The organism is Phaeobacter sp. CECT 5382 (assembly GCF_001457775.1).
GTDB lineage: Bacteria > Pseudomonadota > Alphaproteobacteria > Rhodobacterales > Rhodobacteraceae > Pseudophaeobacter.
This window is the reverse complement of the sequence record NZ_CYSG01000011.1, coordinates 1-115,343: the sequence shown is the minus strand read 5'-3', so window position 1 is coordinate 115,343 and position 115,343 is coordinate 1. Positions and strand designations below refer to the sequence as shown.

At 55.2% G+C, this 115,343-nt stretch carries 103 protein-coding genes and 3 tRNA genes (1 of these 106 running past the window's edge); 47 read left to right on the top strand and 59 right to left on the bottom strand.

All coding sequences use genetic code 11. The annotated features are described in order from the left end of the window. Window positions 1–457 carry the final stretch of a divergent polysaccharide deacetylase family protein gene (locus PH5382_RS13100; RefSeq protein ID WP_231751873.1) on the top strand. The gene continues 1,187 nt to the left of window position 1, outside the view, so the window shows 457 of its 1,644 coding nt (coding positions 1,188–1,644); its start codon lies beyond the left edge, outside the window; the stop codon is at window positions 455–457. A 154-nt stretch (window positions 458–611) separates the two neighbouring features. Here PH5382_RS13100 and trpE read toward each other — a convergent pair whose 3' ends face one another. The 5 genes from trpE to fabI form a co-directional block, all read right to left on the bottom strand. Next, window positions 612–2,123: an anthranilate synthase component I gene (gene trpE, locus PH5382_RS13095; protein WP_058334842.1), complete on the bottom strand. Its 1,512-nt coding sequence runs from the start codon at window positions 2,121–2,123 to the stop codon at window positions 612–614. A gap of 15 nt (window positions 2,124–2,138) precedes the next feature. Then, window positions 2,139–3,980 (bottom strand): peptidylprolyl isomerase, encoded by a 1,842-nt coding sequence (locus PH5382_RS13090; RefSeq protein ID WP_058334841.1) that lies wholly within the window; start codon window positions 3,978–3,980, stop codon window positions 2,139–2,141. 246 nt (window positions 3,981–4,226) lie between these two features. Further along, the gene (locus tag PH5382_RS13085) at window positions 4,227–5,402 is read right to left on the bottom strand and encodes an aminotransferase (RefSeq protein ID WP_058334840.1); all 1,176 of its coding nucleotides are present in this window, start codon (window positions 5,400–5,402) and stop codon (window positions 4,227–4,229) included. Between the two features lie 167 nt (window positions 5,403–5,569). Beyond that, window positions 5,570–6,073, bottom strand: a complete 504-nt coding sequence (gene gpt, locus PH5382_RS13080) for a xanthine phosphoribosyltransferase (protein ID WP_058334839.1) — start codon at window positions 6,071–6,073, stop codon at window positions 5,570–5,572. 218 nt (window positions 6,074–6,291) lie between these two features. Next, window positions 6,292–7,095 (bottom strand): enoyl-ACP reductase FabI, encoded by an 804-nt coding sequence (gene fabI / locus PH5382_RS13075; RefSeq protein ID WP_058334838.1) that lies wholly within the window; start codon window positions 7,093–7,095, stop codon window positions 6,292–6,294. A 152-nt stretch (window positions 7,096–7,247) separates the two neighbouring features. Here fabI and pdxH point away from each other — a divergent pair, with 152 nt between their 5' ends. From pdxH to PH5382_RS13035, 8 genes are all read left to right on the top strand, one after another. Then, entirely contained in the window at window positions 7,248–7,853 is a 606-nt protein-coding gene (pdxH, locus tag PH5382_RS13070; protein WP_058334837.1) for a pyridoxamine 5'-phosphate oxidase, read from the top strand. Between the two features lie 119 nt (window positions 7,854–7,972). Further along, window positions 7,973–8,512 carry a cold-shock protein gene (locus tag PH5382_RS13065; RefSeq protein WP_058334836.1) on the top strand — a complete coding sequence of 180 codons (540 nt, stop codon included), beginning with the start codon at window positions 7,973–7,975 and terminating at the stop codon, window positions 8,510–8,512. A 7-nt stretch (window positions 8,513–8,519) separates the two neighbouring features. After that, window positions 8,520–9,008: a DUF192 domain-containing protein gene (locus tag PH5382_RS13060; RefSeq protein ID WP_082645661.1), complete on the top strand. Its 489-nt coding sequence runs from the start codon at window positions 8,520–8,522 to the stop codon at window positions 9,006–9,008. Between the two features lie 44 nt (window positions 9,009–9,052). Next, window positions 9,053–9,129: transfer RNA gene (locus PH5382_RS13055), tRNA-Pro, on the top strand. A 1,150-nt stretch (window positions 9,130–10,279) separates the two neighbouring features. Then, window positions 10,280–13,936 carry a vitamin B12-dependent ribonucleotide reductase gene (locus PH5382_RS13050; RefSeq protein ID WP_058334834.1) on the top strand — a complete coding sequence of 1,219 codons (3,657 nt, stop codon included), beginning with the start codon at window positions 10,280–10,282 and terminating at the stop codon, window positions 13,934–13,936. 230 nt (window positions 13,937–14,166) lie between these two features. Further along, on the top strand, window positions 14,167–14,658 hold the full coding sequence (locus tag PH5382_RS13045) for a MarR family winged helix-turn-helix transcriptional regulator (protein WP_058334868.1): 492 nt from the start codon (window positions 14,167–14,169) through the stop codon (window positions 14,656–14,658). Continuing rightward, the gene (locus PH5382_RS13040) at window positions 14,651–15,508 is read left to right on the top strand and encodes an alpha/beta hydrolase family protein (protein ID WP_058334833.1); all 858 of its coding nucleotides are present in this window, start codon (window positions 14,651–14,653) and stop codon (window positions 15,506–15,508) included. Before PH5382_RS13045 ends, PH5382_RS13040 begins: the two co-directional genes overlap by 8 nt. Window positions 15,509–15,567: 59 nt before the next feature. Further along, complete coding sequence (locus tag PH5382_RS13035) at window positions 15,568–16,326, top strand: enoyl-CoA hydratase-related protein (protein ID WP_058334832.1); 759 nt, start codon at window positions 15,568–15,570, stop codon at window positions 16,324–16,326. A gap of 119 nt (window positions 16,327–16,445) precedes the next feature. Here the strand turns inward: PH5382_RS13035 and PH5382_RS13030 are convergent, their stop codons facing one another. After that, entirely contained in the window at window positions 16,446–17,291 is an 846-nt protein-coding gene (locus PH5382_RS13030; RefSeq protein ID WP_058334831.1) for a methyl-accepting chemotaxis protein, read from the bottom strand. 221 nt (window positions 17,292–17,512) lie between these two features. Here PH5382_RS13030 and PH5382_RS13020 point away from each other — a divergent pair. Both PH5382_RS13020 and PH5382_RS13015 read left to right on the top strand, forming a co-directional pair. Beyond that, window positions 17,513–18,642 (top strand): IS3 family transposase gene (locus PH5382_RS13020; protein WP_156414908.1). Its coding sequence is split into 2 segments (ribosomal slippage): window positions 17,513–17,747 and window positions 17,747–18,642, totalling 1,131 coding nucleotides; the frame shifts between segments, so codons are not numbered across the junction. Between the two features lie 44 nt (window positions 18,643–18,686). Next, window positions 18,687–18,977 carry a hypothetical protein gene (locus PH5382_RS13015; RefSeq protein WP_058334828.1) on the top strand — a complete coding sequence of 97 codons (291 nt, stop codon included), beginning with the start codon at window positions 18,687–18,689 and terminating at the stop codon, window positions 18,975–18,977. A 2-nt stretch (window positions 18,978–18,979) separates the two neighbouring features. Here the strand turns inward: PH5382_RS13015 and PH5382_RS13010 are convergent. Both PH5382_RS13010 and PH5382_RS13005 read right to left on the bottom strand, forming a co-directional pair. After that, a tRNA-Arg gene (locus tag PH5382_RS13010) sits at window positions 18,980–19,056 on the bottom strand. 500 nt (window positions 19,057–19,556) lie between these two features. Continuing rightward, window positions 19,557–20,126: a peptidoglycan L,D-endopeptidase MepK gene (locus PH5382_RS13005; RefSeq protein WP_058334827.1), complete on the bottom strand. Its 570-nt coding sequence runs from the start codon at window positions 20,124–20,126 to the stop codon at window positions 19,557–19,559. Between the two features lie 359 nt (window positions 20,127–20,485). On the opposite strand from PH5382_RS13005, the gene PH5382_RS13000 reads away from it, so the two are divergent. The 4 genes from PH5382_RS13000 to PH5382_RS12985 are packed head-to-tail and all read left to right on the top strand — an operon-like array spanning window position 20,486 to window position 24,774. Further along, entirely contained in the window at window positions 20,486–22,111 is a 1,626-nt protein-coding gene (locus tag PH5382_RS13000; protein WP_058334826.1) for a L,D-transpeptidase family protein, read from the top strand. Window positions 22,112–22,153: 42 nt separating this feature from the next. After that, window positions 22,154–23,227 carry a UDP-3-O-(3-hydroxymyristoyl)glucosamine N-acyltransferase gene (gene lpxD, locus PH5382_RS12995; RefSeq protein WP_058334825.1) on the top strand — a complete coding sequence of 358 codons (1,074 nt, stop codon included), beginning with the start codon at window positions 22,154–22,156 and terminating at the stop codon, window positions 23,225–23,227. 49 nt (window positions 23,228–23,276) lie between these two features. Further along, on the top strand, window positions 23,277–23,534 hold the full coding sequence (locus PH5382_RS12990) for an acyl carrier protein (RefSeq protein WP_058334824.1): 258 nt from the start codon (window positions 23,277–23,279) through the stop codon (window positions 23,532–23,534). A gap of 31 nt (window positions 23,535–23,565) precedes the next feature. Beyond that, window positions 23,566–24,774 carry a beta-ketoacyl-[acyl-carrier-protein] synthase family protein gene (locus PH5382_RS12985; protein WP_058334823.1) on the top strand — a complete coding sequence of 403 codons (1,209 nt, stop codon included), beginning with the start codon at window positions 23,566–23,568 and terminating at the stop codon, window positions 24,772–24,774. A gap of 166 nt (window positions 24,775–24,940) precedes the next feature. Here PH5382_RS12985 and PH5382_RS12980 read toward each other — a convergent pair whose 3' ends face one another. Next, complete coding sequence (locus PH5382_RS12980) at window positions 24,941–25,579, bottom strand: invasion associated locus B family protein (protein WP_058334822.1); 639 nt, start codon at window positions 25,577–25,579, stop codon at window positions 24,941–24,943. A 655-nt stretch (window positions 25,580–26,234) separates the two neighbouring features. Here PH5382_RS12980 and PH5382_RS12975 point away from each other — a divergent pair. Continuing rightward, window positions 26,235–27,779 carry a helicase HerA-like domain-containing protein gene (locus PH5382_RS12975; protein WP_058334821.1) on the top strand — a complete coding sequence of 515 codons (1,545 nt, stop codon included), beginning with the start codon at window positions 26,235–26,237 and terminating at the stop codon, window positions 27,777–27,779. Window positions 27,780–27,853: 74 nt separating this feature from the next. Here PH5382_RS12975 and PH5382_RS12970 read toward each other — a convergent pair whose 3' ends face one another. The 6 genes from PH5382_RS12970 to PH5382_RS12945 all read right to left on the bottom strand — a co-directional run bounded on the left by PH5382_RS12970 (window position 27,854) and on the right by PH5382_RS12945 (window position 34,687). Continuing rightward, entirely contained in the window at window positions 27,854–29,176 is a 1,323-nt protein-coding gene (locus PH5382_RS12970; RefSeq protein WP_058334820.1) for a branched-chain amino acid ABC transporter permease, read from the bottom strand. Beyond that, window positions 29,173–30,183, bottom strand: a complete 1,011-nt coding sequence (locus tag PH5382_RS12965; protein WP_058334819.1) for a branched-chain amino acid ABC transporter permease — start codon at window positions 30,181–30,183, stop codon at window positions 29,173–29,175. Before PH5382_RS12965 ends, PH5382_RS12970 begins: the two co-directional genes overlap by 4 nt. A gap of 3 nt (window positions 30,184–30,186) precedes the next feature. Then, a complete protein-coding gene (locus PH5382_RS12960) occupies window positions 30,187–30,900 on the bottom strand; it encodes an ABC transporter ATP-binding protein (protein WP_058334818.1) in 714 nt (237 codons plus the stop codon). A 90-nt stretch (window positions 30,901–30,990) separates the two neighbouring features. Next, the gene (locus tag PH5382_RS12955) at window positions 30,991–31,776 is read right to left on the bottom strand and encodes an ABC transporter ATP-binding protein (protein ID WP_058334817.1); all 786 of its coding nucleotides are present in this window, start codon (window positions 31,774–31,776) and stop codon (window positions 30,991–30,993) included. Window positions 31,777–31,875: 99 nt separating this feature from the next. Further along, on the bottom strand, window positions 31,876–33,069 hold the full coding sequence (locus PH5382_RS12950; protein WP_058334816.1) for an ABC transporter substrate-binding protein: 1,194 nt from the start codon (window positions 33,067–33,069) through the stop codon (window positions 31,876–31,878). A 619-nt stretch (window positions 33,070–33,688) separates the two neighbouring features. Then, window positions 33,689–34,687, bottom strand: a complete 999-nt coding sequence (locus PH5382_RS12945; protein WP_058334815.1) for a GlxA family transcriptional regulator — start codon at window positions 34,685–34,687, stop codon at window positions 33,689–33,691. Window positions 34,688–34,903: 216 nt separating this feature from the next. On the opposite strand from PH5382_RS12945, the gene PH5382_RS12940 reads away from it, so the two are divergent. Then, a complete protein-coding gene (locus PH5382_RS12940) occupies window positions 34,904–36,280 on the top strand; it encodes a class II 3-deoxy-7-phosphoheptulonate synthase (RefSeq protein ID WP_058334814.1) in 1,377 nt (458 codons plus the stop codon). A 272-nt stretch (window positions 36,281–36,552) separates the two neighbouring features. Here the strand turns inward: PH5382_RS12940 and PH5382_RS12935 are convergent, their stop codons facing one another. Beyond that, the gene (locus tag PH5382_RS12935; RefSeq protein ID WP_058334813.1) at window positions 36,553–37,395 is read right to left on the bottom strand and encodes a PAS domain-containing protein; all 843 of its coding nucleotides are present in this window, start codon (window positions 37,393–37,395) and stop codon (window positions 36,553–36,555) included. A gap of 264 nt (window positions 37,396–37,659) precedes the next feature. Here PH5382_RS12935 and PH5382_RS12930 point away from each other — a divergent pair, with 264 nt between their 5' ends. The 10 genes from PH5382_RS12930 (at window position 37,660) to phoB (ending at window position 47,606) form a co-directional block, all read left to right on the top strand. Further along, entirely contained in the window at window positions 37,660–38,556 is an 897-nt protein-coding gene (locus tag PH5382_RS12930) for a YicC/YloC family endoribonuclease (protein ID WP_058334812.1), read from the top strand. Window positions 38,557–38,575: 19 nt separating this feature from the next. Continuing rightward, window positions 38,576–39,217, top strand: coding sequence for a guanylate kinase (gmk, locus tag PH5382_RS12925; RefSeq protein WP_058334811.1), 642 nt, complete (start codon window positions 38,576–38,578; stop codon window positions 39,215–39,217). Beyond that, window positions 39,214–39,735, top strand: a complete 522-nt coding sequence (locus PH5382_RS12920) for a gamma carbonic anhydrase family protein (protein WP_058334810.1) — start codon at window positions 39,214–39,216, stop codon at window positions 39,733–39,735. Before gmk ends, PH5382_RS12920 begins: the two co-directional genes overlap by 4 nt. 203 nt (window positions 39,736–39,938) lie before the next feature. Next, the gene (locus PH5382_RS12915; protein ID WP_058334809.1) at window positions 39,939–40,985 is read left to right on the top strand and encodes a sensor histidine kinase; all 1,047 of its coding nucleotides are present in this window, start codon (window positions 39,939–39,941) and stop codon (window positions 40,983–40,985) included. Window positions 40,986–41,363: 378 nt separating this feature from the next. Next, window positions 41,364–42,419, top strand: a complete 1,056-nt coding sequence (locus tag PH5382_RS12910) for a substrate-binding domain-containing protein (RefSeq protein WP_058334808.1) — start codon at window positions 41,364–41,366, stop codon at window positions 42,417–42,419. Between the two features lie 120 nt (window positions 42,420–42,539). Further along, window positions 42,540–44,018 carry a phosphate ABC transporter permease subunit PstC gene (gene pstC, locus PH5382_RS12905; protein WP_058334807.1) on the top strand — a complete coding sequence of 493 codons (1,479 nt, stop codon included), beginning with the start codon at window positions 42,540–42,542 and terminating at the stop codon, window positions 44,016–44,018. Then, a complete protein-coding gene (gene pstA / locus PH5382_RS12900; RefSeq protein ID WP_058334806.1) occupies window positions 44,018–45,370 on the top strand; it encodes a phosphate ABC transporter permease PstA in 1,353 nt (450 codons plus the stop codon). The genes pstC and pstA overlap by 1 nt, the downstream gene beginning before the upstream one ends. A 14-nt stretch (window positions 45,371–45,384) precedes the next feature. Beyond that, a complete protein-coding gene (pstB, locus tag PH5382_RS12895) occupies window positions 45,385–46,182 on the top strand; it encodes a phosphate ABC transporter ATP-binding protein PstB (RefSeq protein WP_058334805.1) in 798 nt (265 codons plus the stop codon). A gap of 20 nt (window positions 46,183–46,202) precedes the next feature. Then, window positions 46,203–46,913 carry a phosphate signaling complex protein PhoU gene (gene phoU, locus PH5382_RS12890; RefSeq protein WP_058334804.1) on the top strand — a complete coding sequence of 237 codons (711 nt, stop codon included), beginning with the start codon at window positions 46,203–46,205 and terminating at the stop codon, window positions 46,911–46,913. Window positions 46,914–46,916: 3 nt separating this feature from the next. Next, window positions 46,917–47,606 carry a phosphate regulon transcriptional regulator PhoB gene (gene phoB, locus PH5382_RS12885; protein WP_058334803.1) on the top strand — a complete coding sequence of 230 codons (690 nt, stop codon included), beginning with the start codon at window positions 46,917–46,919 and terminating at the stop codon, window positions 47,604–47,606. Between the two features lie 76 nt (window positions 47,607–47,682). Here phoB and PH5382_RS12880 read toward each other — a convergent pair whose 3' ends face one another. Beyond that, a complete protein-coding gene (locus PH5382_RS12880) occupies window positions 47,683–48,597 on the bottom strand; it encodes a LysR family transcriptional regulator (protein WP_058334802.1) in 915 nt (304 codons plus the stop codon). Between the two features lie 111 nt (window positions 48,598–48,708). Here PH5382_RS12880 and PH5382_RS12875 point away from each other — a divergent pair, with 111 nt between their 5' ends. The 3 genes from PH5382_RS12875 (at window position 48,709) to PH5382_RS12865 (ending at window position 53,418) form a co-directional block, all read left to right on the top strand. Next, entirely contained in the window at window positions 48,709–49,929 is a 1,221-nt protein-coding gene (locus PH5382_RS12875; RefSeq protein WP_058334801.1) for an acyl-CoA dehydrogenase, read from the top strand. Window positions 49,930–50,759: 830 nt separating this feature from the next. Continuing rightward, a complete protein-coding gene (locus PH5382_RS12870) occupies window positions 50,760–52,511 on the top strand; it encodes a SulP family inorganic anion transporter (RefSeq protein WP_058334800.1) in 1,752 nt (583 codons plus the stop codon). A 139-nt stretch (window positions 52,512–52,650) separates the two neighbouring features. Next, on the top strand, window positions 52,651–53,418 hold the full coding sequence (locus PH5382_RS12865; RefSeq protein ID WP_058334799.1) for an SDR family oxidoreductase: 768 nt from the start codon (window positions 52,651–52,653) through the stop codon (window positions 53,416–53,418). 4 nt (window positions 53,419–53,422) lie between these two features. Here PH5382_RS12865 and PH5382_RS12860 read toward each other — a convergent pair whose 3' ends face one another. From PH5382_RS12860 to PH5382_RS12815, 10 genes are all read right to left on the bottom strand, one after another. Continuing rightward, on the bottom strand, window positions 53,423–54,286 hold the full coding sequence (locus tag PH5382_RS12860) for an acyl-CoA thioesterase (RefSeq protein ID WP_058334798.1): 864 nt from the start codon (window positions 54,284–54,286) through the stop codon (window positions 53,423–53,425). A gap of 13 nt (window positions 54,287–54,299) precedes the next feature. Further along, window positions 54,300–56,282 carry an acetoacetate--CoA ligase gene (locus tag PH5382_RS12855; protein ID WP_058334797.1) on the bottom strand — a complete coding sequence of 661 codons (1,983 nt, stop codon included), beginning with the start codon at window positions 56,280–56,282 and terminating at the stop codon, window positions 54,300–54,302. Next, complete coding sequence (locus PH5382_RS12850; protein ID WP_058334796.1) at window positions 56,279–57,490, bottom strand: serine hydrolase domain-containing protein; 1,212 nt, start codon at window positions 57,488–57,490, stop codon at window positions 56,279–56,281. The genes PH5382_RS12855 and PH5382_RS12850 overlap by 4 nt, the downstream gene beginning before the upstream one ends. A gap of 34 nt (window positions 57,491–57,524) precedes the next feature. Then, window positions 57,525–58,292: an enoyl-CoA hydratase/isomerase family protein gene (locus PH5382_RS12845; RefSeq protein ID WP_058334795.1), complete on the bottom strand. Its 768-nt coding sequence runs from the start codon at window positions 58,290–58,292 to the stop codon at window positions 57,525–57,527. 200 nt (window positions 58,293–58,492) lie between these two features. Next, complete coding sequence (locus PH5382_RS12840; protein WP_058334794.1) at window positions 58,493–59,521, bottom strand: phosphotransferase family protein; 1,029 nt, start codon at window positions 59,519–59,521, stop codon at window positions 58,493–58,495. 12 nt (window positions 59,522–59,533) lie between these two features. Further along, entirely contained in the window at window positions 59,534–60,184 is a 651-nt protein-coding gene (locus PH5382_RS12835) for a histidine phosphatase family protein (protein ID WP_058334793.1), read from the bottom strand. Between the two features lie 3 nt (window positions 60,185–60,187). After that, window positions 60,188–61,183 carry an NAD(P)H-dependent flavin oxidoreductase gene (locus tag PH5382_RS12830; protein WP_058334792.1) on the bottom strand — a complete coding sequence of 332 codons (996 nt, stop codon included), beginning with the start codon at window positions 61,181–61,183 and terminating at the stop codon, window positions 60,188–60,190. Between the two features lie 48 nt (window positions 61,184–61,231). After that, window positions 61,232–62,047 carry an SDR family NAD(P)-dependent oxidoreductase gene (locus tag PH5382_RS12825; protein WP_058334791.1) on the bottom strand — a complete coding sequence of 272 codons (816 nt, stop codon included), beginning with the start codon at window positions 62,045–62,047 and terminating at the stop codon, window positions 61,232–61,234. Window positions 62,048–62,058: 11 nt separating this feature from the next. Next, the gene (locus PH5382_RS12820) at window positions 62,059–63,174 is read right to left on the bottom strand and encodes an acyl-CoA dehydrogenase family protein (RefSeq protein ID WP_197410045.1); all 1,116 of its coding nucleotides are present in this window, start codon (window positions 63,172–63,174) and stop codon (window positions 62,059–62,061) included. Window positions 63,175–63,179: 5 nt separating this feature from the next. After that, window positions 63,180–64,355, bottom strand: coding sequence for an acyl-CoA dehydrogenase family protein (locus PH5382_RS12815; protein ID WP_058334790.1), 1,176 nt, complete (start codon window positions 64,353–64,355; stop codon window positions 63,180–63,182). A 164-nt stretch (window positions 64,356–64,519) separates the two neighbouring features. Between PH5382_RS12815 and PH5382_RS12810 the strand changes: the two genes are divergently transcribed. From PH5382_RS12810 to PH5382_RS12800, 3 genes are all read left to right on the top strand, one after another. Next, window positions 64,520–65,515 carry an NADPH:quinone oxidoreductase family protein gene (locus PH5382_RS12810; RefSeq protein ID WP_058334789.1) on the top strand — a complete coding sequence of 332 codons (996 nt, stop codon included), beginning with the start codon at window positions 64,520–64,522 and terminating at the stop codon, window positions 65,513–65,515. Window positions 65,516–65,670: 155 nt separating this feature from the next. Further along, the gene (aroQ, locus tag PH5382_RS12805; protein WP_058334788.1) at window positions 65,671–66,126 is read left to right on the top strand and encodes a type II 3-dehydroquinate dehydratase; all 456 of its coding nucleotides are present in this window, start codon (window positions 65,671–65,673) and stop codon (window positions 66,124–66,126) included. Next, on the top strand, window positions 66,123–66,878 hold the full coding sequence (locus PH5382_RS12800) for a LuxR family transcriptional regulator (protein WP_058334787.1): 756 nt from the start codon (window positions 66,123–66,125) through the stop codon (window positions 66,876–66,878). Before aroQ ends, PH5382_RS12800 begins: the two co-directional genes overlap by 4 nt. Before the next feature lie 558 nt (window positions 66,879–67,436). Here the strand turns inward: PH5382_RS12800 and tsf are convergent. The 5 genes from tsf to PH5382_RS12775 all read right to left on the bottom strand — a co-directional run bounded on the left by tsf (window position 67,437) and on the right by PH5382_RS12775 (window position 71,196). Continuing rightward, entirely contained in the window at window positions 67,437–68,312 is an 876-nt protein-coding gene (gene tsf, locus PH5382_RS12795) for a translation elongation factor Ts (protein WP_058334786.1), read from the bottom strand. Window positions 68,313–68,389: 77 nt separating this feature from the next. Next, window positions 68,390–69,157, bottom strand: a complete 768-nt coding sequence (gene rpsB, locus PH5382_RS12790; RefSeq protein ID WP_058334785.1) for a 30S ribosomal protein S2 — start codon at window positions 69,155–69,157, stop codon at window positions 68,390–68,392. 156 nt (window positions 69,158–69,313) lie between these two features. After that, entirely contained in the window at window positions 69,314–70,141 is an 828-nt protein-coding gene (locus tag PH5382_RS12785; RefSeq protein ID WP_058334784.1) for a lyso-ornithine lipid O-acyltransferase, read from the bottom strand. 3 nt (window positions 70,142–70,144) lie between these two features. Beyond that, window positions 70,145–70,891, bottom strand: coding sequence for an L-ornithine N(alpha)-acyltransferase (locus PH5382_RS12780; RefSeq protein ID WP_231751872.1), 747 nt, complete (start codon window positions 70,889–70,891; stop codon window positions 70,145–70,147). A 122-nt stretch (window positions 70,892–71,013) separates the two neighbouring features. After that, window positions 71,014–71,196 carry a DUF3553 domain-containing protein gene (locus tag PH5382_RS12775; RefSeq protein WP_058334782.1) on the bottom strand — a complete coding sequence of 61 codons (183 nt, stop codon included), beginning with the start codon at window positions 71,194–71,196 and terminating at the stop codon, window positions 71,014–71,016. A 27-nt stretch (window positions 71,197–71,223) separates the two neighbouring features. On the opposite strand from PH5382_RS12775, the gene PH5382_RS12770 reads away from it, so the two are divergent. Further along, entirely contained in the window at window positions 71,224–71,820 is a 597-nt protein-coding gene (locus PH5382_RS12770) for a histidine phosphotransferase family protein (protein WP_058334781.1), read from the top strand. An 82-nt stretch (window positions 71,821–71,902) separates the two neighbouring features. On the opposite strand, the gene PH5382_RS12765 is transcribed toward PH5382_RS12770, so the two are convergent. The 7 genes from PH5382_RS12765 to PH5382_RS12735 all read right to left on the bottom strand — a co-directional run bounded on the left by PH5382_RS12765 (window position 71,903) and on the right by PH5382_RS12735 (window position 78,181). Next, window positions 71,903–73,168: a glutamate-5-semialdehyde dehydrogenase gene (locus PH5382_RS12765; RefSeq protein ID WP_058334780.1), complete on the bottom strand. Its 1,266-nt coding sequence runs from the start codon at window positions 73,166–73,168 to the stop codon at window positions 71,903–71,905. 108 nt (window positions 73,169–73,276) lie between these two features. Further along, entirely contained in the window at window positions 73,277–74,383 is a 1,107-nt protein-coding gene (proB, locus tag PH5382_RS12760; protein WP_058334779.1) for a glutamate 5-kinase, read from the bottom strand. Then, window positions 74,371–75,405 carry a GTPase ObgE gene (gene obgE, locus PH5382_RS12755; protein ID WP_058334778.1) on the bottom strand — a complete coding sequence of 345 codons (1,035 nt, stop codon included), beginning with the start codon at window positions 75,403–75,405 and terminating at the stop codon, window positions 74,371–74,373. The genes proB and obgE overlap by 13 nt, the downstream gene beginning before the upstream one ends. 133 nt (window positions 75,406–75,538) lie before the next feature. After that, window positions 75,539–76,075, bottom strand: coding sequence for a GNAT family N-acetyltransferase (locus tag PH5382_RS12750; protein ID WP_058334777.1), 537 nt, complete (start codon window positions 76,073–76,075; stop codon window positions 75,539–75,541). Between the two features lie 261 nt (window positions 76,076–76,336). Then, window positions 76,337–76,606: a 50S ribosomal protein L27 gene (gene rpmA / locus PH5382_RS12745; protein WP_058334776.1), complete on the bottom strand. Its 270-nt coding sequence runs from the start codon at window positions 76,604–76,606 to the stop codon at window positions 76,337–76,339. Window positions 76,607–76,617: 11 nt separating this feature from the next. Beyond that, entirely contained in the window at window positions 76,618–77,154 is a 537-nt protein-coding gene (gene rplU, locus PH5382_RS12740; protein ID WP_058334775.1) for a 50S ribosomal protein L21, read from the bottom strand. 361 nt (window positions 77,155–77,515) lie between these two features. Then, window positions 77,516–78,181, bottom strand: coding sequence for a DUF2059 domain-containing protein (locus PH5382_RS12735; protein WP_306341247.1), 666 nt, complete (start codon window positions 78,179–78,181; stop codon window positions 77,516–77,518). 308 nt (window positions 78,182–78,489) lie between these two features. Here PH5382_RS12735 and PH5382_RS12730 point away from each other — a divergent pair. Beyond that, window positions 78,490–78,579: transfer RNA gene (locus tag PH5382_RS12730), tRNA-Ser, on the top strand. 362 nt (window positions 78,580–78,941) lie between these two features. Here PH5382_RS12730 and PH5382_RS12725 read toward each other — a convergent pair. The 3 genes from PH5382_RS12725 to PH5382_RS12715 are packed head-to-tail and all read right to left on the bottom strand — an operon-like array spanning window position 78,942 to window position 81,262. Further along, entirely contained in the window at window positions 78,942–80,003 is a 1,062-nt protein-coding gene (locus tag PH5382_RS12725; RefSeq protein ID WP_058334773.1) for a methyltetrahydrofolate cobalamin methyltransferase, read from the bottom strand. A 3-nt stretch (window positions 80,004–80,006) separates the two neighbouring features. Then, complete coding sequence (locus tag PH5382_RS12720) at window positions 80,007–80,939, bottom strand: methylenetetrahydrofolate reductase (RefSeq protein WP_058334772.1); 933 nt, start codon at window positions 80,937–80,939, stop codon at window positions 80,007–80,009. Between the two features lie 26 nt (window positions 80,940–80,965). After that, on the bottom strand, window positions 80,966–81,262 hold the full coding sequence (locus PH5382_RS12715; protein WP_058334771.1) for a virulence factor: 297 nt from the start codon (window positions 81,260–81,262) through the stop codon (window positions 80,966–80,968). Window positions 81,263–81,591: 329 nt separating this feature from the next. Here PH5382_RS12715 and PH5382_RS12710 point away from each other — a divergent pair, with 329 nt between their 5' ends. Next, window positions 81,592–82,704: a Ppx/GppA phosphatase family protein gene (locus PH5382_RS12710; protein WP_058334770.1), complete on the top strand. Its 1,113-nt coding sequence runs from the start codon at window positions 81,592–81,594 to the stop codon at window positions 82,702–82,704. A gap of 68 nt (window positions 82,705–82,772) precedes the next feature. Further along, on the top strand, window positions 82,773–83,489 hold the full coding sequence (locus tag PH5382_RS12705; protein WP_058334769.1) for an RlmE family RNA methyltransferase: 717 nt from the start codon (window positions 82,773–82,775) through the stop codon (window positions 83,487–83,489). 115 nt (window positions 83,490–83,604) lie between these two features. Here PH5382_RS12705 and PH5382_RS12700 read toward each other — a convergent pair whose 3' ends face one another. Further along, on the bottom strand, window positions 83,605–83,844 hold the full coding sequence (locus tag PH5382_RS12700; protein WP_058334768.1) for a hypothetical protein: 240 nt from the start codon (window positions 83,842–83,844) through the stop codon (window positions 83,605–83,607). Between the two features lie 175 nt (window positions 83,845–84,019). Beyond that, window positions 84,020–84,910 (bottom strand): YihY/virulence factor BrkB family protein, encoded by an 891-nt coding sequence (locus PH5382_RS12695; RefSeq protein WP_058334767.1) that lies wholly within the window; start codon window positions 84,908–84,910, stop codon window positions 84,020–84,022. Window positions 84,911–85,114: 204 nt separating this feature from the next. Here PH5382_RS12695 and cls point away from each other — a divergent pair, with 204 nt between their 5' ends. After that, window positions 85,115–86,530, top strand: a complete 1,416-nt coding sequence (gene cls, locus PH5382_RS12690; RefSeq protein WP_058334766.1) for a cardiolipin synthase — start codon at window positions 85,115–85,117, stop codon at window positions 86,528–86,530. Here the strand turns inward: cls and PH5382_RS12685 are convergent. After that, complete coding sequence (locus tag PH5382_RS12685) at window positions 86,527–86,973, bottom strand: ion channel (protein ID WP_058334765.1); 447 nt, start codon at window positions 86,971–86,973, stop codon at window positions 86,527–86,529. The two genes, cls and PH5382_RS12685, sit on opposite strands and share 4 nt — an antisense overlap. 209 nt (window positions 86,974–87,182) lie before the next feature. Here PH5382_RS12685 and PH5382_RS12680 point away from each other — a divergent pair, with 209 nt between their 5' ends. From PH5382_RS12680 to PH5382_RS12670, 3 genes are read left to right on the top strand one after another with little or no spacing between them, the layout of a single operon-like run. After that, window positions 87,183–87,839 carry an ABC transporter ATP-binding protein gene (locus PH5382_RS12680; RefSeq protein WP_058334764.1) on the top strand — a complete coding sequence of 219 codons (657 nt, stop codon included), beginning with the start codon at window positions 87,183–87,185 and terminating at the stop codon, window positions 87,837–87,839. After that, on the top strand, window positions 87,836–90,292 hold the full coding sequence (locus tag PH5382_RS12675; RefSeq protein WP_058334763.1) for an FtsX-like permease family protein: 2,457 nt from the start codon (window positions 87,836–87,838) through the stop codon (window positions 90,290–90,292). Before PH5382_RS12680 ends, PH5382_RS12675 begins: the two co-directional genes overlap by 4 nt. Then, window positions 90,282–91,346: a lipocalin-like domain-containing protein gene (locus tag PH5382_RS12670; RefSeq protein ID WP_058334762.1), complete on the top strand. Its 1,065-nt coding sequence runs from the start codon at window positions 90,282–90,284 to the stop codon at window positions 91,344–91,346. The genes PH5382_RS12675 and PH5382_RS12670 overlap by 11 nt, the downstream gene beginning before the upstream one ends. A gap of 56 nt (window positions 91,347–91,402) precedes the next feature. Here PH5382_RS12670 and PH5382_RS12665 read toward each other — a convergent pair whose 3' ends face one another. From PH5382_RS12665 to PH5382_RS12655, 3 genes are all read right to left on the bottom strand, one after another. Next, the gene (locus PH5382_RS12665) at window positions 91,403–91,834 is read right to left on the bottom strand and encodes a universal stress protein (RefSeq protein ID WP_058334761.1); all 432 of its coding nucleotides are present in this window, start codon (window positions 91,832–91,834) and stop codon (window positions 91,403–91,405) included. Beyond that, entirely contained in the window at window positions 91,831–94,932 is a 3,102-nt protein-coding gene (locus PH5382_RS12660) for a TRAP transporter permease (RefSeq protein WP_058334760.1), read from the bottom strand. Before PH5382_RS12660 ends, PH5382_RS12665 begins: the two co-directional genes overlap by 4 nt. A 151-nt stretch (window positions 94,933–95,083) precedes the next feature. Continuing rightward, window positions 95,084–96,049: a TAXI family TRAP transporter solute-binding subunit gene (locus tag PH5382_RS12655; RefSeq protein ID WP_058334759.1), complete on the bottom strand. Its 966-nt coding sequence runs from the start codon at window positions 96,047–96,049 to the stop codon at window positions 95,084–95,086. 547 nt (window positions 96,050–96,596) lie between these two features. Here PH5382_RS12655 and PH5382_RS12650 point away from each other — a divergent pair. After that, window positions 96,597–96,821 carry a hypothetical protein gene (locus tag PH5382_RS12650; protein ID WP_058334758.1) on the top strand — a complete coding sequence of 75 codons (225 nt, stop codon included), beginning with the start codon at window positions 96,597–96,599 and terminating at the stop codon, window positions 96,819–96,821. A 311-nt stretch (window positions 96,822–97,132) separates the two neighbouring features. Here PH5382_RS12650 and PH5382_RS12645 read toward each other — a convergent pair whose 3' ends face one another. Beyond that, entirely contained in the window at window positions 97,133–100,264 is a 3,132-nt protein-coding gene (locus PH5382_RS12645) for an efflux RND transporter permease subunit (RefSeq protein WP_058334757.1), read from the bottom strand. Window positions 100,265–100,267: 3 nt separating this feature from the next. Then, the gene (locus PH5382_RS12640) at window positions 100,268–101,464 is read right to left on the bottom strand and encodes an efflux RND transporter periplasmic adaptor subunit (protein ID WP_082645658.1); all 1,197 of its coding nucleotides are present in this window, start codon (window positions 101,462–101,464) and stop codon (window positions 100,268–100,270) included. 333 nt (window positions 101,465–101,797) lie between these two features. Between PH5382_RS12640 and mtnA the strand changes: the two genes are divergently transcribed. Together mtnA and PH5382_RS12630 are read left to right on the top strand one after the other, a co-directional pair. Next, window positions 101,798–102,913, top strand: a complete 1,116-nt coding sequence (gene mtnA / locus PH5382_RS12635; RefSeq protein ID WP_058334756.1) for an S-methyl-5-thioribose-1-phosphate isomerase — start codon at window positions 101,798–101,800, stop codon at window positions 102,911–102,913. 6 nt (window positions 102,914–102,919) lie between these two features. Further along, complete coding sequence (locus tag PH5382_RS12630; protein WP_058334755.1) at window positions 102,920–103,585, top strand: class II aldolase/adducin family protein; 666 nt, start codon at window positions 102,920–102,922, stop codon at window positions 103,583–103,585. A gap of 49 nt (window positions 103,586–103,634) precedes the next feature. Here the strand turns inward: PH5382_RS12630 and PH5382_RS12625 are convergent, their stop codons facing one another. The 5 genes from PH5382_RS12625 to ectA all read right to left on the bottom strand — a co-directional run bounded on the left by PH5382_RS12625 (window position 103,635) and on the right by ectA (window position 108,053). Then, window positions 103,635–104,300 (bottom strand): GntR family transcriptional regulator, encoded by a 666-nt coding sequence (locus PH5382_RS12625; protein WP_058334754.1) that lies wholly within the window; start codon window positions 104,298–104,300, stop codon window positions 103,635–103,637. Further along, the gene (locus PH5382_RS12620) at window positions 104,297–105,736 is read right to left on the bottom strand and encodes an aspartate kinase (RefSeq protein WP_082645657.1); all 1,440 of its coding nucleotides are present in this window, start codon (window positions 105,734–105,736) and stop codon (window positions 104,297–104,299) included. Before PH5382_RS12620 ends, PH5382_RS12625 begins: the two co-directional genes overlap by 4 nt. A gap of 30 nt (window positions 105,737–105,766) precedes the next feature. Further along, window positions 105,767–106,165, bottom strand: coding sequence for an ectoine synthase (locus PH5382_RS12615; RefSeq protein ID WP_058334753.1), 399 nt, complete (start codon window positions 106,163–106,165; stop codon window positions 105,767–105,769). A 4-nt stretch (window positions 106,166–106,169) separates the two neighbouring features. Then, entirely contained in the window at window positions 106,170–107,456 is a 1,287-nt protein-coding gene (gene ectB / locus PH5382_RS12610) for a diaminobutyrate--2-oxoglutarate transaminase (RefSeq protein ID WP_058334752.1), read from the bottom strand. A 66-nt stretch (window positions 107,457–107,522) separates the two neighbouring features. Then, window positions 107,523–108,053 (bottom strand): diaminobutyrate acetyltransferase, encoded by a 531-nt coding sequence (ectA, locus tag PH5382_RS12605; RefSeq protein ID WP_197410044.1) that lies wholly within the window; start codon window positions 108,051–108,053, stop codon window positions 107,523–107,525. A gap of 229 nt (window positions 108,054–108,282) precedes the next feature. On the opposite strand from ectA, the gene PH5382_RS12600 reads away from it, so the two are divergent. Further along, window positions 108,283–108,765: a MarR family winged helix-turn-helix transcriptional regulator gene (locus PH5382_RS12600; RefSeq protein ID WP_058334751.1), complete on the top strand. Its 483-nt coding sequence runs from the start codon at window positions 108,283–108,285 to the stop codon at window positions 108,763–108,765. Window positions 108,766–108,850: 85 nt separating this feature from the next. Here PH5382_RS12600 and PH5382_RS12595 read toward each other — a convergent pair whose 3' ends face one another. Together PH5382_RS12595 and PH5382_RS12590 are read right to left on the bottom strand one after the other, a co-directional pair. Then, the gene (locus PH5382_RS12595) at window positions 108,851–109,297 is read right to left on the bottom strand and encodes a hypothetical protein (RefSeq protein WP_058334750.1); all 447 of its coding nucleotides are present in this window, start codon (window positions 109,295–109,297) and stop codon (window positions 108,851–108,853) included. A 227-nt stretch (window positions 109,298–109,524) separates the two neighbouring features. After that, complete coding sequence (locus PH5382_RS12590) at window positions 109,525–109,932, bottom strand: universal stress protein (RefSeq protein WP_058334749.1); 408 nt, start codon at window positions 109,930–109,932, stop codon at window positions 109,525–109,527. 220 nt (window positions 109,933–110,152) lie between these two features. On the opposite strand from PH5382_RS12590, the gene PH5382_RS12585 reads away from it, so the two are divergent. After that, complete coding sequence (locus PH5382_RS12585) at window positions 110,153–111,532, top strand: ferredoxin reductase family protein (protein ID WP_156414906.1); 1,380 nt, start codon at window positions 110,153–110,155, stop codon at window positions 111,530–111,532. A 449-nt stretch (window positions 111,533–111,981) separates the two neighbouring features. Here the strand turns inward: PH5382_RS12585 and PH5382_RS12580 are convergent, their stop codons facing one another. Further along, a complete protein-coding gene (locus tag PH5382_RS12580; protein WP_082645656.1) occupies window positions 111,982–114,246 on the bottom strand; it encodes a choice-of-anchor F family protein in 2,265 nt (754 codons plus the stop codon). A gap of 137 nt (window positions 114,247–114,383) precedes the next feature. On the opposite strand from PH5382_RS12580, the gene PH5382_RS19755 reads away from it, so the two are divergent. After that, window positions 114,384–114,845 carry a hypothetical protein gene (locus PH5382_RS19755; RefSeq protein ID WP_156414905.1) on the top strand — a complete coding sequence of 154 codons (462 nt, stop codon included), beginning with the start codon at window positions 114,384–114,386 and terminating at the stop codon, window positions 114,843–114,845. 310 nt (window positions 114,846–115,155) lie between these two features. Here the strand turns inward: PH5382_RS19755 and PH5382_RS20135 are convergent. Next, on the bottom strand, window positions 115,156–115,343 hold a 188-nt coding region (locus tag PH5382_RS20135), incomplete at its 5' end, for an EAL domain-containing protein (RefSeq protein ID WP_058334746.1).

Sequence of the window (115,343 nt, the reverse complement as noted above, 5' to 3'; positions counted from 1 at the left end):
GCCGCGAGAGGCTGCTCCGCAGGATGCGGAAACCGCCATGGCAGTCTGGCTCAAAAACCTGCCGCTAGCTGTTGGTGTGCTCGAAGGGGTCGAGACAGGCTTTCAGGGGAACCGTCCACTTGCAGATCAGATGGTCGTCGCCATCGAGGGGGCAGGCCTTGGCATGGTGATGCAGAATAGTGGATTGAACACCGTGCAAAAGCTGGCTTTGCGCGATGGTCTGGCCTCTGGCGTGGTGTTTCGAGACTTTGACGGGGCGGGGCAAAACCCGCGTGCGATCCGCCGGTTCCTGGATCAGGCCGCGTTTCGCGCCCGCCAAGAAGGCGCTGTGATCATGCTCGGGCGGCTGCGCCCCGAAACCATTTCAGCACTTTTGCTCTGGGGGCTTCAGGATCGGGCCAGCCAGGTTGGACTGGCACCAGTTTCGGCTGGATTGCTTGCCAATCTGGAGCCGTGATTTCTATGCGCTCCAGTTGAAGCGGGACGCACAATCTACTGCAACGGCGGCTGCAAGGGTGGCGGTGTGATCCATCCAAAAAAAGAAGGGGCCCCCAATACTGGAGGTCCCTTTTTCTGTGTCCGATTCTGTGTCCGAAAGTCAGTTCAAAAGGTCAACTATTACCCTTGCCGACAAACCGCGCAGCATCCGCCGCAGCGCGGCGGATGGCATTGGATTTGTGAACCGTCTCCATATATTCCGCCTCGGGGTCACTGTCATAGACAACGCCGCCCCCGGCCTGCACATAAAGCGTCTGATCCTTGACGATAGCAGTGCGCAGGGCGATGCACATATCCATGTCGCCCCCGGCTGAGAAATAGCCGACACCGCCGCCGTAGACGCCACGCTTTTCCGGCTCAAGCTCGTCAATGATTTCCATCGCCCGCACTTTGGGGGCACCAGAAACGGTGCCCGCAGGCATGCCGGCAAAGAAGGCATCCAGTGCGTCTTTGTCCTCGCGCAGCTCACCGACCACGTTCGACACGATATGCATCACATGACTGTAGCGTTCGATGATGAACTGTTCCGTTGGTCGCACCGTGCCGATCTTGGCGACGCGACCTGTGTCATTGCGCCCGAGATCCAGCAGCATCAGATGTTCTGCCAGTTCCTTCTTGTCGGCGAGAAGATCCAGCTCGTTTGCCTTGTCTTCTTCGGGCGTCTCCCCCCGTGGACGGGTGCCTGCGATGGGGCGGATGGTGACCTCATTGCCAAAGACCCGAACCAGAATTTCCGGGCTGGCACCGATGACCTGAAAGCCACCGAAGTTGAAATAGAACATAAAGGGCGAAGGGTTGGTACGCCGAAGCGAGCGATAAAGCGCAAAAGGCGGCAGCGGAAACTCCTGGCTCCAGCGCTGTGCTGGGACCACCTGAAAGATATCGCCGGCGCGGATGTAGTCCTTGGCCTTTTCCACCGCGGCCATATAGCCCGCTTTGGTGAAATTCGATACAGGGGGGGCTACTTCGCGGGCGTCGCCCAGATCGCGCGCCTCGCCGGGCATGGCGCGCTCCAGATCGCGCACCGCATCCATCACCCGCTCGGCGGCCTGCGCATAGGCGGCGCGGGCGGTCTGACCATCGCTGACCCAGGCCGGTGACACCACGGCGACTTCGCCCTTGACGCCATCCAGAACCGCAATCACCGAAGGACGCATCATGATGGCATCGGGCAGGCCGAGCGGATCGGGATTTACGTCAGGCAGGTGTTCCACATGGCGCACCATATCATAGCCCAGATAGCCAAACAGACCGGCAGCGGCCTGCGGCAGATCATCCGGCAGATCAATCTTGCTTTCGGCCAGCAGGCTACGCAGATTGTCCAGCGGATTGCCATCCTGGGGTGTGAAATCCTCGCTGTCGAACCGGGCAGACCGGTTCAGCGCCGAAGCCTCCCCGTGACTGCGCCAGACCAGGTCGGGCTTCATGCCGATGATGGAATAGCGCCCGCGCACCTCACCGCCGGTTACCGATTCCAGCATAAAGGCGTCCTTTTGGGCGCCAGTAAGTTTCAGCATAAGGGACACTGGTGTGTCGAGATCGGCGGCAAGCCGAGTATAGACAACCTGGTTTTCACCGGCCTCATAGGCCTGGGCGAAACTGTCGAAATCTGGGGTCAAAGCCATGGTTTTGCGCAGCCCTTACTGATAGTTGGCCTGAACGGCATTGAGCGCTTGCTGATCAACGCGTGGAGCGGCCCGCAGCTGCGCGTCACTGACAAATGCCTCGAAAAGCGCCTCGGAGAGCGCCTGATCCAACTGCGCGTCCAGAGCTTCTGCCAAAAGCGTCATCTCTTCGTTTTCTTCGGCTGGCAGGATGTCTTCCAGGCGCACAATCACAGTGGATCCTTCGCCTGTGATCAGCTGCGTTGCACCAGGCTCCATGGTGAAAATCTGGTTCATCATATCCGCCGGGGTGGTATCGAGATAGGCGGTACGGGTGAGACCGGTCTCTTGTTTAACCTCAGATCCTTCGGGGAAGGCACCGTTTGTCGTGACCTCAGCCAAAATGGCTTCGGCCTGGGTTTTCACAGCAGTGGCCAGACGGTCGGCATTCCAGGCATCCAGAACGCTTTGCTTTGCGGCTTCAAAGGGTTCGGGGCGCTCGGGCAGGATCTCGTCCAGGCGCAGGGCAAAGAGGCTGCCATCACCAAGGAACTCTGCCGTTGGGAAATCTTCCAGTGTGACGGTGCTGGCGGCGGTGCGAAAGCCTTCGTAGGCGGAGATACCGTCACCGGCCTCACCCGTCCAGTCGAGTGTCCCGACCTGCATGTCACCTTCGTCAGCCAATTCTTCCAGGGTGGCGCCACCGGCCAGCAGGTCGTTGATCTCTTCGGATTCTTGTTCGATCACGCGGCGTGCGCGGTCGGCGGCGATCTCATCGCGCAGCTCTGTTTTGGCATCGTCATAGCTGGTTTCACGGGCCTCAAGTTGGCCGTTCACCCGGTAAAGGGCTGCCCCCAGATCCGAAGGCAGAGGGCCGACGACGGTACCAATTTCGGCTGCGAACACGGCATCGGCTGCCGTTCCCAGATCACCCATTGTGACATCGCCCATATCGATATCCTGCAGGGCCAGGCCGCGATCCTGTACCAGAACTTCAAAAGTGGTGCCGCCGACATCCAGCTGTGCCTTGGCGCTAGCCGCCGCCTCATCATCGGCAAAGACCAGGCGTTCCACCAGGCGCCGTTCCGGCACCTGATACTGATCACTGCGCTCATCGAACAAAGCACGCAGCGCGTCTTCATCGACCTCGACGCTGTCCAGCAGCATGTCGGGGCTGAGGCGGGCATAGGTAATGCGCTTGGTTTCGGGCAGGGTGAATTGATCGGCGTTTGCGTCGTAAAACCCTTTCAATACCGCATCATCGGGTACCTCTTGTGTTAACGCGAACTGGTCGCCACTGATCTGCACATAGGAGAAACTGCGACGCGCACCGATATAACTGGTCAGGGTTTTGGTCAGAACATCCGGCATTTCAGCACCGACAACGATGGCGCCCTGAACCAGGGTGCGGGCCGATTCACGGCGCAGGTCTGCCTCGAATTCGGTTTCGTTGAAGCCTGCGTTCTGCAGGGCAAATGTGTAGGCCTGGCGGTCAAAATTGCCGCTGGTATCCTGAAACGCTGGGATCTCTCTCAGCTCGTTCAGCAGATTTTCGTCGCCAATGGACAACCCCAGAGTTTTGACCTCGTTGTCGATGGCCGCAAGCGAGATCAGACGCCCCAGAACCGCGCGATCCATGCCAAAGGCTGACATTTGCGCGATTGTCATGGTTTGGCCGCTTTGGGCCTGAAGGGCGCGCTGTTCGCGCTGCAATTCACGCATATAGGCCTCGACGCTGACCTCCTGGTCTCCGACCTGTGCGACCGAGGTGACTGAGCCACTGAAGTTCACCGCGCCAAATCCGGCGAGGCCGACAATCAGCAGGCCCATTAGGATCCAAACAAAGGTTTTGGAAAGTTGTTTTACGCCTGTGGCCATAGTGCCCTCTTTCTGCCGGATCCGGGGGCGCTGCGGGGGTCAGATCCCTGCTGCTGCCCTGCCCAAATGAGTTTCGTTACTTGCATACGCTGCCACCCCAAGAGGAGCAAGATCTCCTGCACCCAAGGGCGATTGTTCCTTAAGGTTCCTGTTGGTTCCCTTGCAGCAGCGGAGAAATAGCAGGCAAAAACCGTTCAACCCTTGCTGCTCCGCTGCCCGCTGGTGAGAGAAAGGTTTGATTGCGGATCAGGGGGTGAAGTTTTCCAACCTGGAAAAGAGTTCCGCAATCCCACCCGCGTCCACATTGGCAAAAGCGATGCGGAATTGCCGTTCTGCGGATTTGTCCCCGTCAGGCATGAACATGGTTCCGGGCAGCATCAGAACGGAGGCCTCGGTGACCAGTCTTTTGGCAATTTCCTCGGCGCTGAGGTCAAAGGGGTGTTCCACATAGGCGAAATAGGCACCACATCCCAAGAGCCGCCAACCGCGTTTTTCGAGCGTTGGAAACCCTGCGAGAATGGCCTGTTTTCGAGCCAGAATTTCGTCCCTTTCACCCGCCAGCCAGGGTTGCAAGTTTTCTATACCCCAAAGAGCGCCGATCTGTCCCAGCTGTGAGGGGCAGATAGTGACTGTATCCAAAAACTTTTCCATTTCGAACAATTTAGTAGGTGCGGCTGCAATGGCGCCGACCCGATGTCCGGTCAGCCGATAGGCCTTCGAAAAGGAGTAAAGATGGACCAGATGGTCGCTCCAGTCCGGGTCCTGAAACAGGGAATGTGGTGCGCCAGTGCGGCTGTCAAAGTCACGGTAGGTCTCATCAACGATCAGAGTGATGCCCTGTTGTTTTGCCAGATCATAAAAGGCCCGGAGCAGGCCTGCGGGGTATTCCACGCCCGTTGGGTTGTTTGGAGTCACCAGGACGATGGCCTTGGTCCGGGGGGTGATAAGAGCCCTGGCAGTGTCCAGATCGGGCAACATATCGCCGTTCACCTGTAGAGGAACTGCACGGACGTCTGCCAGATCAAGCCACATTTTGTGATTGAAATACCAGGGCACCGGGATGATCACTTCGTCGCCTGCGCCGCATAGGGCTGCGATGGTGGCTGCAAAGGCCTGATTGCAGCCCGAGGTGATTCCTATCTGGACTGCTGTCAGTTCCGCTTCATAGTGATCTGACATCTGACGAGCCAGGGACTGGCGCAGATCGTCACGACCCAGAACCGCTCCGTAAAGATGCGCGCTGTCGTCTGAAAGCGCGGCATCGGCCAGGGCCTGACGCAGCCCCAGTGGGGGCGGGTCGGCGGGAGCGGCCTGGCTTACGTTGAGCAGCGGGCGATCCTCGGGAAAGGTCACGCCCTCGACCCAACGGCGGGATTCGACGATGGGGGAAAGAAATGTTGCCTCTGTGTGCGACTTGGTCATGCCCGCTCCTGTTTGCCAGATCGATGTCTCTGGCAGAAGTGGTAGGGCCTTGTTATCAGGATGGCAATCTCTCGCTGTTTTGTGGACCATAGGTTCAAGACGAGGCAAAGAAAAACGCGCCTGTAACAGGCGCGTTGATGGTAGTTCAAGTTGGGCTTGGAGACGGATCAGTCGGTGCCGCGATAGGGTTCAACATATTGCAGAGCCATATCCCATGGGAAGAAGATCCAGGTGTCCTGGCTCACTTCGGTGATGAAGCTGTCTACCATTGGGCGGCCCTTGGGCTTGGCGTAGACGGTGGCAAAATGCGCCTTGGGATACATCTCTCGGACCAACTCCAGGGTTTTGCCGCTATCAACGAGATCGTCGATGATCAGGACGCCTTCGCCATCGCCCATCAGACCCGCATTCGGGGCCTTGATGACTTCGGCATTGCCTTGGTCCTGATGATGGTAGGATTTCACGGAAATGGTATCGACCGTGCGGATGTCCAGTTCGCGGCTGATGATCATCGCGGGGGCCATGCCACCACGGGTGATTGCGACCAATGCCCGCCAGGCGCCATTGTCCGGCCCTTGGCCGTCCAGGCGCCAGGCCAGAGCCCGGCTGTCGCGATGGATCTGGTCCCAGCTGATATGAAACCCTTTTTCATGCGGCAGGCGGTCGGTCATCTTTATGGCTCCGGCGATTTGGGCGTCGGCAGACGCGGAACGAAGGCGGGCAGGGGGCGAAGGTCTGGATATACGCCCGCGGCATTTAGAGAGTTATGTAATGCGTGATGTGCTTGGTTGATATCGTCCTGTTGATATCGTCCTCACACTGCTTGGTAAAAGAAAAACTTGCCCCCGCCGCGCCTGACGCGCGGACAGAGGCCAGCCCCTTAGCGGGGTTACTTGGTGATGTCTGGCGCATCCACGGCCTTCATGCCGACCACGTGATAGCCCGCATCCACGTGCAGGTTTTCGCCCGTGACGCCCGAACTGAGGTCCGACAACAGATAAAGCGCGGATTTGCCGACATCATCTGTGGTCACATTGCGACGCAGGGGCGAGTTGTACTCGTTCCACTTCATGATGTAGCGGAAATCACCAATGCCCGAAGCGGCGAGCGTTTTGATCGGCCCGGCAGAAATCGCATTGACGCGAATGCCATCCTTGCCAAGATCCTCGGCGAGATATTTTACCGAAGCCTCAAGCGCGGCTTTGGCGACACCCATCACATTATAGTGTGGCATCACCTGTTCGGCTCCGTAATAGGTGAGCGTCAGCATCGAGCCACCTTCGTCCATCATTTTTTCCGCGCGTTTGGCAATGGCGGTAAAGGAATAGACGGAAATATCCATTGTCATCTGGAAGTTCGACCGGCTGGTGTCGACATAGCGACCGCGCAGTTCGTTCTTGTCGGAAAAGCCAATGGCATGAACGACAAAATCCAGTTTGCCCCATTTTTCCTCAAGGGCTGCAAACAGCGCATCCATCGAGGCTTCATCCGAAACATCGCAGGGCAAGACAATGTCGCTGCCCAGCTGTGCAGCCAAGGGAGCTACACGTTTTTTCAGAGCATCACCCTGAAAGGAAAAGGCCAGTTCGGCACCTGCATCGGCACAGGCCTTGGCGATCCCCCAAGCGATAGACTTGTCATTGGCCAGGCCCATGATCAGACCGCGCTTGCCGGCCATCAATTGATTAGACATTCAGGTTCTCCGCCTGTGATCCGTGAAGTTAAAGACGTTTAATATGACGGAGCGTTGCCTTCAAGGGGAGAGAATGGCTTCCGTCTCAAGGGGGCCTTGCCGTTCCGAAAAGCCCTGCCTACTGTGCCGGCAAGACAAATGACGAGGTTCCCATGAGTGAGCGGTCTGGAATTTTTGCCGGCAATGATCCCTTCGACATTGCACGGTCATGGCTGGCAGAGGCTGAAACCTCTGAAATCAATGACCCCAATGCGATTGCCCTAGCAACGGTAGACGCGAACGGATTGCCTAACTCCCGCATGGTTTTGCTCAAGGAAATAGAGGCCGAGGCCTTTGTTTTTTATACAAACTATGAAAGCGCCAAGGCACAGGAGCTGGATCAGGCCGGAAAGGCCTCCTTTGTGATGCACTGGAAATCCTTGCGTCGGCAGATTCGGGTGCGCGGCGACATCAGTCGTGAAGAAGGGCCAAAGGCCGACGCTTATTATGCCTCGCGCTCTCTCAAAAGCCGGTTGGGCGCCTGGGCGTCGCAGCAATCTCGTCCACTAGAAAGCCGTGGGGCGCTGATGGCCGAGGTTGCAAAGGTCACAGCCTCCAAGGGGCCGAATCCCCCGCGTCCGCCATTTTGGGGCGGATACCGGATCACCCCGGTTGAAATCGAGTTTTGGGCTGACGGAACCTTCCGACTGCACGACAGGTTCGTCTGGCGTCGTCAGAGCAAACAGGACGATTGGTCGGTATCGAGGTTAAATCCTTAAGCTGTTTTGGTGGAAAATAGCACTTTCCTAACAAATGGGACGATTTTTGCTTGAACTTTAGGGGTAGAATCGCGCATCACGTTATCACGAAAATGAAAAAGACGCAGTGGATGAGATAAGTGGCAGAAGATCTGAGCAGCCTGCAGCAAATCCAAGGCCTGGTTAAATGGTTCGATCCCGCAAAGGGGTATGGTTTTGTTGTGTCCGATCTGGGCGGCCCTGATATTTTGTTGCATATAAATGTATTGCGTAACTTTGGCCAAAGTTCTGTGGCCGATGGCACGCGTATCGAAATTGTAACCCATCAAACAGACCGTGGCGTTCAAGCCGTCGAGATTCTGGACATCGTGCCGCCCGAGCGGGACGAGACTCCGGTCCTGAGCGATTTCACTGATCTCGATCTGACCGAATTGCAATCGCGCCCTCTGGTGCCGGCCCGGGTGAAATGGTTCAACAAGGGTAAGGGCTTTGGCTTTGCCAATGTCTTTGGCCGTGACGAAGACGTCTTTTTGCACGTCGAAGTTCTGCGCCTTTCGGGACTGTCTGATTTGCAACCGGGCGAAGCGCTGGCGATGCGGATCATAGATGGCAAACGCGGCCAGATGGCTGCCGAGGTTCAGGCCTGGGAGGCCGCCCTCGACGAATGTGAACAGGACTGATCCTGCTATGCGGCTGAGAGGGATACTTCTCGCCGCAGCTGTTTTCGGCCTAGTGTTTGGCCTAAGCAATTCCACCCCAGTTTCTGCTGCAGACTGTCGCCCGGATCGGGTAGATCTGCGCGGCGGCTGGGGACAGATTTCCTTCTCCGTAGAAATTGCTGATACTGATGCGCTGCGCGCTCAGGGGTTGATGTTTCGTGAGACCCTGCCGCGCGGTTCCGGTATGCTATTTGTCTACCCCAAGCCTCAGCGCGCTGCGTTCTGGATGAAGAATACGCTGATCCCCCTGGATATTATTTTTCTCAATGAGACCGGTCAGGTAACCCGTGTTCACGAAGGGGCCGTTCCCGGTGATCTGACACCTTTGCCAGGCGGGGATGATGTCTTTGCGGTGCTCGAAATCAACGGCGGTCTGGCGGCTAAATATGGAATTTCGACAGGCAGTCAGATGCGCCACAAAGTTTTTTCAAATAGTGCACCAATTTGGCCTTGTTAGGGGTTTTCAAATCAGTTCACTGGCGTTAGGAACAGCGCACGGTCCGGGGCGTGGCGCAGTCTGGTAGCGCACCTGTTTTGGGTACAGGGGGTCGTGAGTTCGAATCTCGCCGCCCCGACCATTTCAAAGGAACCCAAGTTTCCTTTGATGCTTTCTCGAGAGTGGTAGCCTAGCTACCCTCTCGGGACAGAGCACTCTCTAAACCATCCCCACGACATTCATTGCAGCCAAATTGACAGACTACACTTGCATTCTGGTAGCCGGTTTCTTTCGCCTATCTGCTTTGGGGAAACCAACAGCTATCTGGGTAAACTGCGCAGTAGTCATCACAGAGCGTCCGGTGGGGGAATTTTCCCTTCCAATGCCAAGCACCCGATTCCTTGCCCGGGGTTGCAGATCTCGCGTCAATCAGTGCGGTTTCTTTGGGTTTTCTCCCTGAAAACCGCACAGGCCTACCGGAATTGCACGATTCAGATCTGCTTTGGTCCAGAGACTCGAAGGAAAAGTACTCTGGCAGGCCAAAATGCCGGGAAAATTCGGCTGACTCCTTCAGAATCACCTGGCAGGTCGACTGCTTCGTTTCCATGGGTGCGCTGCTCTGCGGTTAATGCTTTGTTAATCATGTGACGCGAAAGCGCTTCATATGGACTGGTTCAACCTGGTTCTTTTGGACAGACCACTTCGTGTTGCCCCTTTCAAAGCTGTGCACATATGCAACAGTTGGCACGTTTGAAAGTGAGTTGGGGTGGTGCCTGAAATTTTCAAAACCTGCCTATTTTTTTGGCAAAGGCAGCCCCTTTGGATGGGGTGTTTATGAGCTTTCAGTGACAAGCTCCTAAAGATACCATAAAATTTCAGGGTCAAGTGTTTTGTAACTATTCCACCTTGTTCCGGGCCTGGTTGTGGATGAATCATTACCATTCCCCGCAAGCGAGCACCCGCCGAGGCCGTCAACAGAAAAGATCCTCGAAAAGTGGTAAAATTTCCGTTGACCATATAGTGCAGAATACGCCAAATTGTGGGTGCAAGTTGGCGCGCCACTAAATCTTGTATGTGGTTCCGGTGTGGCAACTAGATGAAAACATAAGTTACATCCCCAGAGATGGCCGGCGATGGCCTGAAAATTACTGCCCTTTCGGGCGGCATCCCGGCTGGTTTGTGTTTTTCGGACAGGAGATGGCCGCAGCTGATGCGGCGACAGAATTCATGGCAAAGATGGTGAAATTCGCCTTTTTGCATCCAGAAAACGTGCCAATCAAAAAGGGCAGCGCATGAAAATCGAGCGGAAGTTTACCAAGTCAGGCCAGGACGCCTATTCAAACCTGGATTTCATTTCGGCAACCTCCGAAATCCGCAATCCTGATGGTTCCATCGTCTTCCGTCTCGAAAACATCGAAGTCCCGTCAAGCTGGAGCCAGGTCGCCAGCGACGTCATCGCCCAAAAGTATTTCCGCAAGGCTGGTGTGCCGGAGCGACTGAAGAAAGTCCCCGAGGCAGATGTGCCCGAGTTTTTGTGGCGTTCGGTAGCCGATGGCAAGGATGTCGCGACCGGCGGCGAAACCTCCTCTAAGCAGGTCTTTGACCGTCTTGCTGGTGCCTGGGCCTATTGGGGCTGGAAGGGCGGCTACTTCACTAGTGAAGACGACGCACGCGCCTATTTTGATGAAATGCGCCACATGCTCGCAACGCAGCGCGCGGCGCCAAACAGCCCGCAGTGGTTCAACACTGGCTTGCATTGGGCCTATGGCATCGACGGGCCAGCGCAGGGCCACCACTATGTTGACTACAAGACCGGTAAGCTGACAAAATCCAAAAGCTCATATGAGCACCCACAGCCACATGCTTGCTTCATCCAGTCGGTTTCCGATGATCTGGTCAATGACGGCGGCATCATGGATCTCTGGGTGCGCGAGGCGCGTCTGTTCAAATATGGCTCCGGCACCGGTACCAATTTCTCGCATCTGCGAGGCGAAGGAGAAGCCCTGTCCGGGGGCGGCAAATCTTCTGGCCTGATGGGGTTTTTGAAGATTGGTGATAGGGCCGCAGGCGCGATCAAATCTGGTGGCACCACCCGGCGCGCGGCCAAGATGGTGATCGTTGATGCAGACCACCCCGATATCGAAGACTTCATCCAGTGGAAGGTCATTGAAGAGCAGAAAGTAGCCTCGATCGTGGCTGGCTCCAAAATGCACGAAAAGATGCTGAACGGTATCTTTCAGGCGATCCGGTCCTGGGATGGCGCGGCAGATGATGCCTTTGAGCCCGGCGCCAATCCGGCGCTGAAGCAGGCACTACGCGAAGCCAAAAAGGTCGCAGTGCCGGAAACCTATGTCAAACGCGTGCTGGACTATGCCAAGCAGGGCTACGACAGCATCGAGTTTCCCACCTATGATACGGATTGGGATTCCGAGGCCTACAGCTCTGTCTCGGGCCAGAACTCGAACAATTCGATCCGCGTAACCAATGCCTTTTTGCATGCGGTTGAAAAAGACGCCGACTGGCAGCTGATCAATCGCACCGACGGCAAGGTCTCCAAGACCGTGAAGGCCCGCGATCTGTGGGAAAAGGTCGGCCATGCGGCCTGGGCCTGTGCTGATCCCGGCATTCAGTTCCACGATACCGTGAACGAATGGCATACCTGCCCGAATGACGGTGAGATTCGCGGATCAAACCCCTGTTCTGAATATATGTTCCTGGATGATACGGCCTGTAATCTGGCGTCGTTGAACCTGCTGACCTTCTACAAGAATGGGCAGTTTCAGGCCGAAGACTACATGCATGCTTGCCGTCTGTGGACTGTGACGCTGGAAATTTCCGTCACCATGGCGCAGTTCCCGTCAAAAGAGATCGCGCAGCGGTCGTATGACTTCCGGACCCTTGGACTTGGCTACGCCAATATTGGCGGGTTGCTGATGAATATGGGCCATGGCTATGACAGCGACGAAGGGCGCGCGCTTTGCGGATCGCTCACGGCTTTGATGACTGGCGTTGCCTATGCCACCTCGGCTGAAATGGCATCAGAGCTCGGCGCTTTTGCGGGCTACGCTAAAAATTCCGATGAGATGCTGAAAGTCATCCGCAACCACCGCACAGCCGCCATGGGCAAGGCGACGGGCTATGAGGGGCTTTCGGTGCCGCCAGTGCCGCTGGATATTGCGGGCTGCCCCGATGCGCGACTGGCTGATCTGGCGATGAGCGCCTGGGACGAGGCCTTGGAGCTGGGCGAAAAGCACGGCTATCGCAATGCGCAGACCACTGTTATTGCCCCGACGGGGACTATTGGCCTGGTGATGGACTGCGACACCACCGGGATCGAGCCTGACTTTGCCCTAGTGAAGTTCAAGAAACTGGCCGGGGGCGGCTATTTCAAGATCATCAACCGATCGGTTCCCTCTGCGCTCGAAGGGCTTGGATATAGCTCTTCACAGATCGAGGAAATCGTGTCGCATGCGGTTGGTCACGGGTCCATCGGCAATGCGCCGGCGATCAATCACACCTCGCTGACCGGCCATGGTTTTGGCCCCAATGAGCTGTCCAAGATTGATCAGGCCCTGGAAGCCGCCTTTGATGTCCGCTTTGTTTTCAACCAGTGGACCCTGGGCGAGGATTTCTGCACCGGCGTTCTGGGAATCCCGGCTCCGAAACTGAATGATCCGACCTTTGACTTGCTGCGTCACCTTGGCTTCACCAAGCAAGATATCGATACCGCAAACGACCACGTCTGCGGCACCATGACCCTGGAACAGGCGCCACACCTGAAGGAAGAGCACTATCACATCTTTGATTGTGCCAACCCCTGTGGAAAAAAAGGCCTGCGTTATCTAGGTGTTGAAAGCCATATCCGGATGATGGCAGCGGCGCAGAGCTTCATCTCTGGTGCCATCTCCAAGACCATCAACATGCCCAACGACGCCACCATTGAGGATTGTCAGAAAGCTTACGAGCTGAGCTGGTCGCTGGGTGTCAAAGCCAATGCGCTGTACCGCGATGGTTCCAAGTTGAGCCAGCCGCTGGCGGCCGCACTGGTCGAAGATGACGACGACGCGGCCGAGGTTCTGGAAACAGGTAACCCACAGGAAAAAGCTGTGGTTCTGGCAGAAAAGATCGTCGAGAAAATCGTGATCAAGGAAATTGTGAAATCACATCGTACCAAGATGCCGCACCGCCGCAAGGGGTATACGCAAAAGGCGGTTGTTGGCGGTCACAAGGTCTATCTGCGCACCGGGGAATACGAAGGCGGCTCTTTGGGTGAGATCTTCATCGACATGCACAAAGAGGGCGCCGGTTTCCGCGCCATGATGAACAACTTTGCCATCGCGGTCTCCGTGGGCCTGCAATATGGCGTGCCGCTGGAAGAGTTTGTCGATGCCTTCACCTTTACCAAATTTGAGCCGGCCGGCATGGTGCAGGGCAACGACTCGATCAAAAACGCCACCTCTATTCTGGACTATGTATTCCGCGAATTGGCCGTGAGCTATTTGGATCGCACCGATCTGGCCCATGTCAAACCTGAAGGTCCGGCCTTTGACGACATCGGTCGGGGCGAAGAAGAGGGGGTTTCCAACCTCACAGAGTTGAGCGAAAGTGCGGCAACCCGGTCACTTGAAGTTCTCAAACAGATTTCTTCGACTGGCTATCTGCGCAAGCGCCTGCCACAGGATTTGGTAGTGCTACAAGGCGGGCAATCTGGACTTGGAAGTGATATCAGTGGGTTGGCGGCTGGCGTTGATCCGGTTGCGGATCTGCAGTCTCTGGTTCCGGAAGCCACAGCAAGCCTTGCACCAGCGATGGGCATGGATGCGCGCGTCAAGGCGAAAATGCAGGGCTATGAGGGCGAAGCCTGTGGTGAATGCGGCAATTACACATTGGTTCGCAATGGCACCTGTATGAAATGCAACACCTGTGGGTCAACGTCAGGATGCTCTTGAATTAGCGACAAAGGGGTAGGCAAGGGTCCGTCGAGCGAGAAAAATAATGTGACCCAATTAACTTTGAATACCGTAGTGGTGCTGGGCTTTAGCACCGCTGCGGTATTTTTTTATTTTGCAAACCTGTTCCGTTTCGCCGTCAAGGTTCCCCAAAGGCATGACGCTGGGTTCCGGGTTGCTATGAGGAATTAGTCCACATACGAACTAATAACCAAATGTATGTGGACACCATGGCAGAAAAACTACGCGTCTTTCATCAGATCCAAATCGCCCATAGCGCCCTGTTTCGCGCTGCGGACCGCCGCACGCGTGCAATGATCGGTCTGACCACCAGCCAGTTCGCGGTGCTTTTTGTTCTGTCGCAATCCGACGGTCAGCCAATATCTGACATCGCCAACCAGCTTTCGATGGGGAAATCGAGCCTGACTGGCCTCGTGGATCGTATGGCCGATCGCGGGCTGGTTTGCCGCCGTATCAGTCCACAGGATCGACGCGTCACAAATATCTACCTCGAACCCGAAGGGCGCGCAGTTCTGGCACAGGGAAAGGCCGAAACAAAGCACTTCAACCAGGCTTTGCTGGAACCATTCAATGACTGTGAGCAACAGGTAATTCAACGTTTTCTCAGCCACTTGGCAGGGAATGCTGATGCAATCATCAATCCAGAAAACGCGTCAGACGAAGCGAGAATGCCACCAAAGCCGGATAAGCAGCATGACTGATGTTAAAACAGAAAACCTAACCTTTGAGACCAGCGATGGCTGGCAATTGAAAGGGGACCTGATCAGAGGGGCGGATCCAGATCTTGCGGTTTTGATCTCTTCTGGAACTGGGTTTCCCCGAAGGTTCTATCGCGCAATCGCTGAGTATTTTGCAGCGCAAGGCGCGGCCGTTTTGATCTATGACTATCGCGGGATCGGCGACAGCGAAGGGCGGGACCTGGCGCGCTCTGGGATCGACTACCCTGATTGGGGAAGGTTTGACATGCCTGCGGCTGTCGATGCGCTGGCAGTCGCCGCACCTGGGCTGCGGCTTACCCATCTCGCCCATAGCGTTGGTGGTCATTTCCTGGGGGTGATGCCAAATCAAGCCAAGATCGATCGCCATGCCTTTTTATCGGTTGGAACAGGATACTTTGGCGGTCATCATCGCAGCAACTGGCCGATGGAGTTCTATTTCTGGTGGGTCTTGGGCAGCTATTCGCTGAAGCGTTGGGGCTATGTCAAACCGGTTGGCGGCTGGCAGGGCGAAGCATTGCCGCCAGAGTTGTTTCGAACCTGGCGCAGGTGGAGCCAACATCGCAGCTATTTCCAGCGCGATTTTGATGGCCTGATGCATCCTCAGCACTATGATGCGGTAACCGCACCCATTCGCTCCTGGATCTTTCAGGATGACCCAATTGCCACCCGTAGCACGGCGCAGGACCTTTTGTCCGTGTACCCAAATGCGCCAAGCGAGATCATCGAGCGCAGCCCCGCAGATATTGGGGTGCGCCGGATCGGACATGAAGGTGCATTGCGACCCGGCCGCGAGGCACTTTGGGCAGAATGCTGGGACTGGTTGTCCAATTAGTCTGCAATATGAACCTCGTCGAAACAACGACTACTTATATAAAACAACAGGATAGCGCCATGAGCGAAAGCATCACCCTGAATACCGTTGGTCGTGTGACCACCTTGACGATCTCACGCCCTGCCAAACGCAATGCCATCACACAGGCCATGTATGGTGCTATGGCGGCCGCGCTGAATGACTATGCGCAGTCTGATGATATCCGGGCTTTTGTGATCACCGGATCCGAAGACTATTTTACCGCCGGCAATGATCTTCAGGATTTCTCAATGGCCAATCCAAATGAAGAAAATCCGCCTGTTGAGCAGTTCCTCACCGCGATCTCAACTTGCCCAAAGCCCGTGATCGCGGCGGTCAATGGACCTGCGATTGGGGTTGGCCTGACAATGTTGCTGCATTGTGATCTGGTTTTTGCCAGCGAGTCAGCGACGTTTAATGCGCCTTTTGTTAAACTTGCACTGGTGCCCGAGGCCGCCTCTTCCTTGCTGTTGTCAGCTTCGGTTGGCATGGCGGTCGCCAATGATATCTTGCTGGCAGGGCGGGTTCTTACGGCACAGGAAGCGCATGGCTATGGGCTTATCTCGCGGGTCTTCGAAGACTGTGATCTGGCTGAGGAAGCAGGTAAAATCGCCGCTCATGTTGCCGATGCTGCGCCTCAGTCGATGCGGCTGTCGAAATCGCTCATTCGCCATCGCCAGGACCAGGTAGCGACACAGATGCAAAGGGAATCAGAAATCTTTGTCGCGCAATTGAAATCGCCGGAATTTGCCGAAGTCGTTTCAGCGATGATGCAAAAGCGGGCGCCAAAATTCTCCTGATAAGAGGCGCAAAAAGGACCTTCATCTGACAACGCATGAAGCTTGACCGGGGGTTTCAAGGAGGGAATTAACTTGAATTCCCTCGGTCAAGTAGCCGTAATATTTGAGAGAACCTCCTCCTATCCTACAATGCGCAGAGAGATTTCGACGTCCTGCCAATCATTACAGGCGAATGCACCGGTTGCAGGTGTTTCCTTATGCAGGACAAATTCCCGGACCAAACGCGCCATGACGGTGGTGTCTTGCTGCATGGCGGCGATTGCGGCGGCTGTTTCTTCGACCATGGCAGCATTTTGCTGGGTTACGCTGTCCAGATGCGAGACGCCGGTGGTGATCTCGGCTAGGCCGGTGGATTGTTCCTGAGCCGAGTTGGTGATCTGCGCGCTGAGGCTCGATGCCTTTTCTACGTCGCCCACGATGGCGCCCAGCGCTTTGCCAGCCTGGTCAACTAGGTCTACCCCGCTTTCCACAACCTGTGTGCTGTTCTGGATCAGTGCATTGATTTCCTTTGCTGAATCTGACGCTCTTTGGGCAAGGCCCCGAACTTCAGACGCGACAACGGCAAAACCTCTTCCGGCTTCCCCGGCTCTCGCAGCTTCGACCCCGGCATTCAGCGCCAAAAGGTTGGTCTGGAAGGCGATGTCATCGATCACACTGATGATCTTTGAAATCCGGTTCGAGGATTCGGCGATCTCCTGCATTTTGTCGATGCTTTCCCGGACGACCTCATTGCCTTCTTTGGCATTATTTCGGGTTTGACTAACCACTTGGTTGGTTTGCATGGTCGCCTCGGCAGAAGCTTTGACGCTGGCATTGATTTCTTCAACTGCGGCGGCAGTTTGTTCCAGAGTTGCGGCTTGGGTTTCGGTGCGACGAGATAGATCTTCTGCGGCGGAATTCACCTCTTCAGCGCGGCGGTCCAGCCCCTCTGTTGTGTCCTGGATCGTTTCAATTGCAACTCTCATGGAGCTAAGTAAGGTATTGAACGAGAAAGGAATTTCTTCATATCGTTTGGGATAGTCACTGTCATTGGGGGCGGGATCTCCAGTGAGAGATTTTTTCGGCCATACGCGACATGCCATCATTCAGATACCTGAAGGCTGTTTCCTGTTACTTCACAAAGTGGACCTGTCGCGGTTTGATGCCGCTCCTTTGATAGCCTTTACTGTAACAAAGGAGATTGACCATGGGACTGAAACGGACGGACGAATTCCGCAAGGATGCGGTGCGTATCGCACTGACCAGCGGGCTTACACGCAAGGAAGTGGCGGATGATCTTGGCGTCGGGATGTCGACGCTGAAAAAATGGATCACAACGCACCAAGACACTGACGTGGTGTCGAAAGAGGATTTAGGCCTCGCCCAAGAGAATGACCGGCTTCGGGGTGAGAACCGCATTCTCAAGGAGGAAAGGGAAATATTAAAAAAGGCCACGGTGTTCTTCGCGAGCCAAAAGCCGTGAGGTTTAAGTTTATCGAAGAACACCGATTAGCGTTTTCCATTGGTCGGATGTGCCATGTCATGGATGTCAGTCCACGCGGTTTACGGGCATTCCGCAGCCGCCCCGCCAGCCGCAGGCAGCGGTCTGATCTGGTCACGCTGGCACACATTAAAAAACAGTCGCGTCTCAGCTTGGGCAGCTATGGCCGCCCACGGATGACTGAAGAGCTGAAAGACATTGGCCTGAGCGTCGGCCATCGCCGCGTGGGCCGGTTGATGCGTCAGAATGGTATCTCTGTTGTCAGAACGCGCAAACATAAGGCCACAACTGACAGCAATCATAAGTTCAACATCTCCCCGAACTTGCTGGATCGTAACGTCTCAGCGGATCAACCAAACCAGAAGTGGGCTGGTGACGTTACCTACATCTGGACACGTGAAGGTTGGCTTTATCTGGCTGTGATCTTGGATCTGCATTCCCGTCGAGTGGTTGGTTGGGCAGTGAGCAATAGGATGAAGCGGGACCTGGCGATAAGGGCGCTGAAGATGGCGATAGCATTCCGATCACCGCCCAAGGGCTGGATCCATCATACCGACAGTGGCAGCCAATATTGTTCGCACGATTATCAAAAGATCTTGCGCCAGCATGGCATCAAGGCATCGATGAGTGGCAAAGGGATTTGCTATGATAATGCGGCAGTGGAAACCTTCTTCAAAACCATCAAAGCCGAATTGATCTGGCGGGGCACCTGGGACACCCGCAGACAGACTGAGATCGCCATCTTCGAATACATCAACGGCTTCTACAATCCACGACGGCGCCACTCAGCACTCGGTTGGAAAAGCCCTGTCGCCTTCGAACGGAAGGTGGCTTAAACGAGCACTGGGGGCGGCATCAAACCGCGACAGGTCCAAAGGTCATGCCAGCGCTTGATAACAAGATTGCGAAGCTGGAAGAGGGGAAGCTTTTCCTGACTGACAAGATGTCACAAAACACCAAACCGAAGGGCACTCTGGGTGAAATTATCGAGCTAATAAGAGAACTCTTCTCAAGTACTTGGAGTATATATGAAAACGGATCACCTACAGTGAAGAAAACTATCCTTAAAACGGCTTTCAAAGCACCATTGGCATACGACCGTGAAAACGGGTATCGAGCTGCACAAGTATCTTTAATTTTTGATTTTTATCGGATTTTACATCAAATGTAAAATGGTGCACCTGAGAGGATTCGAACCTCTGGCCTCTGCCTTCGGAGGGCAGCGCTCTATCCAGCTGAGCTACAGGTGCCTAAGATAGGGCGGTGTATAGCTGTCAGGCCAAAGTACTGCAATGGCAAAAGAGGGCTAAACATTTTGTGGGGCAAAGTATTTTCCGGCAGTCATTTCTGGCTCTGAGATTTTCGGGATCACAACAAACATCGGCACAGCGCATTCTTATTGAGACAGACCCGCAGCAAGGCAGCGCAAGGCTGAAAATTTTTGCAAAGATTCGCGAAAAAGATGGGGCGACAAAATTGGAGAACACTTTCTGCGAACTGCGTCTTATGCCTGTCAGACCCTAAGTGTTTCTCAACGTCTGATGTGCTGTGTCCCAAGCGCGGTTGTACATTGATAAGGTTTCCACTTGAGGAGAATCCTTTCGGATCCAGGCCGGGGCCCGTATGAAGGGCACCTTTTGCCTGATCAGTACCTGCCGCACCTTCACCACTCCCGTAAAAAAGGGGCAGACTGTGAACTGAAACAGATTGTTGCGACCTGCCTTTGAAGTGACGAAAGGGAGAGCCGAAGTCAGCCGTTCCAGCTGCGTACAATGCCGCAGTCCATATGGACGAAATTGGACCCGCGATATTTACCAACGCCGCCGGCTCGACAGGCTTTGGCGGCGTTTGCCATTTGGCTGACCGAACGCGAAGCGAGACGGAGATCGGCTGCTTGGCCACGCATGTGCAACGAGTTTTTGGCCACACCGCGAGAACGGCTCCGCAGCATCGCATTGGTTTTGGGGCTGCGATACCCGGAAAGCATCATATAGGGCTCGTTTACATCCATGAGGTTGTGTGAGGCGGCCATGATATCGATTGTCCGCAGGTCGATTGCCTTAACATCGTCGGTGCGCCAGTCCCGCATGAAGTGGTTCACTTCGCGTACCGCGTCTTTGATGTAGTCGCCATCGATCCAGTAGACCATGTCGATCCGTTCCCCAGTGCGACCGGAGAACATGCGAATGCGGCGAATATCGCCACCACCGCGCAAGAAGCCCGCTGCGTTGGAGAAAGTTGGTGCGGCTACAACAGTTGTTGCTGCGAACGCGCCAAGAAGTGCCCGCCGGGTCATGCCCGTCTTTGTCGTTTCTGCCATGTCTTAACTACGCCATCCCGAACGTGTTTAATCCTGCCTATACCCGATGTTACGGGCCTACTGCGCTTTTCAGCCTGCAGGCTGTATGCCACAGAGAGAATCAATAACCAAGTTTCGAATCCCTTGTTGCGAAATTGCTGACGATTTTCGGCAATATTTTGCGCAAAAGGGGACGAGAGGTTAACTTTTCCCCTAAGAGTGGCGGAGATAAACCTGTTTATGCGACTGCAACGCACCATAAGAAGACTGTCACACCTTGGTTGCAGAAACGTGAATGGACATTGGCTCCTGTCTTTCACCAAAATTTCATGTACCTAGCGCCAATATTATCGCGCACTGCTGCTTGAGGACTTTAAAATATGACTATGCTCCAGATTCCACGGCTGACTAATCGTCTGAAAATTGGGGTATTTGCGCTGGCTTTGAGTGGGGTTTGCAGCCTTGGCATCGGGCAGGCGGCGTCTGCACAGTCGACGGCGTTCCGGCAGGCCGTCGCGGAACAGGCCTCGGTTAACGATGCTGTTGCGAAATTTTATCGCAACAGCACCTATGCACCGCTCTGGACCGGTGGCGACGATGCGTCATCGCAACGTCGGGCCGCTTTGCTACAGGCATTGGATGAGGCTTCAGCACATGGATTGCCGGATCAATCTACCGAGGCCGCAGGGCTGATCGAACAGATGCGCAACGCCCGGACCGCCCGTGATTTCGGCAAGGTTGAGGCCGCACTGAGCACCGCCTTTGTTAACTATGCGCAAAAGCTGCAGACGGGGATGCTGAACCCCTTGTCAATCGACGATGGTATGGTGCGCAAGAAGCGGGACAATGATGGTGCGGCTCTTCTGGCGGGCCTGCGTGAAACGCAGCCTTTTGCCTATCTGCGCGCTCTGGTGCCCGCGTCACCGCAGTATCGTGCCTTGATGCGCGAAAAACTGCGGCTGGAACAGTTGACTGCAGCTGGTGGCTGGGGGGCGACTGTTCCCGGCAAGAAACTGGAGCCCGGGGATCAGGGCCAGGCGGTTGTCGCACTCAGAAACCGGTTGATCCGTATGGGCTACATGGAGCGGAGCGCGACAAGCTCTTATGATCGTGCGATGGAACGCGCGGTCGAGGAGTTCCAATCGGATCACGGGCTCGAATCTGACGGTGTCGCCGGTCCCGGAACCCTGAAAGAAGTCAATCGCCCGGTTCGGGATCGGTTGAAATCAGTCATCATCGCGATGGAGCGTGAGCGCTGGCTAACACCAGAGCGGGGAAGCCGCCATGTACTGGTCAACCAGACGGATTTCACTGCAAAGATCATCGACAATGGCGATGTCACCTTTGAAACCCGCTCTGTTATCGGGAAAAACGTGCATGACCGCCGTTCGCCCGAGTTTTCGGACGTGATGGAGCATATGGTGATCAATCCAAGTTGGTATGTGCCCCGTTCGATCATCACCAAGGAATACCTGCCAAAACTGCGCAACAATCCGAACGCGGTCAGCCATATCCAGATCACCGACAATCGCGGACGGGTGGTCAATCGCGGTTCGGTTGATTTTTCTCAGTTCACTGCGCGCAGCTTTCCCTATGCGATGAAACAGCCCCCGAGCAGTCGAAACGCACTGGGGCTGGTCAAATTCATGTTCCCCAATAAATACAATATCTACCTGCATGACACGCCGCAAAAGAGCCTGTTTGCCCGCGAAGTCCGTGCTTTCTCTCATGGCTGTATCCGCTTGGCGCAGCCCTTTGAGTTCGCCTATGCGCTGCTGGCCAAACAAACCGAAGACCCGCAAGCGTTTTTCAACCGGATCCTGAAGTCCGGAAAAGAGACCAAGGTGGAGCTGGATCAGCAGGTGCCTGTTCACATTATCTATCGGACGGCCTATGTGTCCAACAAAGGTCGGGCCGAGTTCCGCCGGGATGTCTATGGGCGCGATGCCAAGGTCTGGGCCGCATTGGAACGGGCAGGGGTGACACTGCCAGACATTCAGGGGTAAACAGGGGCCCGGTTTTCAACGACGTCTGAAAAGGGCCCCAAAATGTACACTGTTCGCCAGATTGCCGACGCACTAGGCGTCGAAGCCCAAGGGGAGCTGGATCTCTGCATCCTGCGTGCAGCAGAGCCACAGGATGCAGGCCCTGATGATCTGGCCATGGCGACCTCGCCAAAATATGCTGACGGGCTGGCCGCCGGTGGTGCCCGTGTTGCTTTGCTTTGGGAGGGGGCCGATTGGCAGGCCCTTGGGTTGAAGGCGGCAATTTTTGCCACGCGCCCGCGGATGGCGATGTCCGGTGTCACGGTCCTGTTGGACCAGGGACAAGGCTTTAGCACAGGTATCCATCCCTCAGCTGTTATCGATCCCGCAGCGAAGCTGGCGGATGACGTCAGTGTAGGCCCTATGACCGTGATTGCGGCGGGTGCCAAGATTGGCAAAGGCTCGGTGATCGGGCCACATTGCTTTATCGGCATGGATGTTGAGCTGGGGCCCGAGGCGCAGCTGCGCGAAATGGTCTCTATTGGGGCACGCGCAAAGATTGGCGCACGCTTTCGCGCCCAGCCAGGTGCGCGCATCGGCGGTGATGGCTTTTTCTTTGTCACCCCCCCGGGGTCCGGGGCCGGGAACGTGCGCAAGACCCTGGGGGATCAAGGAGATGCAAAACCGCAAAGCTGGCTGCGCATTCATTCTTTGGGGGCCATAACAATCGGCGATGATGTTGAAATCGGCTGCAATTGCACCATCGACAACGGAACCATTCGAGACACAGAGATCGGCAGCGGGACTAAGCTCGATAATCTGGTCCATGTGGGGCATAATACCCGCATCGGCAGAGATTGCCTGCTTTGTGGTCAAAGCGGAATCTCCGGGTCGGTGGATATTGGCAACAATGTTGTGCTTGGTGGGCAGTGCGGCGTTGGCGACAATCTCTTTGTCGGTGATGGCGCGATCGCGGCTGGCGGCAGCAAAATCCTGTCCAATGTTCCCGCAGGGCGCGTTGTGATGGGATATCCGGCAGTCAAAATGGAAACCCATACCGATATGTACAAGGTGCAAAGGCGTCTGCCACGGCTGATGCGGGACCTGGATGCGCTGAAAAAGGCTGTTTTCAAGTAGGGATTTAGCCGCTACATCTGCCGAAACATCAAGGATCAGGGGGCCAGACATGAGCACTCAGGACAAGGTTATCGCCATTGTCGCCGAACAGGCGCTACTGGAACCATCGGATGTAACGCTGACCAGCACGCTGGAGGATCTGGGGATCGACAGCATGGGACTGGTGGAGTGTATTTTTGCCATTGAGGAGGAATTCGACATCTCAATTCCCTTCAATGCCAATGCGCCCGAAGAAAGCGATTTTGATATTTCAAATGTCGCGGCCATAATCACCGGGATTGACAAGCTGATGTCACAGAAAACGTGATAGCAGGGCGAATGTCCTGGGAGTATTTCAGATGAAGCGCGTTGTGATCACCGGAGCAGGCACCATAAATGCCCTTGGGCATTCGGTGAACGCGACCTATGAAGCCATGCGCGAGGGGCGCTGTGGCATAGGCGCGCTCGAGTTTCGTGATGTGGACCGCCTGGCGATCAAAATCGGCGGTCAGGTCCGCGGTTTTGAGGCCGAAGGCCGGTTCAACCGGCAACAGATGAGCCTGTATGATCGCTTCACGCAATTCACCCTGACAGCAGCCAAGGAAGCCATCAGCCAGTCGGGGATCGAATTCCACGGTGAACTGGCGGCCAAATCGGGCGTGGTTCTGGGCACCGCCGGAGGTGGCGTGTCGACCTGGGACGACAATTACCGGTCCGTCTATGAGGACGGCAAGAACCGGGTGCACCCCTTTGTGGTTCCAAAACTGATGAACAACGCCGCCGCCAGCCATGTGTCGATGGAATTCAATCTCAAGGGGCCAAGTTTCACGGTTTCTACCGCCTGCGCCTCATCGAACCACGCCATGGCGCAGGCCTTTCAGATGGTGCGCTCCGGCATGAGTCCAGCCATGGTCACTGGTGGGTCGGAATCTATGCTGTGTTTTGGCGGTGTCAAAGCCTGGGAAGGGTTGCGGGTGATGTCAAAAGACGCCTGCCGCCCCTTCAGTGCCAACCGCAACGGCATGGTTCAGGGTGAGGGTGCCGGTATCTTTGTTTTTGAAGACTATGATCATGCGCGCGCGCGTGGGGCCGAAATTCTATGCGAAGTACTCGGTTTTGCCATGACCTCGGATGCGTCGGATATTGTGATGCCAAGTAAGCAGGGAGCGGCACGGGCGATATCGGGTGCGCTGCAGGATGCCGGGATCAATCCGGAACAGGTCGGGTATATCAACGCCCATGGCACCGGCACCGCAGCCAACGACAAAACCGAATGTGCCGCTGTTGCAGATGTCTTTGGACCGCACGCGGATCAGTTGATGATGTCTTCGACAAAATCCATGCATGGCCATCTGATTGGCGGCACCGGCGCGGTTGAGCTGTTGGCCTGTATCATGGCGCTGAAGGATGGCGTTATTGCGCCAACCATCGGTTATGAAGAGCCTGATCCGGAATGTGCGTTAGATGTGGTGCCAAATGAAGCGCGCGAGGCAAAGGTATCCGTCGCGCTGTCCAATGCGTTTGCCTTTGGCGGATTGAACGCCGTGCTGGCGCTGGGACGCGTCTAGTCACAAAACGCCCCTGCCGCCGTTTCGTAGAGTTTTTTCGACCAATCTGCCACCTTTGGCCCTGCCACACATTTTCATACAGGCCGGGCTCATGACACAAAAAAGGCCCTCAGAATGTGAGAGCCTTTTTGTGCTTGCAATGAGAGAGAACGATGTGCTCCGCCAATTACTGTTGAACAACGTCCACGGCGCCAAACCCGGCAGTGAACCCCTTCAGCGACATTGGCATTTCGACCAGCTGATCCGGTGCTGCCTCTGGGCGCAGGGAGACTTTGGCTTCGCTGCCCTTTTTGAATGCATCGATATCCGCCTGGGTCAGGCCGATCTGCGCGACGCAGCCAATGGGTGCGCAAAATCGGAAGTTGTACCGCTTAGCGGGGGCACCATCGATCGAGATCGAAATACCGGCCGGAAGCAATGTTTCAAGTGGCACAATGATCGTGGCGCCGGCCACTGCTTGGCCACCGTTTGGGGCGATCCGAAAAAGCGAAAATTCTGCCATCGGATTGTCGTTTGGGTCTTTAAGGATCTGTAAAAGGGAACAGGGGTCCTGGCCGTTTTCGGTCCGGACACAGGCCAGATCCCAGTCACCGTGGGTTTCTTTGGCGTAGCGGTCGCCAATCTGTGGTTCGGTTTCTCCGACCGTTTGGCCAAGATCCAGCACTTGGTCTGCGGTAGATCCTCCGGCTTGGCCTGTTGCTTCAGCAGTGGAGCCTGTCTGAGCCGTTTCGCTTTCCTGGGCCGCCAGGGGCGTCGTCAAGGCCAGCAGGGTCGCCAGCGTGATCGGGGTCAGGGACTTGATCATGATTGCCTCATTTGTCGCAGGTCATTGGCTATGGCTTTAACATGGCCTGAAACGGGTGTCAGGTCATTATACCGCGATCGGCGGGGAATTGTTGATCCGATCCGCCAGAATAGAAATCCTTGGTATAAAAGCAAAAAAGGAAACCCGGAGGTTTCCTTTTCTGTGTCGTTTCTCCCCGTCGGACTGGCCGACTTAGTTATTGAGAAGGAAGGTACGAAAGGGTCGTGCGTTGGTCAACAAGCAATAACAAAAAAATGTGACACTTGGCCGCTTTCCTGGTTATTCGGAGCATTTTGCGCGTCACACGCACGGCATTCATTTCTATTTGTAGAAATTTTGGGCTGTAGACCGGCTTTTACAGAAGTATCAGCGCACAAAAAAAGGCCGTGCCCAAGGCACGGCCAGTCTGACAGGGAGGAAATGCCCGCCGACACCTCCGTAATGAGAGGGCGGGCACTTATGTATATCGCACAAAGAGGTTAACGATGTATGTTCAAGAAAAGTGCTGTCTTTAGCCCCTCCAGCGCGGTGGTTGCCCCCTTGCGGTGGCAGAGTAATATGCCGGGAGTAGCACCGGTCGGCTGGGACCAAGATCAGAGAAAAGGGCCGAACTTAGAATTCGGACACAGAATCCGACACAGAACAAGGGATCAAAATGACGGATAAGATTTTCATTGGCGGCGGCGGCGAAGACTACGGGCAGGCGCAAGAACTCAGCTTTAAATATGCCAACCGCCACGGCCTGATTGCCGGTGCGACAGGAACTGGCAAAACGGTGACATTGCAGATCCTCGCGGAAAGCTTCTCGCAGGCTGGTGTTCCCGTGATCATGGCGGATGTCAAAGGCGATCTTTCAGGGCTGGCCAAGGCAGGCAGCTCGGCGCACAAGCTGCACGAGGCATTTGCCAGCCGTGCCGAAAAGATCGGTTTTGGTAGCTATAGTTATCATGACTGCCCAGTCACCTTTTGGGATTTGTTTGGTGAACAGGGCCACCCAGTACGAACCACGGTCGCGGAAATGGGACCGCTGTTGTTGTCACAATTGCTGGAGCTGAGCGAGGCACAAGAAGGCATTCTGAATATCGCCTTTCGCCTTGCCGACGAACAGGCCCTGCCACTGCTGGATCTGAAAGATCTGCAGTCGCTTTTGGTGTGGATTGGTGAAAACCGGGGCGAGCTGTCGCTGCGCTATGGCAATGTCTCGCCGGCCTCTGTTGGAGCTATCCAGCGCCGCCTTCTGGTATTGGAAAATCAGGGGGCTGCCGATCTGTTTGGCGAACCCGCGCTGGAGCTGTCTGACCTGATGCGTCGGGATGCCCAGGGGCGTGGCATGGTTAATATTCTGGCCTCGGATAAGTTGATGGCCTCGCCAAAGCTCTATGCAACCTTTCTGCTTTGGCTGCTTAGCGAGCTGTTTGAAGAATTGCCCGAAGTTGGGGATCCGGACAAACCCAAACTGGTGTTCTTTTTTGACGAAGCACACCTGCTGTTTGATGATGCCCCAAAGGTTCTGGTCGACAAGGTAGAACAGGTGGCGCGTCTGATCCGCTCCAAAGGGGTTGGGATCTATTTCATCACGCAAAACCCGGCTGATGTGCCCGAGGATATTCTGGGCCAGCTCGGCAACCGTATCCAGCATGCGCTGCGCGCTTTTACTGCCAAGGATCGCAAGAACCTTAAGCTCGCCGCAGAGACCTACCGAGAAAATCCGCGATTTTCGACATCCGATGCCATTCGTGAGGTTGGAGTGGGCGAAGCCGTCACCTCAATGTTGCAGAAAAAAGGAGTGCCCGGCATTGTGGAACGCACTTTGATCCGTCCGCCCAGCAGTCAGCTGGGGCCGATCACCAAGGCCGAGCGGGCAGAGTTTCTAAAACGCTCTGATATGGCTGGAAAATACGACAAACCCCTGGATCGCCATTCGGCATATGAAATTCTGTCCAAGCGTGCCGAAGCAGCAGCCCAGGAAGCCGAAACCGCCGAGCAGGCAGCAGAGGAGGCGCCCGAACCCATGGCCCGCGAATTTAACGCGGCACGGCGCTATTCCGGCTCTCGCATCCCACGGTCTTCATCGCGCCGCCATCGCCCTAAGGAAAGCTTCGCCTCGGCCATGTCCGAAGCGGTGATCAAAGAGCTGAAAGGCACCACCGGACGGCGTATCGTGCGCGGCATTCTGGGGGGATTGTTCAAGGGGCGCTAACCTCAGGCCTGCGACAAAACAAAAACGCCGCCTCATCACTGGGGCGGCGTTTTTCTTTGCGATACTGCAGAGTTTTACTTTTCGGGTATTAGCCCGCGCGGGCTAAACCGCAAAACCAGCAACAGGATAAGACCCATGGTGAACAGGCGCATGTGGGCGGCATTTTCCATCAGGTGTCCACGCAAAAAGCTGTCTTCGCCCATGCCGGATGTCAGCAGGCCAATCAGCTCCAGGCTCATCGGCTCAACCTTGATCCAGAGAAACCAGATCAGGAAACCACCCAGCACTGAGCCAAAGTTGTTTCCAGACCCGCCTACGATCACCATCACCCAGATCAGGAAGGTGAACCGCAAGGGGTTATAGGTCCCTGGCGTGAGCTGTCCGTCCAATGTGGTCATCATCGCACCGGCAATGCCACAGATGGCAGAGCCAAGAACAAAAATCTGCAAATGGCGCTTGGTGACGTTTTTGCCCATGGCCTGTGCGGCAACCTCATTGTCACGAATGGCACGCATCATTCGGCCCCAAGGGCTTTTCAATGCCATCTGTGCCATCCACAACAGCGCAAGCAGAACAACAGAAAACAAAACCGCATAGCCCAGTTTCACATAGAGCGTGGAGGCCAGAACCGGATCCAGGCCAATCCCTGCTGCGCGCTCCACAAAGGCTGGATCATTCTGCAGATCAACCTCAAAAGGCAAAGGCCGTGGCAGGCCGACGACGTTTTTCACACCGCGCGACAGCCAGTCTTCGTTCTTGAGGATGGCGATGATGATCTCGGCAATCCCCAGCGTTGCAATGGCCAGATAGTCCGACCGCAGGCCAAGTGCTGTTTTGCCAATCAACCAAGCAGCCCCGGCGGCCAACAGCCCGCCAACAGGCCAGGACAAGATAACCGGCCAGCCAAGACCACCAATATTGCCGCTGATCGCAGGATTAATCGCCTCGATCGCGCCGATCGCGGGGTCAAACAGGGCTCGGTAAATTACGAAACCGATGATAAGAATGGCCAGCATCAGCAGACCACGCATGCGCCCTTTGGGCAGCATTCGGGTTACGGCTACGGCCGATACAACCGTCAGCGCGCCCATGACCATAGCCATGATGACACCCGGACCACCAGCGCTCCAGGCGCCAGGTGTAGGGGGCGTGGCGGTCAAAACCACGGCCAGTCCACCCAGGGCGGTAAAGCCCATGATGCCGACGTTGAACAAGCCGGCAAAACCCCATTGCAGGTTCACGCCGAGGGCCATGATGGCGGAAATCAATCCCATGTTGAGGATGACCAGTGAAGAGTTCCAGGACCCTGAGAAAAAGCTCCAGTTGGTGAGGCCTTCGAGCAGGATCAGCGTGCCGACAGCGACAAACATCAGGCTGTGTTTCATGGTGTCAGTCATACCGATTTCCCTTTGAAGAGCCCTGTAGGCTTGAACAGAAGGACAATGATAAGGATCGCAAAGGAAACCGCGAATTTATAGTCCGTACTAAGCAGTTGCACCAACCCGTCCGGATCCAGATTGTCCGGCATCAGATAGCGCAGCACCTTTTTCCAGGCATAGGTTATGGTCACTTCGGAAAAGGCGATGATAAACCCACCTGCGATGGCGCCCTGGGGACTACCCAGACCACCAACAATGGCAGAGGCAAAGATCGGCAACAGCAGCTGGAAATAGGTGAAAGGCTTGAAGCTTTTGTCGAGCCCATAGAGCACCCCGGCTATGGTCGCCAAAGTGGCGACGATCAGCCAAGTGTACATCACCACGCGTTCCGGGTTGATACCGGATAGCAGCGCCAGATCTTCATTGTCGGAATAGGCGCGCATGGATTTACCGGTGCGGGTCTTGTTGAGGAACCAGAACAACAGCGCCACGACCACAATGGCAGTCACCACGGTGATGCCTTGGGTGGTTTTGATCGCGAGGCCCTCGCGCAGGCCCGTCATTTCCTTAAAGGCACGCGCCTTGATGATAAACCGTTCGCCATCGGCAAAGCGCTGATCACCGGGCCCGATGATAAAGCGCACAAGCCCGTTCATCATGAACATCACGCCAAGCGAGACCATGACAAAGACAACCGGTTTGGCCTTTTGGTCGCGGTAAAAGCGATAGACGGTGCGATCCGTGACCAGAACTAGCGCCATTGTGGCCAGAATGCCAAAGGGCAGGGCGAGCAGCGCTGTTGGCAATGGTCCGAGGTTAATACCCCAGGACTGAAACAGCCAGGTCACCAGAATGGTCATCATGGTGCCAAATGCCATGGTGTCACCATGAGCAAAGTTCGAAAATCGCAGGATACTGTAGATCAGCGTCACCCCAAGTGCACCCAACGCCAGTTGGCTGCCGTAGGCCACGGCGGGGATCATCACAAAGTTGGTAAGCGCCACAATGGCGTTAAGAAAATCCATCGATCAGCCCCCCAGAAAAGATTTGCGGACTTCGGGATCAGCCAGCAGCTCTTGTCCGGTGCCGGTATAGGCATTGCGCCCCTGCACAAGGACATAGCCTTTGTCTGCGATCTCAAGCGCTTGCTTGGCATTTTGCTCAACCATCAGGATCGGCAAGCCGGTGCGGGCCACCTCGATAATGCGGTCAAACAGCTCATCCATCACGATGGGGGAAACCCCTGCGGTGGGTTCATCCAGCATCAGCACCTTGGGTTTGGTCATCAGCGCGCGGCCCACGGCCACCTGCTGACGTTGACCACCTGACAATTCCCCTGCCGGCTGCGCGCGCTTGTCGCGCAAGATAGGAAACAGCTCATAGACCTGCTCCATGGTCTCCGAAATATCATCGGTGCGAATAAACGCCCCCATCTCCAGGTTCTCTTCCACCGTCATCGAGGTGAAGATATTGCTGGTTTGCGGCACAAAGCCCATGCCCTTGATCACCCGGTCCTGCGGGGACAGGCTGGTGATGTCTTCACCGCCCAGCCGCACTGTTCCGGATCGCACGTTCAACATACCAAAGACGGCCTTCATGGCGGTGGATTTGCCAGCCCCGTTTGGGCCAACGATTACGGCAATCTCGCCGGGGTTCACGGCTATGGTACAGTCATGCAGAATGTCCGGCCCCTTGCCGTATCCACCTGTCATGCTGTCACCAATCAAAAAGGGTTCAGACATGCGCGCCTCCCTCCTTCATCTTTCTGGAAATATTCCGGGGGAGCCGCGTAGCGGCGGGGGCAGAGCCCCAATCCTCAGCATGCACACCCATCAGGATTTCTCCAACTTGTCTTTGTTTTTCAAACCGGTACCAAGATAGGCTTCAATAACCTGTTCATTGGCTTTGATCTCATCAAGGGTGCCTTCAGCCAGCTTCTTACCCTCTGCCATACAGATCACCGGGTCACAGAGGCGTCCAATGAACTCCATGTCGTGTTCGATCACCACAAAGGTATAGCCACGCTCTTCGTTCAGGCGCTTGATCGCATCGGCAATGGTATAGAGCAGGGTCCGGTTCACCCCGGCACCGACCTCGTCCAGAAAGACGATCTTGGCATCCACCATCATGGTGCGGCCCAGTTCCAGCAGTTTTTTCTGTCCGCCAGAAACTTCGCCAGCCCGCAAATCGGCGATGTGGCTAATGGTCAGGAACTCCAACACCTCATCGGCCTTGGCGCGCAGAGCGCGCTCCTCGTCGGCGATGCGCTTGCGGCCAAACCACGTGTTCCACAGGCTTTCCCCCGACTGCGCGCCGGGCACCATCATCAGGTTCTCGCGGCAGGTCATAGATGAAAACTCATGTGCAATCTGGAAGGTGCGCAACAGCCCTTTGTGAAACAGCTCATGTGGGGGCAGGCCGGTGATGTCTTCACCATCCATGGTAACCCGCCCGGAGGTGGGTGGAAGAACACCTGCGATCACATTGAAAAGAGTAGTTTTTCCCGCGCCATTTGGCCCGATTAAACCGGTTATGGAGCCCTTGGCGATTTCGAGCGAGGCGCCGTCAACCGCGTGGAACCCGCCGAAGTGCTTGTGCAAGTCCTCGACGACGATCATATCATTTATCCCCTGCCACTATTTTGCGGCTTTTAAATTTGGAACAGCCCGGGGGTTACCCGGGCTGGTCGTTACTAGATAGATCTCAAATGAGTGAGATCAGCGGAAACGTACAGTGACGTTGGCGCCATCCTTGACTTCGATTTCACGGTAGGAACCAGCGCTTTCACCGGGGCCAATCAGCTCAACGCCAGTGGCACCCTGATAGTTGATGTCGCCACCAGCCGCGAGGATCTCCAGCGCTTTGCCGAGTTCACCCGGGTTGATTTCTTCGCCTGGTGTGTTGGCAACATCCATGATCTTGGCGCCATAGTCGGCTGGATCTTTGGAGTTTGCAGCCTGCATCGCCAGCATGATCAGCGCAGCAGCGTCATAAGATTCAGACGCATAGGCAGACGTGCCGTCAAAGCCGAGCTCTTTGGCCTGAGCCGCGAAGATTTCAGCACCTTTGCTGTCGGAACCGGCGATCTGGCCGTAAGAGCCATTCAGGTCAGGACCAACATTTTTTGGCAGGCTGTCACCGATCATGCCACCGGGCAGACCGAAGGTGTCGAAGGCACCGGAGTCGAGCGAGGACTGGATGATGCCCAGACCGCCCTGATCGAGATAGCCGGCAACAACCAGGATATCACCACCGGCGGATGCCAGGGATGCAACCTCAGCAGAATAGTCGCCTTTGCCATCTTCGTGCGCAGCAACGATGGTGATTTCACCACCCAGGGCCTCAAACGAGGTCTTGATCGCATCCGCCAAACCCTTGCCGAAATCGTTGTTGGTATAGGTCAGGGCGATCGACTGAACGTCATGCTCTTTCAGGATCTCTGCCATGACCTGACCTTCACGCGCGTCAGAAGGCGAGGTGCGGAAGAACAGGCCATTGTCTTCCATAGTGGACAGACCAGGCGAGGTGGCCGAAGGGGACACCATGACCATGCCGTTTGGAATGGCGACGTTTTGCAGGATAGCACCGGTCACACCGGAGCAGTCACCACCAACGATACCGTTGACGCCTTCTGCGATCAGCTTTTCACCATTGGCAACGGCCAGACCGTTATCGATACAGCCGGTGTCGGCACGCACCGGTGTCACGGTTGCACTGTCCAGCAGCTTGCCGGATTTGGTGACTTCTTCCATTGCCAGCTCGGCACCGGATGCCATGGCGGGCGCCAGCGATTCAATCGGGCCGGTAAAGCCGAACAGAACGCCGAGTTTCACTTCCTTGGCGTGGCCACCCGCATAGGCGGTGCCAGCAGTCAGGGCGAGGGCCGCTGTGGCCATCATCAATTTTTTCATCTGGTATCTCCCATTTATTGGAACAAGCATGTTCATATTGGACCCTAGGCAAGGAGCTTAAAAAAGAAAAGTCCTCTTAGCCCGAAGCTGCGCCCTTTGTGCGGCCTGTCCCTGTTGTTGGACCAGCCAAGCTGGCCGATCTAATGCGGCAGAGCATTTACAGGTTCGAGAGGCACAGGGGAAGCAGGCAATGGCATTTTCCATGCGTCTTCCATGTATCTTATGAGTGTTTGCCGCATTCGAGAGGCTGATTGGCAGAAATTTGCGGCATGAAAGCCCTGCTGGGACAAGATTGTCCTCTCGAAAGCAGTCGAAAACCAACCCACTTTTGAGCTCAGGGCGATTTTGAACTGGATTGAGCCGCTTTTTGTCAGCGAACCACTCAGCGAACCACAAAGGGGGCACGCGCAGTTGATTATCAGGTGGGCGTGATTCTATAATTTTGATGGGGGGAATTCAGCCGTGGTTTCCTGGCTTGGTATCTGGGCCATATAGGCCTCCTGTTGCCAGGTGTGCACTAGAAAATGAGCGCTGCATTTCCAGAGAATAGCCTTCCTAAGGCCGCCCACAGCCCCCTCCAGATACGCACTGAAAGGGGGCTGCGGTTTGCATGATTCAATCACGATGTTCCAGATTTGCTGCCGCGTTCCCGGTAAGGGGTGGTGTCATAGTGGGCCCGGTAGCATTTGGAGAAATGCGAAGGCGACGCAAAACCGCAGGCCAGCGCCACGTTGATCACGCTCATATCGGTCTGCATCAACAGGTTTCGTGCTTTTTGCAGACGGAGTTCCATATAGTAGCGCTTTGGGCTGCGGTTCAGGTAGCGGCGGAACAGACGCTCCAGCTGGCGCGTTGACATGCCCACATCCTGCGCCAGTATCGACGGGCTGATCGGCTCTTCGATGTTGGCCTCCATCATCTGGATAACCATCGAAAGCTTCGGATGGCGCACCCCGATCCGTGTCGGAATCGAAAGCCTCTGGGTATCCTGATCAGTTCGAATAGACGAATAGATCAGCTGATCTGCAACCGAATTTGCCAGATCTTCGCCATGATCATTGGCAATCAACTTGAGCATCAGATCGATGGATGACGTGCCGCCGGCAGTGGACAGGCGATTGTTATCAACTACAAAAACGGATTTTGTCAGGGTGACGTCTTCAAACTCCTCGGCAAAACTGTCGATGTTCTCCCAATGAATGGTCGCGCGTTTGCCGTCCAGCAATCCGGCCTTGGCCAGGGTGTAGGAGGCCGTGCAGAGCCCACCGACGGTCAGACCTTTGCGTGCTTCGCGGCGCAGCCAGGCAAGAAGTTTCTTGGTCGTGGCGCTTTGCACCTCGACGCCGGCGCAGACCAGAATAGTGTCATCCCGCTGCAAATCCCCCAATTCGCTATCAACAGCGAAGGTGGTGCCGGCAGAACAGGTCACGTTTTCGCCAGCTTCACCCAATAGGGTCCAGCAATAGACTTCACGGCCTGCCATCCGGTTGGCAATACGCAGGCATTCCACTGCGGATGCAAACGAGAGCATCGAGAATTTGTTCAACAGAACAAAGACATATCTTTTGGGTTGACCGACAGCTTTGGACGGTTCGGTCGGCTTTCGTTGCGTTTGCATGGGGCACATCCTTGGCAAAATTTGAATGCACCGGGAGAGGCCCTGAAAAGGCCAGCCCCGCGTGAGTTACAAAAAACCGTGCTCACAGGTTTGCCGCCGGGTCAAGTGGCCGCAATTCGAAACCAACAATGGAAAATCTGAACTGGTCAGAAAGAGCGCGGTTTTGTATAGGTGGCTTCCGTTCTATTATTAAGACCTCTTAAGCGGAGAAAAGCTATGAGTGAGTGGCAAAAATCGGCCTGGCGCAACAAACCGCGTGTACAGATGCCCGACTATACCGATGCCGCGGCCCTCGAGGCCGTAGAAGCGCAGCTTTCAAATTATCCGCCACTGGTCTTTGCCGGTGAAGCGCGGCGCCTGAAGCAGCATCTGGCAGCGGCCGGTCGCGGCGAAGCATTCCTGCTGCAAGGCGGCGACTGCGCTGAAAGCTTTGAACAATTCAGCGCCGACGCCATTCGTGACACCTTCAAGGTGATGCTGCAGATGGCGATGGTTCTGACCTATGGCGCCAAGGTTCCTGTGGTCAAGGTTGGGCGCATGGCCGGCCAGTTTGCCAAGCCACGCAGCGCGCCCACAGAAACCTTTGATGGGGTGGAGCTGCCCAGCTACCGCGGCGATATCATCAATGATCTGGGTTTCACCGAATCCTCGCGGCTGCCGGATCCCAAGCGGATGCTGCAGGCCTACACGCAGGCGGCCGCGACCCTGAACCTGTTGCGAGCTTTTTCCACAGGCGGCTACGCAGATGTGAACCAGGTGCATGCCTGGACGCTTGGCTTCACCGAGGGTGAAAAGGCTGAAAAATATCGCGAGATGGCCAATCGCATCACCGACACGCTGGATTTCATGAAGGCGGCGGGCGTCAACAATGACGCCTCTCATGCTTTGCAGACGGTCGAATTCTACACCAGCCACGAAGGTTTGCTGCTGGAATATGAAGAGGCCCTGACACGCCTGGATTCGACCTCCGGGAAATGGCTCGCGGGGTCTGGTCACATGCTTTGGATTGGTGATCGCACCCGTCAGCCTGATGGAGCGCATGTCGAATTCTGCCGCGGTGTCTTGAACCCCATCGGCATGAAATGTGGCCCAACCACCAGTGCGGATGATTTGAAAGTGCTGATGGAACGTCTAAACCCGGAAAACGAAGAGGGACGTCTGACGCTGATCGCCCGCTTTGGCGCCGGAAATGTAGGCGAACACCTGCCACGTCTGGTCAAGGCAGTAGCTGAAGAAGGCGCCAATGTGACCTGGGTTTGTGATCCGATGCACGGCAACACCATCAAATCGTCGACAGGGTACAAAACCCGGCCTTTCGAAAGTGTTCTGCGTGAGGTTCAGGATTTCTTTGCCGTACATACCGCCGAAGGCACGACGCCAGGTGGTGTACATTTTGAGATGACCGGCCAAGACGTGACCGAATGTACCGGTGGCGTGCGTGCAGTCACTGACGAAAACCTGAGTGATCGCTATCACACTGCCTGTGATCCGCGCCTCAACGCCAGCCAATCGCTGGAACTGGCCTTTCTCGTTGCTGAGGAGCTGTCAGTCTTGCGGAATAAACGCATGGCGCGTCAGGCCGAAGCTGGCTGATACCGGGTTTGAACTGCAAAGATGAAGAACCGCTCCGGTGTGCCGGGGCGGTTTTTCTATGTCCAAGCTGTCGCGGCTCGATCTGTCAGTGGTTGTGCCATTCGTCGCGATTTCAGGCCTGTTTTGAGTGCCTGGGAGGAGCCGGCGTCGTTGCACAGGAATCAATGTGCTGCAAAAAGGGAAACGCCCCGGGATTTCTTCCGCGGGGCGCTGGTTTCTAGCTATGACCAAATAGACTAGAAATAATCTAAAATTTTCAACATCGGGCAGGGCTAGTCGCGGCTAACCACAAGGCGCAGATGAGACGATTTTGCTTTGCTTTTTGCATCGGCGCGAGATGTGTCGCGTGCGGGCTTTGCTGGTTTATGCTCAGCTTTATGTTCGGCTAGGGTCCGTGCTTCTTGCAAGATGGATTTCTCTGGTGCCAGACGAGATTGCAATTCTGCAAAGTCTGCGTTCACCTCGTTTGGCGCTTTGGTGTTTGGCACATCTGTATTCGGTGTGTCGGCGCCTCGTGGCTTGGCTTTGAATTCTGTATCATCAGCACTCTTTGCGACCGAACGCATCTCGATGGAGGAGATCCCAAAGCGCTGCGACGTGCTGGTTGGGTTGCCTTCGGAGATAAACACTCCCAGTGCGCGGCTGACATCGCCCAGATCACTGCGCAAAGGTAGAAGAAGCATGCGTGCCTCGCGTCGACCGCGAAGCCGGGAAGGTTCGGTCTGCAGCTCGACTTCGACAATGGCGGGGGATTCAAACATCTGTTCGAGTGCGGCACTCATCTGTTTGCGGGCATCTGGAGTGAAAAAAGCTGTGATTGGCATGCCGCGCACTTCCATGCCGGCCATTTCATTGACCTTTTGACCGGCCAGACGGAAGCGGGCGATGCCGGGTGCGACACGTTCCAGGATAAAGGTCTGCGACAGGATATTCTCCAGCCCGCGCGGATCAATTTGCGACCGGTTTGGAATATCATCACCGCGACGCAGCGCTGTCCAGTAAGCCTCGGCCTGACGCATTGCGGAGACCGGTACATTGGTACGGAATTTATTCATGGGAACCACCTTGCCGAGTCCCTTGTCCTGCTCTGTATTTTTGCTGCCGCCAAAAAACATGTGCTTATCCTTCCGTTGATCGGGCCGTTGATTTGTCTCATGGCCCTCGGTACTCGAAGCAATCTGGCGACTGCCTTATTTGTACCGTTTAGATGGTTACCTTGCAGTTAACATGCCATAATATTATTCAAATTTGGACTAAATTATAAAGCAATGGTTAATGCCTTGGGTTAGAGACCTATCCTTTTGCGTCAGTCTGCACTGCTGTCGAACCTCTAGGAGCCCTGTCGCGTGATGCCAAGTAACCGGAAAAGGGCCGATTTAATGAAAATTCGAAGCATGACGGGCTTTGCCTCGGGTCAGGGGACTTTGGGCGCCCATAGCTGGAGCTGGGAGATGCGCTCGGTCAATGCCAAGGGGTTGGATCTGCGCCTGCGGGTACCGGACTGGCTGGAGGGGTTGGAGGCACAGCTGCGCACCAAGCTCAGCAAATCCCTGGCGCGTGGCAACGTCTCACTTGGGCTGCGTCTCAACCGTACCGAAGCAGGTGCCGCTACGCTGACACTGAACACGCCTTTGCTCCATTCAGTCTTGGCTGCTTTGGCGGAAACGGAAGCCACCGCACAGGCGGCGGGTATTGACCTGTCTGTCACCTCAGCGGCTGACCTTTTGTCCATCCGTGGCGTTTTGGAACAATCTGTCAGCGAGGATGATCCAAAACCGCTGGTCGCGGTCCTGGTAGAGGAATTCGAAACCATTTTGGCGCAATTCGTTCAGATGCGTGAAGCCGAAGGGGCAGCGCTCGAAAGAATTCTTGCGGATCAATTGGACCAGTTGCGCGCCCTGCGAATACAGGCAGCGGATCAGGCCGAGGCGCGCAAACCCTTGGTCGCGGCCGCACTGAAGGCCAATCTTGCAAAGGTCATGGACAACACAGAAGGTGCCGATCAGGATCGCGTCGCACAGGAGCTGGCGATGCTGGCGGTGAAATCTGACATCACCGAAGAGATCGACCGGCTCGGCGCTCATATCGAGGCAGCAGAAGCGCTGCTCGCAAATGGTGGCGCAGTCGGGCGCAAAATGGATTTCCTCATGCAGGAGTTCAACCGCGAGGCCAATACTCTGTGTTCAAAAGCGCTCAACAGTGACTTGACCTCGACTGGGCTAGAGTTGAAAGCAGTGATCGATCAGATGCGCGAACAGGTGCAGAATATTGAATAACACCAAAGGAGAAAACGAGATGGCAGATCGGCGTGGTCTTTTGATCATCCTGTCCTCGCCCTCGGGGGCAGGCAAATCCACCCTGGCAAAACGGCTGCGGGCCTGGGATGACAGCATATCCTTTTCTGTCTCGGCTACGACGCGCACGCCGCGCTCCGGCGAAGTGAACGGGCAGGATTACCATTTTGTCTCGGTGGATGACTTCAAAACCGCCGTGACCGAAAACGAGATGCTGGAACATGCCCATGTCTTTGGCAATTTCTATGGCTCTCCCAAAGGGCCGGTGCGCATTGCCATAGAGACCGGACAGGACGTGCTGTTTGATATTGACTGGCAGGGGGCCCAGCAGATCCGCAACTCCGAACTTGGCCAGCACACGCTTTCGATCTTTCTGTTGCCACCTTCGATCACTGAATTGCGGCGCCGGCTGGAAAGCCGCGGTCAGGATGACGCGGAAACCATCAAACGGCGGATGGAGAAAAGCTGGGACGAGATCAGCCACTGGGGCAGCTATGACCATGTGTTGATCAATGACGATCTCGATGCCACAGAAGCGGCGCTGAAAACTATCATCACAGCTACGCGTCTGCGTCGGATCCAGCAACCCGGTCTGTTGGATCACGTCCGCTTGCTGCAAAGTGAATTTGAGGAAATGTCATGACCCTGTATGCCCTTGGAAAACATGAACCCCAACTGCACGAAGACACCTGGGTGGCCCCTGATGCCAATCTGATCGGTCAGGTGGTTCTTGAGGCCGGAGCTTCGGTCTGGTTTGGCTGCACCCTGCGCGCAGATCATGAAGAGATCCGCATTTGTGAAGGCGCCAATGTGCAGGAAAACGTGGTCATGCATATCGATGCAGGCTTTCCGCTGACCGTTGGCAAGAATTGCACCATTGGCCACAAGGTCATGCTGCATGGCTGCACCATCGGGGAAAACAGCCTGATCGGTATGGGGGCGACGGTTCTGAATGGGGCCAAGATCGGCAAGAACTGCCTGATCGGGGCAGGGGCGCTGATCACCGAAAACAAAGTCATCCCTGACAATTCCCTGGTCATGGGTGCGCCGGGAAAAGTTGTGCGCGAGGTGTCAAAGGCACAGGCGCAAAACCTCACGCTGAGCGCCTTGCACTATCAAGAGAACATGCGCCGCTTTCGGAAGGAGATGCGCGAAATCTGAGCTTGGTATAAGTCCTGAGCCCGCCCGGTTCCCGCCCAGTTTCAACCCGTTGTGCGCCTGGGCGGGGCAGTGCGGTTCCGCTTCAATGTGTTCATGGTTGCCACATCGTGTTTACATTCCCTTGATAGGAGAGGCGGATTGCCGGATGCGTTTTCAAATGAGTTGCCGGTGTATCGCAGAGCTGATTTTCAGGGGAAGTTACGATGAAACAAGACGTTATCACCGGGTTTCTTGAGGCGATTCCATTGCCCTCGGTGCTGATAGATCAGACCGAACGTTTTATCGGTGCCAATTCGGCCGGGCGGGCCTTGTTGGGGCAACATATCATTGGACGCCATTTTGCTACTATTCTGAGGCAGCCCAGTGTGACCGGGGCGATCGAAAAATGCCTGGAGGACCGCAGCTCCAGAACGGCGCGACATCTTTCAAATGACGGGGCGCAGGACACGACCTATGAGGTCACGCTGCGCTATGTTCCCGGCATTGGTGCCGTCGAAGGTGGTGCGGCCCTGATCAGTTTCGCCGATGTAACAGAACGCGAGCAGGCCAGTCAGATGCGACGGGATTTTGTGGCCAATGTCAGCCATGAGCTGCGAACGCCCCTGACCGCGCTGATGGGGTTCATTGAAACCCTGCGTGGTGCGGCCCGGGATGATCCCGCGGCACGCGACAGGTTCTTGTCAATCATGGAAGGTGAAGCCAGCCGGATGAACCGTCTAGTAGGGGATCTTCTTTCTCTCAACCGTGTTGAGAGCAAGGAGCGTATTCGACCCAAGGAACAGTTGGATCTGACTGCGCATCTCTCCTCGACGCTCAAAACGATGCAGCCTCTTGCAGAAGCTGGTGGTGTCACCTTGCATTTTGATGCCCCAGATGAGCCCGTAACAGTGATGGGCGACGCGGACCAGTTGCTGCAGGTCTTTATCAACCTGGTTGAAAACGCGATCAAATATGGCGGCACCCGGGTAGAGATGACATTGACTCTTTTGGACCGGGATCCATCGATCCGAGCCCCCGCAGCCCGTGTTCAGGTCCGCGACAATGGGCCAGGGATAGATCCGATCCATCTGCCACGGCTGACAGAACGTTTTTACCGTGCGGACAGTCACCGTTCGCGAGAACTTGGGGGAACCGGGCTGGGGCTTGCGATCGTCAAACATATCATCAATCGCCACCGTGGCCGTCTCCGGGTCGAAAGCACGATAGGCGAGGGATCCTGTTTTACCGTCCTCTTGCCGTTGTGCCAGTGAATAGACCAACACCCGCCTATACAGCTGTGACGCGACGCATAGCGGCCGAGTGGTGGTGCATGTGATAGGCTATTTTAGGGCGTTCTGTTGACTGCTACCCACCTCACTTTGGACTGGATCCCAGGTCCTGACGCTTGAATCTTGCAAATCCACCGTGAAAATAGTGGCGAAGATCATCGGAACAAACCCGCAGACCCGTGGCCCCGACTGGAATGTCGTTAACGCTGATCATGATTTTTGTGACAAATTTTGTCCCACCCCAGCTTTTGTCATACGCCTGTTACACAAGCGTCACAAAAGCCTCATGACAGCCTTTTACGAGGGGCGCATGATCATCACGCAGATGGTCACACATCTTAATCTCTCATGGAGACACCAATGTCCTTTATGAAACTGACCGCTTCTGCCCTGACCATCGCCGCTGTATCAGCGACTGCTGCCTCTGCACGTGACCAGGTTCAGGTTGCGGGTTCTTCGACTGTTCTGCCCTATGCTTCGATCGTTGCCGAAGCCTTTGGTGAAAACTTCGACTTCCCGACACCCGTTGTTGAATCCGGCGGCTCTTCCGCTGGCCTCAAGCGGTTCTGCGAAGGTCTTGGTGAAAACACTATCGACGTTGCCAATGCGTCGCGCAAAATCAAAGACAAAGAAATCAAAGCCTGTGCCGAAGCGGGTGTCACTGACATCATCGAAGTTCGCATCGGTTATGATGGCATCGTTTTTGCCTCCGACATCAAAGGCAACGATTTTGCCTTCACGCCTACCGATTGGTTCCTGGCCCTGTCCAACGAAGTTCTGGTTGACGGCAAAATGGTTGCGAACACCTACAAGACCTGGGCCGACGTGAACCCAGCCTTCCCCGCGCAGGACATCCAGGCCTTCATTCCTGGCACCAAGCACGGCACCCGTGAAGTGTTTGAAGACAAAGTGATCCTGGCCGGTTGCGAAGCCACCGGTGCATTCGAGCACCTGCTGGCCCACGCCGAGGGCGACACTCCTAAAGCACAGAAAAAAGCTGCTGAAAAAGCCTGTATCTCGCTGCGCACCGATGGCCGTTCGGTCGACATTGATGGCGACTACACCGAGACCTTGGCCCGTATCGAAAGCAACAAAGACGGCATCGGCGTCTTTGGTCTGGCCTTCTACGAGAACAACACCGACAAGCTGCAGGTCGCAACTATGTCCGGTATCGTGCCTTCGACCGAAAGCATCGCAACCGGCGAATACCCTGTATCGCGCCCGCTGTTCTTCTACGTGAAGAAAGCCCACATCGGCGTCATCCCAGGCCTGAAGGAATATGCTGAATTCTTCATCTCCGATGAAGTTGCCGGCGCCGACGGCCCGCTGTCCGAATATGGTCTGGTTGCCGACCCTGAGCTGGTTAAAACTCAGGAAGCGGTTGCAGCCGAAGCCACCATGGGCGGCAATTCTTGAATATAGCCCCCAATGGCTAAATAGAGTTGGGGCGGGACTTCCGCCCCAACTTTTCTAACTTCACCCCGAACTTCTTTCAAACGCCGCTGACACACCGCCGCTGACACACCGGAGCTTTTGATGCCGACTTTCTGGCTTGTTGTTCTCCTGCTTGCGCTTTCCGCGCTCGGCTTTGCGATGGGGCGGCGCCGCGCCCTCGCATCTGCCGGGGGAAACCCGCGCAACCTGCATTCATTGCCAAACTACTATGGTGCCAATGTCGCCATGAGCACGGCCGTGCCTGCGCTGGCCATTCTGGCGATTTGGTTGCTGGTGCAACCTATTGTGATCGAAAACCGGGTATCTGCGCTGATCCCGGAAACGTCGATCCCCGAAAACACCAGCCTCAGCCTGGTCATGAGCGATGTGCGTCGCTTGGCCGAGGGGCTGGATGAAGCGGTGAACCAAAGCTTTCTTACGCAAAAACAATCCTTTGCACTGGACAGTGCGACCAGTGACATTCGTTCAGACCTTGGGGCTGTCGGTGTCGCTCTGGGCTCTGAAGTCCGCCCGGAGGTCCTGGAAGCAGCGCAAAGCTACCGGCAGCTTTCCAGTAGCGGCGCCACTCTCATGACGGTGGTCGCCGTCCTGTCTGCGCTGGTCGGATTTTTCTTGGCCTATCGGAACTCGGACAAAGAGTTTCGGGCGCGCAACGTTGTTGAACGGGGCGTGATGGCACTGTTGGTCTTGGCGGCCTCGCTGGCGATCCTCACCACTGTGGGTATCGTGCTGTCGATGTTTTTTGAGACTATGAACTTCTTTGGCCTGCATAATTGGCGGGACTTCTTCTTTGGAACCACTTGGGCGCCCAACTTCCGTGGTGATAGTGAACTCTCCATTCTACCTTTGTTGTGGGGCACCCTCTATATCTCGGCCATTGCGCTTATGGTGGCCGTGCCGGTCGGGCTATTTGCTGCGATCTACCTGTCTGAATATGCGGGGTCGACCGTACGGGCCTTTGCCAAGCCACTGTTGGAAATTCTCGCCGGCATCCCAACCATTGTTTATGGTTTGTTTGCCCTGCTGACAGTTGGTCCCTTGCTGCTCAAGCTGTTTGGCCAAGGAGAAAACGGTGTTTTTGGCCTTACCTGGATGAGCGGAGCGACCTCGGTTCTGACAGCGGGTGTTGTTATGGGTATCATGTTGATCCCATTCGTTTCCTCCCTGTCGGACGATATTATTAATGCGGTACCACAAGCGCTGCGCGATGGGTCTTTGGGACTGGGGGCCACCAAATCCGAGACCGTGCGTCAGGTGGTTCTGCCGGCCGCGCTGCCGGGTATCGTGGGGGCAATCCTCCTTGCGGCCTCACGCGCCATTGGCGAGACAATGATCGTCGTGATGGGGGCAGGCGCCATTGCCAAGTTCTCGGGCAATCCCTTTGAATCCATGACCACAATCACCACCCGGATCGTCAGTCAGCTGACCGGGGATACTGATTTTGCCAGCCCGGAAACACTGGTGGCTTTTGCCCTGGGTCTTTCCCTCTTTGTCCTCACACTGGGGCTTAATGTCCTGGCGCTATATATCGTGCGCAAATATCGGGAGCAGTACGACTAATGACCGATCTCAGCCAATCCCCGACGCCCGTTCCGGCAGGTCAAAACTCTCTTCTAACCCTTAGTGACAGAACGAAAAAGAGAAACGCTGCCGAGAAGCGTTTCAAGATTTACGGTATTTCTGCCATCGCCGTTGGTCTGCTGATGTTGGTTGTGTTGGTGACAACCATTGTCAGCCGTGGCACTGGCGCATTTCAGCAAAGTTTCATCACCCTGAAAGTGGAGCTTCTGGAAGCCAAGCTGGATAAAAAGGGCAACCGAAATCTTGAAGATATCAAGAAGGTTACAACCTTTGGTTATGCACCAATTGTGAAGGCTGCGATGCAGCAGGCTGTTCAGGATTTGGGTATCGAAACCGATCTTAAATCGAAACAGATGGCTGCTCTTCTATCCAAAAATGCGGTGGCACAACTGCGTGCCTATGTACTGGAGAACCCAGAACATATTGGCACAACTGTCGAGTTTCGCTTTCTGGCGCAAAGCCGTGTTGACGGCTACCTGAAGGGGCGCGTCAGCCGCGACAGCATTGAAAACGACAAGAACATCTCGCCACAACAACTTGATCTTGCAGATGAGTTGCTTGCGGCCGGAGTGTTGGAAAAAACCTTCAATCTCGATTTCATCCTTGGCTCTGACGCCTCAGACCAGCGCCCAGAAGCCGCAGGCATGGGAGTTTCCATGCTCGGCTCCCTCTTCATGATGCTGGTGGTTCTTGCCCTGGCGCTGCCGATCGGCGTTGCTGCTTCGATCTATCTCGAGGAATTTGCTGCAAAGAATTGGATGACGGACATTATCGAGGTGAATATCGCAAACCTCGCGGCGGTGCCCTCGATCGTCTACGGTATCCTTGGCCTGGCCGTGTTCATCAACTATATGCACCTGCCGATGTCTGCGCCCCTGGTGGGCGGTCTGGTACTTACCCTCATGACGCTGCCGACCATCATCATCTCGACCCGGGCGTCGCTCAAGGCTGTGCCTCCGTCGATCCGGGATGCGGCTCTCGGCGTGGGTGCCTCTAAAATGCAGGCGGTGTTCCACCATGTTCTGCCTTTGGCAGCCCCCGGCATTCTGACTGGCACCATCATCGGCTTGGCACAGGCCCTGGGTGAGACCGCACCGCTGTTGCTTATCGGTATGGTCGGCTTCATTGCCTCTAACGCGCCGGAAAGCATTGCCGATGGCCTGCTCGCACCAAATTCCGCAATGCCGGCGCAGATCTATGAATGGGCAAAACGCGCCGACCCTGCGTTCTACGAACGTGCTTGGGGCGGTATCATCATCCTTTTGGTCTTTCTTGTGACCATGAATACAGTGGCCGTAATCCTGCGCCGCCGCTTTGAACGCCGCTGGTAACTGGAGGCGAGGCTATGAACACAATGAATGTGATGGATAGAACCTTGGAAACAAAGACAACCAAGATCGCCGCGCGTGACGTGAATGTCTACTACGGCGACACCCACGCGATCAAAGACGTTAACGTCAAGATCGAAGCCAACACTGTTACGGCCTTTATTGGCCCTTCGGGGTGTGGCAAGTCGACTTTTCTGCGCTGTCTCAACCGGATGAATGACACAATTGATATCTGTCGGGTGACCGGTGATATTCTGCTGGACGGTGAAGACATCTACGACAAACGAGTTGATCCGGTGCAGCTTCGCGCCAAGGTTGGCATGGTTTTTCAAAAACCCAACCCCTTCCCGAAATCGATTTTCGACAATGTTTCCTACGGTCCACGCATCCATGGCTTGGCCAGGAATAAGGCCGAACTCGAAGAGATCGTTGAAAAATCCCTGCGTCGTGCGGCAATCTGGGAAGAGGTGAAAGACCGTCTTGATGCGCCCGGGACCGGTCTTTCGGGTGGTCAGCAACAGCGCCTGTGCATTGCACGCGCCATTGCCACCGAACCCGAAGTTCTGTTGATGGATGAGCCCTGTTCAGCACTGGACCCAATTGCTACAGCGCAGGTCGAAGAGCTGATCGATGAACTGCGTGCCAGCTATTCGGTGGTGATTGTAACCCACTCGATGCAGCAGGCCGCACGTGTCAGCCAAAAGACTGCCTTTTTCCACCTTGGAAACCTGGTCGAATTTGGTCCCACAGGTCAGATCTTCACCAACCCCGAAGATCCGCGCACCGAAAGCTATATTACTGGCCGGATCGGCTAAGCCCCGAATTGGATAAAACAATGGTAGAACAACATATTACCTCAGCCTTTGATCGGGACCTCGAAGCGGTTCAGGCCCAGATCATGAAAATGGGTGGGTTGGTCGAGGCGGCCATCATAGATTCAGCCCGTGCACTTGAAACCCGTGACGAAGAACTAGCGCAAAAAGTACGCGCCGGGGATGCTGCGATTGATGGTCTAGCAGAGATGATCAACGAAGATGCCGCCCGGGTCATTGCCATTCGTGCCCCAGCTGCCGTCGACCTGCGCCTTGTTCTGTCGGTGATGAAAATTGCCGGTAACCTGGAACGTATTGGCGACTATGCAAAAAACATCGCCAAACGCACAGGTGTGCTGATCCAGGGACATGATACATCAGAAAGTGCAGCCGCCCTGCGTCGCATGGCCCGCGAGGTCGAGCTAATGCTGAAAGACGCATTGGACTCTTACATTCAGCGCGATGTTGAACTGGCAGCTGATGTGATCGCCCGCGACACCGAAGTGGATCAGATGTACAATGCGCTGTTTCGTGAATTCCTGACGCATATGATGGAAGATCCGCGCAACATTACCCCCTGTATGCATCTGCACTTCATCGCAAAAAACATCGAACGTATGGGCGACCATGTGACCTCGATCTCGGAAGAGCTGATTTACCTGGTGACAGGAAACCGTCCCGAAGATGAGCGGCCAAAGGCCGACACCACCTCCTCCATTCAGCAGGAGGTCTGACCTATGGCTGCCGATCAGCCCACAGTCCTGATTGTCGAGGACGAATTGGCGCAGCGCGAAGTCCTGGCCTATAATCTTGAGGCGGACGGATTTCGCGTGATCAAGGCGGAAAACGGCGAGGAAGGCCTGCTTCTGGTGGATGAGGACATGCCGGATATAATCGTGCTGGATTGGATGATGCCCAATCTTAGCGGAATCGAGGTGTGTCGCCGCCTGAAATCGCGTTCTGAAACCCGCAATATCCCTATCATCATGCTCTCGGCACGCTCGGAAGAAGTCGATAAGGTACGCGGCCTGGAAACCGGAGCCGACGACTATGTGGTCAAACCCTACTCAGTGATCGAATTGATGGCTCGTGTGCGCACGCAGTTGCGCCGGGTACGCCCGTCGACTGTCGGGGTGCGTCTGGAATTTGATGATATCATTCTGGATGCGGAAACTCACAAAGTCAGCCGATCGGATCAAGCTTTGAAGCTGGGGCCTACGGAATTTCGCCTGCTGTCGACATTCATGGAAAAACCTGGCCGTGTTTGGAGCCGCGAGCAGTTGTTGGACCGTGTCTGGGGCCGCGATATCTATGTCGATACCCGCACCGTCGACGTCCATATCGGCCGTCTGCGCAAAGCTCTGACGCAGTTTGGCGGTCCAGATCCGGTTAGGACTGTGCGCGGTGCTGGCTACGCACTGGGTTGAAACACACAATAAGGGGCTCTCACAGGAGCCCTTTGTTTATTCGCTTATCTCCCCAAATCAAAGATCTTTCAAATTGTCAGCGTGGCAGTGGGTCTTCGGGCTGGGCTTGACCGCGAAGCCAGTCACAAAATTTCTGCAAGGCAGGGTCACGGGATTTGGCATCGGGCCAAACCAGATAGTAGGCTCCACCGGTTTCCGTGGCTTGCGACTGCAGCGCCACCAGTCTGCCTGTGGCAAGGTCTTGTTCCACCAGATAATCTGGCATCAGAGCCACCCCCAACCCATGCAGGGCAGCCTGTGTTATCGTTGAGAATTGATCATACATCGTGCCACCCAACTCCTGCACCTGTGGTTTGATACCCTTTGATTTAAACCAATCCTGCCAAGCCTCAGGACGGGTCTGGATGTGCAGAAGCGGCATTCTGAGGATATCTACTGGATCAACGGGCACCGTCTGGGGCAAAAGCTCTGGTGCACAGACGGGCAGAAGTTGTTCATGTTTCAAAAGCAAACTTTGGGTGCCCGGCCATTCGGCTTTCCCAAAATGCAAAGCTGCATCAAAGGGTTCGCTGGCAAAGTTGAACGGTTGCAAGCGGGTTGTCATGTTTATCGTCACATCCGGATGGTGACGCGAAAATTCCGGCAGGCGCGGCATCAACCAACGCATCCCAAAAGCCGGCAGGATGGCCAGGTTCAACGTCCCGGCCAACGGAGCTGATTGGACACGAAGCGTCGATTGCGCGATCATGTTGAGCGCTTGACGGACCTCACCAGCATATATTTCAGCTTCTGGCGACAAGTGCAGTTTTTTGCGGTCGCGTTGGACAAGGGTCGTCCCCAATTGCCTTTCAAGTGATTGAATTTGCCGGCTTACAGCCCCCTGTGTTAGGGCCAGCTCCTCTGCGGCGGCAGAGGCGCTGCCCAGTCGGCTGAGTGCCTCGAGAGCGCGCAGGGCGGAGATCGATGGAAGGAAACGGCGTGGAACTTGCATGTATGAGTTTTTGTCATGTTTTACTACCAAAGTCTCGCTGTTTTTTATCCGGGGATCTTGTTAAGTTTTCGGCAACATCTGACAACACACATCACATTGAGGGGCATTTCGATGACCGACAAGCCAACACTGCGCGCCAAGGATGCGCCCGATCTGGGCCGCTTTAACTGGGAAGACGCGTTGCGGATGGACGATCAGTTGACCGAAGACGAGCGCATGATTGCGGCTTCGGCCCGGGCATACGCGCAGGAAAAACTGCAACCGCGCGTCACTACAGCCTATGAGAACGAAGAAACAGATCCCGCAATTTTCCGCGAGATGGGTGAGATGGGCCTGTTGGGAACGACCATTCCCGAAGAATACGGAGGCCTCGGCGGTGGCTATGTTTCCTACGGCTTGGTTGCACGTGAGGTAGAACGCGTAGACAGCGGTTATCGCTCAATGATGTCGGTACAAAGCTCTTTGGTCATGTATCCGATCTACGCCTATGGCAGCGAAGAACAGCGCAAGAAATACCTGCCGAAACTGGCATCGGGCGAATGGATCGGCTGTTTCGGTCTGACGGAACCCGATGCGGGATCCGATCCTGCCGGTATGAAGACCCGCGCCGAAAAAACCGCTTCCGGCTATAAACTGACCGGTTCCAAAATGTGGATTTCCAACGCGCCGATTGCGGATGTATTCGTGGTCTGGGCCAAATCTGATGAGCACGGCGGCAAGATCCGTGGTTTTGTTTTGGAAAAAGGCATGAAGGGTCTGTCAGCACCGAAGATCCAGAATAAGGCCTCGTTGCGCGCTTCCATCACCGGTGAAATCGTCATGGATAGCGTCGAAGTAGGCGATGACGCTTTGTTGCCGCATGTTCAGGGCTTGAAAGGGCCGTTTGGTTGCTTGAACCGTGCGCGTTACGGCATCAGCTGGGGCGCCATGGGGGCTGCCGAAGCGTGTTGGCATGCAGCCCGGCAATATGGGTTGGATCGGACGCAGTTCGGGCGTCCTTTGGCCAATACTCAGCTGTTCCAGCTAAAACTCGCTAACATGCAGACGGAAATCACACTGGGCCTGCAGGCGTCCTTGCGTGTTGGCCGCCTGATGGACGAGGCGAACGCCGCGCCAGAAATGATTTCGATCGTCAAACGCAACAATTGTGGCAAGGCTCTCGAGATCGCGCGCCATGCCCGCGATATGCATGGCGGCAACGGTATCAGCCTGGAATTCAATGTCATTCGCCACATGGTCAACCTCGAAACCGTTAACACCTATGAGGGGACCCATGACGTTCACGCCTTGATCCTGGGACGTGCCCAGACTGGCTTGCAGGCGTTTTTCTAGAGAGAATAGGTGAAAACCTGACAGTTGGCGCGCGTCTTCTGTCAAGCTGCACAAGACGTGGGTGAGCGGTGGGATTTTTTGCCCCTTCCGCTCACCCTTTATACATGCATGCCTGCAATTTTAATTTGCACTTTTGCAAGGCGCACAAACAGCCCGGGCGTCCCGGTGTTTTTGCAACGTACATTTCTTCACTTGCCTCCAGATGCCGAGGGTTTTGGATCCGAATTCATTACTATGGAAACCGCTTCAGCGGTGAAGTGGGCGGGCAGGATGTTGTATCTTTCTGCAACATTATTCTAGGCTTACCCGACAACCACTCGGTGTGTTAGCGTCACTCTCTCAAAGTACAGAGGTTAATCCGGCAGCAACTCCGATGCGCAAATCTGGCAATGGCCTCCCGGTCTGACTTGAAACCTTTGAAAATTTGCAGCCAAGTCAAACGTGATGCCTTTCGCAAGCTATATGGGGTTTTATGCAAAGCTAGGGACCCAGCAATACTCTCACACTACCCAGCAATACTCTCACACTACCCAGCAATACTCTCACACTACGCGGTGAAGAACTTGTCTTTGCAAAATCAACAATACCGCAAAGTCGGTTTTGTAAAAATTCCCGTATAAATCTGCAAAGCCGCCTCACTTGTGAGTGGCTACATTCATGTAGAAATGCATATTTACAATATGTTAACATGCAAAGTGAGCTGACAAAAGAAAATAATCACAACTTTTCGCAAGGGGGTTACTTTCCTGAAACCACACATATATCAATGAGTGAATATGTTAACGGCACGCCGCGCGATAGCCAGGGTGTCTCGGGATGAAAGTCGCAAGATGAAGCTGAAAAAGACGCCCATCGCTTGGAGCAATCTGTTTCCCATTCTTCAGTGGGGGCCACGCTATGGTCGCGAGGATCTTCTTGGAGATGGAACCGCTGCCCTGATCGTAACGATCATGCTGATCCCTCAATCGCTGGCCTATGCGCTTTTGGCGGGCCTTCCGGCAGAGGTCGGCCTCTATGCGTCGATATTGCCTCTGGTTGTTTATGCAGTATTGGGAACCTCTCGGGTTCTTGCAGTTGGGCCCGTTGCAGTTGTGTCCCTCATGTCAGCATCGGCACTGGCGCCGCTTGGACTGGAGAGCGTTGCAGACTATGTTGCAGCCTCGGCAATGCTTGCACTGCTGTCAGGCGCCATGCTCCTAGCTATGGGGGCTCTCAAGCTGGGACTGGTGGCCAATTTATTGTCGCACCCGGTGATCGCCGGTTTCATCACCGCGTCTGGTATTCTTATCGCGATCAGCCAGTTCAAACACCTGTTGGGGGTTACAGCTTCAGGACATAACCTTCCGGAAATATTACAATCTTTGGGGCAGGGGATCTGGAACAGCAACCTCGTCACCCTGTTTCTTGGCTTATCCGTTCTAGGGTTTCTCTATTGGCTTCGCCGGGGATTGTCCGGGCTACTACAGCGGCGTTTCAACCTAACAGCTGCCAGTGCCGGTACCGTTGTCCGTATCGGTCCGGTCTTTGCTGTGGCCGGTACTATCCTGATTTCCTGGGCTTTCAACCTACCACAGCTTGGCGTCTCGGTCGTTGGACAGGTACCGACCGGACTTCCACCTTTGGGTTTCCCCAGCATTGATTTTGGCATCACCACAGCTTTGTTGGGACCGGCGGCGCTGATTACGATCATTGGCTATGTCGAAAGCGTCTCTGTGGCTCAGACACTGGCCGCCAAACGGAGGCAACGCATTGACACAAACCAGGAACTAACCGCATTGGGAGCTGCAAACATCGCATCCGGTCTGTCCGGTGGCTATGCGGTAACAGGCGGTTTTGCCCGGTCCGTTGTCAATTTTGATGCGGGAGCACGCACGCCAGCAGCAGGAGCCCTTACTGCCATTGGATTGACTTTTGCTGCCATCTACCTGACACCCTTGCTTTACTTCCTCCCAAAGGCAACTCTGGCGGCGACCATTATCGTGGCTGTCCTGTCTTTGGTTGACCTATCCATTCTGAAACGGGCCTGGGGGTATTCCCGCGCTGATTTTGCAGCAGTTTCCATCACCATTGCTCTAACTTTGCTGGTGGGTGTGGAAACCGGAGTTGCGACAGGCGTTTTGACCTCCTTGCTTTTGTACCTTTGGAAAACGTCTCGTCCGCATGTCGCCGAGGTGGGCCAGGTGCCCGGAACCGAACATTTCCGCAATATTCACCGGCATGATGTAACAACAGATCCCCGTATCGTGACGCTGAGAATTGATGAAAGCCTGTATTTCGCCAATGCCCGGCGGATGGAAGATCTCATTCTGGAAAGGGTACATCAGGGCAAAGACGAGATCGCCCATGTCATCCTGATGTGTTCGGCAGTGAACGAAGTCGATCTAAGTGCTTTGGAATCTCTTGAGGCTATCAATCATCAGCTTTCGGATATGGGTATCCAGCTGCATCTGTCCGAGGTGAAAGGCCCAGTTATGGATCGCTTGCAACGCAGCCATTTCCTAGACGAGTTGAGTGGTGAGGTCTTTTTGTCCCAGAATTGCGCATTCCAGAACCTGAGGTCCAAAATGTCCGACCACGCCTAGGGAGCCACTGTCGCGCCCTTATTCTTATAATCAGTATTATGGTGAATAACTACCAATTCCGTTCCGTCACACAGGATTGGCAGCTTTGCTATGACCGGATAGCCTTTGTCCAATGAAACCAAGGATCAAGGCGGCAAAGATGCAAATTCAGGACAGTTGTGTGGTCGTAACTGGCGCGGCAAACGGTATTGGCAAAGGTCTTGCCCAAAAGTTCGCGGAAATGGGTGCGGCCCATGTGATTTGTGCTGACATTGATATTGACGGCGCTAAACAGACGGCAGCACTCATTGGTGGAACCGCTTTGGAGCTGGATGTTCGCGACGAGATGAGCATCAAGGATTTGATTGAAACGGTCGAAGACAGGATTGCGCCCATCGATCTGTTTTGTTCAAATGCAGGCATCTTGACCCTTGGCGGTTTTGAGGTCGACAACGATGAATGGCAAAAAATATGGGATATCAATGTGATGTCGCATGTTTGGGCCGCACGTCATATGGTTCCGCGGATGTTGAAACGCGGTGGCGGCTACATGCTCAATACGGCCTCTGCGGCTGGTCTTCTAAACCAGATCGGCGCGGCACCATATGGTGTCACCAAACACGCAGCCGTCGGGTTCGCGGAGTGGCTGGCGATCACCTATGGCGATCAGGGCATTGGTGTCTCGGTATTGTGTCCGCAGGCCGTGCGCTCAGAGATGACGCGTGGGTTTGAAGAAAGCGTTGCCAGTTTGGACGGAATGCTCGAGCCGGATCATGTCGCTGACTGCTGCGTGAAGGCAATTGAAAACAATGACTTTCTGGTACTTCCACATCCACAGGTGAAAGAATATATGCAGGCAAAAGCAAGCAATTATGGCCGCTGGATTACGGGCATGCAAAAGCTTCGCGACAAATTTGGTGGACGATAAGGTTTCAGCGTTTGATCGGGCGCATCAGCCCTTCCTGTGCGACGCTGGCCACCAATTTCCCATCCTGAGTATAGATCGAGCCGCGGTTGAAACCGCGGCCGCCACCGCCAAAGGGTGAATCCATCGTATAAAGATGCCATTGGTCGAATTGAACCGGACCGTGGAACCACATGGCATGGTCGAGACTGGCGGTCATCGCTTCGGGTTTGTTCCAGGTCAGCCCATGTGGGCGAAGGGCGGATCCCAGCAGACCAAAGTCAGAGGCATAAGCCATCAGCACATGCTGCAGCTGCGGCCCTGCCCCTTTGGCAGCTTCCATTTTGATCCACATGTGGTTTATATCGCTGGTTTTTTCCGGATCGAGGGGGTCCCTTGGTTCGATATCACGAATTTCAAAGGGGCGTTCGCGGGTGAATTCGGCGCGATAGTCTTTTGCAATTAGGTGCGCTTGCTGACGGTTCAGCGTGTCACGAGAAACCAAGCCTTCCGGTGGCGGGACATCTGGCATGTCGTGCTGATGCTCCCAGCCGGGTTCCCGGATGTGAAACGAGGCCGCCAGATTGAGGATCTGACGCCCATTCTGAATCGCGGTAACACGTCTGGTCGTGAAACTACCACCATCACGTGCTGGATCGACTTCGTAGATCACAGGCTTGCTGGGATCTCCTGGACGAATGAAATAGGCATGCAGCGAGTGGCACAGCCGCTCAGGCACGCTGGCATAAGCTGCCGAAAGTGCCTGGGCTATAACCTGCCCCCCGTAGATCCGCATTGGCGTTTCGCCACCAGACCCAATGCCGCGATACAGATTGGTGTCGAGCTCTTCCAGATCCAGAAGGTTGAGCAAAATCTTTCCTGCATCAGTCATTTGGCCAGTGTTCCTAGTTCAAGTTCCGTGTTTCGGCATAGACCATGAATGGGTCAAAACTGGATGGATTCACCATCGAGTCCCGGTTCACGATCTTGCTCGGGTCGCCTCCAAGTAGCAGTTTCTTGACCGGGACTTCCAGCTTTTTACCAGACAGTGTGCGCGGCACGTCTTTGATTTCAACTATGTCATCCGGCACAAACCGCGCCGAGACCGCATTGCGGATCGCCATTTTGATCTTTTCGCGCAGGGCGTCATCTAGTTTTCCGGGCTCTGTCAGGACGACAAACAACGGCATAAAGCTGGCTTTGCCGAGAAACTCCAGATCAACTACCAGACTGTCTTGGATCTCCTCCAAAGCTTCGACAGCCTGGTAGATTTCCGAAGACCCAAGCCGCAGCCCGCGGCGATTTATGGTGGCGTCGGACCGGCCATAGATCACAGAACCGCCTTCGGCGTTGATCGAGATCCAGTCCCCATGGCGCCAAATCCCCGGATAGGTGTCAAAATAGCTTTCATGCAGTCGCGAGCCGTCTTCGTCCCCCCATAAAAACAATGGCATAGATGGCAAAGGTTCTGTGCAGACCAGCTCACCGACCTCGTCGATCAGCTCGTTTCCTTCTGGATCAAAGGCTCGCACGGCATTGCCCAGGGCGCGTGCCTGCATTTCACCTGCGCGCACCGGCATCATCACGTTGCCCCCAACAAAGGCGCCGCAGAAATCCGTGCCGCCAGAAATCGGTGCAAGCCAGAGATCCTGTTTAACGGCGCCATAAATCCAGGCATACCCGTCCGAGGTCATTGGAGACCCGGTGGATCCAAGCGAAGTCAGGTCTGCGAAATCAAACTGGGCCCCTGGCTGGATGGCGGCTTTTGCGCAGGCACTGAAAAACGCGGCGCCGGCACCAAAATAGGTAATCTTTTCGTCTGCAACGCGGCGCCAGATATCCAATAAATCGGGGTAATTCGGTGCCCGGTCATACAACATGACGGTCGCGCCCTGCCCCAAAGCCACCAGTTGAACATTCCACATGACCCAACCCGAAGACGTCAGCCAGCAAAACCGGCTGTCCGGGTTCAGATCCAGGTGCAGCGATTGCTTGGATCCTTCCAGCAGGATGCCTCCATGTCCATGGACAATCGGCTTGGGGTTTCCTGTAGTCCCAGAGGAATAGACGATCCACAAAGGATGATCGAAATCCACCTGCGTGAACGTGAGCTCGGCCGGGGTTTTTAACAGGCTCTGCCAGTCAGTTGACGTGGATTTCCCCCTGCTATCTAGCTCACTAGAAGGGTTTCCTTCGGTAGATACTTCAACCTGATGGGCCAGCGTGGAAAGTCCTGCAACGACCTCCGAGATCTCCTGACTTTTGTCGATCCATTTGCCACCATGTTTGTAGCGATCCTGATAGATCATAACCTTGGGCTCAATCTGACGAAAGCGATCCAGAATAGCGACCTTGCCCATATCTGGCGAACAGAGAGACCAGATCGCGCCAAGGCTCGTGGTCGCAAGGCAGGCGATGATTGCACATTCTGTATTGGGCAAAACTGCCGCAACGCGATCGCCCTGCCCGACTCCCATGGCGCGCAGATGATTGGCCAGACTGGAAACCTGATCCGTCAATTCCTTCCAAGACAGCTCAGATCGCCCGGTTGTTTCAGACTCTATTATAAGCGCCTGCTTTTCTGGCGTTTCCAAACCTTTGGAGAGGATATTTTCGGCCCAGTTCAGTTTTGCTCCGGGAAACCATTCAGCCCCAGGCATTTGACGTCTGCCTAGAACCTTGGTGGCCTTTTGCGAGAACTTCAGCTCAAAAAAGTCACAGATGGAGGTCCAGAACCCATCAAGATCAGTCGTGCTCCAGTTCCACAGAGCGTTGTAGTCGGCAAACTCTGCGCCGGTCGTTTGCTTTAACCAGCGCTGGTATTGAGCCAATTGGCTTTGTTCTGCGCGCGCGTTGGTTGGTGTCCACAGGACGTCAGGTGTAGTCATTCCAGGATGGCTCCATGAACCAGTGCTTTGAGCTCTGCCCGCGATGGGTAAGAGCTTGAGGGAGAGAGTTGAGTAAAGAAGACAACGCTGAGATCGAGAACCGGATCGACCCAGAAGAAGGTTGAGGCCATGCCGCCCCAGCTGAAATCACCAATTGACCCTGCGCAACGTGCGAGGGCCGGATCGAGAACAACAGCCCCCCCGAGGCCAAATCCCATTCCTTCCATGGGCTGTTCCGCGAAACTCTGCGGCCCCATCGAGGCGATGTCACCAGGAAGGTGATTTCTCATCATGAATTCAACAGTTTTTGGCGAGATGATAAAGTCGTCACCAGCCCGTCCGCCGAGCCGTAGCATTTCGGCAAATTTCATGTAGTCATCAATTGTGCCAACCAGGCCACCGCCGCCAGACATCATGTCAGCCGTTTCAAAGGGAGAGCCCCCATGCAGATCGGTCAGACGCAGTGTTTCATTGCTTGTCTGCGCGCTGTTCAGCGCCATGGCGTCACCCACCAGCGGCGTATAGAGAGAGGCAAACCGGTCTCCTGCGTCACGCGGGACACGGAACCCGGTTTCGGTCATACCCAGCGGTGCAAAGATCCGGCTGTCAAAGAATTCCGCCAAGCTCTTCCCAGAGACAATTTCGACCACTCTTCCGAGAACATCGATGCCAACAGAATACTCCCATCGTTTACCGGGTTGGAAAGCCAAAGGGAAGCTGGCCAAATGAGCCGCCATGCGGCCCAGATCGCCCTGGTTTGGTTTGAACATCAACTGTTCTTCTGCCATCGCCGCAGGCAAGACACCAGGATTAAAGGGGTAACTTAAGCCACTGGTGTGGGTCAAAAGTTCATGCAGAGTTGGAGAACGGCTCGGCTCCTGTTGATCCATGGAGGTCGCGTTCGGGATCAGGGCCCGCATTTGCGAGAATTCAGGGATGAAATCCGACACAGGGGCATCAAGGTGAAACAACCCCTGCTCTGCGAGCATCATCACGGCAAGCGAGGTCACCGGCTTGGTCATCGAATAAATGCGGACCAAAGTATCGCGCGTGAAGGGCAGATTTTCCTCGAGGTTCCGGCGCCCGGCCGCGTGGAATAGCTTTTCTTCACCGGCCCTATTGATCAGAACCGAGCTTCCTGCATATTTCTTTTGATCCACATAGCGTTGCTGCCATGACCTGATGTGTTCAAGCCGCGCCTGATCCATTCCTTTTGCCCCTTTTCCCTGCTGTGATTCAGCCTTAACCCTGGTCAATCATGCCCTGCATCGCATCGCGGGTTTGACTGTTGAACCAGCCACCTTCTGGTTCATTTCCTCCGGCAGCAATCGCTGCACGGATGCGCGCGATCGTCTCTCCTCGGAGCTGAAGTTTGACCGATGCATAGGCTTCTGACGGCAATTCGGCGAGCTTGCGGGCCTCGGAGAGGGAATAGGCTACCAGATCTTCGTGGTCTTCAGCGATAATATCGATGAACCCCGCATTGCGCGCAGCGATTGGGCCAATGGGTTGCCCGGTCAGCATCAGACGGCGCTGGGTATCGCTATCCAGCGTTGCCTTGGCGATTTCCAGCGGGCCTACAGGGAAATCAGCTCCAACGCGCACTTCAGCCAGACCAAAGGACGATCTTTTCGACATCGCGACCCGGCGATCACTGGCCAGTACAAAGAACAATCCGCCTGCAATGGCGGCACCACCGACACTGGCCACAACAGGTTTGGGGCAGGCATAAAGGGCCAGAAAGGCCTCGTTCAGCCCCCGCACCACAGCGTGCTGCTGCGCAATATCAAAGTCCTTAGCCTGTTTTAGATCAAGTCCCGCAGAGAACACCTTGAACGGGCTGGTCAAAATGATCGCCCTTACGGTTTCATCTTTGGAAATGCTCTCGATCTCGGCAGCGAATTGCATCAGAAAATCGGCGCTCAGCGCATTGACTGGTGCGCGCCCCAGTTGAACTTCAAAAATACCATCGCCAAGATCATGTCGGCCGAGAACATCGGTCTCTTCCATCACGGCTCTCCTTTGCTTTGAAAACCCGAGCCTGACAGCTGCGGTCTTTTGTTTCACATAATGCGCGGCTCTGGCCGAGCGGTCGAGCAATAATCGCTACGTAGAACCACGCACATCGCTTGCGCGATGGCGTGGAACCTACCAGAGAATGGTGAATAAATACATTTTCAACCCAATGTAATGAATTGAAAAATTTGAATTTATTTATTCAACGCCCGTAAACCACTCTGTGCGAATAGCGAAACAAATCCGCCCAATTTGATCGCACGCTCCGGATTGGAGGCATTGCCATCAAGGGCGCGTTTCAGCACTCCCTGAAGAATTCCCCCCATCCGAAAGAAACTGAACGAAAGATAGAACCCAAAATCATCGATCCCACCCAGACCGCGGCGCCTGCAATAGGCGTCGATGAAGTCCTGATCGGACGGTAAACCAAGTGGTGCGCGGTCAATACCGGCTAGGCCCCGTCCTTCGGCTCCAGGTGGCATTTGCCATTGCATGATGACCCCGGCCAAGTCCGCATAGGGGTGACCGATGGTTGACAACTCCCAATCCAAAACCGCCTTGCAGCTGGTTCCATCCTTGGCAAAGATCATATTGTCGATGCGATAGTCGCCATGCACCAGTCCCCGTTGCCCGTCATCTTCGGGCATCGCACTTTCCAGCGCCTGGATCAGTTCATCCATTTCAGCGATGGTTTCCGTTTCCGAAGCCCGGTACTGCTTGGTCCAGCGCGCCAGCTGACGTTCAAAATAATTGCCCGGAGGACCATAGTCCGAGAGCCCCACCGCATTGATATCAACCGCATGCAGGCAGGCAAGAACCCGGTTCATTTCATCCATGACACCCGCGCGGCTTTCCTCATCCAGGCCGGGCATCGACGGATCAGTAATGTTGCGCCCTTCCACGTGATCCATCACGTAAAAGGCAGAGCCGAGCACATCGTCGTCTTCACACAGCAGATGCATCTTAGCGACTGGCACGTCAGTTTCCGCCAAAGCGCTTTGCACCCGGAATTCGCGGTCAACCGCATGGGCAGATTTCAGCAAGACGCCCGGAGGTTTACGACGCAGTACATAATTGCCTGCGCTTGTTTTTAGCAGAAAGGTCGGGTTTGATTGCCCCGTGGCAAATTTTTCGACCTCGAAACCGCTGTCAAAGCCCGGCAGGCGTCCATTCAGATAGGCTGCAACTGCCTCCTGATCCAAGGTTTGGGTTTTCCCACTCATCCTCTGTGCCCCTTAGCTATAGGTCAAAAGCGCCGCACGATCTTGATTATAAAGATGCGGCACTGAATTGAACTCATGGAGAAAAAACCTCTCCTTCGAAAAAATAAACCGGCTGACAGAACTGTTCTTGATCTGCAGGTTCAAGGCAATCATCTGCTCATCCGGAACTTGCAGGCTGTTGGACACCAAGCGCGCAATGGCACCGCCTGAACTTACCACCAAAACGCGCTCGCAATCTGTAGTGACGGCGTGCTGCCGGGCGGCCTCGATCCGGTTGCAAAAACTCTGCCAGGTTTCACGGGCCTGCGGGATTCCAGTTGTTTGCCAGATTGCCAACGTTTCGCGCAAAGCCCGGAAATGCGTCTTTCTGTCGGTTATGACGTCATCCGGTGCCTGACCACCAAACCGACTGTGCAGCAGATCGTGAAAATCATACTCGTTCCAACCGGGATGCAGTTCCGGAGTCAAATCAAACTGCATATCGGCCAGAGTCTGCTTCTGCCTTTCCAGACTTCCGGTGATCACCCGGTCAGGAATCCAATCAAGCGCCCGCAGCGTATCCCCCAGGGCACGCGCCTGCTGACGACCCAGCTCGCTCAGCAGGTCGTAGTTATCCGCTCCGAAAGACGCCTGCCCGTGCCGGACCACTAGAAGCTCAGCCATGTCTTAGTCCTGAAACTCTTGTGCAAGGGTGTGTCCGGCTGTCTGGTATTCGGTCGCGATGCGATCAACCAACTCCTGAGCGGAACAAATCCCGGTGACATCGCCGATCCCCTGACCGGAGCCCCAGATTTCTTTCCAGGCTTTGGGTTTTGACGAGCCGGAGCCAAAGTTCATAGCCGACGTTTCCGCCGTGGGCAGATTGTCGGGATCCAACCCGGCCTGTGTCACGGATTTCTTTAGATAGTTGCCCCAAACGCCCGTAAACAGAGAAGAATAAACGATGTCTTCAGCAGTGCTGTCGACGATCATCTGCTTGTATCCTGCCTGTGCATTGGCCTCATGCGTGGCGATAAAGGGGGATCCCGCATAGCCAAAATCCGCCCCCAATGCGCGCGCCGCCAAAAGGGCCTCGCCACCAGCAATCGCGCCGGACAGGGCTAGGGGTCCGTCAAACCAACTACGAATTTCGCGGATCAAGGCAAAAGGCGATTGCTCGCCTGCGTGCCCTCCAGCCCCTGCGGCCACGGCGATCAAGCCGTCAGCTCCCTTTTCGATGGCCTTTTTGGCAAAGGTATTGTTGATCACGTCGTGCAGCACGACGCCACCACAGGAATGCGCCGCCTCGTTTACTTCAGGGCGCGCGCCCAGCGATGTGATCCAGATTGGCACGTTCCAGCGATTGCAGATCTCCAGATCGCGTTCCAGTCGGGTGTTGGAGCGATGAACGATCTGATTGACCGCAAAAGGTGCTGCGGGCCGGTCAGGATTTGCTTGATTGTAGCGATCCAGCTCTTCGGTGATCTGCTTCAGCCAAGCCTCCAGCAGGACCGGGTCTCCTTCAGCTTCGCGGGCATTCAGGGCCGGGAAGGACCCCACAATCCCTGCCTTGCACTGCGCAATGACCAGTTCCGGCACCGAAATGATGAACAACGGCGAGCCGATCAGTGGAATACGCAGATTCTGCAGCGCTGTTGGTAGTTCACGTCGTGATTTGGACAAAAGAGTATCCTTTATTTTCAGAGCCCTGCTAGGCGCCCTTAAGTTCAATCAGTCCAGAGCGCTGGCAAAGATATTGTGCCCGGACATCACATTTATCCCACCCGAAATCGGCACCACGGATCCCGTGACATAGGCACCGCCTTTGCCGCTGAGAAACAAGACGGAGCCAGCAATGTCCTCGTAGCGTCCGACCCGCCCCAAAGGAACGTCCTTGCCAACCTTGGCGCGTTTTTCTTCATCATGGGTCACAAAGGCCGTCATCCGCGACACAAAAGGTCCAGGTGCCAGGGCATTTACCGTAACGTTTTTATGCGCAAGTTCTTTCGCCAGAATTTTGGACAGGTGGATCACCGCCGCTTTTGAGGCCGAATAGCTGTAGGCGCCGTCGCCCATTGGGATCTCACCCATCACCGAGCCCACGTTGATAATCCGGCCGGGATCACCTGAGGCGCCGCTTTTGATCAGCATTGGCAGCAAGCGGCGAGTCAGATCAAAGACCCCAGTGACATTGACGGACATGACTTTTTCCCAGGCTTCATAGGGAAAGTCCTGCATTTCGGCACCCCAGGTAATGCCAGAGTTATTCATAAGAATATCAAGGGTTTTCGTGCGATTGTGGATCTCGTCGACAAGCGCTTCGATCCCCTCCTGGGTGCCGACATCACCGCCAAACCCTTCTGCACTGCCAGGGGCATCAAGGGCATTCAACTCAGCGGCTACCGCTTCACAGGCTGATCCTTTGCGCGAGGCGATCAGCACATGTGCCCCGGCCCGAACCATGGCTTCAGCAGCCATCCGGCCAATGCCTGTGGCGCCGCCAGTGATTAGCGCGGTTTTACCTTCAAGCGTAAATAGATCCTGCATCTGTCTCTCCCTCAAAACCCACGTAGTTTGGCAACGATTGCAGCGTGATAGCCGTAGTCACCGAGCCATTCCGCAGCAACGCGGGCCCGTTTCATATAAAATCCCATATCAAAGGCATCGGTCATACCAATACCGCCGTGCATCTGGACACCCTCCTGAACCACCTTTTGCGCCGTCTCAGTGGCGCGGGCTTTTGCAACAGAAACCGCAAGCGTTGCGTTCTGCGGGTTTGCGTCCAACTGGCGGCCGGCATTAAGGATGGCTGAATGGGTCAATTCCATCTCGCACCAAAGATGTGCTGCGCGATGCTGCAAAGCCTGAAAACTGCCAATGGTTACGCCGAACTGCTTGCGTTCCTTCAGGTAATCCGTGGTCAGTGTGAATGCCGCCTCTGACAAGCCGGCGGTTTCTGCCGCCAGAACGGCTTGACCTGCCTCCAGTGCGGGTTTCAACAACTCCAATCCTGCTCCCGGATCACCGAGTAGCGTGTCGCCTGAAACCTCGACATTTTCAAAAGCCAGTGAAGCTGCGTCGCGGCTGTCGATCATCTGGATCGCGGTAGTGGCCAATCCTGCTGTGTCGCGTGCCAGATCAAACAGGCAAAGCCCATCTTCACTGCGGGCCAAAACCAACACCCGATCGGCCATACCGCCATCAACAACGAAAGGTTTTAGGCCATTCAAAACGTAGCCATTGCCGCGCTTTTCTGCTTTGAGATTGATGCTATTCGGATTGAACTTGGCACTCTCATCCAATGCGATTGAATAGGTTAGAGATCCTTCTGCAATCTCTTGTAGACGGGTGCGGCTTTGTGGGCCAGATTGATTGCGCAACACCGTCGTCGCCATCACGGCAGTGCTGATAAACGGGCTAACCGCTAAAGTACGGCCCATTTCACGGGCCAACACCTGCGCAGCAGCGTGCCCCATATCAGAGCCGCCCTCTGCTTCAGGTACCAACACACCGGCCCAGCCAGCGGCTGCCATGTCCTGCCAGAGTTCTGGATCACTGTGTTCTCCGGCATCACGCATCTGGCGCAGTCGGGACACAGGTGCCGCCTTGTTCAGAAAACCATTGGCGGATTCTGATAACAGGATTTCTTCTTCTGTTTGAATGAGTTTAGCCATTTTTCTTATCCCGGAAGGTTCAAAATGCGGCGACTGATGATCGACAGCATCACCTCAGAGGTGCCGCCCTCGATGGAATTTGCCTTGGTTCTGAGCCAATCCGAGGCCGGGCTGTCCTGCCAGTCCAATGCGGCGGTGCCTTCAGCTGACATCACCAATTCAAGACGGCGTTTGTTCAGCTCTGTGCCCATGTATTTCAACATGGCGGAGGCGTCACCGACACCCTGCCCGCCCTCGGCCTGATCCTTGTAGCGTTCCAAGGTCATCTCCAACGCCAGACTGTCCACTTCGGCGCGCATAGCATCAGCCCGCAAAACCGGATCACTCTGGCCGGTTTCGGCATCCGCAATGACGGCCCCTAGGGCGCGCCCACTTCCCAGCACATTGCCGCCGTTGCTGATCATCTCGCGTTCATGGGTCAGCAGATATTTTGCGACGTCCCAGCCGCGGTTGATGTCGCCAACCACCTGGGTTTTAGAGACCTCAACATTGTCAAAAAACGTCTCACAAAATGGCGAGGCTCCTGAAATCAACTGGATTGGCCGAGTTGAGATACCTTCGCAGCGCATGTCCATAAGAACAAAAGAAATTCCAAGGTGTTTGCGCGCGTCCCGATCGGTGCGAACCAGAGCAAAAATCCAATCGGCCCGATCCGCATATGAGGTCCAGATCTTTTGCCCATTGACCACCCAGTGATTACCATGATCGGCGCCATAGGTCTGAACACCGGCGAGATCCGACCCCGCACCCGGTTCGGAATAACCTTGGCACCAGCGTATCTCTCCGCGGGCAATAGGTGGCAGGAACTGCTGTTTTTGTTCTTCAGTGCCGAATTTCAGCAAAGCGGGGCCAAGCATCCAGATGCCGAAACTATCAAGCGGTGAACGGGCACCGATACGCTGCATCTCCTCCTTCAGGATCTTGTCCTGATCGCGGTTAAGACCGGCACCACCATAGGCCTTTGGCCATGTTGGCACGGTAAACCCCCGCGCCGCACAGCGGTCGAGCCAAGTTTTTTGGGCCGGACTGGTGAAGACCCAAGTGCTGCCTCCCCAGCAGATGCTGTCTTCACCGCTGGTACCGTCTCGCATTTCTTCCGGACAATTGGCTGCCAGCCAATCGCGGATTTCAGTCCGAAATCCGACGCTGTCTGATGTCGCCTGTTCTGTGACAGTGGTCATATTCTCTCCCCGTAACCCTCCGCCTGATGCCTCCCTAAGGTTCCAGCGGTTTCACAATGTAGAATTACATTTCGCTATTGCATTGACAACGAGGCAGCTGAGCAGAAGACTTTACGTAATTTCAGGAAACAGGCGCCCATACCGGGTGACCAGAGGGAAGAACAATGAAATCAATGCTAAGCACAGCGCCGGGTGGACCGGAGACGCTGACATGGACGGAACAGCCGGATCTTGTGGCCGGTAAAGGCGAGCTCCTGGTTGCGATCAAGGCCGCTGGGGTCAATTTCCCCGACACATTGATCATTCGAGACCTCTACCAGATGAAACCCCCACGCCCCTTTGCACCTGGTGGTGAAATCTCCGGGGAAGTTGTGGCGATCGGTGAAGGTGTCACTGGGTTTGACCTTGGCGACCGTGTTCTAGCGCTCACCGGACACGGTGGTTTTGCAACCCAGATCTGCGTTGCCGCTGCTCAGGCGGTGAAGTTTCCGGATGCCATGCCCTATGAAGAAGCTGCGGCCTTTGTTTTCACCTATGGCACCTCTTATCACGCGTTGAAAGACCGTGCCGATTTGAAACCTGGCGAGACGCTTTTAATTCTGGGCGCTGCAGGGGGCGTTGGGGCTGCCGCCATAGAGCTTGGAAAATCAATGGGCGCACAGGTCATCGCAGCAGTTTCTTCGAAGGAAAAAGCCGCATTTTGCAAGGCTATTGGAGCGGATGAGACACTGATCTATCCGCGCGAGATGACTAAGGATGCGCAAAAGCAATTTTCGAAAGATATCAAATCGCTATCCGGTAAAGATGGTGTCGATGTCACCTATGACGCGGTCGGGGGAGACTATGCAGAACCGGCCCTGCGTGCGATGGCCTGGAAGGGGCGTTATCTGGTGGTAGGCTTCCCCGCCGGCATTCCAGAAATTCCGCTCAACCTCCCCCTTCTGAAGGGCTGTGATATTCGTGGCGTCTTTTGGGGGGCTTCGGTGTTTCGCGACCCCAAAGGCCACGCACAAAACATGGCCGAATTGCAGGCACTTTATGCAGCAGGCAAAATCAAGCCGCAAATCTGCGCCACCTTTCCGATGACCGAGGCTGCCACGGCTTTGGAAATGATGCAGGACCGGCGGGTTTTGGGGGAAGTTGTTCTGACCAACGCCTGATACTGTGCGGCGGGTGTTCGAAATCATTGGAGCATCCGCCCACTTTTGCGTGCGAAAATAGCAACATGCCGGAAACAAAAGCGGGTTTCTTGGCTTCGCTTCTGCAGTAAAACTATCATAGTTTCACCCTAGGGTTTTAACGATGGGGAGTGGAGATGCCGAGCATTTTGATCTTGAATGGTCCAAACTTGAATTTGTTGGGCACGCGCCAGCCAGAAGTCTACGGTCGTGAAACGCTAGAGATGGTCGAGCAATCCTGCAAAGATCACGCTGTCAAACTGGGTCTGACAGTGGAATGCCTGCAATCCAATCACGAAGGTATTTTGCTGGACGCAATCCATGATGCCCGCGACACCCATTCAGGCCTCGTCCTGAACGCAGGTGCTTACACGCATAGCTCTATCGCTCTTATGGATGCCATATTTTCGGTAGAACTGCCTGCCGTTGAAGTACATCTTTCCAATATCCATGCTCGGGAAGAATTTCGCCAAAAGTCCTATATTTCAAAAGCGGTTATCGGTCAGATCTGTGGCTTTGGCAGTTTCGGGTATCTGATGGCATTGGATGCTCTCGCCCGTAGGCTATTACCGACCAGAGGCCCCGGCGCATGAGCATACTTGACTATCTCCACTTTGTGTCTGGCGCGAAAAGCCTTGAAGAGTTGTGGCATACGCATGTTCAGCGCATGGCCGACTATGGTTTTGACCGGCTGATGTACGGCTACACGCGGTTCAAGACGGAAACCTCGCTTGGCGATCCGGATGATTTTGTCATTTTGACCAACCACAATCAGGAATACGTGGACGGCTTTTTGAACCGGGGGCTCTATTTTCATGCGCCCATGTTGCGATGGGCGCTTGAGCACGAAGGCGCAGGAAGTTGGCAGAAAATCCAGGAGATGAGCGCTGGCGGGAGCCTTACTCCAGAAGCGCGGCAGGTTATTGCGTTCAACCAAGAGATCGGAATGACAGCCGGATACACCGTGAGTTTCTTTTCAGCTTCAAAACGCTACAAGGGCGCTATCTCGCTTGGGGCACCGTCTGGAAGAGATCAGAAAGACGTTGATGCCCTGTGGCTAGAGCACGGCGAAGACATCATTTTGATGAATAACGTCGTTCACCTCAAAATTCTGACACTGCCCTATACGCCTCCGAATCGAAGCCTGACAAATCGGCAGAGAGAGGCGTTGCAATGGGTTGGGGATGGTAAAACCACCCAGGATATTGCGCTGCTAATGGGGCTGACGGCGGCGACAGTCGAAAAACATTTGCGGCTCGCCAGAGATTCGTTATCGGTGGAAACGACGGCTCAGGCGGTTTTAAAAGCGGCGCTGCAAAACCAGATGTACGTGGTTGAATCTTGATAATTTTCACGATGCCTTAATTTCATTCGAAGAAAAAACTCAGTGTTCCCCGTAACCTGGAGGGAGTTTACCCATCGGAAGCTAGCGTCAATCGGGTATGGAAAACACTACTACACTTTTTCACTGAAGTGAGGCACACTAATCATGTTCCGTGAGTGGTGGCTTTAGCCTAGGAACTTTGGGAAACGACCCTTGCAATATCAAGGCTCTCGGACCTGTACGGTTTCCGACGTGTATTTTTCCGCGTCGGTGCCGTGAGAATGAGGGGCTCCATCCATCCCCATCTTTTGGAGCCCCTCCGCTTTTCTCTTTTGCCCCCACACCCGAGCTAGGCAGTGTGAGAAATCACGTCCTGCCTTTTCAACGTCAAAGGAGTTGGCCTTAGATCAGGTCAGATATGACCGCATTGGCATATGGATCTTCAAACTTTCCAAGGCTCCACGTCCTCCCTTTTGTCCAAAAAACACGTTTGGTTTCGCTACCCGATTTCAGCAGGTGAAATAGAAAAAGGGCCGACGGTTTCCCATCAGCCCCTTTAATTTCTTAACTTCTAGAGCCTTAGCCCTGAGCGGCCTTGGCAACCTCGGCGGCAAAGTCTTCTTTTTCGACTTCGATGCCTTCGCCAACTTCCAGACGCACAAACCCGGTGATGGTGGCGCCAGCTTCTTTGGCGGCCGCTTCAACGGTCAGGTCGGGGTTCACCACGAACTGCTGGTTCAGAAGGGTTGATTCAGCAACGAATTTCTTCATCCGACCAACGATCATTTTTTCGATCACGGCTTCGGGCTTTCCGGACTCGCGTGCGATATCCATCTGAACCTGCTTTTCCTTCTCAACAACCGAAGCATCCATGTCAGCTTCGGAGAGAGCGGCAGGGTTCACAGCAGCAATGTGCATTGCAACCTGTTTGCCGAATGCTTCATTGCCACCGGTCAAGGCAACCAGAACACCGATTTTGCCCATACCGGCAGTTGCCGCATTGTGAACGTAGGAGATGACAGTCTCGCCTTCGAGAGCAGCCATACGGCGCACCGACATGTTTTCGCCAATGGTGGCGATTTTGGCGGTGATCACGGCTTCGACGGTTTTGCCGCCCATGTCGGCCGCTTTCAGCGCCTCAACATCTGCAACACCCAAAGCAACCTTGGCGATTCCGCCAACCATTTCTTGGAATTCGGCGTTCTTACCAACAAAGTCGGTTTCCGAGTTCACTTCGACCGCAACACCTTTGCCGCCATCGACGACAACGGCGACCAGACCTTCGGCGGCGGTACGACCGGATTTTTTCGCGGCTTTGGCCAGACCTTTGGTGCGCAGCCAGTCAACGGCGGCTTCCATGTCACCATTGGTTTCGGTCAGGGCTTTTTTCGCGTCCATCATGCCAGCGCCGGTGGAGTCGCGCAGTTCTTTAACGAGTGCAGCTGTGATTGCCATCTGTGGCTCTCCTCAAATCTAAACGTAATTGGGGCAGGTGATACCCTGCCCCGTATGTCAAACCTGTGACAGGCAGATTAGGCGGAAGCTTCTTCAGCGACGGCCTCTTCTTCGGGCGCATCTTCCAGCGCGCCGAGGTCAACACCAGCAGCACCCAGCTGAGCGGTCATGCCGTCCAGGGCCGCGCGTGCAACCAGATCGCAATAGAGCGAGATAGCGCGCGATGCATCGTCGTTGCCGGGGATGATGAAATCAACACCGTCAGGCGAGCAGTTGGTGTCGACAACAGCCACAACCGGGATACCCAGCTTTTTGGCTTCGGCGATGGCCAGTGCTTCTTTTTTCACGTCGATGACGAACAGCAGGTCAGGAACGCCGCCCATCTCGGAGATACCACCAAGCGAAGCCTGCAGCTTCTGCTGGTCACGTTCCATGCCCAGACGCTCTTTCTTGGTGAGGCCTTCGGCACCACCTTCGAGCTTCTCGTTGATTTCGTTCAGGCGTTTGATCGACTGGGAAACGGTTTTCCAGTTGGTCAATGTGCCACCCAACCAACGGTGGTTCATGAAGTACTGAGCGGATTTCTCAGCGGCTTCGGCGATGGGGCCTGCGGCCTGACGCTTGGTACCAACGAAGAGGATACGACCGCCCTTGGCAACAGTGTCACGCACGATCTGCAGCGACTGGTCCAGCATTGGAACGGTCTGTGTCAGATCCATGATGTGGATGCCGTTGCGTGCACCATAGATGTAAGGTGCCATGCGGGGGTTCCAGCGCTGTGTCTGGTGACCAAAGTGTACGCCTGCTTCCAGCAGCTGGCGCATGGAGAACTCGGGAAGAGCCATGCTTGTATTCCTTTTTTCCGGTTTCAGTCCTCGGTGGGGGTTCAGAGCAGACGCTCCAACCGGCGGTCTGTCAGGGATGTCTCCCCTGATCAGGCCAAACCCCACCTGCGGGTTTGATGGCGCGCGTATAGGACAGCTTGGCACCGCCTGCAAGTGCTATTTGCGCAAAGTCTCATGTCCCTTGCGGACCTCGGCTTCACAGGCAGCGGCCAGCGCCTTGCGATCGGCAAAATCCGCGACTTTTAGCGGGCTGTGATAGATCAACTCGACGCGGCCCTGACGGGGGGCCGCCAGCGTTTTCAACAGATGCGGCGCAAAGTCCATATCGCCCCACCAGCCGTAGAACCGTGCCTCTTGGCCCTTTGGGGCAATAAACACCACGGATACAGGCTGGATATAGCTTATCTGACGTAAGTGGTCGCCAAAGAAGGCCGCAAAAAGCGTTGTTTTAAATGGCAAAACGCGCAAACCATCGGTGGATGTGCCTTCCGGGAAAAACAGCAGCTTGTGTCCGGCCTGCAGGCGGGATTCAAACAGTTCGGTCTGTTCTTTCGCACGCTTTCGGTTGCGTTCGATAAAAACGGTACCAGTCGCACGGGCAAGCCAGCCGATGCCGGGCCAGCCTGCGACCTCAGCCTTGGAAACAAAATATATCCGCTTGCGGGCGTTCAGCGCAAAAATATCCAGCCAGGAGGTGTGATTGGCCACAACGGCCCCCCGATGGCGCATCAGTTCACCTTGGGTTGAAAACTCCATGCCCAGCACCCGAAAGGCATTGCGACAGACAAACTGAGTGATAAAGGGCGTGACCGGGCGGTTCAGTCCGCAAATCGGGCGTTCGATCAGGCGCAGCAGTAAAAGGACGATCAATCCGCCAAAAACCAATCCCCCGAGCACCAAAGCCCGGCAGACAACAAAGCCCCAGCCAATTGCGGTGATGCGGATCGGCTCCGGAGCCTCTCCTTCGTTCCAGGTTTCCGGCATGGTTTAACCTTCCACCTGCGGGCCTGCGAACATCCGCTTCTGTCGGTCCGTCATGGCGCAGGTGTCCAGGATCATGCAGACATCCGTGGTGTTAAAGCTGTGGTCAACATAGGCACCCTCGCCGATCACCCCGCCAAGTCGAAGATAGGCTTTGATTAACGCAGGAATCTGCAGCATCGCGCGTTTGCGATCCACATCTTCCTTTGGCAGCAGCGCCATGGATTGAAACACTTCTGACCGACAGCGAAGCCACTCTGGTGCCAGAAACCCGTGGTGAAGCATCGACAGGGGTTCGGCCAGTTGATCCAGATCGGTTCCGGGAAAGCTCGCGACCCCAAACAGAACGTCGATGCGATGTGTGGCGACATAGTCAGCCAGGCCACTCCACAAATGAAACAGAGCAGATCCGCCTCGAAATTGTGGATGCAAACAGGACCGTCCAACCTCAAGCAGGCTGCGGCCCGATGACTTTAATGTGTCAAGATCGTATTCGGTTTCCGAATAAAACCGCCCGGCCGCCTCAGCCTGCTTCCGGCGCATCAGCCGATAAGTGCCAATAACCTGATTGCTGCGGGTTTCCGTGATCAGAAGATGATCACAGAACGCGTCGAAATAATCGCGCTCCAGCTTCGCCGCATGGTCGACCTGCTGTCCACTTGCGCCCATTTCTTCGACGAACACCTGATAGCGCAGCGCCTGCGCGGCCTGGATATCTGCATCTGTCCGCGCCAATGAGACAGAGAACGTCATTTCATTTTCTGGCATAAAGCCGGGCTTCCGAGGTTGTTTCGCGCCAGCAGATAAACCGGACCGCAGGGCACGCGCAAGATTTTCATAAAACTCTACGGTCTTTCTTAACCATTCATAAACCGCTATGGCTCATTCACTAGAATCAAGGGGACCATAGCCCCGGCAAAGACCAGTTTTCCCTGGTCACGAAAATTGACAGTAATTTTGCCCCCTGCATTGGATTGGACCTGACCTGGTCCCCATTCCGGGTGATCGGGATGTTTCACCAGCATCCCGGGGGTAAGAATAGCATTGAGGTCGATCATGAGAGAGGCCCAATTCGGAGGAAAGACATGGCTGTAGATACCGCCAATTTGGCCGCTTTGATAGGGTCCAGGATCTGCCACGATTTGATCAGCCCGGTTGGCGCCATCAACAACGGGCTTGAGCTGCTGGGTATGTCCGGCGCGATGGATGGCCCAGAGTTGGAGTTGATTTCTGACAGCGTGCTGAACGCCAATGCCCGCATCCGGTTTTTCCGCGTGGCCTTCGGTGCTGCCGGCGAGCAGCAGATGGGTCGCGCCGAGATCCTGTCGGTGCTTGACGATATCAGCAAAGCCGGTCGTCTGAAATATCAATGGGCGCCGCTTGATGGCAGCAGCCGCAGTGATGTTCGGATGACCTTCTTGGCGGCTCTGTGCCTGGAAAGTGCTTTGCCCTATGGCGGAATGATCAACGTCTTGCAGGCGGATGGTAAATGGACGATCACCGGCGAAGGTCGCAAACTGAATGTCGATGAGGCCCTTTGGGGCCATCTTGATGGCAGCGATACTTCGGCGACAGTTACGCCGGCTTTGGTGCAATTTGCCATGCTGCCGACCGCCGCCCAAGAGGCCGACCGCAAAATCTACTACGACCAGACCCTAGAAAAGATCACAATCCAGTTTTAGTTTTCGCCATAAGGTATTGTAAACATAAACCCTCGCCAAAATCTGGCGAGGTTTTTTTCTTCCAGCAGGCATGCAACAGTAATCAGCTACGCACCGCCCCGTCGCCGCGCACCAGATACTTGAAGCTGGTCAATTGCGCCGCGCCAACTGGGCCGCGCGCATGCATCTTTCCGGTTGCGATGCCGATCTCGGCCCCCATGCCAAATTCGCCACCGTCTGCAAACTGGGTTGAGGCATTGTGCATCAAAATGGCGCTATCCAGTTCTGAGAAAAACTGAGCAACAGCTGCCTCATCTTCGGTGATGATGCAATCAGTATGCTGCGAATGGTATTTGCGGATATGTGCAATTGCCTCGTCGATATCTGCGACAGGTTTTGCAGCAATAATGGCATCAAGATATTCTTTGCCCCAGTCTTCCTCGGTTGCCAGCTCCATACCCTCGGGGCCCATCAGCCCTTCGGCGGCGTGGATTTCAACACCGGCTGCAGCTAATGCTGCTAGGACATCCTGGCCGATTGTCTCGACAATATCTTTATGGATCAACAGGCATTCGGCAGCACCACAAATACCCGTGCGGCGGGTTTTGGCGTTCAGAACAACTTCGAGCGCCTTTTTCGGATCCGCTGATTTGTCGAGGTAGATATGCACGATGCCTTCGAGATGGGCAAAAACCGGAACCCGTGCTTCGCGCTGTACCAGCCCAACCAACCCCTTGCCGCCACGAGGGACAATAACGTCGACATAGTTCGTCATGGTCAACAGCTCTTGCACTGCAGCCCGATCCCGTGTCGGAACCAGCTGCACGGCGTCTTCAGGAAGACCCGCATCACGCAGCCCCTGCGCCAGACAGGCATGAATGGCCCGGGCGGAATTAAAACTTTCGGATCCGCCGCGCAGGATCACCGCATTGCCGGATTTCAGGCAAAGTGCCCCGGCATCGGCTGTCACATTCGGGCGGCTTTCGTAGATCACCCCAATAACGCCCAGCGGCGTGCGTACGCGTTGGATTTTCAACCCAGAAGGCTGGTCCCATTCGGCCAGAACTTCACCCACTGGGTCCGCCTGCTCTGCCACCGCGCGCAGCCCGTCAACGATGCCCTGGATGCGGGATTCGTCCAGCATGAGGCGATCCATCATTGCCGGTGAAAGGCCCTTGCTGCGGCCAAATTCCAGATCCTTGGCGTTGGCTTCGATAATCTCTGCCCGGCGAGACCAAACAGACTCTGCGGCGCCAATCAGGGCTGCATGTTTGCGTTCAGCACTGGCTGTGGCCAGTGTTTGGGCCGCCGTTTTTGCACGAATGCCGATGTCGGCCATCAATGCGGGGATGTTTTCGATGTCTTTCATGGGGTAGTCGCCTTTGCTGATCTCGGCTGGAACCGATCCCTTTGCCAGACAATAGCCTGTTGGGGTGCAAAGGTTCCAGTCACAAGTATCCTGTCAAAAATCTTGAGGTCAGAGCGCCATATCGTCTCGATGGATCAAAGCAGCACGACCTGGGTACCCCAGCGTTGCTTCGATCTCGGCAGATTGGCGCCCTTGGATAGCACGAGCCTCGTCGCCGGTATAGCGAGACAGGCCCTGCCCAAGTTTGCGCCCCTCCGGGCTAAGAATGGCCAGGGGATCGCCCCGGCCAAAATCGCCCTCCACATGACGCACCCCAGCGGGCAACAGGCTGTTTCCGTTTTGGAGCGCACGTGCGGCACCTTCGTCGACTGTGATTTCGCCACGGGTTTTCATCGCTGCGATCCAACGCTTGCGGGCCAACTGAGGATCATCCTGTGCGGTGAACCAGGTGCAGGCAGCCCCATCATGAAGCGTTTTCAAGGGGTTCAGAGGCGATCCTTCAGTAATCGCCATGGCACAGCCGGCCGCGGTCGCCATCTTGGCAGCGAGGATCTTGGTGATCATGCCGCCTTTGGATAGCCCCGACACCCCGTCGCCAGCCATGGCTTCGATCTCTGGGGTGATTTCAGTGATCCGCTCGTAGCGTTGGGCAGTCTCATCCAAGGCGGGGTTTGCGCTGTAAAACCCATCAACATCAGACAGCAGCACCAGCGCATCCGCCCCGACGGTCACCGCCACCTGCGCGGCAAGGCGGTCGTTGTCTCCATAGCGGATCTCATCCGTTGCAATGGTGTCGTTTTCATTGACGATGGGCACAGCCCCAAAGCCGATCAGAGTTTCCAGTGTGGCGCGTGAATTTAGATAGCGCCGCCGGTCGGCGCTGTCTTCCAGCGTGACCAGGACCTGAGCTGTGGTGATCGCATGCGGTGCCAGGGCCTCTTCATAGGCGCGAGCCAAGCGGATCTGGCCAACAGCGGCTGCGGCCTGGGATTGTTCCAGCGGCAGATCGCTGCGTGGCAAACCAAGCACTTCGCGCCCGAGCGCAATAGAGCCGGACGACACCAAGATCACATCCTTGCCCTGCCCTTTGAGCCAGGCAACATCATTGGCCAAGGAATGCAGCCAGCCCGCCCGAAGCTTTCCGGAGCTGCGATCAACCAACAGCGCCGAGCCAATCTTGACGACTATGCGCTTTGCCTCGGTCAGGGTCGCCAAGGGGCTTCCTCTTCAACGGTTTTTTGGCGAATGCGATCCTCATCGATCTCGGCGCGGACCGCCCGCAGCACCTCGTTCAGGCCTTCGCGGCTGACACCAGACATCATCAACACCTTGCTGCCCACTTCCGCTTCGAGAGCTACGCGGGCTTCGGCCCGTTCTTCCTCGTCCAGAGCATCGATTTTGTTCAGGGCTGTGATACGCGGTTTGTTGGCCAGCTCGCCGCCGTATGCTTCGAGTTCATCAATGATGGTGCGATAATCACCGGCCACATCCTCTGAGGTACCATCGACCAGATGCAACAGAACCGAACAGCGCTCCACATGGCCCAGAAACCGGTCACCAATGCCCTTGCCTTCATGAGCGCCAGCAATCAGGCCCGGAATATCGGCCATGACAAATTCAACGTTATCAATGCCTACCACGCCCAAGTTGGGATGTAGGGTGGTAAAGGGATAGTCTGCGATTTTGGGCCGCGCATTCGAGCTGGCGGCCAGGAAGGTTGACTTGCCAGCGTTTGGCAAGCCTAACAGGCCGGAATCCGCAATCAGTTTAAGACGCAGCCAGATCGTACGGTCGATCCCTTCTTGACCGGGGTTCGCCCGACGCGGTGCCTGGTTGGTGGAGGATTTGAAGTGCAGGTTGCCAAAACCGCCATTGCCGCCCTTAGCAAGAAGCACACGCTGACCGATCTCGGTCATATCAGCCAAAACTGTTTCCTGGTCTTCATCAAGAATTTCGGTGCCCACCGGCACCCGCAGGATAATCTCTTCGCCGTCCTTGCCGGTACGCTGACGCCCCATGCCGGACTGACCGTTGTTGGCAAAGAAATGCTGCTGATAGCGAAAATCGATCAGAGTATTGAGCCCATCAACCGCTTCGGCCCAGACTGATCCGCCCTTGCCGCCGTCGCCGCCATCCGGGCCACCGTATTCGATGTATTTCTCGCGACGAAAGCTCACGCAGCCGTTGCCGCCGCCACCAGAGCGGATGTAGACCTTTGCAAGATCGAGGAATTTCATGGTGGCTCCTGACTGCGCTGCGGCCCTATTGGAGGACCGGTCGCGGATATACGAAAGAGAGATCAACGGGGCAGATCTGACCCCGCTGTTGCGTTCTGCGGACTGCCTTACCTGAAAGCGCGCGGCGCGCCAATCACAGTTTTCGGCTGTAGGTCCATGTAGGGACATTTGCATCGCGCGAGACTGCAAATGTCTCGGCGTCACCCAAATATTCAAACCCGCAATGGATCAGCACCCGGGCTGAGGCCGGATTGTCCTGAAAGACTGCGGCAAACATCGTGGCATTTTGCAATGGATTTGCGCTCACCAGCGCCTCCAATGCTTCAGATGCAAGGCCGGTGTTCCAAAAAATCGGCGCGATCCAAAAACTCACTTCTGACTGATCGCGATCCATGCGCTTCAGGCTGATAATACCTTTCAGCTCTTCGCCACCATCCGGGGTTCCGTCGATCGCCCAAACATCTTCGTCATGCTCTGCAGACATTGCCCGCGCTACATAGGCTGCAATGGCGCCAGGGGGAATGGGGTGCGGAATGGAGCTCGTCATACGCGCGACACGTTCATCGCTGGCATAATGGGTAATGAGGCCCTCGTCGGATGCGCGCAGGGGACGCAGCACAAATCGGCTGGTTTCGATAACCGGCTGACTGTTCACATGATCCAAACTCATTCCTCTGCTCCTTTTGAACGCGATCGAACACAATACTTGCGTCACCATAAATGCACGAACTGACTGCGTTTAAAGATCACGCGATCCACGAACGATCACGTTTCAAACATCAGACAACTCGTAACCCCGCCAAAGGCGAAGCCCGTGTCCTATCAGTAAAACCTTGAAAAACTCTGGCCGGACCAGAGACCTTCGGAAAAAAGAAAAAGGGACCGGCTGTATCGCCGATCCCCTCATTGTTCATAACCTTTTGGGTTCGGTTTACTCAGCGGCCTCCGCCACTGGGAGAACCGATACAAAGGTGCGGCCTTTCAGACCTTTGTGGAATTTGACAGCACCGTCAGTCACAGCAAAGATCGTGTGATCTTTGCCAAGGCCAACGCCCTCGCCCGGCCAAAATTTGGTCCCGCGCTGACGAATGATGATGTTGCCAGAGATGGCCGCTTGACCACCATAGAGTTTCACACCGAGGCGGCGACCCGCTGAGTCGCGGCCGTTACGGGAGGAACCACCAGCTTTTTTATGTGCCATTCTGTCTCTCCTTAGCCTTTAGCCAGATCTTTGGCCTGCTCAACCCATTCGGGTTTCACTTTGACCGCGTCAATACCAGCAATGTCGTCTGCCGACAAGGCTGCGATCTGAGCAAAGCTGGTGAAGCCAGCTTCTTCCAATTTCTTGGCAGCAGCAGGACCAACGCCAGTGATCTTAGTCAGATCATCGGAACCAGCAGCAGCAGGAGCCGCTTTTGCAGCAGCTTTGGTAGCACCGGAGGCCAGGATCTCAGTGATCTTGATCAGGGTCAGTTTCTGACGGTGACCTTTGGTACGCTTGGAAGAGTGCTTCCGGCGACGCTTCACAAAGTGAATAAGCTTTTCGCCTTTGATCTGGTCGACCACTTCTGCCTTTACGGCAGCGCCATCAACCAAAGGAGCACCAACAACTGGGGCGTCGCCACCAAGCATCAGGATTTCGTCGAACTGGATTGTTTCGCCAGCATCAGCAGCCAATTTTTCAACGCGGAGGATATCACCCGCCTGAACTTTGTACTGCTTGCCGCCAGTCTTGAGGACCGCAAACATATGCGTATTTCCTTTATCAACCGCGTCCTTTGGTCCTCTACGTTGACCGGTTATGAAACCGTAGCAGAGCGTTTTGGCCTATTGGCACCTCGAACAGCGCGTCCCTGCCGGGACGTATTACAAATTGAACCCGGCACAGAGAATCCGGGCCGGGATGGGGGCTTTTGGCCTGAAACCCAAAACCTGTCAAGCCTGAATGCTCAGGAACTCACTTCGATAGGCGTTCTAATCTCGGTAGGCGTTCTAATCCAGAGCTCCGAAGGTTTCAGAAAGCCATGGATGCCGACTGCAGGTAGTCTACAAACAGGCTCCTTGAACGCATCCGATGCCCAACCAACAGACCTTCTTATGGGGCTTCCCCCTATAGATCTTCACCGCGGCCAAGATCTTTCATCCTGTAGGCTAGTGCTTCAAACCGGTTGGCCGTGATTTCGTGTTGAACTGCGTTTAGCAATTCATAGACCTGCTTCATCAAAGGGGCCTCCAGCGCCTCAACATAGGACTGGATCTCGGCATCGCTGAACCCCTGGTAGGTATAGGCCGAGGTCGCAAGATTTGCAGCCTGAAGCGCCATACGCATTTCGGTTTCCTGTTCGCGCAGAAAGGCCTGCAATCCGTCTGCATCCAGCTGCAATTCAACAATGCCGGCGGCACTGGCAGCCATTAGAAACCGGAACTGGATTTGTTGAACCGAGCGCAGCCCTGCCCCTGCTGAATCAATCGCCTGCCCCATTCGGCGATAGAGGGCGACGCGATCGCTTCCGGCCCGCACGAGATCAGAAATGATGCGTTGACCAGCCTGCTGCTTGACCGCGCCCTCTTCAACCAGGTGGGCAGCGTTTTCCGCCTGCACCAGTCGCTGGCCCAGATCGGTTGCATAGAAATCAGCAGCATGGTTCAGAGCGTCGTCCTGTAGTGTCTCGGTCAGAATATCGAGAGCCAAAACGCGCATCTTTTGCCTGTCAAAGACCCGTTCTGATAGCCGCGTCCACTCCGCACCAAAGCTACCGGCAGAGAGCCCAAGCATGCTGGGCGCATTTCCTGCCGAAAAGGCGATGCTGTCTAGCGCAACATCAAAGCCTGTTACCTGCAAAAAAGCCTCAATCTTTCCTCGTTCAGCCGATTGTGCGGATGCAGGGAGCAAAAGAACTGTCATCGTCAACAACAGCAGGGCAGCGAGAGGTGCATGAATGCGATTTAGGATATGTCTCATAGTTGAAACCTAAGGGAAAACTCGGAGCAAACAATTAAAAAACGCCTTTCACGAAAGAAGTTGAAAAACCCCCTTGCGCCCGGCCGGTTTCATCCTTAAACGCTCCTCCACCAGACCCCCGCGGAGAGGTGCCGGAGTGGTCGAACGGGGCGGTCTCGAAAACCGTTGTCCCTTCACGGGGACCCAGGGTTCGAATCCCTGTCTCTCCGCCATTATCCCCCTGCAGATTTGTTGAATTTATAAACAGCATCGGGTTAAGTGGATTTTTCTCGCTCAAGAGTTCGTGACTTCTAGGGTCAACTTTCGATCAGAAGCAGGATCAATTTCAGGTTTCGCCGGGCATCACGCCAGGCGCCACAATGGTTTTCGATCACAAAATAGCGCACCAGATCAAAGCTTTATACTAGAAGTGGACAGACCGATAAACCGACAGCGGGACCGGAAAGAACCCTTCCGAAATCCTGATTGAACTGCACTCTGTTCCTGTCGCCCTTGCTTTTGAAGCATCTCAAGAAGAGTCCAAAAAACAAAAAAGACCGGGCGGACCCGGCCTTTCTTCTAGTTTTTGAAAAATCTAGGCGCGGCGACGACGGCCACCGCTGCGGCCACCGCGACCACGGCCCTCTTCGCCTTCTTTGGCAGGGGCTTTGTTGAACTTGATCCACTCACCACCGTGCGGGTCGTTGTTGGTGAGGAAATTGGCGGCACGAATGGCCTCCATCTCCTTGCCGGCACGAGGCTTCATCGAGCCAAGCCCGAACATGGTGACAAATGTCTCATCGTCCATGCCTTCGGGCAGAATGATACCGGCTGCAGCCACTTCTTCTTTCTTGGCGGCCAGCGCCTTTTGGGTGACCGGCAGGCCCACTGGGTTCATGATCGCGGAAGTCATGCCCGCGCCCATCGCCATTGGCAAAAAGGCGTTGTTGATACCGTGTCGGTTCGGCAGACCAAAGGAGATGTTGGATGCACCGCAAGTGGTGTTGACGCCCAGTTCCTCACGCAGGCGACGCACCAGTGCAAAGACCTGCAGGCCAGCCGTGCCCATGGCGCCAACTGGCATCACCAGCGGGTCAACCACGATATCATGGGCCGGAATACCAAAATCTGCCGCGCGCTGGACGATCTTCTTCGCGACTTCAAACCGCACATCAGGGTCTTCGGAAATACCCGTGTCGTCATTGGAAATCGCCACAACCGGCACGTTGTATTTCTTGACCAGCGGCAGAATCTGCTCCAGACGCTCTTCTTCGCCGGTGACCGAGTTAAGCAATGGACGACCTTCGCAAACCTCGAGCCCCGCTTCGAGCGCACCAGGCACCGAAGAGTCGATACACAGTGGTACATCCACCAGCCCCTGAACCAGCTCGACGATCTTTTTCATCAAGGGTGGCTCGGTCTCGTTTGGGTTCGGGTTAGAGTTGTAAACAACGCCCGCGTTGATATCGAGCACTGTTGCCCCGGCGAGAACCTGGGCAACAGCATCTTTCTCAACGGTCGAAAAGTCGCCGGCTTCGAGTTCTGCGGCGAGTTTCTTGCGCCCTGTAGGGTTGATACGTTCACCGATGACGCAGAACGGCTCATCAAAGCCCATGACAGCGGTTTTTGTTTTTGATTCTACGACTGTACGGGTCATTATCTATCCTTGGGAGTTGACGGGCTGCGCAGATGCGCCGCCGTTGTTGATGGCCCATGTGGCGTTGGTCTTGATGCCGCCAAGCGGGAAGAAGTGAACATTGGTGATGTTGAAATCGGGGTTCGCAGCCTTGTGTGCGGCCAGTTCTGCCAGAACATCAGTTGGCTCATAGGGCAGCAACAGCTTGGAGACATCCATAGCCCGTTTCTGCAGCACCTTCAGAGACGGGCCAACACCGCAGGCGATGGCGAATTTGATCAGGGTCTGTAGCTTGGCAGGGCCAGCTATACCGATGTGAACCGGGATATCGATACCTGCGTCTTTCAGGCTGTCTGCCCAGGCGATGATTGGCTTGGCCTCAAAGGCAAACTGTGTCGCCAGCGCCATTTTTGCGTCGGTGCGCTCAGAGAATTTCTGTTTCCACTGAAGGGCTTCATCAACGTTCTTGGTCGATCCGTCCGTGTCGATGTCCTTGTTGCCTTCAGGGTGGCCCGCCACGTGCAGGTTTTCAAAACCGGCCTTGTCGAACAGCCCGCTTTCCAGCAGCTGCATCGAAGAATGGAAATCTCCATGGGGTTTGTCAACGCCACCGGCCAGCAACAATGCTTGCTTGACGTCGGCCTCGCCCTGATAGCGGGCTATCCAGTCGGCCAGCGTAGCCTCGTCCTTGATGATGCGCGCCGGGAAATGCGGCATCACCGGAAAGCCTTCGGTATTCAGCCGCTTGGCAGTCTCGACCATTTCTTCGATCGGGGTGCCCTCGATATGGGCGATGTAAACGCGGGTGCCTGCAGGCAACAGATCGGCAAAGTTTTCGACCTTGGCTGCGGTGCGAGGCATCACCTCAATCGAATAGCCCTGCAACAAGGCCTCGACCTGCGGGTTGACGGGTTGCGGCGCAGTTGCGTCACGCTTTTTGAAGTTCAACAAAGCCATCACGGCCTCCCATACTGGTGTTAGGCTCACGCCCATCCGTCATTTGCAATCAGGGTCTTGAGGCGGTCCTGGTCGTATTCCGCTTCCAGACGTTTGGCTTCGGATTCGACGACGTCGGCCGCGTCTCCTTCCACCGCATAGGGGGCAGCTTTGCGCCATTCTGCCAGATAGGCATCGGCATCTTTGGCATTCACCTTCATCGCTGCACGGTCGATCGCTTGCTCAAACCGCTCTTCCAGCTGACGTTTGGCGCCGCGACGCCCCTTGCCTACGATCACCTGCGCAGGAATATCGCGCCAATAGACAATAGTGACATCCGCCATAGCCAGTCCTCCTAAGACCTCTGAATATTTGTGTTCTAGAGCGTCCTTTGCGGCGGAGTACGCCGGATTTCGACACCGTTTGGGTTTTGAGCGACGTTTTTGCAGGTCGTGAATACTAACCCGAAGCCGAGCTGGCCACAGCAACGCGTCCCCATAATACTCATCAAGCTTATGAGTTTGGTACAACAGCTTCGAAAACTGCCGCGCATTGGGGCGTTTGTATTGGCTTTCAGTAGCTGCCAACATACCTGAAGCGACCAAGTCCCCTTGCGCCGCATCGATTGCGTCCATATTCTATATGATAACACGATAATCGGAGGGCGTGAATCATGGCGCCCAGGCGTTCCAAAGGTGCGGGCGCGTTTCCCAAGGCGGTTGAAACCCCTGTACCAGCCCGTCCGGATCCGGATGCGCTTTATGCTGCGCTGGATCTTGGCACAAATAGTTGCCGCATGCTGATTGCCCAACCAAAGGGCAGCGGTTTTCATGTGGTGGATAGCTTTTCCAAGTCGGTCCAACTGGGGACCGGTCTGGAACGCACGGGCCGTTTGTCGCGCTCGTCCATGGCGCGCACCATTCAGGCGCTGCGGATCTGTCAGCAAAAACTTAAACGAAACCGCGTGAAACGCATGCGCCTGGTCACCACCGAGGCCTGTCGCCGCGCCAAAAATTCCCGCGAGTTTATCCGTCAGGTCAAGCGCGAAACCGGTCTGACGCTGGAAATTATCCAGCCTGAGGAAGAAGCCCGCCTGGCGGTGATCTCCTGTGCGCCTCTGGTTTCGACCAATACCGAACAGCTGCTGGTTGTTGATATCGGCGGCGGGTCGACCGAACTGGTCTGGATTGATCTGTCATCGGTGCCGCGCCGCGATCGACCCTCGGCCATCATGCGCCTGCATGCCGGGTTCCATCCCCCCGAAAGCCCCTTTCCAGCGGCTAAGGTGGTGGATTGGATTTCGGTTCCGCTGGGCGTTGCGACGCTGCGCGATCAATTCAATGACGTTGAAGACGATTCCGCCCGTTTTGCGCTGATGAGCTGGTTTTTTGAGGAACATCTGGCTGATTTTGCTCCCTATAAGGATGAGCAGATGCGCGCCGGGTTTCAGATTGTTGGCACTTCAGGTACGGTGACCACTGTTGCTGCCTCGCATCTTGGGTTAAAGCGCTACGATCGCACCAAGGTTGACGGGCTGCGGATGACCAGCGATCAGATCGACAAGGTGATCCGGGGCTATCTTGAGCTCGGCCCGCAGGGGCGACGCCGGGATCCGCGCATCGGCGAAGATCGACAGGCGTTGATCATGTCAGGTTCTGCAATTTTGCAGGCATTGTTGCGCTGCTGGCCAACTGATCGGTTGTCTGTTGCAGATCGGGGTCTGCGTGAAGGGCTGCTTTATGCACAAATGGGCGCTGATGGCGTTCTCGAAGACGGGCCTTTCTGAGGCGCGCAGATTTTAATTTCCCGCCCGGGGCCAGCATTTGTTTGGCAGTGGCGAAAACGGTGAAGACGATGGCAAAAACACCAACTGGCAAAAACACTTCTGGCCGTGGCCAGCGGGATCTGAAGGTCAAGGTCAAGACCGCTCGCGGTCGCCGCCTCAGCTCGACCCGCTGGTTGCAGCGACAGCTGAACGATCCCTATGTGCGCCGCGCTCAGGCCGAAGGCTATCGCGGAAGAGCGGCCTACAAGATCATGGAAGTAGACGATAAATATCGTTTCCTTGTGCCAGGTGCGCGGATAGTCGACCTTGGCTGTGCCCCAGGTGGCTGGGCTCAGGTTGCAGTGAAGCGCATCAATGCTATGGGCGAAAAGCAGGGCAAGGCTCAGGGGCGCATTATTGGTGTTGACCTGCAAGAGGTCGAGCCGCTGGCCGGTGCCGAATTCCATCAGCTCGACTTCATGGATGAAGGGGCTGATGATCAGGTCAAGGAATGGCTGGGTGGCAAGGCGGATGTGGTGATGTCAGACATGGCTGCCTCCAGTTCAGGGCACAAACAGACCGACCACCTGAAAATCATGTCGCTTTGCGAAGCGGCTGCCTATTTTGCCTTTGATGTGTTAGAACAGGGCGGCACCTTTGTCGCCAAGGTTCTTGCCGGCGGTGCCGAGGGAGAGCTGCAAAAGCTGCTGAAGCAGAAATTCACCAAGGTAGCGAACGTAAAGCCGCCCTCTTCGCGGTCAGACAGTTCTGAGAAGTTTGTTGTTGCCCAGGGGTTCAGGGGGTAGATCCCCTGCCCGTTTCCTAGGCGAGCCCGTTTCCTCACCCCGCCTGTTGCCTCAACTGCCATCTTGCTGATCAGGTGCCCACGGCGATCACTGCTGGTGACCTGCGCCTTTTAAACTAGTGCAGCGCTGGTTTGTGTCTCCCCTGCAAAGATTGCATTGCCAAATCACGCAGATGCAAAACCTCGGCGCCCTCACCTTCGCTTTGGCGCGAAACACGTAGGTTGCGCGACACATGGCCTGGAAAAGTGAAGCCAGAGAACTTGGTATCCTTCAGGTTTACCCCCGAAAGATCAGAGCTTCTTTGGATAAAGTCCAAAATTATGTTTTGACGTAGGCTTTTACCCAGTTTCAGCATAGTGCTTTCCCTTCCAGTTTTGGATGGCGTTACCATCGTCATCCCGTTTATGAAGGCTGAATATTGCCGGATTGCGCCAGCTCAATGACCGAATTGTGGCGAAATCGCCCTATTGTTTCCAAAATGGAAACAGCTGAGCACTATCGGCTAAGTCAGATCATCTCAGCAAAGCTTTTCAGTCGTCCGGGTTCGAAAGACGCGCGTCAGGGCTGCTATCTTCGGCCATATCGATCAGAACACCATTGAACTCTGCTCCAAGGATCAAGATCACAGCATTGACATAGAGAAAGATCATTGCCGCCATAGCGCCGGCCAATCCGGCGTAAGTCGCAGAATATTGCGCTACCGAGCCAACATAGAAGGCAAAGCCAATCCCTGCCAGCCACCAAAGGGTGACGGTCAGAAGGGCCCCCGGTAAAATGTGACTAAACCGGTGAATTCTGCCGGGTAAAATTGCGTGGCACAAGAGAACCGCAATCAGCGGAAGAACTGCCACCAGAATTCCGTTTATCCCCCTTTGCCAGTGTGGTGACACCGGAAACGTAGGAAAAAACTCTGCCAGGTGTTGGACATAGAGCGGAAGGATAATCTCAAACAAAGCGGCCGCCAAAATACCGATACCGCCAAGGATAACCAACCCGAGACAGAGCAGGCGCGACAGCCAAAACGGACGCGCGTCCCTGTCATGATAGGCCTGGACCATGGCCACACGCACTGCATTCACACCATTGGAGGCAAAATACAAAGCCAGAACACCCCCGAAAGTCATCAGCCCGGTTCCCGATGTCTGCAGCACCGCGTAAAGCTCTGTTAGAATGGGCTTGGATACCGCTTCGGGCCAGGCGCCAAACACCAATTCAATCAAATCATCCAAGGCGACATCTTGAGAAAGGATGTTGGCGACAGCCCCAGTCAGAGCCACCGTGAACAGTACAAAGGGAAACAATGCAAGCATCATGGACATGGCGATATGGCTGCTCATCACCCAGCCATTTTTGGCGTCAAATCTTTTTACAGCCTGCCAAAACGCAAGCGGCCAACTCTTGATAGTAGGAACCTTCAGCATGGTCGTAACGTCCCACAGACAAAGCTGAAACACCAGCCCTCAAGGTCCCTCTGATTCCAGTTCAGGCTTGCTCGAAACAGCCATTATCGCAAGATCAGGCAATGCAGCTACATTTGGGCATGGTCAAGGCTTCTGGTATCTTTGAACAAGCAGCGCCATAGTTGTTTTCAAACGGGCAGTCGACCGCAGCAAGAAGGACATGACATGTTTTGGGTTGCTATCAGCACACTTGCGGTCTTTGTAATGTGGACGCTCGCCGTGCTTGGTGCGCTCAGCGCGGCCAGGACTTCGCGCACCCCACAAGGGGCGATCGGCTGGGTGGTCTTTTTGCTGGCCGCGCCACTGACAGCACTTCCAGCTTATCTTGTATTTGGTCACTATCGGTTCAAAGATTACCACAGCATTCGACAGGACATTCACGAGGTTGTTCACGACTATCCCGATCTGTCTCCGGAAACCCATTGCGACGCTGCATGTCTGGACATCAACCCTGCTCCCTTCGAAGCTGTTTCAGGGTTAAGCCTGTGCACCGGAAATGATTTCAAAATTCTCGTAGATGGCGACGATAGCTTTCGCGCCATGTTTGGCGCAATTGATCGTGCTGTTCACTACGTCCTAGTACAGTTTTACACCATTCGAGACGATGAATTGGGACAAAAATTGCGCGATCATCTGATTGCTGCCGCACAGCGCGGTGCGAGCGTCTGGTTCATGTATGACAATGTCGGCAGCCACAGTCTTTCACGCGCCTATCTACAGTCCCTGGAGCAGGCCGCAATCAACGTGGTGGAGCCAGCCACCAGCCGTGGACCGAAACACAGGTTCCACATCAATTTTCGCAACCATCGCAAAACCCTGATAGTTGATGGCCGCATCGGGTTTACTGGAGGTTTGAACGTCGGCAATGAATACCTTGGTCTGGATTCCCGGTTCGGACACTGGCGTGATACTCAGCTGCAACTGACTGGCCCAATGGTGCAGCAATTACAGCTTTCCTATGCTGAAGATTGGCAGTGGTTGACGGATGAGCCCTTGATGGAATTTCTTGAATGGCAGCCGGAACCCAGAGAAAGCAATAGAATTGGGCTGGTAGTTCCTACCGGTCCGGGGGATTTGACAGAAAACGGATCAATGCTGTTTTTTTCTGCTATTTCAGCGGCTAACAGTCGGATCTGGATAGCATCTCCCTATTTTGTTCCCGATCTGGACGTGGTCGCAGCGCTGAAACTTGCAGCATTACGCGGTGTGGATGTTCGGATCCTTTTGCCGGGAAACTTTGACCATTATCTGCCCTGGCTGGCTGCGTTTTCCTTTTACGACGATTTGCGGCAGGCAGGCGTGAAAATCTACAACTACTCTGCCGGGTTCATGCACCAAAAGTCCTTTGTGGTCGACGACCAGCTCGCCGCAATTGGCACGGCTAATCTCGACAACCGCTCCTTTCGTCTCAACTTTGAAACCATGGCTTTGCTGTTTGATGCCACAGCGGCAAAAGAGCTGTCAGACATCTTGCAAAAGGATTTTGATCAGTCTTCATTGTTGACCAAGGATCTGGATCAACAGAACTGGAGTATCCGCCTTTTGGCACCCCTGGTTCGATTGTTGTCTCCGGTTCTTTAACGTCTCTGTTCAACATCCTTTGATGACTTGAAAAAATCAGACATCGACCCCACTAGAAATGCCGTGCTGATGCCAAATCCCAACAGACCGTTGATCGAGACAAAGGCGCCAAAAATACGGGAGGCGTTCCCCAGAACGATGTCTCCATAGCCCAGTGTGGTGTAAGTAACGATCGAGAAATACGCCGCTGTATTCCAATCTCCGATTGCCCCCATCCATACAAAGGAAGCTGCCCAAATCCAAACCTGAAGAGTGTGGCAAAACAGAATGTAACCAATAGCGATCAAAAGAAAACCACCTCGTCGCATCGGCGTTGTCTGCAGTCCAAATCTCTTGGCATACCGGCGAAGAGCATCGGCGCAAAAGACCAGAACGACCGTTTCGATCACCAGGCACAGGCACAAAAAGCCGGAACCCCAAAACAATTGTTGCAGCATGGTCATCCTGGTTTCTCCGCTGTGTTCGAAAGCTCCAGCAAACAGCTAGGCAAATCTGCGGTGCCATCCGTCTTGTGGCAGTTGGTATCAGTGTTCAGAACACTTTCCTAGAACCGCAGTTCTGGACAGTTGTACAGTGACAGGTGTTGAATGGCCCAAAGCCGGTTTTTTGAGGCTGTATCTGTGATCTGGCTGAAAGAAGAAAGGGAAAAGATGTGGTGTTAAAGATCACTGACTTAACCAAGAACTACCCTGGAACCACCTGCGGGAAGCCGCTTTTGAACAAGATTTCTCTTCAGCTTGCACCAGCTTCCAGTCTGGCGTTGACAGGCGAAAGTGGCTCCGGAAAAAGTACGCTCCTGCATCTCATTGCGGCTCTGGATAACTTTGACAGCGGCGAGATTTATGTTGATGGCCAGGCCTTGAGCAAGCTTGACGAAACAGGAGCTGCGGCGCTCCGCAGATCTACCGTTTCACTGGTTTTTCAGAGCTTTAATATCATCCCTTCACTCACAGTATCCGAAAATATTTCGCTTCATGCCAAATTGGCCAAACGACGAGACACCACCTGGGAGGATCATCTAACCCAAAGACTGGGGCTAACGGAACTGGGCCACAGATACCCGGAACAGCTGTCAGGTGGGCAACAGCAACGTGTAGCAATCGCCCGCGCTATGGCTTTGAAACCCAAACTTTTGCTGGCTGATGAACCAACTGGGAACCTCGACGAAGACAGCAGCAATGCAGTGCTTGAGCTGATGCTGGACCTGATCCGCGACTGCGAAACCAGCCTGTTTTTGGTGACCCATTCCCGCGCAATTGCCGCGAAGTTGCAAAATCATCTCCATTTGAGCGGCGGGAAACTTTCATGATATCCGCCGCGTTGGTCGCGCTTTTGTCCCACTGGCGACGCCATCGCTTTCAATTGTTTACCTTGGTGACCGGACTGGCTTTGGCTGCGGCGCTTTGGACTGCGGTTCAGGCAATTAACAGCGAGGCTCGCGCCAGCTATGGGCGGGCCGAGGCAATGCTTGTCCAAAACCAACATGGCTATTTGGCATCCACCACTGGCTCTTCCGAGCAGTTGCAACTCAGCGACTATGTCGCGCTGCGCCGCATGGGGTGGGATCTGTCTCCCGTCGTTCAGGGCGAATGGAACATCGCAGGGCAACAAATTGATTTGGTTGGGTTTGATTTCCTCAACCCTCCTTCTGCCACGCTCGCCGAGGTCGCCTCACCTGAAAGCTCACCCTCTGCGAAAACCGGATCTTCTGCCCTGGTCCAGTTCTTGCAACCTCCAGGCCGGGTGTTACTGCATCCTGAGACAGCCAAGGAAATTCAGCGCGCAGAGACGCCCTTTTCCGTTCAACTGTCGACACGTGTGCCGCCCGGAACGGCCCTTGCCGATGTATCTTTCGCTAGTCGGGTTCTGAACCGGCAGAAGGATCTGTCCCGCCTGATCCTTTTGAGCCCGCCTGGCGCGCAGGATCTGGCCAGTCTGCCGAACCATATTCAACATCGTACTGGCCCACCAATGGGGGGTGAGATGGCAAAACTCACCGAGAGTTTTCATCTGAACCTGACTGCCTTTGGCTTTTTGTCATTTGCTGTGGGTCTCTTCATCGTGCAGGGAACAATTTCACTGGCTCTGGAACAACGACGCGGCCAGTTCCGCACTCTGCGCTGTCTCGGGGTGTCACGTCGGATGCTCTGCACACTTCTGGCGGTTGAGATCACTCTCATTACTTTCATTGCAGCCTGCATAGGTCTGATTGCAGGCTTCTTTCTTGCGCAGGCTCTGCTTCCAGGCGTCAGCGTCACCCTGTCCGGGCTATACGGAGCGCCGGTGACGGCAGGTCTGTCCCTGCGGCCCAGTTGGATCATTTCCGGCTTCGCAATGACTTTTTTGGGAGCCTTTGTTGCGAGCTCTCAGGCATTTTTCACCCTTTGGACACTCCCGGTTCTACAACTACCTTCGACACAGGCCAGAGGCCAGAAAGTGATCCGAAGCTTTCGGGCCGGTGCCTTTCTGGGCTGTGGTCTGATCCTCTGTGGTTTTGTCGCCCTAGAAATTCTGGACAGCCTGACCGGGGGCTTTGTTTTCCTTGCGGGTCTCATGTTGGGAGCAGCGGTGTTTTTGCCATTTTTCCTGAACTTTTCCCTCCGTCTTGGCAAACTGTACAGCCACCGTCCCCTTGTCCAATGGCTTTGGGCGGACACTGCGGCACAACTCCCCGGTCTTTCGCTTGCATTGATGGCTCTCCTTCTGGCTCTGGCCACAAATATTGGCGTCAGCACAATGGTTTCCAGCTTTCGCCTCACCTTTCTCGGCTGGATGGATCAGCGCCTCTCTGCCGCGATCTACATCACCACAGAAGACGATGCACAGGGCCGCGCTGTGGAGGCCTGGTTGCGACAAGAGCAAAACCAGCAGCCGGGCCTGCGTATTCTGCCAATCCGGTACCATGAAACGACGTTGCAGGGGGGCAAGATACGAATCTACGGCCTGCGTGACGATCCGAGCTATCGCAACAACTGGCCAATGATTTCAGCGCAAGATGGCGCTTGGGACGCAGTCTTTCAGGGAGCAGGTCTGCTGATCAATGAGCAGCTTTCCTATCGTTTGGGGCTTGGTCCAGGTGATCAATTGAATTTACCGTCCGGCTGGCCCGTCAAAATCACCGGTACATACGCAGACTATGGCAACCCGCATGGGCAGGTCCTCATCTCGATGTCGCAGTTGCTGCAAAATACACCGGAGGTGGAAAACCGACGTTTTGGCCTCCACCTGCCGCCAAGCGAAGTTCAGAACCTGATCAACCGTATACTGGAAGAGACTGAATTAACGAGAGAAAACCTGACAGATCAGACTAGCGTAAAGGCACGTTCCCTTGCTGTTTTTGATCAGACATTTCGCGTTACAGGAGCCTTGAATATTCTCACACTGGCGGTGGCCGGATTTGCGATCCTTACCAGCCTTGCGACGCTCTGGAACCAACGTCTTCCGCAATTGGCGCCGATCTGGGCAATGGGCGTCAGCCGCAGAACCCTGGCGGGCTTGGATCTGTTGCGCAGCCTGCTGATAGCCGCGCTCACCGCCTGTCTCGCGCTGCCTTTGGGGCTTTTACTTGCCTGGGTCCTGCTTGATGTGATCAACGCCAAGGCCTTTGGTTGGCGTCTGCCGATGCATCTGTTTCCACTGGACTGGCTGCGACTTATTGCAATGGCCTTGCTTACGGCGGGGCTCGCTGCACTGATTTCTGCTTGGCGCCTGTTCCGCCTGCAACCCTCTGACCTTTTGAAGGTATTTTCTAATGATCGCTAGAATTGGGTGTCTTGTCTCTGTGGTTTTGCTGTCAATGTCCCTGGCTTCGCACCTCGCAGCACAGGGGTTTGCAGGTCTTGGAACAAGAGCTGACGGGTTTTTGGAGCCACGAGCCGACTATCGGTTTTCATTTCCGAAGGATCACGGTGCCCATCCCGATTATCGTATTGAATGGTGGTACTTGACGGCGAACCTTAAAGACGAAACCGGCACTGTCTACGGCATCCAATGGACCCTGTTTCGTACAGCACTTGCACCGGGAGATGTCGTCGGCTGGCAAAGCCCGCAGATTTGGATGGGGCACGCTGCCCTGACATCTGCCCGAGATCATTTTTCTGCCGAGAGGCTGGCGCGTGGCGGCATTGGTCAGGCGGGCCTGCAAACTGATCCCTTTGAAGCCTGGATCGACCACTGGTCGATGACTGGTGATCCTGAGCTTGAGAACATTGAGGTCTCGGCGAAAGCCGAAGATTTTGGCTACGCCCTCTCTGGCAAAGCCAGCTCGGACCTGGTCCTGCACGGTGCCGATGGCTATTCGGTAAAGTCCGCCAGCGGGCAGGCCAGCTATTACTATTCGCAGCCAGACTATGAAATCACCGGCACGCTCACCCTGCCCTCTGGTCCCGTTTCTGTCGAGGGCATGGGATGGTTGGATCGCGAATTGTCGAGCCAGCCCTTGTCTGAAGATCAAAGCGGATGGGATTGGTTTTCCTTGCGTTTTGATAGTGGCGACAAGCTGATGGGGTTTATTCTAAGAGGGCGAAACAATGCTCCTGATTTTCGCTCGGGCACCTGGATTTCAGCTAATGGAGCTGTGACAGCGCTTACGCCCGGCGCGTTCCAGGCGCTGCCGGTTGAGACAGCAATGGTCAAAGGTCGCAGGATACCAGTCAAATGGCAGGTGATGCTTGCTGATCGCGATCTTTCGGTCACTGTAGAGGCCCTGAACCCGCAAAGCTGGATGGACACATCCTTTGCCTATTGGGAAGGCCCTGTCACCGTTTCAGGCAGCCATACCGGTACCGGATATTTGGAGATGACCGGATACGAATAAGGGCGCGCAGATTATTCATCTGCGCGCCCCTGCGTTGTGATTGTCTCGAATGCCGTTTAGCGCACGACGTAGACCGAACATTCAGAATGCCGGATCACCCGGGCCGCGTTTGGCCCCAAGAGGTAGTCCTTCAGGTCCGGCTTATGTGCACCGATCACAATCAGATCCGTACCGGCAGCTGATGCCACCGCCAGGATCTCCTGATAGGCGGTTCCGGTCGCAACCACATGACGGATTGCCACATTACGTTCAGCCCCCAAGACCTTGGCACAGAGCTCTTTCAACCGAGCCGTGGTGTCTTCGACAGCTTTGTCGTGATGGTGGCTTTCGAAAAAGCCAGAGACCCAGCTTTCGCCAAAATCAGGCAGGACATTGACCACATCGAGCTGCGCCTTATCCAGATCAGCCAGTCGCGCTGCCTGTTCCAGAACCATGCGGTCGGCATCTTCGTTGCTCAATTCGAGCGCGCAAAGAACAGATTTAATCATGCGGGTACTCCTTCGGTGCGGGCCCTTGCGCGTTGCATCAGGGCGATCAAGGCCAGCAACAAAAGCGCCGGAATGAAGATCAGTTCCTTTGGCATCTGATCTGCAGGTGCGAGGACTGCCGTGACCTTGACGGGCTCGTCCCCGTAGAAGTCAAAGCTACCAAGATCCCGCTCTGCCGGAGTACCAAAGCCCGGAGCATCCAGGTTCATCTGTTCTCCTTCGGGCAACAGGATCAGTCCGGCCTTTTCCGCCAGGGCTGCGCCATCCAACCCTTCGATAGCTTCGACAATCAGCGTTGTTGAGGCAATCTCACCGGTGTCGAAGTCAGGACCCTCGATGGTGAGCCTCAACTGTTGACTCGCCTCAGCCGATCCAAGTGCCTGCACCAGTTCAGTTGGCGCGACCTCAGTATGGGGTGGCATGATCCGGTTCATGAAGAAATCTGGTCGGAACAGGGCAAAGGCGACAAAGACCAGAAGAAAGCTCTCATAGAGCTTACTCCGGGTGACAAAGTACCCCATGGTACCTGCGGTGAAGACCAGGATGGCGATAGTCGCTGATATGGCAACCAATATGCCTTGCGCCCAGGTCACATCTATCAACAACAGGTCTGTGTTGAAGATGAAGACAAATGGCAAAGCCACTGTCCGCAAAGAATAAAAGAAGGCCACAAAACCAGTGCGAATTGCGTCACCACCAGAAACGGCGGCGGCCGCAAAACTGGCAAGTCCAACCGGTGGTGTCACATCCGCCATGATCCCGAAGTAGAATACAAAGAGATGCACAGCGATCAGCGGCACAATCAGTCCGGACTGCGCGCCCAGCTCCACCACGACCCCTGCCATCAGCGAGCTGACTACGATGTAATTGGCCGTGGTAGGCAAACCCATGCCCAGAACCAATGACAGCAGACCAACACAGAGAAGAACAAAGACCAGAATGGTGCCGGTCATGTCTGCTGCGCGTTCCGCAACGGTGCCTTCAAAGCTAGTGATCCCGATCATATCCGTGACCGGGCTGATGGCATGCACACCCAATGCGCTTAGATAGGTCAGACCATAAGCCATGCTTTCCACCAGGTCCGCCATGACCTGACCAACACCGGTCAGGGTGACGGTCCCGACGATCACACCAGCCGTCGCCGTGGCCAGTGCAATACCGATCATATTGCGCGAGCCGTCAATCATGCCCTGCCACAGATCCCCGACCCCTTCAAAGAAGGTGTTGGCCAAATTGCTCTGTCCGCGAAACATTGCCTTGAGCGGTTTTTGTGTCAGCAGGATTACAAACAGAAGTGCCGTCGCCCAAAAGGCAGAGAGACCGGGTGATTTCTGCTCGATCATCAGGAAATAAACCAGAACAACGATCGGCAGAAGATAGTGCAGGCCTGCTTTGTAGATCTTAGAAATATCAGGCAGTTCGACCTCTTTTGCGTTGGGGTCGTCAGGCTCCAGATCGGGGATTGTGGCGGCCAAAGACACCAGCAACATATAGACCAGAAAAACTGCACCAAACATCAAAACGCCGGCAAAGCTCGGCACCCAACGATAGGCCGCATCGACAGGAAATTGAGTGCCGTAGCACAGCCCGGCAAAGACAGCAAAGAAGCTGGCCATACCCAGAATGGTCCGTGCCATGTGCACTTCGCGGTTGCCCAGGGTGGGCATGTTCCGCTTCACCGCCTCCAGATGCACGATGTAGACCAGCGCGATGTAAGAGATCGCAGCCGGCAGGAAGGCATGGGTGATCACTTCGACGTAGGAAATGCCGACGTATTCCACCATGAGAAAGGCAGCAGCCCCCATCACCGGCGGCATGATCTGCCCGTTGACGGATGAAGCCACCTCGACCGATCCGGCCTGTTCCGAGGAAAAGCCGACTCGCTTCATCAGCGGGATGGTGAAGGTACCGGTGGTGACCACATTTGCGATGGAAGAACCAGAGATCAGGCCAGTGGCGGCTGAGCCGACAACCGCGGCCTTGGCCGGGCCACCGCGTAGGTGTCCGAGGGCGCCAAAGGCCATTTTGATGAAGTAGTTCCCTGCTCCAGCTTTATCAAGAAGCGCGCCGAAGAGCACGAAAAGAAACACAAATTTGGTTGATACCCCAAGGGCGATACCAAAGACCCCTTCGGAGGTGATCCACATGTGGCTCATCGCTTTTTTCAGGCTTGCGCCCTTCCAGCGGATCACTTCGGGTACGTAGTCTGAAGATCCGAAAAAGACATAGGCCAAAAAGATCGTCGCGATAATCGCCATAGCCGGGCCAAGAGCACGACGGGCGGCCTCGAACAGGATCAACAGGCCCGCAAGAGCATAGTATTTGTCGATATTGTCGGCCAGGCCACCGCTATCAACGATCTTTTGGTAATTCAGGAACCCGTAGATCGCCACAAAGACACCGGCGCCGGCCAGAGCCCAGTCCTGAACAGGAATGAAATCTGTTTCAGGTTCAGACCATTGGCGCAGATAGCTAAGAAAAACCAAAGCCGCCGTTGCCATCGCAAGCACTACAGCTCCGATTTGCAACGCGCCGCTCCATCCGCCCAGTACATATTGCCCAATGATGGCATAGCCACTGTAAGACAGCACAAATATGGCTGCAAAAACGCCGCCTGCGCTCACCATGCGTTCCAGCGAAGTGGCAAATCCGGTGCCGTTCAAAAACGTCGGCGCCACCAGAGCCAGCGCAATGATTGCGCCAACAGTGACCGCAGCCCCCATAGAAATTTCAGGCGAAAGCGTCACCATAAGTGCGACGCAAAAGGCCCCAAGCCCCAAGACGGTGCCCAGATGCCCAAAGGCAAAGGACACAAGATTGCGGCTTTCGCGGCCCATGGCCGGATAGGCCATGAACCCCAGCATCAGGGCAAAGGCCAGATGGATCAGGCGTGAATTGTTGTTGACCGCCCCCGGCAAGAGGTAATTTGCCAGAGGTGAGGCCAGAACGACCTGGAAAACAGACCAGCTTACAGCGATGACTGCCAGGGAAAGCCCGACAGCTCCGATCGGGTTGCGTGCACCCGCATCCGAGGAGGCAACCAGTTCCTGCAGTTCATCTTCGCTAAGCGGTCGATTTCCCTGAACATCGGATGTCATGGATAATCTCCCTTACAGACCAGCACCGCGCTCTGTTTGATTGTTGAGCGTCGTGGGCAGTGTTCTGTTAAAAGTGGCGTTTGGGGTCGTTGCCCCTCGCAAAATTGGAAAGGGGCGCGATACCGCGCCCCTTCCTATGTCCTCTGGTCGATTACTCGATCCAGCCTTGTTCACGGTAGTATTTGGCAGCACCGTCATGCAGCGGTGCAGACAGACCATCAGCAATCATCTCTTCGGCTTTCAGATTTGCAAAGGCTGGGTGCAGCTTGCGGAACGCGTCGAAGTTTTCAAAGACTGATTTGACAACTGCATAAACAGCTTCCTCAGGCACATCGGTAGAGCTTACGAATGTTGCGCCCACACCAAAGGTCTGGGTGTCTTCGTCGGACCCACGATACATGCCGCCGGGGATGGTTGCCGTACGGTAGAACGCATTGTCATCAACCAGCTTGGCAACATCAGCGCCATCAACAGTTACCAGAACCGAGTCACAGGCTGTGGTGGCTTCCTGAATGGAGCCGGAAGGGTGGCCAACGGTATAAACCATCGCATCAATCTGATTGTCGCAGAGTGCTGCCGACTGTTCGGCTGCCTTCAGCTCGGTTGCCAGAGCGAAATCTTCCATGCCCCAGCCTTTGGCGCCCATCAGAACTTCCATGGTGCCGCGCTGACCGGAACCGGGGTTGCCGATATTGACGCGCTTGCCTTTCAGATCATCAAAGGTTGAGATGCCGGCATCGGCACGCGCAACAACGGTGAAGGGCTCCGGGTGAACGGAGAATACCGCGCGCAGGCCTTCAAAAGCACCTTTTTCAGCGAATTTGGAGGTGCCGTGGTAGGCATGGTGCTGCCAGTCGGATTGCGCAACGCCAAACTGCAATTCGCCTTCGCGGATTGTGTTGATGTTGTAAACAGAGCCACCGGTGGATTCGACGGCGCACTTAAAACCGTGCTCCTTGCGGCTCTTGTTGACCAAGCGGCAGATTGCGCCGCCGGTGGGATAGTAGACGCCTGTTACGCCGCCGGTCCCGATGGTGATATATTCCTGAGCCTGTGCCGCCGGTGCCATGAAGGCCGCCGTTACCAAAGCACCAATTGTCAGCTTGGAGTGTTTCATGATGTGATCTCTCCCACGTTTTTTTGTTCGTTTTCAGTCATGAAGTTGCGCCGCTCATCCGTTGAAACGGACACAATTCTGCGTTCCTCATTCGTCCGAGACCACTATCGGCCTGCAAACGCTCGAGGGTTAATTTGTCGCGCCTGTGAAGTAGGCCCACCAGTGGCCAAGCCTGTCAAGCACCTCAAATTCAACCAAGACAAGAAGGTTGGAAGTTTTATCGTATGTGACAACCACCCGAAAAAATTCCCCCAAAAGCCCTTCCTGCGAGATTCGTCACACTGTGACAGAATGCCGCAACAAAGTGCAAGAGGAGTCAGAGACATTTGGAATATGTAAATTGGCGCACCGCAAAGCTGTCGTAAAACGGCAGTCTGGAACCAAATACGAACATGACATTCAGAATGGATTGAACTAAAAAACCCGCATATGCATTTACAGATTAATAGGACAGGCATTCAGTCCCGAGGCAACAGTAAATCCAAAGGTAGCGGGCCTAAAGAAAAGGGCAAGAGACAGGACACGAGACAGGGAAGGAGAACCTTTGATGCTGCTCAGCAAGTTACTTGCGGAAAACCCGGCACTAGATGATTTCTGGTCACTAGAGCGCTGCGTTTCTGCAACGGCCCGAAGCTATCCCGATGACGAGGACATCCGTTTGAGATTTGATGTCGAGCCGGAATACCGCTCAACACCCCGGAAATGGCAAGTCATTCTGACAGCAGCCTGCGAACGTGGGTTGCGTGCCCGAGAAGACAGCACCCCTTACTAACCTCTCTAGCCGGTAGCCTTCGGCTTTGGGTCCTGAAATATGTGATCTTATCTGATTTCGGACTTAAAGTTCCGTGAGTGCAGTTTCTGAGGAGTGCAGTTTCTGAGCGCCAATACATCTGAGCGCCTATACAGGCGCAACTTCAGGACATGACACGTCTCCAAGAGATGCCTCGGCATGCTATGACCCAACCGGAGCTAGGCCTGAAACATCAACCTCTCTGCCTTGAAAGGCAGATCCAGAGCAAGAAAGGGGAGCGATATTCAACCGTCACTCCCCTCAATGTTTTTCACCCCGACTTTTCCCCTGACCTAAGTGCTCGCTCCGCCATCGGGTGATCTGACGCCTTTTATCCACTCCCGCATGGACTGCATCAATGCATAAAGAATTGGGACCACAATAACGCCCACGACAGTTGCCGCCAGCATACCTCCGAAAACGGCGATACCAATCGCTTGCTGACTGGCAGCACCTGCACCAGAGGCGACCATCAATGGCACCACCCCAAGCAGGAACGACAAGGCTGTCATCATCACCGCTCGGAAACGCTGATGTGCGGCTTCGCGGGCGGCCTCCCGGATGGAGAGCCCTTTGCTACGCTGCTCCATCGCAAATTCCACAATCAGAATGGCATTTTTTGAGGCCAGCCCGATGAGCATGATCATCCCGATCTGAGTATAGAGATTGATATCCCCGCCGGTCACCGCAACAGCAGCCAGGGCGCCAAACAAGGCCACAAGCACGGAAAGCAGGATCGCCACTGGCATTGTCCAGCTTTCATACTGCGCGACCAAAAACAGATAGGCAAACAAGACCGCCAAAACTAGGATCGCCGAGACCATTCCTGATGACTCCAGCTGTTGCTGCGCGGTTCCGGTCCACTCAAAAGCGTAGCCAGCTGGGAGTGCGGTCGCCGCCTCCTCTTGCAGGACACGGATCGCATCACCAGTCGACAATCCGGCAGCTGGAACACCCGTCACGGTCGCAGAGCGGAACATGTTGTGACGTTTGAGGATCATCGGCCCCAGAATATTGTCAACGTCGATTAGGGTCGCCAATGGAACCATTTCGCCACTTTGCGCGCGAACATAGAGTGCGCCAATGTCTTCGACCTTGTCCCGATAGCTGCCATCAGCCTGGATCATCACCCGATAAACGCGTCCGAACAGATTGAAATCATTCACATAGTAAGATCCGAGATGCGCCTGCATGGTTTGAAAGACTTCGGCGATGGAAACCTGCAGGGTCTTAGCCTTTTCACGATCCAGATCGACAAACAGCTGCGGAACATTTGCCCTGAAGGTGGTGTAGGATTGCCCGATTTCAGCCCGCTGGTTCGCGGCATAGACCAATGAGCCAACGGCCTGTGCGAGATCCTGTGCGCTGCCGCCAGCGGTTTGCTGGACTTCCATTTCGACACCGGCTGACATCCCAAGACCGGAAATTGGTGGCGGGTTGAAAGCTACAATGCTTGCCCCAGCTTCGCCGTTGGCAATGCCATAGATCTGCCCAAGGATCGAATCTGGCTGCAATTCCGGGGTTTTGCGCTCATCCCAGGGGGCAAGACTCGCGATGATCATCGCGCCATTGGCGCTAGCTCCGTTCAGCAGACTGAAGCCATTCACCAGCATCGTATTTTTCACCCCGGGAATCTGTTCGATCTTGTCATTGACCCGCGCAGTAACGGTTTCCGTCCGGCCCAAGGCCGCCGCATCTGGCAGTTGAATATCGACGAACAGATATCCGTTGTCTTCTGATGGCAAAAACCCCTGTGAGGTCGTTTTCAGCAATCCACCGGAGCCGAGTGCGGCGGCAACCACAATAACCAGTCCGGTAATCGGAAGCCGCAGCATGCGCCCAACGATACCGATGTAGCCGCCCCGCAATCCGCTAATGCCTGTTTCAAACAAAGCCAGAACCCCCTTTGGCGGTCCTGACCGAGGTTTGAGCACTAGCCCGCATAGCGCCGGTGAGAGTGTCAGAGCGTTCACCGAAGAGATCACCACTGCTACAGAAATGGTAATCGCAAACTGCGAAAAAAGTCGCCCGGTGATACCGGGCATGAAGGTCACCGGCACAAAGACCGCCAGCAAAACCAGCGTTGTCGCAATTACCGGACCGGTGATCTGGCCCATGGCTTTGCGGGTGGCATCCTGAGGACTGAGACCTTCTTCTGCGATGAGACGCTCGACATTTTCTACGACAACGATTGCATCATCAACCACGATGCCGATCGCCAGAACCAGCGCGAAAAGCGAGATCGTGTTGAGAGACATGCCCAAAACCAACAAAAAGGCAAAGGTGCCAATCAACGAAACAGGGATCGCCACGGCCGGAATGATTGTTGCCCGCCAGGACCCCAGAAAGACAAACACCACCGAAATAACCAGAACAAAGGTCAGGATCAGGGTTGAGATCACGTCATTCAGGGATTGCTCCACAAAATCAGTGGTATTGAACGGGATCGAATAGGTCACGCCATCAGGAAAGGCCCGCGACAGGCGTTCCAGTTCAGCCAGCACCATTTCGGATACTTCAAGCGCGTTGGCGCCAGGGGCCTGGTAAACGGCCATGATATTGGCAATGTCGCCTTGGAAATACCCCGACGAGCTATAGTTTGCCGCCCCAAGCTCGATCCGTGCGATATCAGATAGCCGAACAAGACTGCCCGCCTCGCCACTGCGAATGACGATATCACCAAATTCGCCGGCCTCTGTCAGACGGCCTTTTGATTTGATAGTATATTGAAATACTTGGTCTCCCGGAACAGGTGGAGCGCCGATCTGGCCAGAGGAGACCTCGAGGTTCTGCTCACGAACTGCAGCAATCACATCTCCGGGGGTAATGGCCAGCGCGGCCATTTTATTCGGATCCATCCAGACACGCATGGCATAGTCAAAACTGGTCAGGATCTCTACCTTGCCCACCCCCTGCACCCGCGACAGGGCATCCTTGATGTTGATGGCGGCGTAGTTCGACAAAAACACACTGTCATAGCTACCGTTTGTCGAGCTGAGCGCCACGCCCAACAGCATGTTGGAGGAGCTTTTCTGAGTGACCACACCTGAGGTCGTTACCTCGGCGGGCAGACTAGCAGTGGCCTGTGCCACACGGTTTTGCACATTGACTGACGCAATGTCGGGGTCTGTGCCGACTTCGAAGGTAACAGAAAGCGAATAGCTGCCGGTATCGGTCGAACTGGAGGACATATAGATCATGTCGTCCACGCCATTGACCTGCGCCTCGATCGGCGCGGCCACGCTTTTTTCCACGGTTTCCGCATTGGCGCCAGTGTAGGAAGCCTTCACAGAAACCACGGGCGGGGTGATTTCCGGAAACTGGGCGACAGGCAAGGCCATGTAGCCAATGCCTCCCATGACGGTCAGCACCAGAGAAATCACCATGGCGAATTTGGGGCGGGAGATGAATATGGATGACAGCATTGTCTATTCTCCGGCCTGCTCGTTTCCGACCTGATCAGCCAGAACCGGGTCTACCTCTACGCCGGGTCGGATGCGCTGCAATCCTTCCACCACAACCTGTTCGCCTTCTATCAAGCCATCGGTCACGACGATGCCCGTTCCCTGCACCTCTCCGGTGACGATATAGCGTTGCGCAACCTGACGGCTGTCATCCACGACCAACACGAACGGCCCCTGCTGATCACGCTGAATGGCAGCCTGGCTGATGATGATCCTGTCCTGGGTTTCATGTGCCGTGATACCTACTGTCAGAAACGAGCCATCGAGGATTAAACCCTTTTCATTTTCAAATCTTGCGCGAACGGCGACGCTGCCAGTTGTTGGATCGATCCGGTTTTCAATAAAGGCAACCTGCCCCTTTTCAACCAATTCTGACTCGTTGGGCAGGATCACGAAAACATCCGGGATTTCCTCTTCGTCCAGGTCACCGCGCCCGCCTGCCCCATATTCCTGCAAGATATCAACATATTGCTTTTCGTTCAGGGCAAAGGTCACATAGATTGGGGCTTCACGAACAATATTGACCAGTGTTTGTGATCCAGGCTCGATCACTTCACCCAGGCTCACGTTGATGCGCCCGGCCCGACCAGAGAATGGAGCCCGCACTTCGGTGTAGCCGACGTTCAGCTCTGCCTGACGGATCGCGGCCTGTGCAGATCGCACAGCCGCCTCGGCCACAAGCTCATTGGCCCGCGCTGTGTCACGTTCGGATTCGGGAACAGAGCCCCGTTCAAACAATTCTTGTTTTCGATCAAGATCCAGTCCGGCCAGTTCCAGATTTGCTTCGGCCCTTGCCAATTCAGCGCGCGCTGTCTCCAGAGTTGCTTCATAACTGCTGCTCTCGATCCGGAAGAGCAGGTCTCCCTTGGAGACCTCGGCCCCGTCCTTGATCAGTATCTCTTCGAGGTACCCGCTCACCCGGGCAACTAAATCCACCTTGTCGATGGCTTCGCCACGTCCAATGAAGGTTTCCGATTCTCGGACAGGTTTGAGCACGGCCTCCATGACCGAAACTTTCGGAGCCTGCGTCTCCTGAGCGTTCAATTTCAGGGGCACGGCGGTACTCGCCAAAAGAACCGCAAGGCAAGCGGCCCGGAAAGTGGTCCTAGCAGTTGCGCGCAGGATACGCACGCGCGGCGTTTCAACAAATTTAGCAATCATACCCGAGCCTTCCTGTCTCAACTCCGTCGGTTAAAACAAATGCCTGTCGGAGTGAGAAGTTCCAAATCCAATACTGCCAAGATGACCAAGGCTTTGCACAAGAGCAAGCGAGCATTGGGATCTAATCAACTATTCTCTAGGTCACATGTTCTGGCCATTGGCCACTCCCGGGTCTCCTCGCGGTAATTCTGATCGACTAACGAAACGCCTGACCAACCTTGGTGAACTCAGTCAGGTCAAGCCAGAACAGAGGGTTGCGAAGTGGGGTGGAACTGTGCAGGACTTTGCGCAAAACGGAACTCGCGTTTCGCAGATCAAAGAGGAGACCGCCCTATGAAAGTCAATGGAGTCGAATACCGCTCTCTTTGGTGGGATGCAGACAAGCAAGCCCTTCAGATTATTGACCAAAGATGGCTCCCTCATGAGTTTCGCATCGCCCAGCTCGACAATCTAAGCGACTTTGAAACGGCAATCAAAGACATGCATGTTCGCGGGGCGCCTCTGATCGGTGCCACGGCAGCCTACGGTATGGCGCTTGCCATGCGGATTGATCCCGGCGATGCCGCCTTGGACCACGCCTGGGAACGTCTCAACAAGACCCGCCCAACGGCCATCAACCTGCGCTGGGCGCTGGATCGCTGTCGCCAGCGGCTGTCGACCCTGCCACAGGACCAGCGCGCCGCTGCTGCTTTGATCTTAGCGCATGAAATTGCCGACGAAGACGTCGAGATCAATCGCCAGATTGGTCTGCATGGCCTGACCCTGATCCAGAAGATCGCAAGCCAGAAAACAGATGGCAGCCCAGTCCGCCTTCTGACCCATTGCAACGCCGGCTGGATCGCAACGGTCAATTGGGGCACTGCCACCAGCCCAATGTATCACGCCCATGATGCCGGTATCGCGTTGCATGTCTGGGTCGACGAAACTCGCCCCCGCAATCAGGGCGCGCTGACCTCCTGGGAGCTGGGAAGCCATGGGATCAGCCATAGCTACATCACCGACAATGCCGGCGGCCATCTAATGCAGCACGGTCAAGTTGACATGGTGATTGTTGGAACAGACCGGACGACCCGGCAAGGGGACGTCTGTAACAAGATCGGAACCTACCTCAAGGCGCTGGCGGCAAAAGATAATGGTGTGCCTTTTTATGTCGCGCTCCCCTCGCCGACCATCGATTGGACCGTCACCGACGGGGTTGCGGACATTCCAATTGAAGAGCGTGATGCACGCGAAGTGACCCATGTCCAGGGCCTGACAGCCGACCATGAGATCTCAACGGTACAGGTCACGCCTGCGGGAACGCCGGCCGGCAACCCGGCTTTTGATGTGACGCCAAACCGGCTGATCACCGGGCTCATTACCGAGCGCGGTATTTGCGAGGCCAGCGCCGAAGGCCTTGCCGGTCTGTTTCCCGACCTGGCCTCATCCGCAGCTACCAGTAAGGAATAGCGCGCAATGATCAGCGGATTTAAGGATACTCTGGCTCTCAGACAGTCGATCATAGATGGCTGCCTGGCGATGAATGCCAGCGGGATCAATCAAGGCACTTCAGGCAATATCTCGGTACGTACCGATGCAGGCATGCTCATCACCCCTTCGGGGGTGGACTACGCGCAGCTACACCCTGATATGCTGGTTCTCATGCCGCTGGATGACACAAGTATCGCGCCCAACCAGATGAAACCCTCGTCGGAATGGCGTTTTCACCGCGACATTCTGAAGGCCAAGCCCGCGGTGTCGGCTGTGGTCCATGCCCATCCGGTCTATTGCACGGCTTTGGCAATGAACCATATGGAGATCCCGTCCTGTCACTACATGGTTGCAGCTTTTGGCGGTGACACAGTACCATTGGCCGACTATGCCCTGTTTGGGACTGAGGCCTTGTCGGTGCATGTTTTGGCAGCACTGCAAAACCGCTCGGCCTGTCTGATGGCGAACCATGGCGCAGTGGTGACCGGAGATAGTCTCGAACGGGCTCTTTGGCGGATGACAGAGTTGGAAACCCTCGCCAAAGGCTATGTCACCGCCTTGACCGTTGGGCAGCCCAAACTGCTCGGAAAGGTAGACATGTCTGCGGTTCAGCAGGCGTTTTCCGACTACGGACTTAAAACAGATGCGTAGGGCCAGTCGCCCCTTGGAGAGACCTGTGAGAGGCTGTTTGAGTGCATTTCTAGGGGGCGATCATGCGCGTATAGGCGATCTGGTAATATGCAGCCGCTTCCAGATTGGCCGCAGCGACCGCTGAATGCATGTTGCTGAGATGGGCGCAAAGATTGTCATAGGCCGCCTCCAACCAGACATGATCTTTCGCCAGACTGTGTAGCTGATGCCGTGTCGTACGACCGTAGTAGCTTTTGCAGCTCTGACGCAGGGCTTCATTGCCGGTGACCTCGACAAAGGCATCAAAGGCCTCCATGTCCAGTTCCGCGAAAACGCTCACGCCGGGCTGCGCTTTCAAACGCGCGCAACGGTCCTGCAGGTCTTCGAACCGGGCCACCAGCGGGGTTGGGTCGTCTATGGGGTCTATATCTACCACGGCGCGTTCCAGGGTGGAGCGCACGACAAAATTCTGACCCAGGTTGGACGCATCCAACGCGGTCACAAAGGTTCCGACGCCTTGTCGCGATGAAATCAGCTCTTCACGTTCCAGCCAGGCCAAAACCCGCCGCAACGGCGTTCGACTACAGGCGAACTCCTCTGCCAGTGCGGTTTCCGACAACCTAAACCCCGGTGGATACCGCAAAGTGCAAATGCGAAAGCACAGCACGTCGCACAGAACATTCAACCGGTCCTGAACAGTCTGGGCTGCATCAAGCTCTCGTGCGACTGTGTTCATGCAGCATTTCCAAGTCGCCGAATCCCAGAATCCTCATCAACCAGAGCAGTGTGTAGTGCAATGATGGCAGCATCGGCCGCTGCGCGCGGCACCACAAACTGGATATCAACATTGCGCGGTGTTTGCTGGGCGGCAATGACATCAATGCCTGCCACCTCGAGCGCCACGAGGCCCCGGCTAAAGGCGCGCTGCCCGGAAAGATCGCGTCCAATTGCCGATACGATAGCCACAGATCGCGTGCTGATATCGGCAGAGGGAAAGGCGCCTTCAAGATCGACAATGACGCGGCGCACTGTTTTCAAAGAGGCCTCAACGTAGTGCGTGATCGAATTGGCATTTGATGTCTTTGAGGCAATGCGCACCCGGTGGCGCTTCAATGCCTCAAGGGCTGTAGCATCATAGCCTTTGACGCCAACCATGTCCTGTTCAAAGAGTTCCAGCGCCACCACGTTAAGCCCAGTTATGATTTCTACCGCAGGCGCCTGCCCCGGCTGGTCATCAATGAGGGTTCCGGGATCAGAAGGCTCAAATGCATTGGTGACCCGCAGCGCCACCTGGGATTGGCGCAAAATTTTCGCGGCATTGGGATGGATCGCCTCCATCCCCATGTTCGACAGCTGGTCGGCCACATCATAATTTGTATGACCCAACTTGCGCACCGTCGCGGCACCAACAAGCGCTGGATCCGCAGAGGAAAGATGGAATTCTTTGTGAATGATGGCTTCGCTTGCCTGAGTAAAGGCTGCAATCTTGGAAAAGATGACCTCGGAATATCCGCGGTCATATTCACGCATCACGCCTTCGCGACACTGGGCATATCCGGTGACAACCGGCAATTCCGTGGTCAGATCTATCCCGACAAGGGCATCTTCGATGCGCTGCTCAAGCGTGCATTCGGTCTCATCCCGCCAGCCGCTCAGATCGACGAAACGGGCATTTACCCCGGCACGTTGCAACATGAGGCTGGTCACGAATGCCGAATGCGCCTCGCCAAGGCCAGACAGAAGTTCGCGCACGATCATCATCTGGCTGTTGAGCCGGAACTGCCCGTAAGAGCACAGACGCCGCAAATCAAACAGGCAGCTGCGCGCGCCTTCAATGCGTTCGCGGCTGAAATCCTCGGCCAAAGCCCTGTCTGCTGCATGCTCCAGAACCAGGTTGTGGGCTTCGGACATTGCCTTGGCCACGCGGGTCAGCGCATCCAGCCAGCTGTGATCATTATCATCATTGGCAAACAGTGCATAAACACCAGGTTCACCAGTTTTCTTGTGTTCCAACAATAGGTTGGTAATGCCACCAAAGGCGGACACCACAAAAATACGTTGGTAGAGATCAGCCCCTGCACGGTCGCCAATGATCAGGCTGTCGCGCAGTTCGTGGATGCGGCTCATCGAGGTGCCGCCGATTTTCTCAACGGTATGTTCTGGGAAGGTCACAGGGATACTCCCGGTCAGCGCCGGGCCTCTTTAGGCAGTTTCAAGCTCAAGCGCATAAGACCCATCCTCGCGGTGGACTTCGTTGCCAGTCACAGGCGGATTGAAGCAGCAGGCCATCACCAGCTCCTCGTCGGCGCGCAATGTGTGACGATCGTGCTTGTCGAGCGCATACATCACACCGGGGTGAATGAGGTGGGTCTCGCCGGTAGCAAGATCGGTGATCGAACCGGAGCCCTGCATGCAATAGACGCTCTCAAAGTGGTTTTTATACTCGAACGTGTGTTCAGAACCCGCCTCTAGGAAAGTGATGTGAAAGGAGAACCCCATTCCATCATCGGCCAGCAGCATCCGCACGCTGCTCCATTTGGCGTCAGACACCACCCGGCTGCGCTCTTTTTCAATGATCTCGTTGAAATCCCGGACAATCATCTGCTTACTCCGCTGCAAATTTATGGGCGCCGATCACATCCTGTGCGGCGCTGATGAGAATGTTGAGCCCGGCCTGAAGGGTCGCGTCGGGGGTTGTGAGTGGGGCTAGGATCTTGACGACCTGGTCTTCGGCACCGGAGGTCTCGATGATGAGACCTTGCTGGAAAGCACGGGCGCAGATTTTGCCGGCCAGCGTGCCGCAGCCCACGTCAACGCCCCGCATCATGCCACGCCCTTTGAGACGCGCGCCCGGAACCATGTCGCAGATGGTCTGCAGCCCCCGCTCGATGATGTCGGCGCGGCGCGCGACATCATGTTCAAAGGCATCATCGGCCCAGAACTTTTCGATAGCGACGCGAGCGGTCACAAAGGCATGGGTGTTGCCCCGGAAGGTGCCGTTATGTTCAGCCGGGCCCATCACATCATGTTCGGGTTTCACCAGAACCAGCCCCATCGGCAGACCAAATCCCGAGAGGGATTTTGCCAGTGTCACAATGCCCGGCGAGATCCCCATATGTTCAAACGAAAAAAACCCGCCTGTCCGGCCACAACCAGCCTGGATATCATCGACGATCAACAGGGCACCAGCCTCTTGGGCAAGCTTTGCAATTCGGCGCAACCAATCAGGGTTGGCAGCATTCAGCCCGCCCTCTCCTTGCACGGTTTCCAATAGGATCGCGGCTGGCGCGTCCAGCCCGGAAGAGCGGTCCTTCAGCATCGCCTCAAGAAAATCGGTGGTGTCACAGGCAGCCCCGAGGTAGCCGTCAAAGGGCATCCGGGTTATATTGTTGAGCGTCACCCCGGCCCCGCCACGGTGATAGCTATTGCCAGTGGCAGCCAATGCACCCTGGGTCACGCCGTGAAAACCGTTGGTGAAGGCGATGATATTGCTGCGGCCGGTCACCTTACGAGCAATCTTCATCGCCGCTTCGACGGCATTGGCGCCGGTTGGACCGGTGAACATCACCTTATGGTCCATCTCACGGGGCCGCAGGATCAGGCGTTCAAAGACCTCCAGGAACTGGGCCTTGGTATTCGTGTGCATGTCCAGACCATGGGCAATACCATCCGACTGCACGTGATCGATCAGGGCTGCCTTCATATCTGCGTCATTGTGGCCGTAGTTCAGCGACGAGCACCCTGCGAGGAAATCAATGTAACGCTGCCCATTCTGGGCGGTCATTTCAGAACCTTTGGCCGAGGTGAAAACAGTGTTGAAACCACGGCAATAGCTGCGCGCCTCGGATTCCCGACGTGTAAAAATGGCAGTGGTGGCGGGGTTCGTAGACATACGACCTCTTTTGTTTTTTGGGGAAGGAAGGAAGAACTGCGAAACAAAGACCGAGGGACGCATCGTTCAGGCTGCGAGCGCCAGACGTTTTGACAGCGGGATCGTGACCAGGTTTTCGGTTTTGTGCCGTTGCTGGAAGTGCAGCGCTTGGGTGTAATAGGGCTGGATATCCAGCTGACTTTCCTGAAACTTGGCAAACCGGCGGAACAGGGCCCAGGACGCCTCGTTGTCTGCAGTGATTGTGGTTTGCAACCTTGTGACAGTTTTACATTGCGGGCGCTGCAGAATGGACTGCAGCATCAAAGCGCCGAGCCCGCGCCCCCGCGCCTTTTCTGCGACAGCCACTTGCCAGACAAACAGCGTTTCCGGGTCATTGGGCATCACGTAGGCGGAAATCCAGCCAACAGTTTCCTGTGACAGTTCTGCTAGGCTGCAGGTGTCTGCAAAATGATCGCTCTGCAAAAGATTGCAATACATGGAGTTCTCATCGAGCGGCTTGCAGCTGCGGATCAGATTCCAGATTTCTGCCCCGTCTTTGGCGCTCGGCTTGCGAATGGCAGGAAGTGCGACGCGCATTGGATCGATTGGGTTTTGCATGTTTGGGCTCTCCTCTCGCTTTGATGGTCGAAATACCAGAGCTGGCTCAAAACTTCAACAGTCAAAGTATTGTGCGGCAAAACACCTCTCATTTCCTTCGTTTTGTGGCGCTTTTCGCCCCTTTGAGTCGCAAACGGAGCTTAAAACGCTTAGTTACTCAAAGCAAATTCTAAATTGAACGCACCGCACCCTGACTGTATGCTTTGATACATGAAGCATCGGAGATGAAATGGAACGGATTGACAGTAGCCTGATTGCGCTTCGCCGCATTGTCCGCACCACGGAATTGTTCGGGCGCGAGATACGTCAGGCAACTGGTGTCACACCGGCACAGTTTCGGGTCTTGCAGATCATCGCAGAGCATGGATTTGCGACTGCAAAAGCCATCTCACTGCGCATGCAAGTCTCGCAGGGCACCGTCACTTCGCTGGTTGACAAACTGGTCCGCGACGGTCTCGCCCTGCGCGAAAAGTCGAGCCAGGATCGCCGACAGACCCATATTCTGCTGACAGATGCCGGGCGCTCCGTTCTCGCTGAGGCACCTGATCCGCTGCAACAAAGATTTGTGCGCAAATTCGCGGCCATGGAAGACTGGGAACAGGCTATGCTGGTTGCAGCGCTTGAACGGGTTGCCGCCATGCTTGACGCAGAGGGTCTTGATGCTTCGCCGGTCTTGGATACTGGTGAAATTCGCCCGGTGACGGATCAGTGACGCACCATTCGAGCTGAACTGGGGCCGTCTTTGCGGCGAACACGGAACAGCTTAAACAGGTGGCTGGCCATAGTTCTCCCCGACTTCAGAAGACCTTACAATTGTTTTCGACAATTCGTCCCGGAACAACGCGATATCCCGGCCGCGGGTTGATCACCACGGCCTGAACACCGGTAAACTGTTCCATGCAGTGATCAGCTACCTCGGCAGTCATCGTGCTGCCATCGACGTAGATATCCAGCCAGGTGTGCCCATTCCAACCTATATGGCAGGGGCCGCTCTGTGGCTTGGGGCCATCACCACAGAGATCCTCGACAATCGCATATTTGCGAAGTCGTGGAATATAGAACCGCGTTCCGGGCGCGAAATCCTCAAAATGCCATCCGAAGTAGATGCGCCAACCGACCGCCAGGGTAACCGGATCCGTATAGGTCCCGACCCCGCCGGCGACATCATGAATAACGGGCCGTCCGATGATGGCAGACCCGGCTGGCGTGTTGTCCCAGTAGCTATACCCGGTCAGAAAAACCATCACACGCCTCTCCTTGGGCAACCAAAGAAGAAAGCTCAGCCCCAAGATCAGAGAGAGTAGAACAAGGTTTTTCCGTTTAAGCACCGTAGGAATTCTATAGCCCGCAGATCGCCTTGCAAAGCAGCAAAACCAACAAGCCCCCCCGCCTGGCTAAAGGAGAGACAGACAATGCCTATATCCGACCTGATCGGCGAAGGCCTCGAAGCCGTAGAACCTGTCGTCGGACACTATCTTATAACATGTACCGAACATTTGGCGTGACGCACAACTCTTGACGCGGTCGATCCCAGGAAAAAATCACCGAACCCGGGCCTGTGTGAGGCCAGTATGATGCAGTCGATATTGTTTTCATCGGCATAGTCAACGATGGACCTTCCGGGATTTCCGGATATCAGCATCGGCACGGAATTTGGCAACGCCCTGGCGGACTGGGTCAGAGATTTCTGCACCTCCTGTCGCGCCTGATCAATCACCTCGCCCGGAATTTCGGTCGTGACGTAGTTTGGAATGGTCTCCAACACATGAACAACGGTGAATTTCGCTCCCTCGTCCGCCAGTGCGCGCGCAACCAAAAAAGACGCCTGGGTATCGTGGTGTTCGTCAAAGAGTACCGGAACAAGAATATTCTTATACATGGCTTGGTCTCCAGCTGGGTTATCTACGAAACATAACAAACAGCTTACGCGACACATCCGAGCTAGCATTGCGCTAGATCAATGGCTTCCAAAGCAGCCTCATGCCAGAGTATTTTACATCTGGTAGCCAGGTTCCTGTCGAAACCGTCTTAAACGTTCAGCAAAACCTGTTTAAAGGTATATCTCATCATATCACCTTGATCCATTCTGGCGCGCTGTGGTGAAATTGGCAGTCAAGTGGCCTGCCCCTGCAAATGACCAATTGCGTTGCCAAAGAAAGTGGACCAGACAAAATATGAAACCTCTTGCTTTGATCCTTTTTTATCTGGTTGTGGTCGCCCTACCCCTGCTTCTCGCCTGGCTGACCGGTGGGCCACCTCGCCCCCTCCTGCAAGAACTTGCTTCGGGCTTGGGCATGCTGGCGTTTTCGATGATCCTGATGGAATTCGTCCTATCCGGGCGTTTCAAGAAAATTTCAAATGGCATCGGCATGGACGTGACCATGCGATTTCATCAGTTGATGGCACGCACGGCACTCGCTTTTGCCCTACTGCATCCCTTTCTATATCGCGGCACGGCCTCGGGCGATCAGCGCCCCTGGGATCCGACCCGACAGCTTACGACAACCACCGACTTTGCCGATCTGTCTTCTGGTATTGTGGCATTTCTTCTCTTGCCAAGCCTCGTTCTGCTGGCGGCCGGACGAAAACAGCTGGACTACAAGTATGAAACCTGGCGTCTGATGCACGGACTTGGCGCCGTGCTGATTGCGGGCCTGCTGCTGCACCACACCACCCAGGCCGGACGCTATGGGTCACAGCCTGCAATGACCTGGCTATGGATGGCGTTCACTGCCCTGGCGATTGCTTCCCTAGTCTATGTCTACTTGATCGCGCCGCTTCGAGAAATAAAACAACCTTGGCGTGTTACCGCTGTCACGCGGCTGACGCCCCGGCAATGGCACGTGACAGTCGCACCAGACGGACACAAGGGGATAGAGTTCAAAGCCGGTCAGTTTGCTTGGCTGAACATCGGCCACAGTGCGTTTTCACTAAAAGAAAACCCATTTTCCATATGCTCAGCACCGGCAAGCGGGCCTGAAATCTCATTCTTGATCAAGGAGCTAGGAGATTTTACCCGGACACTTGGGCGGATCAAATCTGGCACCACCGCCTACGTTGATGGCCCCTATGGTAGCCTGACAGTTGAGGGCCGAAACGTACCGGGCATCGCTTTTGTTGCGGGCGGCGTCGGTATCGCTCCTTTGTTGGGGATCATTCGACAAATGCGTCTTACGGGTGATCGGCGCCAAATCAAGTTGATCTATGGCAACAGAACAGAGGGACAAATCGCCTTTCGGGACGAGCTGGACCAGCTAGATGTTACCTATGTTGTCTCGGAACCCGCGACGTCCTGGCCGGGAGAAACTGGCCACATAGATCACGCACTCATCGATCACGTGTTCTCTCCTGAGGAGATCAGGGAATGGCTCTTTGTGATGTGCGGACCGGCTGTCATGATGGATATCGTCGAAGACCATCTGGTCACGCGGGGCGCATCCTCACATCACATTCTGTCGGAGCGGTTCGACTATGACTAGTGCTTTCAGACACTTCAGTTTGCGCACGCGGGTCGCTGTCGCGATCTGGGCGGTAAATATGATCTTGTGCCTGGCGGTTACAGCTTTTGCGCTTCGCTGAGATCTGATCTGGCACATTTATGTAAACAGCGTCCCGTTTTGTAGTTTTTGGGTGTGCGCCAAGGGCTATTTGCAACTTGGAACAAGTTGACCGGATCAGGCGACCAGATTGTCGGGTCACTCCGCTGTCAATAGCTGTTCACCTGCTGTTTCAATCGACTGCTCGCTCGTCTGGTGAAACTAGTATCCAGAACCGAGCCTGCGATGATGAGCCATGACGCAAAGAGCCGCCACCAAGTTCGACAGGACACAGGCGTAGCTCAAACATTCACGGTCCCAAGAAGCAAAAAAGGCCTGGCACCGGTTGGGTGCCAGGCCATAGCCCTTCAAGATACCTATAGGTAAATCGCTTAGAACAGGTAGTTGAACCCGACTTGGAAACGATGGCTTTCGTAGTCGCTGCCGATTGATCCGGCGTAGCCACCATAAAGAACGGATCCACCTGCAGCTCCGGATGCCAGCTGTGTCTCAAAACCGAGGTTGATATCCACCCAGGAGTCGTCAAGACCTTGGACATTCAACACCGATCCGGGCAAACCGACAAAACCGCTTTGAACGGCGAAATCATCGCCCGAAGCAGCGGTGTATTCCAGACCACCAGTCAAAAGTGTGCCACCGCCCTGCCCCGGCAGCTCATACTCTCCGCGCAGACCAACAGAGGCCAGAACCATTTCGCTGGACAGGCCACCGACGGTCAAGTTCCAGATGCCGGCACCTGTTTCGGTGAAACCATCGACCGATACGTCGTAGTATTCGAGGGAAGCCGTTGGGCCCCAACGCAGGGCACCCAGGCTCTGCATATATTCCGCCTGCAGGGCAGCAAAAGTCTGGGATCCATCAGTGCTTCCAATCGCCTGCTGTCCAAGCACGTTTCTGGTCGAGTCATAGGACGTATCCTGGTAACCAAAGGCGGCCCGAACCAGACCACCGTCACCGAAACTCAGCCGACCAAATGCGGTAATCGAAACACCGGAGGAGTCGACGTCACCGAGACCATTTTGAGCGTCGGAGCTTGCGTCCATGACACCCAGCATAACGCCCCAGGATGCGTTTGGATTTACAGTTTTCTCTACCCCGAAAGACAGGGACGCAATATCAATGTCATAGCCCACAGAGGTTGCAGTTGCGTCATAGGTTGTCTGGCTGCCATTGACCGACATCAGGCCAGTCCAGCCTTCTCCCATCCGCCAAGTATCCATGCTGTGGTTCCGGCTCACGCCTTCACCACCGGCTGCAGACTGAGAAGGAATGCTGAACACTGTATCGACCTGGCCGCGCGACATTTCGAAGCCGAGGCTGGAGAAGGCCGGCGCAAAGCTGTAACCGGTGCTAGTCAAGGCCGCACTGCGCGCAGCGGCATCCATCGCCATCAGATCTGTGATCGCTGTCTGATAGGCTGCTGCATTGCCGAGATCGTAATATGGCACATTAGCTGCTGCATCCAGCTGGCCTGCCAGTTTGAATTCATACAGCGAGGTGGCGCTGCTGACGATCGGGGCAAAGCTGGGTGCCAGGCGCACTGTGAATTCGCCCGCGTCGACGTCACCGACGGTAATTGTATAGTTCAGGTTTGCATTTCTAAGGTCTTCGACAGCATCAACAGCAAAAAGACCATTTGCATTTGCCGCCGCAACGATTTCATCCGGCACAAGGCCACCGTCGACATAGCCCAGATCGGCGACATCCACGCCCAGGGCTGTCGCCAACTCGGCGAGCCGTGCGTCAATGTCAGTGGCGGTTTCCAGCGTGCCGTAGGTCCAGCCGCCATTGGAAAGGTTGTTCCAGGCGATCAGCGAGGACTCATCAGTCGGATCGTTGTTGTCGTCCCAGAAGAGACCATCCGGCGTCATGCTGTTGTCAAGCATGCCGTTTCCGAAATTCGCGACATATTCGGCATTGGTCAGCGCACCAAAAGTGAGCGTGTCAGCGCTTGTCGTCCGTGTCAGAGGCGCACGATCTGTCGAAAAGAAGCCGATATTGCCCTCGTGACCACCGGATCCGAAAAGGCCATCAGGCAAACGGGCACCAATCCCGATATCGGTTGCACTCAGATTGAAAAGCGCGGCGTCTTCCGGGGCCAAGGTTCCCATCAAATTGCCGTCCGCATCAAGCAACTGCAGTGACAGACCAGTCATACGGGCACCGGTAAAGTTCGACGCCTTCCCGAAACTGAAATAGTCGACTGATGGGTGTGTTGCGCTTGAAACTGTTCGCATCCGTAGATCAAAGGCTTCAGGCCCGGTAAGATATGTTTTGACGCGTTTTCCTGACCCGCTCTCGGAATCGCAATACACATCAGGATTGTTGGCCATGATGCAGTTTGTTACATTTCCACGGGAAGTTAGCGAAGAAAAGTCGGTTACGATTTCCTCAAAGGGGTCAACAAAGTCGTTCCCGCCGGACCCATCCGGAACACGTGTGCGCGTAAAGGTGACTGCTTTGACACCAGGCTCGAAAACGCCCTCTGAAGGGTCCGAAAAAATCAACCCGTCTCCGCTCGTGCCGATCAAGACTTCATCGGCCAGCAAGTCAGCAGAAGCCGCGCTGGCTGTCAGGACCAAAAGTGCCGCAGGAGCCACGGTTCCCAGCTTCCAGTAGTTTCGGAGTAAGTTCATTTCAAGTGGTTCCCTTCAAGCAGTCCTAAAATTCCCAACAGTCGAAACAACTCGACGTCAATAATTCCACTAAAGCGGAAGATAGGTTCGGTTTTTGATATATGTCAACAAACCAGCATTTCGCTACACATTACATCATGAGCATGTGTCTTTTGAGTGTCTCCTTCTTCGTGAACCACCTGAACCTCCCCGCATCGAAAAAGGGATTTTCAAACGAGCACAAAGTTTTAAACCGATTCAAACTCCAATTTATTATTATTTTACATAACGTTGAAGTGGCTTTCCAAGGTGAGAAATTTGGGTTTTTCGCCCAGTGGTGTGTATCACGCCAAGAGTGGGTGAGAGAAAAATTTGGAAGCCTCGGGCCAACTTTGAGAAACCGAAAATCAGCGCAGTGTTCGGTATGCGATACCACAGGAAGGAGGAAACAGTGTTTCGATCGACCACCAATTTCAATCTGGAGGTGCAGGCGAAAAGGAATGCCAGAAGGACCTGACAAACCAGAAGGACCTGACAAAATGGACTGGGAGAAAAATGGCCGGATCGATGGCGCGCTGTTGCTCGATGGTTCACGGTCTCTTTGCGTTGGCCTCAAATGAAGGTCATGCACAGAGTGATCGACTGAGACACCAGTGGTAAAATCTTCAAATTGACAGCAGCAAGCCATGCTGATGCGACCAAATCAGGTTTTTATACTATTTTTTACTATGGTGACTAACCAGGTCGTCATCGAAGTCAGCAGGTTTGAAATCCGTGGGCCCCTGCTCTCCCGCTGTCGTGACATACGCTGTTTACGACACGTGGGAGCAAGCCTTGCCTCCCAGGTTTGGACATGAAGTGTGGCGACCAAAGTGGTTAGGGTTGACAATACTGCCTTCGCTGCAGGGACTGGCCCAAGACCTTATCCACTCAGGCTGTCTTGGTATAGTTCCAAGAGATTTTCGAGGTTTCTTGGGCGGCCATTGGTCTACCGTAGAAATAGCCTTGATATTGATCGCAGCCAACTGTTTGTAGCATTTCTGCGTGTCTTTCGTTCTCCACTCGGCTTTGTTGCACAAATCGGGTGAGGGATTCATTTCGTGAATCCAGCATGGTAG

Excerpts from the sequence above, each read along its gene's own strand:
- PH5382_RS12975 (WP_058334821.1), top strand. The coding sequence starts at position 26,235 with ATGACGGATAAGATTTTCATTGGCGGCGGCGGCGAAGACTACGGGCAG.
- PH5382_RS13090 (WP_058334841.1), bottom strand. The coding sequence starts at position 3,980 with ATGGCCACAGGCGTAAAACAACTTTCCAAAACCTTTGTTTGGATCCTA.
- obgE (WP_058334778.1), bottom strand. The coding sequence starts at position 75,405 with ATGAAATTCCTCGATCTTGCAAAGGTCTACATCCGCTCTGGTGGCGGC.
- PH5382_RS12860 (WP_058334798.1), bottom strand. The coding sequence starts at position 54,286 with ATGACTGATGCAGGAAAGATTTTGCTCAACCTTCTGGATCTGGAAGAG.
- PH5382_RS12640 (WP_082645658.1), bottom strand. The coding sequence starts at position 101,464 with ATGATTGCTAAATTTGTTGAAACGCCGCGCGTGCGTATCCTGCGCGCA.
- tsf (WP_058334786.1), bottom strand. The coding sequence starts at position 68,312 with ATGGCAATCACAGCTGCACTCGTTAAAGAACTGCGCGACTCCACCGGC.
- PH5382_RS13060 (WP_082645661.1), top strand. The coding sequence starts at position 8,520 with ATGCGGCTGAGAGGGATACTTCTCGCCGCAGCTGTTTTCGGCCTAGTG.
- PH5382_RS12855 (WP_058334797.1), bottom strand. The coding sequence starts at position 56,282 with ATGACTACACCTGACGTCCTGTGGACACCAACCAACGCGCGCGCAGAA.
- PH5382_RS12720 (WP_058334772.1), bottom strand. The coding sequence starts at position 80,939 with ATGGCTTTGTTGAACTTCAAAAAGCGTGACGCAACTGCGCCGCAACCC.
- PH5382_RS12910 (WP_058334808.1), top strand. The coding sequence starts at position 41,364 with ATGTCCTTTATGAAACTGACCGCTTCTGCCCTGACCATCGCCGCTGTA.
- PH5382_RS12625 (WP_058334754.1), bottom strand. The coding sequence starts at position 104,300 with ATGAACACAGTCGCACGAGAGCTTGATGCAGCCCAGACTGTTCAGGAC.
- PH5382_RS12950 (WP_058334816.1), bottom strand. The coding sequence starts at position 33,069 with ATGAAAAAATTGATGATGGCCACAGCGGCCCTCGCCCTGACTGCTGGC.
- PH5382_RS12920 (WP_058334810.1), top strand. The coding sequence starts at position 39,214 with ATGACCCTGTATGCCCTTGGAAAACATGAACCCCAACTGCACGAAGAC.
- PH5382_RS13040 (WP_058334833.1), top strand. The coding sequence starts at position 14,651 with ATGACTGATGTTAAAACAGAAAACCTAACCTTTGAGACCAGCGATGGC.
- PH5382_RS12675 (WP_058334763.1), top strand. The coding sequence starts at position 87,836 with ATGATATCCGCCGCGTTGGTCGCGCTTTTGTCCCACTGGCGACGCCAT.
- PH5382_RS12700 (WP_058334768.1), bottom strand. The coding sequence starts at position 83,844 with ATGCTGAAACTGGGTAAAAGCCTACGTCAAAACATAATTTTGGACTTT.
- rpsB (WP_058334785.1), bottom strand. The coding sequence starts at position 69,157 with ATGGCTCTTCCCGAGTTCTCCATGCGCCAGCTGCTGGAAGCAGGCGTA.
- PH5382_RS12785 (WP_058334784.1), bottom strand. The coding sequence starts at position 70,141 with ATGCCGGAAACCTGGAACGAAGGAGAGGCTCCGGAGCCGATCCGCATC.
- ectB (WP_058334752.1), bottom strand. The coding sequence starts at position 107,456 with ATGTCTACGAACCCCGCCACCACTGCCATTTTTACACGTCGGGAATCC.
- PH5382_RS12865 (WP_058334799.1), top strand. The coding sequence starts at position 52,651 with ATGCAAATTCAGGACAGTTGTGTGGTCGTAACTGGCGCGGCAAACGGT.
- pstA (WP_058334806.1), top strand. The coding sequence starts at position 44,018 with ATGACCGATCTCAGCCAATCCCCGACGCCCGTTCCGGCAGGTCAAAAC.
- PH5382_RS12820 (WP_197410045.1), bottom strand. The coding sequence starts at position 63,174 with ATGGCTAAACTCATTCAAACAGAAGAAGAAATCCTGTTATCAGAATCC.
- PH5382_RS12615 (WP_058334753.1), bottom strand. The coding sequence starts at position 106,165 with ATGATTGTCCGGGATTTCAACGAGATCATTGAAAAAGAGCGCAGCCGG.
- gpt (WP_058334839.1), bottom strand. The coding sequence starts at position 6,073 with ATGACCGACCGCCTGCCGCATGAAAAAGGGTTTCATATCAGCTGGGAC.
- ectA (WP_197410044.1), bottom strand. The coding sequence starts at position 108,053 with ATGCAAAACCCAATCGATCCAATGCGCGTCGCACTTCCTGCCATTCGC.
- PH5382_RS12835 (WP_058334793.1), bottom strand. The coding sequence starts at position 60,184 with ATGGCTGAGCTTCTAGTGGTCCGGCACGGGCAGGCGTCTTTCGGAGCG.
- PH5382_RS12960 (WP_058334818.1), bottom strand. The coding sequence starts at position 30,900 with ATGTCTGAACCCTTTTTGATTGGTGACAGCATGACAGGTGGATACGGC.
- PH5382_RS12955 (WP_058334817.1), bottom strand. The coding sequence starts at position 31,776 with ATGATCGTCGTCGAGGACTTGCACAAGCACTTCGGCGGGTTCCACGCG.
- PH5382_RS12735 (WP_306341247.1), bottom strand. The coding sequence starts at position 78,181 with ATGCTTGGGCTCTCTGCCGGTAGCTTTGGTGCGGAGTGGACGCGGCTA.
- PH5382_RS12850 (WP_058334796.1), bottom strand. The coding sequence starts at position 57,490 with ATGGATCAGGCGCGGCTTGAACACATCAGGTCATGGCAGCAACGCTAT.
- fabI (WP_058334838.1), bottom strand. The coding sequence starts at position 7,095 with ATGTCTAATCAATTGATGGCCGGCAAGCGCGGTCTGATCATGGGCCTG.
- pstC (WP_058334807.1), top strand. The coding sequence starts at position 42,540 with ATGCCGACTTTCTGGCTTGTTGTTCTCCTGCTTGCGCTTTCCGCGCTC.
- PH5382_RS12810 (WP_058334789.1), top strand. The coding sequence starts at position 64,520 with ATGAAATCAATGCTAAGCACAGCGCCGGGTGGACCGGAGACGCTGACA.
- PH5382_RS12930 (WP_058334812.1), top strand. The coding sequence starts at position 37,660 with ATGAAAATTCGAAGCATGACGGGCTTTGCCTCGGGTCAGGGGACTTTG.
- PH5382_RS12630 (WP_058334755.1), top strand. The coding sequence starts at position 102,920 with ATGATCAGCGGATTTAAGGATACTCTGGCTCTCAGACAGTCGATCATA.
- PH5382_RS13035 (WP_058334832.1), top strand. The coding sequence starts at position 15,568 with ATGAGCGAAAGCATCACCCTGAATACCGTTGGTCGTGTGACCACCTTG.
- PH5382_RS13030 (WP_058334831.1), bottom strand. The coding sequence starts at position 17,291 with ATGAGAGTTGCAATTGAAACGATCCAGGACACAACAGAGGGGCTGGAC.
- PH5382_RS12800 (WP_058334787.1), top strand. The coding sequence starts at position 66,123 with ATGAGCATACTTGACTATCTCCACTTTGTGTCTGGCGCGAAAAGCCTT.
- PH5382_RS12870 (WP_058334800.1), top strand. The coding sequence starts at position 50,760 with ATGAAGCTGAAAAAGACGCCCATCGCTTGGAGCAATCTGTTTCCCATT.
- aroQ (WP_058334788.1), top strand. The coding sequence starts at position 65,671 with ATGCCGAGCATTTTGATCTTGAATGGTCCAAACTTGAATTTGTTGGGC.
- PH5382_RS12915 (WP_058334809.1), top strand. The coding sequence starts at position 39,939 with ATGAAACAAGACGTTATCACCGGGTTTCTTGAGGCGATTCCATTGCCC.
- PH5382_RS13050 (WP_058334834.1), top strand. The coding sequence starts at position 10,280 with ATGAAAATCGAGCGGAAGTTTACCAAGTCAGGCCAGGACGCCTATTCA.
- gmk (WP_058334811.1), top strand. The coding sequence starts at position 38,576 with ATGGCAGATCGGCGTGGTCTTTTGATCATCCTGTCCTCGCCCTCGGGG.
- PH5382_RS12715 (WP_058334771.1), bottom strand. The coding sequence starts at position 81,262 with ATGGCGGATGTCACTATTGTCTATTGGCGCGATATTCCTGCGCAGGTG.
- pstB (WP_058334805.1), top strand. The coding sequence starts at position 45,385 with ATGAACACAATGAATGTGATGGATAGAACCTTGGAAACAAAGACAACC.
- PH5382_RS13015 (WP_058334828.1), top strand. The coding sequence starts at position 18,687 with ATGCCAGCGCTTGATAACAAGATTGCGAAGCTGGAAGAGGGGAAGCTT.
- mtnA (WP_058334756.1), top strand. The coding sequence starts at position 101,798 with ATGAAAGTCAATGGAGTCGAATACCGCTCTCTTTGGTGGGATGCAGAC.
- PH5382_RS12670 (WP_058334762.1), top strand. The coding sequence starts at position 90,282 with ATGATCGCTAGAATTGGGTGTCTTGTCTCTGTGGTTTTGCTGTCAATG.
- PH5382_RS12650 (WP_058334758.1), top strand. The coding sequence starts at position 96,597 with ATGCTGCTCAGCAAGTTACTTGCGGAAAACCCGGCACTAGATGATTTC.
- PH5382_RS12595 (WP_058334750.1), bottom strand. The coding sequence starts at position 109,297 with ATGGTTTTTCTGACCGGGTATAGCTACTGGGACAACACGCCAGCCGGG.
- PH5382_RS12825 (WP_058334791.1), bottom strand. The coding sequence starts at position 62,047 with ATGCAGGATCTATTTACGCTTGAAGGTAAAACCGCGCTAATCACTGGC.
- PH5382_RS12935 (WP_058334813.1), bottom strand. The coding sequence starts at position 37,395 with ATGTTTTTTGGCGGCAGCAAAAATACAGAGCAGGACAAGGGACTCGGC.
- PH5382_RS12780 (WP_231751872.1), bottom strand. The coding sequence starts at position 70,891 with ATGACGTTCTCTGTCTCATTGGCGCGGACAGATGCAGATATCCAGGCC.
- PH5382_RS12600 (WP_058334751.1), top strand. The coding sequence starts at position 108,283 with ATGGAACGGATTGACAGTAGCCTGATTGCGCTTCGCCGCATTGTCCGC.
- PH5382_RS12815 (WP_058334790.1), bottom strand. The coding sequence starts at position 64,355 with ATGACCACTGTCACAGAACAGGCGACATCAGACAGCGTCGGATTTCGG.
- pdxH (WP_058334837.1), top strand. The coding sequence starts at position 7,248 with ATGAGTGAGCGGTCTGGAATTTTTGCCGGCAATGATCCCTTCGACATT.
- phoB (WP_058334803.1), top strand. The coding sequence starts at position 46,917 with ATGGCTGCCGATCAGCCCACAGTCCTGATTGTCGAGGACGAATTGGCG.
- PH5382_RS12665 (WP_058334761.1), bottom strand. The coding sequence starts at position 91,834 with ATGATTAAATCTGTTCTTTGCGCGCTCGAATTGAGCAACGAAGATGCC.
- PH5382_RS12685 (WP_058334765.1), bottom strand. The coding sequence starts at position 86,973 with ATGACCATGCTGCAACAATTGTTTTGGGGTTCCGGCTTTTTGTGCCTG.
- PH5382_RS12980 (WP_058334822.1), bottom strand. The coding sequence starts at position 25,579 with ATGATCAAGTCCCTGACCCCGATCACGCTGGCGACCCTGCTGGCCTTG.
- PH5382_RS12710 (WP_058334770.1), top strand. The coding sequence starts at position 81,592 with ATGGCGCCCAGGCGTTCCAAAGGTGCGGGCGCGTTTCCCAAGGCGGTT.
- PH5382_RS13085 (WP_058334840.1), bottom strand. The coding sequence starts at position 5,402 with ATGACCAAGTCGCACACAGAGGCAACATTTCTTTCCCCCATCGTCGAA.
- PH5382_RS12875 (WP_058334801.1), top strand. The coding sequence starts at position 48,709 with ATGACCGACAAGCCAACACTGCGCGCCAAGGATGCGCCCGATCTGGGC.
- PH5382_RS12945 (WP_058334815.1), bottom strand. The coding sequence starts at position 34,687 with ATGCAAACGCAACGAAAGCCGACCGAACCGTCCAAAGCTGTCGGTCAA.
- PH5382_RS12985 (WP_058334823.1), top strand. The coding sequence starts at position 23,566 with ATGAAGCGCGTTGTGATCACCGGAGCAGGCACCATAAATGCCCTTGGG.
- PH5382_RS13000 (WP_058334826.1), top strand. The coding sequence starts at position 20,486 with ATGACTATGCTCCAGATTCCACGGCTGACTAATCGTCTGAAAATTGGG.
- PH5382_RS13005 (WP_058334827.1), bottom strand. The coding sequence starts at position 20,126 with ATGGCAGAAACGACAAAGACGGGCATGACCCGGCGGGCACTTCTTGGC.
- PH5382_RS19755 (WP_156414905.1), top strand. The coding sequence starts at position 114,384 with ATGAGCATGTGTCTTTTGAGTGTCTCCTTCTTCGTGAACCACCTGAAC.
- PH5382_RS12645 (WP_058334757.1), bottom strand. The coding sequence starts at position 100,264 with ATGCTGTCATCCATATTCATCTCCCGCCCCAAATTCGCCATGGTGATT.
- PH5382_RS12940 (WP_058334814.1), top strand. The coding sequence starts at position 34,904 with ATGAGTGAGTGGCAAAAATCGGCCTGGCGCAACAAACCGCGTGTACAG.
- PH5382_RS12725 (WP_058334773.1), bottom strand. The coding sequence starts at position 80,003 with ATGACCCGTACAGTCGTAGAATCAAAAACAAAAACCGCTGTCATGGGC.
- PH5382_RS13045 (WP_058334868.1), top strand. The coding sequence starts at position 14,167 with ATGGCAGAAAAACTACGCGTCTTTCATCAGATCCAAATCGCCCATAGC.
- rpmA (WP_058334776.1), bottom strand. The coding sequence starts at position 76,606 with ATGGCACATAAAAAAGCTGGTGGTTCCTCCCGTAACGGCCGCGACTCA.
- PH5382_RS12765 (WP_058334780.1), bottom strand. The coding sequence starts at position 73,168 with ATGAAAGACATCGAAAACATCCCCGCATTGATGGCCGACATCGGCATT.
- PH5382_RS12990 (WP_058334824.1), top strand. The coding sequence starts at position 23,277 with ATGAGCACTCAGGACAAGGTTATCGCCATTGTCGCCGAACAGGCGCTA.
- lpxD (WP_058334825.1), top strand. The coding sequence starts at position 22,154 with ATGTACACTGTTCGCCAGATTGCCGACGCACTAGGCGTCGAAGCCCAA.
- PH5382_RS12580 (WP_082645656.1), bottom strand. The coding sequence starts at position 114,246 with ATGAACTTACTCCGAAACTACTGGAAGCTGGGAACCGTGGCTCCTGCG.
- phoU (WP_058334804.1), top strand. The coding sequence starts at position 46,203 with ATGGTAGAACAACATATTACCTCAGCCTTTGATCGGGACCTCGAAGCG.
- PH5382_RS12590 (WP_058334749.1), bottom strand. The coding sequence starts at position 109,932 with ATGTATAAGAATATTCTTGTTCCGGTACTCTTTGACGAACACCACGAT.
- PH5382_RS12770 (WP_058334781.1), top strand. The coding sequence starts at position 71,224 with ATGGCTGTAGATACCGCCAATTTGGCCGCTTTGATAGGGTCCAGGATC.
- PH5382_RS12840 (WP_058334794.1), bottom strand. The coding sequence starts at position 59,521 with ATGAGTGGGAAAACCCAAACCTTGGATCAGGAGGCAGTTGCAGCCTAT.
- PH5382_RS12705 (WP_058334769.1), top strand. The coding sequence starts at position 82,773 with ATGGCAAAAACACCAACTGGCAAAAACACTTCTGGCCGTGGCCAGCGG.
- cls (WP_058334766.1), top strand. The coding sequence starts at position 85,115 with ATGTTTTGGGTTGCTATCAGCACACTTGCGGTCTTTGTAATGTGGACG.
- PH5382_RS12660 (WP_058334760.1), bottom strand. The coding sequence starts at position 94,932 with ATGACATCCGATGTTCAGGGAAATCGACCGCTTAGCGAAGATGAACTG.
- PH5382_RS12695 (WP_058334767.1), bottom strand. The coding sequence starts at position 84,910 with ATGCTGAAGGTTCCTACTATCAAGAGTTGGCCGCTTGCGTTTTGGCAG.
- PH5382_RS12750 (WP_058334777.1), bottom strand. The coding sequence starts at position 76,075 with ATGAGTTTGGATCATGTGAACAGTCAGCCGGTTATCGAAACCAGCCGA.
- trpE (WP_058334842.1), bottom strand. The coding sequence starts at position 2,123 with ATGGCTTTGACCCCAGATTTCGACAGTTTCGCCCAGGCCTATGAGGCC.
- rplU (WP_058334775.1), bottom strand. The coding sequence starts at position 77,154 with ATGTTTGCGGTCCTCAAGACTGGCGGCAAGCAGTACAAAGTTCAGGCG.
- PH5382_RS12655 (WP_058334759.1), bottom strand. The coding sequence starts at position 96,049 with ATGAAACACTCCAAGCTGACAATTGGTGCTTTGGTAACGGCGGCCTTC.
- PH5382_RS12775 (WP_058334782.1), bottom strand. The coding sequence starts at position 71,196 with ATGATCGACCTCAATGCTATTCTTACCCCCGGGATGCTGGTGAAACAT.
- PH5382_RS12845 (WP_058334795.1), bottom strand. The coding sequence starts at position 58,292 with ATGGAAGAGACCGATGTTCTCGGCCGACATGATCTTGGCGATGGTATT.
- PH5382_RS12965 (WP_058334819.1), bottom strand. The coding sequence starts at position 30,183 with ATGGATTTTCTTAACGCCATTGTGGCGCTTACCAACTTTGTGATGATC.
- PH5382_RS12880 (WP_058334802.1), bottom strand. The coding sequence starts at position 48,597 with ATGCAAGTTCCACGCCGTTTCCTTCCATCGATCTCCGCCCTGCGCGCT.
- PH5382_RS12970 (WP_058334820.1), bottom strand. The coding sequence starts at position 29,176 with ATGACTGACACCATGAAACACAGCCTGATGTTTGTCGCTGTCGGCACG.